Genomic DNA, 111,717 nt, shown 5'->3' with positions numbered 1-111,717 from the left:
CCGGACATGCCCGGCGACGACCTGACGGTCACCGTCGGCGTCGGGTCGTCGCTGTTCGACGACCGGTACGGCCTCCAGGACCGCAAGCCGGCGAAGCTGACACCGATGAAGGACTTCCCCAACGACACCCCTGGATGCCGGCCGGTGCCATGGGGATCTGAGCCTGCAGTTGTGTGCGTCGGAGACTGACACCGTTCTCCATGCGCTGCGGGACATCGCCCGGCACACCCGCGGCGCGATGCAGCTGCGCTGGCGCGTCGACGGCTTCCAGAGCCCGCCGCGACCGTCCGGAACGCAGCGCAATCTGATGGGCTTCAAGGACCCACCGGCGCCACGATTCCGCTGACCAGCCACATCCGCGCGGCCAACCCGCGGACCGCGGCCAGCCAGTTCCTTCGCCGCGGCTACAACTACGACAAGGGCACCGATTCGTCGACCACTCGCTGACCGACCAGACCTCGGTCCTAAAGTTCATCGAGGACAACTGGCGGACCGGCCGGATCGGCGATCACTCGTTCGACCAGCGCGCGGGCAGCCTGACCAGCATGTTCAACTTCCTCCAGCGGCCGAGTGAGCGGAAGCTCATCCTCGACCCGAAGACCGGAGCCGTCGCTCACTGATTCACCTTCCGGCAGGCAAGGACGCCTTTCCTGACAAGGCGTCCTTGCCTGTTGTCGGTGTACGGTGCGGGCATGTCATTGGCGGGGTTGGAAGATCGGTACGTCGAAACGGTGCTCGGGCGGATCCGGCTACGCGTCGGGGGATCCGGTCCGGCGATGCTGTTCTGGCCGAGTTTGCTGATGGACGGGACGCTCTGGGCCGGTCAGGCCGCGCATTTCATCGATCGGTACCAAGTGATTCTGGTCGACCCGCCGGGGCATGGTGACAGCAGTCCGCTGACCAGCCCGTTCACCTTCAGCCAGTGCGCCGAGGTGATCGCCGAGATCGCCGGCGCGCTGGGGGTCGAGCGGGTCCACGTCGTCGGCAACAGCTGGGGCGGCATGATCGGCGGCACCTTCGCCGCTCTCCATCCCGGCCTCGTCGGCGTCGCCGTACTGATGAACGCCACCGCCTCCCCGGCCGGCCTCCGGCAGAAGCTCGAGTACGGCGCACTCACCGGGACGGCCCGGGTCCTCGGCGGCATCCGCGGTCCGCTGCTCGGGCCGGTGGTCGATGCCTTCCTCGGTCCGACCGCGAAGCGGGAAAAGCCGGATGTCGTTGCCAAGGTCAACGAATCCGCTCGCCGGGTGAACATCGCCTCGAGCCGCCACGCCGTCACGAGTGTGGTCCCGCGCCGGCCCGACCAACGGTCGCTGTTCGGCCGGATTCGCACCCCGGTCCTCGTCGTCGCCGGTCTGGAGGACACCACGTTCCCGGTCGCCGAAACCGAGGAGATGGCCGACTCGATCCCCGGCGCGCGTTTCGTCGTACTGGAACAGTCGGCTCACCTCGCGGCCTTGGAATCCCCGGCCGAGGTCAATGCTCTGATCGACGACTTCCTGGCTGACTACTAGCGGTTGCCGCGGTGAGGCGCGACGTCAGGGTGCGGATGTGGTCGATGAGCTCGGGTGGGGACTGGACCTCGAAGGGATGGCCCAGGAGGCCGATGTAGAGAGCCAGCTCGTCGAGGGAGTTGGAGCCGGCTTCGACCTGGGTTGTGGTTGCGCTGATCGGGGTGACGGTGGCGACGCTGGGGGCCAGCCTGTCGGTGAGTTGGTCGGCCGGGGCGTGGATGAGGAAGCGTGCCTGGTGGCGGTAGGCGCCCGAGGCGAGGCCGCGGGTGGTGACGTCCAGGTCGGGGATGTCGCGGGGAGTGAACCGCGGTCCGGTCGGGATGCGCGGCTCCAGCCTGTCGAGTCGGAAGGTACGCCAGTCCGAGCGCTCGAGGTCCCACGCCACCAGGTACCACCGTCGTCCCGTGTGCACCAGCCGATGCGGCTCCGTCGTACGCACGCCCGTCGTACCGTCGTGGCTGCGGTAGTCGAAGCGCAGACCGTGGTGATCGCGACAGGCTGCGGCCACAGCCAGCAGTACGTCGGGTTGGACGACAGCCGCGCCGGACGGCGTCACGGCGATTGCCTGCAGCAACTTGATTCGGTGCCGTAGCCGGGACGGCAAGACCTGCTCGAGTTTCGTCAGCGCCCGGACGGACGACTCTTCGATCCCTGCCACGCTGCCCGTCGCGGCCGCACGCAGTCCGATCGCGACGGCGACTGCCTCCTCGTCATCCAGCAGCAAGGGTGGCAGAGCCGCGCCGGCGCCGAGGCGGTAGCCGGCCACCCCTGGTACGGCGTCGACCGGGTAGCCGAGGTTGCGCAGCTTGTCGACATCTCGCCGTACGGTCCGGGCCCCGACGCCGAGCTCCGCCGCAAGGGCGGCGCCGCTCCACTCCCGGGGCAGTTGCAGCAAGGAGAGCAGCTTGAGCAGTCGTGCAGAGGTTTCCAGCATGTTCGGAATTCTCGCAGCCAGCTAGGACCGAAGCTGTCCTAACCGGGTGAAAGAGTCGAAACATGATCAAGCCATTCCGTATCGACATCCCGCAGAGCACCCTCGACGACTTGGCGACCCGGCTGGCGAACACCCGGCTCCCGGCCGCGCTGCCCGGTGACAGCTGGGACACCGGCGTACCGGTCTCCTGGCTCGCCGAACTGGTCGAGTACTGGCGGACCGGCTACGACTGGCGGGCAGCCGAGGCCGAGCTCAACGCCTACCCGCAGTTCACCACCACGATCGACGGCCAACTGATCCACTTCCTGCACATCAAGTCGCCAGAACCCAACGCCCTTCCGCTGATGCTCACCCATGGCTGGCCGGGATCGATCGTCGAATTCCTCGACGTGATCGGCCCGCTCACCGACCCGGTCGCGTACGGCGGTCAAGCCGCGGACGCGTTCCACCTCGTCATCCCGTCGCTGCCCGGATTCGGCTTCGCCGGCCCGGTCGCGGACAGCGGTTGGTCGACCGACCGGGTCGGGAGGATCTGGGCTGAGCTGATGAACCGCCTCGGGTACGACCAGTACGGCGTACAAGGTGGTGACATCGGCGGGGCCGTGTCGCCCGAGGTGGCGCGGGCGGCCAAGGACCACGTGGTCGGCGTCCACACGAACGGCGGTCCGAGCCTGCCGCCGTTCCCGTTGGACGATGACGAGCTGAAGACGCTGACGCCGCTCGAGCAGGATCGGATCGGCCGGGTCGCGACGTTCATGCGCGAGGAGTTCGGCTACATCTCGATCCAGTCGACTCGCCCGCAGACGCTCGCCTACGGGCTGGTCGACTCGCCGGTCGGGCAACTCGCCTGGATCATGGACAAGTTCCGGGCCTGGACCCACCCGGCCGAAACCTTGCCGGAGGCAATCATCAGCAAGGATCGGCTGCTCACCAACGTGATGATCTACTGGCTCACCGGTACGGCGGGAACGGCGGCGTACGTCGGCTATGCGCAGCAGTCGGCGTGGGGTGCGATCAAGGAGAACTCGGGCGTGCCCACAGCCGCGCTGATACTCGCGCACGACGTCGCAATCCGCCGCTACGTCGAGCGCGAGAACACCATCACCCGCTGGACCGACGTCGACCACGGCGGCCACTTCGCGGCCCTGGAGGAACCCGAACTCCTGGTCACCGACGTCCGCGAGTTCTTCCGGACCCTGCGCTGAAACCGTCGAGCATCGCGCTCAGCCCCGAGGCGGAGGTAGTCGCCTCGGGGCTGCGCCACCAGCGGCCTCGGCGAGGCGGTCAGGCGAAGTCGGTGGAGGTGGTGAGGTGGGACCAGGCGGTGGCTTCTTCGGCGCGGGACTGGGAGGCGCGTTCGGCGTGGGTGAGGGCGTCTTTGCCGAGCAGGAGGCGGAGCGGTGGGTTGTCGAGGGCAACGATGGTGAGGATGGCGGCGGCGGCCTTGGCGGGGTCGCCGGGTTGGGTGCCGTCGGTTTCGAGGCGGTAGCGGTTCATCGCGCCGACGGTTTCGTCGTAGTCGGGACCGACCGGTGCGATCGTCATCGACGTACCGCCCCAGTCGGTGCGGAAGGCGCCCGGCTCGATGATCGTGACCTTGACGCCGAAGGGTTTGACCTCGTTGTTCAGGACTTCGGAGAAGCCTTCGACGGCGAACTTCGCGGTTTGGTAGGCGCCCATGCCCGGCGTGCCGCCGACGCGTCCGCCGACTGAGGAGAACTGCAGGAAGTGCCCGGCGCGCCGTTCGCGGAAGAGCGGGAGTGCTGCCTTGGTGACGTTGACGACGCCGAACAGGTTCGTCTCGAGCTGGGCTCGGAAGTCGGCGTCGGTGGTCTCTTCGATCGGGGCGCTGTTGGCGTAGCCGGCGTTGTTGGCGACGACGTCGAGGCCACCGAACTCGTCGAGAGCCGTCTGTACGGCGGCGCGCGCCGCGACCGCGTCGGTGACGTCGAGGGCGATCGCACGGATCCGATCGCCGTACTGGTCGACCAGGTCGTCGAGCTGCTCGGGTTTGCGGGCGGTCGCGACGACTCGGTCGCCGGCGGCCAGGACTGCCTCGGTCAGGGCGCGGCCGAGGCCGCGGGAGCTGCCGGTGATCAGCCAGATCTTGCTCATGGATGATTCCTAACTAACCGGATGGTTGGATACCTTTCTAGGGAACACCGGATGTCAGAGAAAATCAACCAACCAGATGGTTGCTAGACTGTGCGGTATGGAGAGGAATGCGGACCGGACCCGGAAGCGGATCCTGGTGGCGGCGACCGAGGAGTTCGCCGCGCGGGGGATCGCCGGCGCGCGGGTGAACCGGATCGCCGAGGAGGCCGGCTGCAACAAGGCGATGCTGTACGCGTACTTCGGCAGCAAGGACGGGTTGTTCGACGCGGTGTTCACGGCGTACGTCGACGCCTACCTGGGCGCGGTCGGGTTCGACCCGGCGAACCTGGCGGAGTACGCGGGGCGTGTGTTCGACTACTTCGAGGAGCGTCCCGAGCACCTGCGGCTGGCGATCTGGTATCGGCTGGAGCGCCCTTCGGGATCGCGGTTGGAGGCGATCCTGGCCGTCAACAAGAGCAGGCTCGGTGATCTCGAGCAGGCCCAGCGCTCCGGCGTCGTACCGGCGCATTTCACCGCGGTCGAGCTTCTCGCGCTGCTGCAGGCGATCGCGACCAGTTGGTCGTCGATGAACCCGGAGTACGGCGCGGCCGTCCCAGCCCGGGCCGATCGCCGTCGCGCGGTCGTCGAGGCGGTCCGCCGGCTCGTGTCGGCCTGAGGAGTGTGGCGGAGGCCACCTTGGATTCTCAGCTAACTCATTGGTTCGGTCGATGGAGTTCTCAGTCTGGCGAGCTTTTATCGATGGCAGAGGGAATTGGCTGAGGAGGGCATCGGGATGAACGACAGCGTGGGACAACAGGGATCCGGCAAGAGCCAGGACGGTTCGGGTCAGGGCGGCGGGCCGCACGGCTTTGAGCAGCAGGGTTCCGGCGCGCAGTCGTCGCACGGGCAGCCGAGTGGGCAGTACCCGGGGCAGTACGGCGCTCCACAACAGCCGGCGCCCGGACAGCCGCCGTACCCGGGTCAAGCGCCGTACGGCGGACAGATGCCCTACGGCGGGCAGGACTACGGGCAGCAGCAGGTTGGCGGGTATGCGCAGTATCCGAGCTACTACCCGCAGCCGGGCTTTCCGCCGTACGGCGGGACGCAGAAGCCTCCCCGGAAGCGCGGGCGGAAGTTGCTCGGGGCGGGAGCGCTCGGGCTCGCCGTGGCGATGGTTGCCGGATCGGTTGCCTGGGGCATCGATCAGCACGCGAACGGCTCGCAGCTCGCGCAGAAGCAGCTGGACCCGGCCGCGGTGGCGGCGCAGGTTTCGCCGGGGCTGGTGGATGTGAACACGGTGCTCGGCTATGAGAACGCGAAGGCGGCTGGTACCGGGATCGTGCTCACCGCCGACGGCGAGGTGCTGACGAACCACCACGTGATCGAGGGTGCGACCTCGATCACGGTCACCGACATCGGCAACGGGAAGACATATCAGGCCAGCGTCGTCGGGTACGACGACGAGCACGACATCGCCGTACTGAAGCTGAAGGACGCGTCCGGGCTGCAGACGGCCAAGATCGGCGACTCCGACAAGGTGGCCGTCGGGGATCAGGTGGTCGGGATCGGGAACGCGGGCGGCGTCGGCGGTACGCCGAGCTACGCGGCCGGCAAGGTCACCGGGCTGAACCAGTCGATCACCGCGACCGACGAGAACGGGTCGGACCCGGAGAACCTGACCAACCTGATCCAGACCGACGCCAACATCCAGGCGGGTGATTCCGGCGGACCGCTGGCGAACACCTCCGGTGAGGTGATCGGCGTCGACACGGCCGGTTCGGGCGGCAACAACGGCGGCAACGGCCAGCCGGGCCAGACCGCGGCGACCACCGGCTCCAGCGCGTCGACCGCGACGTTGACCGGAACTTCCGCCGGTACGGCTACGCAGGTGGCGGACGGCGACGGCAACGGGTTCGGCAACGGTAACGGGTTCGGCGGTGGTAACGGCTTCGGAGACGGAAACGGTTTCGGTGACGGCAACGGTTCCGGTGACGGCTCGGGCCAGGGCCAGGCCACGACGCAGGGGTACGCGATCCCGATCAACCAGGCGATGCAGATCGTCGACCAGATCGAGGACGGGAAGGCCTCGGACGCCGTACACCTCGGGGCCTCGGCGATGCTCGGGATCTCGGTGCTCTCCAACGCCGATACGACCGGCGCGGTGGTCAACGACGTGATCGCCGACGGCAAGGCGGACGAGGCGGGGATCGAGCCCGGTGACGTCATCACCTCCTTCGCCGGCAAGACCGTCGAGTCGCCGGACACCCTGTCGACCCTGCTGAACAAGCAGCACCCCGGCGACAAGGTCGAGGTCGGCTGGACCGACCAGGACGGCGTGCAGCACAAAGCAACCATCGAATTGATCACAGGCCCGGTCCGCTGATACCAGCGCTCCCCCCGCTGAAGCGGACCGAAAACGATCGGGCCCGGCGCCTCCTACCTCCCCTCCACGAGGCGCCCGGGCCCGATCGGTGTGTCCAGCCCCGGACCTGCGCCACTCACCAACCCCCGCGCCTGCGTCGCCGCGCTCCCCGGCCGGTCAGCGGCGGCCGGCGGCTCTGGTTTGCGAGTGGTGCAGGTCTGCCGGGCGGTCCACTGGGTGAGCCAAATCGCTGCGGGAGCGGTGAACATGCGTTTACCCTGAAGCGGTAAACATTTGTTCACCGCCGTGAGGACACCTTGTGACCGCCCGTCATTCCGCCCTGCAGAGTCCCCGGTTGATCTTGGCTGCGTTGGCCTCGTGTGGGGTGCTGGTTTCGATCAGCCAGACGATCGTCGTACCGCTCCTACCCGAGCTGCCGAAGATCACCCACAGCGAGCCGGCCGACGTCAGCTGGCTGATCACCGTGACGTTGCTGACCGGCGCTGTCTTCACGCCGCTGCTCGGCCGCGCCGGAGACATGTACGGCAAGCGGCGAGTCCTGCTCATCGCGCTCGGCTCGATGGTCATCGGTTCGTTGCTATGCGCAAGCAGTTCCGACCTGCCGGTGCTGATCGTCGGCCGCGCGTTCCAGGGCGCCGCCGTCGCCGTCGTACCGCTCGGGATCAGCATCCTGCGGGATGAGCTCCCACCGCGCCGGGTGATCCCGTCGATCGCGATCATGAGCTCGACGCTGGGAGTCGGCGCCGCGTTCGGCATCCCGGCGGCGACGCTCGTCGTGGAGTACTCGAACTGGCACACGATGTTCTGGATCTCGCTCGGCCTCGGCGTGCTCGACGTCGTACTCGTGCTGCTGATCGTGCCCGAGTCCTCGGTGCGGACGAGTGGACGGTTCGACGTCCTGGGGGCGATCGGGCTGAGCGCGTTCCTCGTTTACCTGCTGCTCGCGGTCTCGAAGGGCAGCACGTGGGGTACGACGACGATCGTCTGCCTGTACGCCGGAGCCGCCGCGATCGTGCCGATCTGGACAGCGATCGAGTTGCGCACCAAGAGCCCACTCATCGACCTACGGGTGTCGGCGCGTCCCGCCGTTCTGTTCACCAATCTGGCGGCGCTGCTGATCGGCTTCGCGTTCTACGCCAACTCGCTGTCGACCGCGCAGCTCGTGCAGGAGCCGAAGTGGACCGGCTACGGGCTGGGCGAGTCGATCGTGGTGAGTGGACTGTGCCTGCTGCCCGGCGGGATCGCGATGGTGTTGCTGTCGCCGGTGTCGGCGCGGATCTCCAAGGCCCGCGGTCCGCGGTTCACCCTCGCGGTCGCGTCGATCCTGATGGCGATCGGGTACGTCGTACGCCTGTTCACCAGTGGTGATGTCGCCGGGATCGTGGCCGGTGCGACGGTCGTTTCGGCCGGTACGGCGGTGGCGTACTCGGCACTTCCGGCGTTGATCATGCATGCTGTGCCCGTGACCGAAACGGCCGCGGCGAACGGCCTCAACACGTTGATGCGCACGATCGGGCAGGCGATCTGCAGCACGATCGTGGTGACCGTGCTGACCAACGTCACGATCACCAAGGCGGGCCAAATCGCCCCCGCACTGTCGGCGTACCTGATCGTCTTCGTGATCGCCGGGATCGCCGCTCTGGTGGCCGCCGGCCTGGTCATGTTCATTCCGGTACGGCGTCCCGCGCCGGCGTCGGCCGTGGTCGCCGAGGCGGCCGGCGCGGCGATCCCGGACGGCAAAGGTTCGGTGTGACGGATCCAGGGCGGACCGCGATTCTGCGGGCGGCGCGGCGGGCGTTCGCGTTGCAGCCGTACAACGCGGTCACGCTGCGCGGGATCGCCGCCGACGCGAACGTCAGCGCGGCGCTGATCGTCAAGCACTTCGGCAGCAAGGAATCGCTCTTCAACGCAGTCGCAGACTTCAGTGAGGCCGCAGAGCAACTCCTGGCGGCCCCCGACGACGACCTGGGCCGCCACGCCGTACTGACATTGGTGAACCACCGGCGCAAGCACGGCCTGGATCTGCTGATTCGCGTGGTCTTCGCGGCCCCCAGCGGCGACGAACGGGCGCTGATCCGTGAGCACTTCCGCGACCAGGTGACGGCCGCTTTCGCCGCGAGGCTCACCGGTGACGACGCCGAGTTGCGGGCCGAGCTCATCACCGCCCAGCTGCTCGGCCTCGGCGCCGCGATGGCGATCAGCAAAACCGGTACGACGGCCGCCGCGGACCCGGAGACGATTGCCGACCTGTACGCCCCGGGAATCCAGGCGCTCATCCACTGACTGAACACGTGTCTCAACTGCTGGGCGACGACGCTTGGTTATCGTTGTGACGCCGCTAACATGGGCCAACCAGGTCGAGAGGCGCTGCAACGGGCCACCGAGGTCCGCCACGCTCGTTCTGGCGCCCGCGCGACGGGCACTTTGACTGCAAGGGCGCCTCCGGAGATTTCTGGAGGTGACGGCAGGTGAGCCCAGTCTCGTCGGAGAGGACGGGCGCTCTGCGCAAGCTGCTGAGCGAGAGGATCGTCGTACTCGACGGCGCCTTTGGCACGATGCTGCAGAACGCGAAACTGACGCCCGCGGACTACCAGGGCGATCGGTTCGGCGACCACACGCACGATGTCACGGGTGATCCCGATCTGCTCAACCTGACCCGGCCGGACGTCATCCTCGACGTACACCGGCAATATCTGGCGGCCGGCGCCGACATCACCACCACGAACACGTTCACCGCGACGAGCATCGGCCAGGCGGACTACGGCCTGCAGTCCCACGTCCGCGAGATGAATGTCGCCGCAGCCCAGCTGGCTCGGCAGGCGGCGGACGAATTCGGCGGCCGCTTCGTGGCCGGATCGATCGGCCCGCTCAACGTCACGTTGTCGTTGTCGCCGCGGGTCGAGGACCCGTCGTACCGGGCGGTGACCTTCGAGCAGGTCAAGGACGCGTACGCCGAGCAGATCGCGGCGCTGGCCGAGGGCGGCGTGGACCTGCTGATGGTCGAGACCATCTTCGACACCCTGAACGCGAAGGCCGCGATCGCCGCCGCCCGCGAGGTCGCGCCGCACCTGCCGCTGTGGATCTCGGTGACGATCGTCGACCTGAGCGGCCGGACGCTGTCGGGCCAGACGGTCGAGGCGTTCTGGAGTTCGATCGAGCACGCCAAGCCGCTGGTCGTCGGCGTCAACTGCTCACTCGGCGCCCGCGAGATGCGTCCGCACGTGGTCGACCTCGCGCGCTTCGCCGACACGTACGTCGCCTCGCACCCGAACGCCGGCCTGCCGAACGCCTTCGGCGGGTACGACGAGAAGCCGGCGGAGACGGCCGGGATGGTCGGGGAGTTCGCCGAGTCTGGCTTGGTCAACATCGTCGGCGGCTGCTGCGGTACGACGCCGGCGCACATTGCCAAGATCGCCGAGGCGGTCCGGGGCCTGAAGCCGCGGACCGTCGTACCGGCGAACGGCACCACCCGGTTCTCCGGGCTGGAGCCGTTCATGATCGGGGCGGACACCGGGTTCGTGATGATCGGCGAGCGGACCAACGTGACCGGATCGGCGCGGTTCCGCCGGCTGATCGAGTCGGACAACTACCAGGCCGCGGTCGACGTGGCGCTGGAGCAAGTGCGCGGCGGCGCCAACCTGCTGGATGTGAACATGGACGCCGACCTGCTGGACAGCGAGCAGGCGATGACCACGTTCCTGAACCTGATCGCGACCGAGCCCGAGGTGGCCCGGATCCCGATCATGATCGACAGCTCGAAGTGGTCGGTGCTCGAGGCCGGGCTGAAATGCGTGCAGGGCAAGGGCGTGGTCAACTCGATCAGCCTGAAGGAGGGCGAGGAGGAGTTCCTCGAGCGCGCCCGGCGGATCCGCGACTACGGCGCCGGTGCTGTGGTGATGGCCTTCGACGAGAAAGGCCAGGCGGACACCGTCGAGCGCAAGGTGGCGATCTGTGGCCGTGCGTACGACCTGCTGACCGGGATCGGCTTCCCGGCCGAGGACATCATCTTCGACCCGAACGTGCTCGCGGTGGCCACCGGTATGAGCGAGCACAACGGCTACGCCAAGAACTTCATCGACGCGCTGCCGCTGATCAAGGAGCGCTGTCCGGGCGTCCACATCAGCGGCGGTATCTCGAACCTGTCGTTCTCGTTCCGCGGCAACGACGTGGTCCGGGAGGCGATGCACTCGTCGTTCCTGTACCACGCCGGCAAGGTCGGCCTGGACATGGGCATCGTGAACGCCGGTCAACTGGCGGTCTACGAGGACATCCCGAAGGACCTGCTGGAGCTGGTCGAGGACGTCATCTTCGATCGCCGTGACGACGCCACCGATCGCCTGGTCGCCTTCGCCGAGAACGTGAAGGGCAAGGGCACCAAGCGCGAGGTCGATCTGTCCTGGCGCGAGGGGACGGTCGAGGAGCGGCTGTCGCACGCGCTCGTGCACGGCATCGTCGACTACATCGAGGCCGACACCGAGGAGGCCCGGCAGAAGCTGCCCCGGCCGCTCGAGGTGATCGAAGGCCCGTTGATGGACGGCATGAAGGTCGTCGGCGACCTGTTCGGCGCCGGCAAGATGTTCCTGCCGCAGGTGGTGAAGAGCGCGCGGGTGATGAAGCGCTCGGTCGCCTACCTGGAGCCGTTCATGGAGGCCGAGAAGGAGCAGGCCAGGCTGGACGGACGCGCCTCCGAGATCCGGGAGCAGGGCAAGATCGTGCTCGCCACGGTGAAGGGCGACGTACACGACATCGGCAAGAACATCGTCGGTGTGGTGCTCGGCTGCAACAACTACGCGGTGGTCGACCTCGGCGTGATGGTGCCGGCGGCAAAGATCCTGGACACGGCTATTGCCGAGGGCGCCGACGCGGTCGGCCTGTCCGGTCTGATCACGCCGTCGCTGGACGAGATGGTTGCTGTCGCCACCGAAATGCAGCGGCGCGGGCTGAAGCTGCCGCTCCTCATTGGTGGTGCGACCACTTCGAAGCAACACACCGCCGTACGGATCGCACCGGCGTACGAGAACCCGACCGTGCACGTGCTGGACGCGTCGCGTGTGGTCGGTGTGGTGTCGGATCTGTTGGACGACGAGCGTTCCGCGGAGCTTGCCAAGAGCAACGCCCTGGACCAGGAGCGGTTGCGGGAGCAGCACGCGAACAAGCAGCGCAGCCCGTTGCTGTCGCTCGCCGCGGCCCGTGCCAACAAGGAACCGGTCGAGTACGGCGAGCTGCCGGTGCCGGCGTTCACCGGGCTGCGGCGCGAATCGCCGTCGATCGAAACCCTGCGGGCGATGATCGACTGGCAGTTCCTGTTCCTGGCCTGGGAGCTGAAGGGCAAGTACCCGGCGATCCTGGACCAGCCGGTGGCGCGGGAACTCTTCGACGACGCGAACACGTTGCTCGACGAGATCATTGCAGGAGGCTCCTTTACCGCCAAAGGTGTCTACGGTTTCTGGCCGGCGCACAGCGAAGGTGACGACATCATCCTGGACGGTCAGGACGTGTCGTTCCCGATGCTGCGGCAGCAGACCGAGAAGCCGGCCGGCCGGCACAACCGGTGCCTGGCGGACTATGTCGCACCGGCCGGTGACCACCTCGGCGGGTTCGGGGTGGCGATCCACGGTGCCGAGAAGCTCGCGGCGTCGTACGAGGAACGCAACGACGACTACCGCGCGATCATGGTGAAGGCGCTGGCCGACAGGCTGGCAGAGGCCTTCGCGGAGTGGATCCACCTGGAGGCGCGGCGGGCATGGTTCGAGCCGGACGCCGAACCGCTGCTGGAGGACCTGCACGCCGAGCGGTTCCGCGGAATCCGGCCGGCGCTGGGGTATCCGGCGAGCCCGGACCACTCCGAGAAGAAGGGTCTCTTCCAGCTGCTGGAAGCCGACAAGATCGGCCTGGGGCTGACGGAGTCGTACGCGATGACGCCCGCCGCGGCGGTGAGCGGTCTAATCTTCGCGAGCCCGGCGTCGCGCTACTTCACCGTCGGGCGCCTCGGCCGCGACCAAATCGAGGACTACGCCGTACGACGTGGCCTGTCTGTCGACGAGGTGGAGCGCTGGCTCCGGCCAAACCTGGCATACGACCCGGAGTGATCGGGTGACCGTCGCCGTACGCCGTGCCGAGGCTGCAGACGCTGATGCTGTTGCGGCTATCTGGTACGCCGGATGGGGTGATGGGCACCTGGGGCATGTGCCGGATGAGCTGGTGGCGATTCGGACCGAGGAGTCGTTCTGGCGTCGGGCTGCCGAACGGGTGGCCGACACCACGGTCGCGGTGGTGGGTGATGAGGTCGCCGGGTTTGTGATGGTCGTGGGGGACGAGGTCGAACAGGTGTACGTTTCCCGTGATCACCGCGGCTCGGCCGTGGCCGCCGTACTGTTGTCCGAGGCGGAGCGGCAGGTGGAAGCCAACGGTCACCCCGAGGCCTGGCTTGCCGTTGCTACCGGCAACGAGCGCGCCCGCCGCTTCTACGAACGGAACGGCTGGACCGACGCGGGGTCTTTCGACTACCCCGCGTCGGTCGAGACCGGCACCCTGCCGGTGCCTTGCCACCGCTACATCAAGAGCGTCAGAACAGCTCGCTGACCAGCCGCTGCGTCGCCTGCTGGAACGGCGCGGACAGGGACAGCTCGGCGTCGTCCACGTAGTTCAGCGCGGCGGTGAGGGTCTTCTTTCCGTCGGGTGTGCTGTACATCAGCGCCGCGTGGCCGCCGTGACCACCGTTGTGGGTGATGATCTTGGCGCCGCTCTCTGTTTCCTGCACGAATACCCCGAGGCCGTACTCCATCTTGGGAAGGGGCGTCGGGCGGGTCGTCAACATCTCGGCCAGCAGCGGAGCCGGCAGGAGCTTGCCGCTCACCAGCGCGGAGATGAAGGTGTGCAGGTCCTGGGTGGTCGAGACCATGTCGCCGCCGCTGGAGATCCAGGACGGGTTCTGGCTGGTGACGTCGACCGTCTTCTCCTGGCCGTCCTCGTCGTACCTGTAGTAGGCGTGGGCGTGCGGCTCGGGGAGGTCCTGCTCGTTCTCCGGCACCGCGGTGCCCGTCAGCCCGAGCGGCCCGATGATCAGCCGCTGCATCTCCTCGGCCAGCGAGTTGCCGGTGACCATTTGGATCAGCAGCCTGGCCAGCACACGTAGTTGGTGTTCGAGTAGCTCCAGTCCGTGCCCGGCTCGAACCGCGCCGGCTTGGACAGTGCCAGCCGTACCAGCTCCTCGGGCGACCAGGCCTTGAATCGGCCCTCCACCCACTCCCGGCCCTGCCAGGGGATCCCCGGTACGAACGTGCCGTCCTCGATGAAGTACTCGCCCGTGTGGTTGAACACCCCGCTGGTGTGTTGCAACAGCATCCGCACCGTGATTCGCTGATCGAGCTCGAACTCGGGCAGGTAGTCGAGCACCGGGGCGTCCAGCTCGATCTTGCCCTCGGCAACCAGTTGCAGCACCACGGTCGCGGTGAAGGTCTTGGTGTTGCTGCCGATCCGGACATGCCCGTCGAGCGGCGGCGGGGCGGTCTCGCCCAGCTGGCTCAGCCCGGCGCTGCCGACCCACTCGCCCTGCTCGTCGTTCAGGCGCAACTGCAGCCCGACGAAACCGGTGTCGACGATCTCCTGGATGGTCTTCTGCAACTCGGGGCGGTCGGTGAAGGACATGGCGGTGCGCTCCTTATGGGATTGGTTGTCGTGCCTGCCCGGGGCGGTGATGCCGCCCCGGGCGTTGGGTGCCGAGTCTTCAGAGGCTGCGGGCAACGATGTCGCCGTACGAGGTGGTCGCCTTGATGGCGAGCTCGGCGGTGGCACCTTCGGTGTTCTTGAGGGTGTTCTGGATCCGGCCGTAGGAGGTGCCGGCGTCCAAGGTGGCGGAGGTTCCGGCGCCGATCGAGATGTTGCCGGCTTCGGTGCGCAGTACGACGGTGCCGCGCACGGCCTCGGTGATGGTGATGTCGCCCTTCTGGCTGCTGATCTCCGCCGCGCCGCCAAGGCGGCCGACCGTGATGTCGCCGGCCTGGAGGGTAAGGCGTGCGGCTTCGGTCTCGTCGAGCTTGACCGAGCCGGCCGCGCCCTCGAAGGCGACCTCGCCGAGCCGCCCGACGCCCCGGAACTCGCCGGCGGCCAGCTTCGCCTCGACGCGGGAACCGGCCGGCAGCTGGACCGTCACCTCGACGGATCCGGAGGGGCCGAGGATCTGCTTCTTCGCCGGCGGGCCCTGGATCCGCAGGACGCCGTCGACGTACTCGGCAGTGGTCTCTTCTGCCGCCTTCACGTCGCGGCCCTTCGAAGCGTCCGCCGGCCGGACCTCGACCGTGGTGTCGGTCCGGTCGGCGCCGATGACCTGGATGCGCCCGGCGGGGATGTCGAGGACGGCGGAGATCGGGGCGGTGGTGTCGAACTTCTGCATGATGTCTCTCCTGGTCTGCACGTTGTTTCTGATGAGCGAAACACTATGTTGCGTTCAGCTATCCGGCAACATATTCGTTGCATAGTTTCGACATATCCGCAGGTCAGAGCGGAGAAATCATTGCAATGAGTCTCGAAGTTAATGCAACGACGGCGTCGCTTCGTTGCAATGGACGAACCGTGAACGCTATCGTTGCGGCGTACGAAGGAGGCCGCGATGCCAGGTGGCAGACTCACCCAGCAGGAACGCCAGCAGATCGCGCTGGGACTGGCTGACGGCCTCGCCTATGCGGAGATCGCCAGACGCCTGGACCGCCCGACCTCGACCATCACCCGCGAGGTGATGCGGAACGGCGGCCCCAACGGCTACCGCGCCGAGTTGGCCCACCGCGCCACCGAACGTCGCGCCCACCGGCGCCGGCCGGCCGCGCCACGGGGGGCGGAGCCGCCCGAGCAGGCGTACGGACGCGACGCCGACGCCGTGCGCGAGTACGAGGAGACGTTCACCGCCGTCATGCTGACTGCGGGAATGCCCGCGATGATGGCGCGAGTGATGGCAAGCCTCACCCTCACGGACACGGGCAGCCTCACCGCGTCCGAACTCGTCCAGCGCCTCCAGGTCAGCCCGGCGTCCATCTCGAAGGCGATCGCGTTCCTCGAGAGCCAGGGCCTCGTCCGTCGCGAACAGGAGGAACGCCGCCGCGAGCGCTACGTCATCGACGACGACATCTGGTACCAGTCGATGATGGCCAGCGCCCGCGCCACCGCCCAGATCGTCGAGATCGCGCGGCAGGGCGTTGGCGTCCTCGTCCCCGGCACTCCGGCCGCCGTCCGGCTGGAGAACGTCGCCCGGTTCCTCGCCTTCGTCTCCGAGAGCACCGCCCGCGCCGCGGAGCAGGCCCGCGAGATCCTGCACAGCTCAGCCGAGACCGGGGCCTGACCAGAGTCAGACCCCGGTCGGCGGGTTACGGCAGGTAGTAGTTCGGGTTGGGGAGCTTGAAGGTCCGGTCGGCGTAGCCGCCCTTGAGGTCGGAGTACTGATCGCCGAAGTTGGCCACGATGTCGTAGCCGAGCGACTCGATGTGGGCGCGGGTGGCCGACTTGTAGTGGATCGTCGTACAAGAGCCGTTCGGGTCGCCGGCGCAGGCCTGCTTCAGGTAGTCCGGGTAGTTGGCGACGGCCGGCTTGGTGAACAGGCCGTCCTCGCCGTCCGACAGGGTGGTCGGCTTCGGGTAGCCCGCGTCGACGCCGACACCGTCAGCGGTCAGGTTGCCGAGCGTCGCCTGCTCCTGCGCCGCGCCGCGACCGGTGAGGAAGAAGATCGCGTAGCCCTCGCGCTCGGCCGTCTTCACCAGGTCGACCATTCCCGGTACGGCGGGGAAGCGCTGGTTCAGCACGTAATCCGCGTTGGTGGCCGGGTTGTAGGCCCAGTTGCTGAAGATCTCGTAATTCCAGGTCGCCAGCGAGGTGTCGTCGACGTCGAGCAGGATCGCCTTGGCGCCCTTGGTGTGGTGCGGGACCGAGATCCACCGCTGGCCGGCCGCGGCGACCGACGACGCCTCCTTGGCGTAGTTGCTGTCGGCAGCGAACGTGCCGGTGCCGAGCGGATCGCCGTAGTAGTTGCGGAGCTGCTGCCGCAGTACGTCGATGTTGGTGATCTGACGCTCGGACCGCGGCGTCGATGTCTGGATCGCCGGCTGCTGCGCGGCGACCCCGGCCGAGTATGCGACCCCGCCGACGACCGACGCGATCGCGACGCTCGCAGCGCCGGTCAGGACCAGCCGGCGCGACGGCCGGCGCCAGGAACGGATGCCCATGGCTTACCTCTCCACGAAGAAAAGCTTGCGAAGGCAAACTAACTCCATTCCTTTCCAATGGAGTTGCCCCGCGCTCAACTTCAGGGGAAACCTGCACAGGGGTCAGCGGGGGAGCAGGCCCTGGAGGAGCGTGGTGAGTGCGTCGGTCAGGGCGGGCCTGAACTCCATGCGGAGTGGGGCGAGGGTGGGATCGGCCTCGTACGCCTCCAGGACCGGTGGGGCGGGATGGGAGTGCGTCCAGATCGCGCCGGCCAGCAAGCTTCCGGAGGACAGCAGGCGGGTCGCGCCGTCCGCGCCGATCTCCGGTAGCGCGCGGACCACTGCCTCGACCATCCGCGTGAGGCTCACCACGGCTGCCCGCTTGTAGGCCAGCACCACCTCGGTCGAGACGTTCCGCTCGAGTACGGCGGCCTGCGAGCTGATCAGGTCGCAGAACACCGGCCGCCCGGCCAGTGTGCTGACGAGGTTGGACACCAGCAGCTCGGCGCGTTCCGCGATCGGGTCGTCCGGGGAGATGTCGCCTAGGGCCGAGGTCAGGTCGTCGACCCAGTGCTCGAGTTCGGCGGCCGCGAGCTCGAGCAGGACGGCCTCGCGGGACTCGAAGTAGTTGAGGACGTTCGACTTCGCCAGGCCGACGCGACGGCTCAGCTCGTTCAGGCTGAGCTCCGCGACCGGCATCTGGGTCAGCATCGCCGCCGCCGTGCCGAGGATCGCCCGCCGCCGGGCGGCTCGCTGCTCCTCGCTCCGGGCGCGCTGGAAAGTCGTCACCGTCACAGTCTACAGACCGCTGGTCTGTTGTTATCGAACCAGCGGTCTGATAACGTCGAAGCTATAACAGACCAGCAGTCTTTTATGGATGGAGCCCCCACCATGTACGTCGTACCCGATCAGACCGGCAAGCTCGCCGTCGTCACCGGCGCCAACAGCGGTACTGGCAAGGAAGCCGCCAAGCGCCTCGCCGCTGCGGGGGCCCGCGTGGTGCTGGCCGTCCGCACTGTCGCGAAAGGCGAGGCGGCCCGCGCGGAGATCCTCGCCGAATTCCCGGACGCCCAGCTCGAGGTACGGCGGATCGACCTCGCCGACCTGGCGTCCGTACGGGAATTCGCCGACGGGCTGAGCGCGGACGAGCCGCACCTCGACCTGCTCGTGAACAACGCCGGCGTGATGACGCCGCCGAGCCGGTTCACCACTCGCGATGGTTTCGAGTTGCAGTTCGGCTCGAACTTCCTCGGCCCGTTCGCGCTCACGGTCCAACTGCTGCCGCTCGTACTGGCCGCACCCGCGCCGCGGATCGCGACGATGAGCAGCGGCGCCGCCAACTTCGGCAGGATCCAGTACGACGACCTGCAGTGGGAGCGGCGTTATCGCCCGAACCAGGCGTACTCACAGTCGAAGCTCGCCGACCTGATGATGAGCAACCACCTCGCGCGGCTCGCGGCCGACCGCGGTTGGCCGCTGCTGAGCGTCGCCGCGCACCCCGGGTACACCCGCACGAACCTCCAGTCTGCCGGTGCGTCGCTCGGCGGGGGCACGGCTCCGCTCTACGCACGGATCGCGATGCGCGTCTTCCCCTCCCAGGACGTGGAGATCGGCACCGAGCCTTTGTTGTATGCGGCAACAAGCCCGGATGCTCAGGCCGGTGCGTACTACGGTCCCGCGGGGATCTTCGGAGCCGTCGGCCCGACCAAGCTGGTTCAGGCGCCGAAGCGTGCTCTCGACCGGGAGGCCAACGCTCGCCTTTGGTCTGTGGCTGAAGAGCTCACCGGAGTATCGATTGAGTCGTACGCTGCGTAGATGACCGAGTGGTCGAGTGGGGACATCTACGAGTCGTATGTGGGCCGGTGGAGCCGGTTGGTGGCGGCCGAGTTCGTCGATTGGCTCGAGCAGCCGGCCGGGTCGAGCTGGCTGGATGTCGGGTGTGGGACCGGCGCTTTGACCAGCACGATTCTGCGTACGGCGTCTCCCGCGTCCGTGCTCGGCGTGGATCCGTCGGAGGGGTTCGTCGACTACGCACGCTGTACGGTCCCCGGGGCGACATTCGAGGTCCGGTCGGCGGCCGAGTTGCCGGACGGACCGTACGACGTGGTCGTCTCCGGGCTGGTGCTCAACTTCATCCCCGAGCGCGTCGAGGCGCTGCGCCGAATGCGCGAGATCGGGTCGACGGTCGCCGTCTATGTGTGGGATTACGCGGATGGCATGCAGTTGATGAGGCACTTCTGGGACGCCGTGGTCGAGTTGCACCCCGACGCACGCGAGTACGACGAAGCCCGGCGCTTCCCGTTCTGTACGGCGGAAGGCCTGGAGGAGCTGTTCGCCGAGGCCGGCTTCACCACGGTCAGCACGCGGGCGATCGTCGTACCGACTGAGTTCGCGTCCTTCGACGACTACTGGCGCCCGTTCCTCGGCGGCCAGGGCCCGGCGCCGGCGTACGTACAAACCTTGTCCCAACCCGACCAGCAGGCCCTACGCGAAGCCGTCCGCGACCGCCTGCCAACCGAGCCAGACGGCTCAATCCTCCTGACCGCCCGAGCCTGGGCCGCCCTCAGCTGAGGTAGCTCGTCATGTCAAAACTTCGCGGTTGGTTCCGTCGTATCAGTGAGAGGAGAGCGCCGATGAAGTACTTACTGATTTTGCGGGGCGACGCCGCGCACCTACGACGGGACGAATTTGAACGGGCTGCGCGGGAGGCCGGCGAGCTGGTCGACGGCGAGGTGCTGGCCGATCCACAGCTGGGAGTGACGATTCCACCGGGCCCGGCTCGGGACATCGACGCGTACTACGTCATCGACGTGGAGACCTCGGACCGTGCGGTCGAACTCGCTCGGCTGTTGCCCGACGCGCGTACGGCGGGCCGCAGTGTTGAAATCCGCGCCGTCATGCGAGGTGCAGCCGCCGACTTCTAGGTTTTGTCGACGGTGAACCAGAGGTTGGTGGCGGTGGGGTTGTTGGTCACGCTGCGGCGGGTGAGGGGGACGGGGTGGCCGCCGGGGTGGGCGAAGAGGCGGGTGCCGTCGCCGAGCATGACGGGGGCGTAGAGGAGGAGGACCTCGTCGAGTTCGCCGGCTTCGATGCACTGCTTGGCGATGTTGGCTCCGATCACGTTGACGTACTTGTCGCCGGCTGCTTCCTTCGCCAGGTCGAGTGCCTGGGCGAACTGATCGACGTACGTGACTCCTGGCTCGGGGTTGCTCGGCGGGTGGTGGGTGACGACGAACATCGGGCCGTTCCAGCCGCCGCCGAACGCTTTCCCCTCGCCCTCGTCGCCCTTGTGCGGGTCGTCTCCGTCGTGCGATCGCCGCCCGATCAGCAACGATCCGATCTGGGGGATGAGCTCCGCGACCTCCGCGTTGGGCCCGAGATATGGCCGCATCCACTGCATGTCACCGCCCGGCCCGGTGATGAAACCGTCCACCGACATGGTCACCGAATACAGAACCTTCGCCATCACAACCTCCTCGCATCGTCTGGTCCCCACTAAGACGAACCTTCCACCCAAAACTCATCGCAGCCCGCTCTTCTGCTCGGGGTTGCTCGGCGGGTGGTGGTGACCTTGTGCACCGCTCGACCATCGCGCGGCGGCGTGTCGTGGTCGAACCGTGCTCATGCTGGGCACGACGCCGTGAAACAGCACCCCGGCGCTCCCCGGATATTGGGTGGTGCGAGGTGGGTAGGGAGTTGATGATGGGGGCATGTCTGCTGAGGCTGCTGCCGCTTTCTGATCGCGCCGTTTTCGTGTGATCACGCCCGTCCACTACGACGGGCCCTTCAGCGTGAAGCCTTCAGCCTTGGAGTTTTCTGATGCAGACCCTGCCCTCGCGGGCGTGGGTGGAGATCGCGTGTGACGAGTCCGGGTTCTCCGGGAGCAACCTCCTGGATCCCGACTCGCCCGTGATCACCCATGCCAGCGTGGATCTCGCCGTACCGGAAGCCACCGAACTGGTCGCCGTACTGCGAGCTCCGTTCCGCCGGCGCGCGTCCGCGGAGTACAAGTCGAACGTCTTGCTGCGGCCTGAGCAGCGCCCGGCACTCGTGTGGTTCCTGACTGCCCTCCGCGGCCGCGCCCACGTCCACGTCATCGACAAGACCTGGTACGTCGCCCGCCGCGTCGTCGATCTGCTCGTCGCCGAACCGTCGTACGGCGACGGCACCAGCCTGTCCGGCGCCGACAACGCCACCGCGCTCGCGATCTACCAGGCACCCAACCGGACCGAGTTCCTGGACGCGTTTCTCACGATGACGCGGACGAAGCGCCTCCGCTTGATCGACCATGCCGCCATCGACCGCTTCTTCGAGACGATGCCGTACGGCGTAGCCGACCTGGCTGAGGTGTCGCGGGAGCATATCGAGGACATCGTCGAGCGGTTGATCGACGACGACCCCTCCATCCCGCCGCCGCTCGAACCGATGCTGCCCGCGCTGGCCGAGACCGCGCTGTTCTGGAGTGCCGGGCGCAGGTCGGTTGCCGTCGTACACGATGAGCAGAGTGCGCTGACTCGGCACCGGCTGGCCCGCATGCGCACGTACCTGGCGGGAGCGGTGTTCCCGGCCCCGCCGCCGCTGCTCACCGTCACTCAGGTCGACTCCCGCCACGACCCGCGCGTCCAGGTCGCTGACCTCCTGGCCGGCATCGCGCGGCGCCTCGCCACGAACCCAGCCGATGCCCCCGACCTCGCCGACCTGCTGGCCCCGTATCTGTCCGAGCCCTACGCAGCCAGCAGGTGCTGAGTCAGCCGACGGGTTGGCGAGTGTAGCTGCGGGCGACGTCGATGCCGAGGATTTCGGGGCGGCCGGCCGGTTCGGGGCCGAGGACCTTGGCGAAGGCGGGGCCGAGGCGGTTGGCGAAGAACCGGTCGGCGTGTTCCTTCGACTTCCACAGCGTGACGACACGCAGGCCGTCGTCGGTCGTGCCGACGTACCTGGCCTCCAGGCCCTCCGGCTCCTCGGCGCCCAACTGCTCCATCACCTGGTCGAACTGCTCGATGGCCCCGAACGGCGGGGTGGCGACTGCGATCCACTGCATGATTCCTCCTCCGATCCTGTGCGGCCCGGATGGGCCACACCGATCACGCTAGGAGCCCGCGGCCCAGCTGGAATCCGCCAGATCACTCATCCGGGGTACTCATCTGCGGGTGGACCAGGCGGCAATCTGGCTGCGGGTGGCGAAGCCCAGCTTCGTGAGGATGTGCTGGACGTGGTTCTGGGCGGTGCGTTCGGAGATCACCAGCCGGGCTGCGATCTGCCGGTTGGTGAGTCCTTCGGCGACCAGGCCCGCGACCTCGAGCTCGCGCACGCTCAGCCCGTGTTCCGTGTCGCCGTTCAGCCGTCCCAGCAGTACGTCGATGCGTTCGGCGTACGCCGTCATGCCGAGTGACGCGATCAACTGCGCCGACTGGAGGGCGACTTGCCGCGCCTGTGCGCGGTCGCCGGCTCGATCGCGGGTGAACAGCGTCAAGGCCAGGTGATACTGCGACTCGGCAACAAATCCGGCCGCACCTGCGGTCGAAGCCTGCTCGACCGCCGTGGTCAGATCGTTGACCGCGGCATCCAATCGGCCGAGCGCCGCGCCGGCCCGGCCGATCGCCAACTCCACCGGCCCCATGTACGCGACCCCGTTGCCCACGGCATGCTCACCGCGAAACTCCTGCAACCGATCCAGCAGTACGACGAGATCGTCGTACCGACCGAGGCCGCAACACGCGAGCGTCGCGTACACGTACCCCGGGAGCACGAAGAACGCCGGCAACGACCAACTGTCGATCGGACCAGCTTGCCGGTACGACGTCTCCGCCCGCTCCGGAGAATTTGCACAGAGCAACAAGTGTGCGCGGGACAGCAGCGCCATCGTGACGAACCGTGGCGGCGGCTCGAATGATTGCGTAGCAAACGTTGCCATCTCCTCGCTGACACCGACATGGCCGGCGAGCGCGATCTGGAGTGCGAAGTAGGCGCCGGTCGCCGGTGCAGGCTCGACCGAGCGCATCCGGTCGAAGCCACGACGGGCCAGCGCCGCTGCGTCGGCGTACCGGCCGCGCGCCTGGGCGACACAGGCGGCGATGCGGTCGTGATGCCAGGCCGCGACCGGTCCGCCGAGCCGGTCCACCGCGGTGCGGAGGCGGGGGAGTTCCTCAGCCGCGGCGGATAGGCGACCGCTCTCGATCAGTGCGTCGATCCGCCAGATCTCGCCCCACATCTCGGCGCGCGGATTGTCCGTCCGCTTGGCCAGTTCGAGCATCTCCGCCGCGAGCTCCAACCGCTCGGTGCGACCAGCCGGGCCGGGGCAGGCCTCCTGCCGTGCCCGCAAGGCGTCGATCAGAGCGCGATCGTCCTTGCACTTCCGAGCCAGTGTGAGCGCCTCCGAACTCAGTGCGTCGAGGCGCCCCTGCTCGCCGTCGTAGAACGCGAGATGGCTGCGGAGGGCAAGGAGTCGCGCGCGCAGTCCGGCATCGATGCTCTGGGCAACCGCCTCCTCGCACAATCGGCTGGCGGTCGCGTTGATCGCCGGATCGGGCACCGCCTCGAGAACGAGTGCCGCCTCCGCCGCCTGCTCGGGAGTCTGCGCCGCGGCCGCCGCGTCGCCGGCCGCCGTACAGCATGCCTGCAAATCACCAGCGAGGTACGCGGCCTTGCCCAGAGCAATCAAGATCTCGCAGCGCTCGGATTCAGCCAGCGGCCGGGTCGTCAGTGCCTCGCGATACAGCCGAACGCCTTCCTCATAAGCAAGCCGACGTACGGCGTCCTCCGCCGCGCGCAGCAGCCACATTCGCGCGGTCGTCCCATCGCTGTACTGCGCGAGCACCGCGTGGTGGCTGGCGATCGCGGCGGGATGCTCGTCGAGCTCCTCCAGCGCTGCGGCCACAGCGCGGTGCAGCGCGATGCGATCGGTGGTCGACAACGAGGTCTCGACCGCGTCGCGGGCCAGTGCATGGACGAAGCGGAAGCCGGTGTCGACGCGCTCGACGAAGCCGCGGGTGATCGCTTCGTCCAGCAACGGAAGGCACTCGTCGGGGGATTGTTGCAGCGTCGCGGCAACTACCGGCAGCCGGAAATCCCGCCCGACGATCGCGGCGGCCTGCACGAGGCGGCGGCAGTCATCGGTGACCTGGTTCAGCCGGGCGGCGACGATCTCCAGTACCGAGCGTGGCGGGCGGTCCGGGCGCCAGGAGCCGTCGGCGATCGCGCGGGCGAGTTCGCGGACGAACAGCGGATTGCCGCCGGTGATCTCGTAGACGGTCGTCGCCAGACCGGTGTCGGTAGTTGCCGGTGACAACTGTTCGGCCACTTCGGCGAGATCGAGGGTGTGCAGGTCGAGGCGTTCGGCGATGGACAGTTCGCCCAGCTCGGCGGAGTCGCGGGCGGTCGCCAGGAGCAGGACCGGGAGATCCGGGAGTTGCTGTGCGAGATGGCGCAGAACCAGCACGGATGGTTCGTCGCCGCGGTGGATGTCGTCGATGATGACGACCAGGCCGCGGTCGCCGGCTGCTCGTCGTACCGCATCGGTGACTTCTTCGAAAAGCTTGAAGCGGTCGTCGCCGGAGAGGACCTGATCTGCGTCCAGGTCGAGAGTTCGTAGTACTTGCCGCCAGGGCCAGTAGGCCGGTGCACCTTCCGTTTCGGCGCATCGGCCCCAGGCGACGGCGGCTCCTTGGGCCAGCGCCAGCCCGGCGACCTCCTGGGCGAGTCGCGTCTTGCCGATGCCCGCCTCGCCCGTGCACAGGACAAGCCGCCCGCGTCCCGCGCGAGCCTCGTCCAGCCACCCCCGCAGCGCCAGTACTTCCCCCCGGCGCCCCACCATCGCCATGCGCCAAGCATCGCCTCCACCCGTCCGTAGCGGAAGCCCGCTCGCCGGGGAAGCCCCAAGCAGCTCAGCGGGGGTGCGCTGCGACGAAGTCTTCCCAGGTACGCGTGCCGACGGTTGCGCCGGTGACGGTCAGGTTTCCGCCGGAGCGGTACACCTTGCCCGCCTTGCCGGGCACCCGGATCGGCAGCGACAGCCGGCGCTTGCCGGTCGCCTCCAGGTAGTCGCGGGCGAGCTCACCCAGGCTGTACACCTTCGGCCCGACGATGTCAGGCACCAGACCAGCCGGCTCACCCAGCGCCAGCTCGACCAGCCGGTCCGCGACGTCGCGCGCATCCACCGGCTGCAGCCGCAGCCCGCCAGGCATCGGCAGCACCGGCAGCTTCGTCATCGCCGCGAGCGTGTTCCACGCGAAGTCATGGAACTGCGCCGCCCGCAGGACCGTCCACGGCACCGACGATCCCCGCACGGCCTCTTCCGCGCCGAGCTTGGCCTTGAAGTAGGTCAACGGCAACTGATCCACGGCCGTCACCGAGATGTGCACCAGATGCCGTACGCCGGCCCGCTCCGCCGCCTGCACCAGGTTCCGCGTACCGACGTCGTCCCCCTTCGGTCCACCCGCCAGATGTACGACGACCTCGACACCCTCGAGCGCGGCGTCGATCCCATCACCTTTCAGCAGATCGGCCGCGACGTACTCGACGCCGTCGCCACGGTCTGTCGCGCTCCGGCTCAGCACCCGTACCTTCCACCCAGCTGCCTGCACCAGAGGCACCACCTGCCGCCCCAGCGTCCCGGTACCACCAGTCACCAACATCGTGCCCACGAGATCCTCCGCTTGTCCGCGGACCCGCCTCCGGGGTCCTCGTCCTTGCGACGGATCTCGCCGCCCGGATGTGACAGATGTCGAGAGGCTGACCCCGGCTCCGACGTTGCGGGTGCAGACGCAGTACGGCGTACTGGAACAAACGCGGGAGGTTGTCATGAAGTACGTGATCCTGATCCACTCCAATCCGCAGCCGTGGGGGCACCCGACGGGGAACTACACCGCCGAGGGGCGGGCGCTGGCGGCGGATCAGCGCGAGCGGATGGAGAAGGAGTTCGAGGAGCTGCTGGGCGAGATGTCGGCCGCCGGCGAGTTCGTCGTAGCGGAGGCGCTGGACGCACCGGAGTCGGCGAGCGTCTACCGGTGGGGCGCGGGCGGTCCGGTGACGACCGACGGCCCGTACGCCGAGACGAAGGAGCAGCTGGCCGGGTTCTTCCTGATCGACTGCGAGACCCGCGAACGCGCCGAGGAACTGGCCACCCGCTTCGCCAGCCCCGGCGACGTCATCGAACTCCGCCCGGTGATGTGACGGTGTCCGACCGCATCCGCCTCAGCTCGCCGACACTGAACTGCCCCGACGCGGTCGCGCTGGCGACCTTCTACGCCGAGATCACCGGCGGACGGATCGTGTACGTCGATCCGGTCTGGGCGACGGTGGACGGACCGGGCGGGCGGATCGACTTCCAGTCCGATCCGGCCTACGTGCCGCCGACCTGGCCGGATCCGTCGACGCCGATCCAGATGCATCTCGACTTCTTCGTCGACGATCTGGCCGCCACGCAGGCGCGGGTCATCGCCGCCGGAGCGACGAGGTACGACCATCAGCCGAACGTCGACCATTGCCTGGTGTTCGCCGACCCGGCCGGGCATCCGTTCTGTCTGTCCACCTGGGACCTCCTTACACACTGACACCGTTGTCCCCGGGCGGGTGTGGCGGAGGTCAATGGCTCAGGGTGATGTACGACGTATCGCGGGGGCGAAAGCTCGCCTACCCTGGGGAAACTTACTGGGAGTCAGGAGGGCACAGAGTGACGACAGTCGTCCTGATGGGGCCGCCTGGGGCCGGCAAGGGCACCCATGCGGAACTGCTCGCCGGGAAGCTCGGCGTGCCGGTCGTCTCGACGGGGGACATCTTCCGGGCCCAGGTCGCGGCCGGGACCGAGCTCGGGCGGACCGCGCAGGGCTACCTGGACGCGGGTGAGTACGTGCCCGACGAGGTGACCAACGCGATGGTCTGCGACCGCCTGGCCGCGGACGATGCCCGCCCCGGGTTCCTCCTCGACGGGTATCCGCGCACGCTCGACCAAGCCGCCGTACTGGACAAGCTCCTGACCGACCAGGGCCGCGTTCTGGACGCGGCCGTCGTACTGCTGGTCGATCAGGAGGATTTGGTCCGGCGGCTGCTGCACCGGGCCAAGATCGAGCACCGGTCCGACGACACCGAGGACGTCATCCGGCGCCGCCTCCAGGTGTACGCCGACCAAACCGTCCCGCTGGTCAGCCTGTACGGCGAACGCGACCTGCTCCACGAAGTCGACGGCACTGGTGATGTCGCCGAAGTCCGCGAGCGAATCCTCGCCGTCGCCTGCGCGATCCAACCGTGAGTGTGCCCATTCACCGGGTTCTGCCAGGAAAGTCGAGGGGTCTTCACAGCGATCGTTTCTAGCGTCTTCTCTCGTACGGTGTCGGAGGGTGCGACGCTGACGCTCGTACTGCGGGTGCTGCAAATCGACGGCAAGACGTGCAGGCCGTTGCCGGGAGCAAGTGTCACACCCACGTGAAGATCCGTAGCACCGGGACCGACGGCAACCCCTACGAGTTCACCTCCCAGCTCTACTTCACCGAGGAGTTCAAGGCCGCCTACCTGGCGAAGGCGCCGTACGCCGCCAACCGGCACACCACCCATCGACGCGCCGACCGGGACACCTCCGACGGGCGCACCGACCGCAACGCCGACTGCCTGATCGGGCAAACCGGAATCCGGGCACCCCCGGGTTCCGGTTTTCTCATAGCCGTGTCAGCGCTCAGAGGTCTAATCTGGGTGACAGTGAGGTGACGCCGCGTATGGGGGCTTGCGGTGGTGCCTGGGGCGGACCAAGGGGGTTCCATCGTGGGGGAGTTGCGAGTTCAACTCGCCGAGGCCGGCGCGGATGCCGAGCGTCTCGACCAGCTGACCGGCTATCTCCGGCAGGAGTTGCTCCAGCTGGATGTCGAGGACGTCAAAGCGTTGCCGGCCGGCGAACCGCCGCCGGGAACGCGGGCGATCGATGCGCTCGCGATCGGCGGCCTGCTGGTCACGTTCACCGAGGGCGCGCAGAGCGTGCGCAAGGTGGTGGCCGCGATCAGGGCCTGGCTGGCGCGCGGCGGCGGCGGTGTCAAACGGACGGTCCGGCTGGAGCTCGAGGGCGACGTACTCGAACTGTCGGAGGTCAGTGCCAGCGAACAGACCAGGCTGATCGAGTTGTTCGTGAGCAGGCACGCCGGCTCCGGGGAGGGGTGATGGACGGCCGGCGCAGGGCTCTCATCGTCGCGAACGACGAGTACGACCACGAGGGCCTCCGGCACCTGAGGTCACCGGCCGCTGACGCCGAAGCGCTGGCGCGGGTGCTCGGCGACGGGCAGATCGGCGGCTTCGACGTGCAGACGGTTCGGAACGAGCCGTCGTACGTGATCCAGACGCACATCGAGGACCTGCTCGCGGAGAGCCGGCCGGACGACGTGCTGTTGCTGCACTTCTCCTGTCACGGGCTGAAGAGCGAGTCGGGCGAGCTCTACTTCGCGGCGCGCAACACCAGGCCGCACCGGCTGAGCTCGACGGCGATCTCGGCGGATTTCGTCCGCGGGTGCATGCAGGCCAGCCGGTCGCGGAGCGTCGTACTGCTGCTGGATTGCTGCTACGGCGGCGCTTTCGGCAAGGGGATGGCGGTTCGGTCGACCGGCGATGTGAACGTGCTGGACAGCTTCCCGGAGCGGACGGGCGGTGGTCGTGGGCGGGCGGTCATCACGGCCTCGAACTCGATCGAGTACGCCTTCGAAGGCGATCAGCTTGCCGACGACAACAGCCTGCGGCCGTCGGTGTTCACGACCGCGCTGGTCGAAGGGCTCGCGACGGGTGATGCCGACCGGGACGAAGACGGCTGGGTTTCGCTGAACGAGTTGTACGACTACGTCTTCGATCGCGTCCAGGCGCAGACGCCGCACCAGACTCCGAGCCGGACCGTGGAGATGCAGGGCGAGCTGTACGTCGCCCGGAGTCGCCGGCGGCGGATCAAGCCGCAGCCGATTCCCGCGGACCTGCAGGCGGCGATGACGGACTCCAGCATGTTCTCCCGCCTCGGTGCGGTGAGTGAACTGCGGAATCGGCTGCTCAGCGACAAGCTCGAGGCGGCCGTCGGGGCGTACGAGGCGCTGGTGGAGATCGCCCGGACGGACATCCAGTACGTCGCCGAGCCGGCTCAGGCTGCTCTTCGGGAAGCCGTGCTGCAGCCGAGCGAGACGGAACTGTCGTTCGGCTCGGTTTCGCAGGGTGCGGAGGCGCCGCATCGCGTCGTACGGCTGCTGGGGCCGCCGGTTGCGCACCTTTGCACGCCGCATGCCTCGGCGGCCTGGATCCACGTCCAGGAGACCGACGAGGGCTTCGACATCTCCGTCGACACCCGGGCGACCGCGTCCGGAACCGTTAACCTGAAGGGCCCCACGGGCGAGCTCGACCTCCCGGTGAACATCACGGTCGTCCCAGCCGACGAGGCTCTAGAGGCCGACGAGGCCCCGGAACCCGTTGTGGACGCAGCCCCGGAACCTGTGGCGGCGGCGTCCGCGACGCCGGAGCCGGCGGTGAACGTGACGCCGGAGCCGGTGGTGAACGCGGCGCCGGAGCCGTTGAAGGTTGCGGAGCCCGTGGTGGTGCAGGCGCCACCACAGCCACAGCCGGAGATTCGTCGCGCAGTGTATGTGCCGCCAGCCGCCGGAGCACCGCCGCCGGTCGAGCCGGTCGCTGCTCGCAGGTCGGCAGCCAGTGACACCCTCACAGTCCTCTGGGCTCTGATTCCTCTGCTGTCGTTCAGCCTTCTCGCCTTCGTGCCATTCGCGCATGCCGCCGGTCGACTGAAGAAGCCCTACCTCTGGCTCGTGGCGGCCGGGTATGCCGTCCTCACGGTGGTCGGGGGCGCGCTCACGAGCCAGGAGAACCCGGCCGGCGTGTTGCTGAACCTGCTGGTGATGTTCGGCGGCACCATCCACGCGTTCGCGCTCCGCCCGCAGGTCTTCGCGCCCGTCGCAGCGGCTCCAGTACGACGTACTGTTGCCGAGGACCACGACCGCTCCGTCGTGCCGCACTTCCGGGTCGTTGCCTTAGGCATCGCGGGGTCGGGGAAGACCGTCTACCTGTCCAGCATGTTCCACACCGTGAATGTGCCGACCGCCACCCGGTCGTACTTTCTCGAGACCGCCGCCGCGCAGCGGATCTATCTCAGCAAGGTGTTCGACGAGGTGAGCGACACCACCGAACCGTGGCCGGCCGGAACGCGAACGGGCGAGACCCGCGAGCTCGTCTTCGACTGTGTGTCGTTCGATCAAGGCACCAAGCACCAGGTCTTCAAGATCAGCTACCTCGACTACGCCGGTGAACTGCTGGAGTCGGAGCAGGCGGCAGGCTCGATCGCGCTCAGCGATCTGGAGGCACGGATCCGCAGCGCCCACGGGTTGCTGGGGATGCTGGACGGCTACCGTGTCCTCCAGTTCCTGCGTGGTGAGCCCGCGGGCCGGCGGTACTTCCGCAGCTCCATCCAGCCGATGACCGGAATCATGGCCGGAGCGACGTGCCCGATCCATTTCGTCCTGACCAAGTGGGACCTGATCCGCGGGTTCGGCGAGCCGGCCGGTGCCGACGACAACCTTCGGCTGAGCATTGTCCGCGACGCCCTGATGAACTCGGCGCAGCTGAAGGCGCTCGTCGAAACGCACAGCTGGGCCGACCGGATCATCCGGCTGATCCCGGTCAGCGCAGTCGGGCCGGACTTCGCCCAGATGGCCACCGACGGCCGGATCCTGAAGCTGCCCAACGGCGAAGTCCATCCGACCAACGTCGAGGTACCGCTCACCGCGATCCTTCCCGATCTCTTCCGGCAAGTGGAGCTGTCGCTGGATCCAGCCACCCGACGGCAGTTGGCGGCGGATGCCCGATCCCGGCAGGAGCCGCGGTTCTCGATGGCTGCGTTCCTCAACCTGCCCGCGGGTGCCGCGCTGCGGCAACGACTTCAGGAGGTCGTCGGAGGATCCGCCGGCCGGGAGGTCGCCGGCATGTTCCTCGACTGGATGGCCGGCGCGCGGGTTGACGAGATCCGGGCCGCAGGCAAGGAACGACGGGACGTACGGCGTCAGGACGCGACCGTGGAGGCGGCGCGTGCCCGGGTCCTCGGCGAGTTCGGCGCCGAGTTGGCACGGCTCGAGGAACGCCTGCCCGCATCCCGGCTCAGCGGAAGGTGACCGCGGTGTACGGCTGGACGTTCCTCGTCGCCCGCGGCCGGCGCCGGGGATACCAGTCGCTGCTCGTCCCGGACTTCCTTGCTGAGAGCAACGAGTACGGCGTACTGGATCAGGCGACCGGTGGTGAGCCGACGACCACGATCACCACGATCCACGGGTTGGCTGCCGGCGACGTCGTACTGGTGTATCGAACGGAGCGACTGACCGAAGACGTTCTCCCGGGGGAGCCGGTGACTGACGAGTTCGGCCGGCCGCTGGAGTTGCTGTACGGATTCGTGGTCCGGGGCGCTGGGGTCGGTGCGGTGGACGAGGCGGACTTCGCGCTGGCGAGGAACGAGGCGATCCGGACGTACCAGCGCTTTCTGGCCGACGAGTCGGGTTTCGAACGTCAGACCTCGAAAGCGTTCGTACTGCGCTCGGCGGGCGCGCCGCCGTCGCGCGTACCCTCTCAGCCTCCACCTGCCGACGTCGCGCCTCCCGTTGTTATACCGGCGAGCGCACCCGTCGCGCCTGCCACCGAACCAGCGTCGCCGGCTGTGCTGAGGAACGTCGCTCTGGTCGTGGTGCTGGTCCTCGCACTGTCGGCGACCACCTGGTATCTGCTGCTGCGTGGTGGCGGTGGGCCGGTGACCGACGTCGAGATCGGGAAGCTCGAGGCGAGCACGGTCGACTGCAGTCAGCCGATCACCCTGCAGGCCGTGATCACGACGGACGACAAGGCGACCGTCAGCTATCACTGGGAGTCGACGCTGACGACGGACTCCGAGCCCATCTCGGTCGAGTTCGCCGGCGCCGGTACGAAGACCGTCCGGGCCACGGTCCAGCCCACCGCTTCCTCCGGCGCGCCGGTCGCGTTCACCCAGACCCTTGTCGTCGACGAACCCAACTCAAAGGAGTCCTCCCGCGACTACACCCTCACCTGTCGTTGACGCTTGTTAGTTTTTTGACAGGTGTAAAGTATCGGCATGAGTGTCGGCGAGGTGAGCACCGACCGGCGGGTGCGGCGGTCACGATCCGCCCTGTGCCGAGCCGCTGTGGAGCTGGTGGGCGAGCGCGGTACGACGAACGTCGCCGTGTCGGAGCTGGCCGAAGCGGCAGACGTCAGCCGGCAGCTGATCTACCAGCAGTTCGGCGACCGCGACAGCCTCCTGCTGGAGGCGGCGGTCGACCTGGCCCGCCGCGACCTCGCGGAACCGAACAATCCCGATCGTGAGGTCGCTGCCAAGGGGATAGCGGCCGCGCTACAGCACTTCGCGCGGCACCGGGCCTTCTATCGCGCGATGCTGACCGGCCCGTGCGCCTACCGCCTGACGATCGCGTTGAGCGACCTGCTCAGCCCCTTCAATCGCGAGCTCGTACGGCGGATGCCGGGCGTGCGGGCCGACGTCGTGGACGATCTCACCATGTTCGTCACCGGCGGCTGGGCGGCGGTGATCAACGACTGGATCATCAACGGACCGGAACCCCTCGACGTGGAGGCGTTCGCGGCCCGGCTCATGAAGTTGCTGAGGGCAATCAACCCGGAGGTCTGATGAAGCTGGCCAGTCATCTCGTCGAGCGCATGTTGAGAATCGGCCCGCCGGCGACGCGCGATGTCGTCGTACAGCGGGATCTCCGGGTTCCGATGCCGGATGGTGTGGAGTTGCTTGCGGATCGGTGGGCGCCGCGGGCCGGCGGGGAATCGTTGCCGACGGCGTTGCTCCGGAGCCCGTACGGGCGGGCCGGGATGATCGCGACTATGATGGCGCGTCCGCTGGCCGAGCGTGGGTATCAGGTGCTGATCCAGAGCGTGCGCGGGACCTTCGGGTCGGGTGGGGTCTTCGACCCGCTGCGGAACGAGCGCGCGGACGGTCTCGCGACGGTCGAGTGGGTGGTGAAGCAGCCGTGGTTCGGCGACTCGATGGTGCTGATCGGGGCCAGCTATCTCGGCTATGTGCAGTGGGCGATCGCGGATCAGTTGCCGGCCGAGGTCAAGGCGATGATTCCGCAGGTGACGGAGTCGGCGCTGACGCTGGAGTTCCTTCGGAAGGACGGGTTCTCGCTGGAGACGCCGTTCGGCTGGGGCGTGCAGGTGGCGGGTCAGGAGCGGCGTGGTGCGATGCTGCGGATGCTCACCGGCGGTCGCCGTACGCGCCGGGCAATGGACACGCTGCCGCTCGGCGAGGCCGATATGGCGGCGATCGGGCAGCGCGACGACTACATCCAGAACATCCTGGCGTACGACGCCGAGCACTCGCACTGGGACGGGATCGATCACCGCGAGCGGGTCGCGGAGGTGACGGTGCCGGTCAGCTCGGTCGGCGGCTGGTACGACATCTTCCTGCCCGGTCAGCTGCGGGACTTCAAGATCCTGCAGGATGCCGGTCGCAAGCCGCGGCTGACCGTCGGCCCGTGGACGCATCTCACCATGGATGGCTCGATGATGCAGGAGGCGATCGACTTCGGCCTGGCACACGCACGAGGGGTCGAGCCGCCGGAGCGGGCGCCGGTTCGCCTGTACGTGATGGGCGAGGAGGCGTGGCGCGACTTCGACTCGTGGCCGCCGCCGGGCTACACGCCGCAGCGCTTCCACCTCGCCTCGGACGGCGGGCTCTCGACCAGCGCGCCCGCAGTCTCAGGAAGGAGCGAGTACCGCTACGACCCGGCTGACCCGACTCCTGCGGTCGGTGGCGTGCGGATGGTGCGCGGCTCCAGCGGCCGTGTCGACAACGCCGCCCTGGAGGCGCGTTCCGACGTACTGACCTTTACGACACCTCCGCTCGAGCAGGACGTCGAGGTGGTCGGGGAGATCAGCGCCGAGATCTGGTTCCAGTCGAGCCTCCCGTACGCCGACCTCTTCGTCCGCCTCTGCGACGTCGACCCCGACGGCCACTCCTACAACGTCTGCGACGGCCTAGTCAGCCTTACCAACGCCGACACCCTAGCCCCGGCCACAGTCACCCTCTGGCCAACCGCCCACCGCTTCAAATCCGGCCACCGCATCCGAATCCAACTCTCCAGCGGCGCCCACCCCCGCTACGCCCGCAACCCCGGCACCGGCGACCCTCGCCTCACCGCCACCACCCTCACCCCAGCAACCCAAACCATCCACCACGGCCCAAACCACCCATCGGCGGTGATCCTTCCGACCGGTTAGTTGCGCCAGACCGGGGCTACGGTTTTGCGGTAGGTGCGGCCGAAGAGGCCGTTGATGATGGTGAGGACGGGGCCGGGGACGGTGCTGGTGATGGCGGCTGATTCTTCTGGGCCGGCTCCGTCGAGGGCCCAGGCGAAGAAGGTGCCGCCCTGGGACGGGGAGACCTTCGCGAACTGGCGGCCCATCGCCTTCATCTCGGCGGAGTTCTGGTTCGCCAGGTAGACCGGCTCGATCTCGGCTTCCTCATGATCCATGTGCTGCACGGTCACCCGCTGGAGTTCTTGCATCGCCGCCAGCGCAGCCGCCGTGTCCTCGGTTCCCGCCGTACGGCGGAATTCGGCCATCGCACGGCGTACCTCGGCCAGCGCCGCCGCCATCGTGTCGTGCTCGGCGTCCATCTGAGTCAGCAGTTCGTGGCTCACCCCGACCGCTTCCAGCGCCGGCCAAGCGATCTCGTGCTCACCTTCGTGGTGGTTCGTCAGCTGCGCGTCGAAGTTGGCCCACGCCGTCGTCAACTGCGCAGCCCGCGGCTGATCCCCCGGCGAGAACCGCTGCAACGCGTCCACGAACCGCTGCAAGTCCCGCCGGAACGCCGCGTGAATCGCCTTGTTCATGCTCATCTCCGCCATGCCTCGGAGTGTAGGCTGAAGTGGCCTTGAAGAGGAGCGGACATGGCCGCAACTGTGGAGTTCACCGGCACGGTTCGCCGCTTCAACGAGGACAAACCCGGCGGCTTGGCCGTAGTCGACGTACCGGCTGAGTGTGTCGCGCAGCTAGGTGGACGCAAGCAGCGGCGGGTCAGCGGCACGCTCAACGGAGCGGAATTCGCCGGCAGCACCATGCTCGTCGCCGGCGGCGGCTTCTGCGTCGGAGTCAGCAAGGCTGCCTTGAAGTCCGCGGGCGCGGCGGTGGGCGACCACGTCCGGCTCGTCCTCGAGCCATAACAGGGAACATCCGCTCAGCTGCCTGGGTTGTCACCGGATATGCATGGTGAGTACAAGGTGCCGGGTGGGAAGTTGGTTGTCGCCGACTTGGAGGTCGTCGACGAGCATGTGCGGCGGGCTCAGATCAGCGGGGACTTCTTCCTCGAACCGGATGACGCGCTGGAGCGCATCAACGGTGCCCTGGCCGGTCTCCCGGTGGCGACGCCGGCGGCGCAGGTGGCTGCGCGGGTTCGCGCCGTACTGGGTGATGGCGTCGAGATGCTCGGGTTCTCGCCGGAAGCTGTCGCGGTCGCCGTACGACGTGCTCTGACGGGTGCGACTGGTTGGCGGGATCACCAGTGGGAGTTCGTGCACGACGTACCGCGGGAGCCTGCTCTGCAGATGGCGCTCGACGAGGTGCTGGCGGAGCAGGTCGGCTCCGGTGAGCGCGCGCCGACGCTCCGGATCTGGGAGTGGGCGTCCAACGCGGTGATCATCGGCAGCTTCCAGTCGCTGCGCAACGAGGTCGACCTGGCCGGAGCCGAGAAGCATGACGTCACCGTCGTACGGCGGATCAGCGGTGGCGGCGCCATGTTCGTTGAACCAGGCAACACCATCACGTACTCGCTCTACGTGCCCGAATCGCTGGTCTCCGGGCTGTCGTACGTCGAGTCGTACGCGTTCCTGGACGACTGGGTGATCGGCGCGCTCAACGAGCTCGGCATCGCGGCGACCTACCAGCCGATCAACGACATCACCTCACCGGCCGGGAAGATCGCCGGCGCGGCGCAGAAGCGGTTCGCGGGTGGTGCCGTACTGCATCACGTGACGATGGCCTACGACATGGACGCCGCGAAGATGCTGGAGGTGCTGCGGATCGGCCGCGAGAAGCTCTCCGACAAAGGCACCACCAGCGCCAACAAACGGGTCGATCCGCTGCGCAGCCAGACCGGCCTCGACCGCGCCGACGTGATCGACCGTCTCGTCGCTTCCTTCGCGAGTCGCTACGGCCTGACTCCCGGGGCGATCGACGCCGCAACCGTTTCCGTTGCCGAAGACCGCGTCGCCTCGAAGTTCGGCACCGAGGAGTGGCTCACCCGAGTCCCCTGAGCCTCGGCCGCGCCGGTCAGGCGAGATCGGGAATCGGTACGGCGGTTCCGCTCACGCGGACTCGGGTGTCGTCGGGGCGCAGCTCGACCTGGATCTCGCTCGGGCGGCCCATGTCCTGGCCTTGGTACAGCGTGAGCACCGCCGGAGGCTGGACCAGGCCGAGTTCGCGCAAGTAGGCGCCGAACGCGGCCGCGGCGGCACCTGTCGCCGGATCCTCGACCACGCCGCCGACCGGGAACGGATCCCGCACATGGAAGGTGTGAGCGGACTCCCGCCACACCAGCTGCACCGTCGTAAGATCCCGCTCCAGCATGTAGCCGAGCAGCCGATCGAAGTCGTACTCCAGCTCCGCAAGTCGTTGCCGTGTCGACGCACTCAGCACCAGATGCCGCGCCCCGCCGTACGCGATGTACGGCGGCAACGCGGGATCGAGCTCGTCCGCGCGCCAGCCGAGAATGTCCAACGCCTCAGCGACGTCGCTGACCGCTTCGACGTACGGCTCGACACTGGTCAACGTGGCCCGCAGTCCATCCGCCGATTTCTCAACGCTGACCGGGACGGGACCGCTTGCCGTCGAGAAGGTCATCGAGCCCGGCCCGTTCCGCTCCGCCAATGCGACCGCGGTCGCAACCGTCGCGTGTCCGCAGAACGGCACCTCGGCCTTCGGGGAGAAGTAGCGAATCGTTTCGTCGCCGGTGAGGAACGCCGTCTCGGAGTAGCCGACCTCGGCCGCGATCGCCTGCATGGCATCGTCATCCAGCCCGCGCGCATCGAGTACGACTCCAGCGGGGTTGCCGCCAGCCGGATCAGTGGTGAAGGCCGTGTATCGCAGTACTTGCGTCATCCGAGCATTATCGACGCTGCAGACGAACGTGGGTGGCGGCGGGGGAGCTGACCATCTCGGTCACCTGGTAGTTGCGCATCGCCTCGGTGACGTTGTCGAACAGCCGCTCACCGGCGCCCGCGAGCAGCGGGGCCACGACGATGTTGAGCTCGTCGATCAGGCCGGCGCGCAGGTACTGCTGAATGGTTGCCGCCCCACCCGCGATGATGACGTCCTGCCCACCGGCCGCCTCGAGCGCTCGCTCCAGAACCGCCTCGACCGGTTCGTCGGTGAAGTGGAACGTCGTACCGCCCTCCATCGCGAACGCCTCCCGCGGGTGATGCGTGTGGACGAAAACGTCATGGTGGTACGGCGGGTTGTCGCCCCACCAGCCCTTCCAGGAGTCGTCCCGCCACGGACCACGCACCGGGCCGAACATGTTCCGGCCCATGATCGTCGCCCCGATGCCCTCCTCCCAGGCGCCGACCCGCCCGGCGTCGATCCCGCCCTTGCCGTTCGCCTTGTCCTCCATCGCCGCGAACATCCAGTCGTGCAGCCCGTCCACCCCGTCCCCGAACGGCGCCTCCAGTCGCTGGCCGACGCCGGCGCCGAACCCGTCGACGGTGACGGTGAAGTTGTGCACTCGAACTCTGGGCATGACTACCTCCATGAAGTCTGGGGCCGTTGCCCGGCCCTCACCGCTTGGTCGGAGTCGCCTTGCCCACTTTGACACTTTCTGTCGGTGGCGGTGCGTAGTCTCCTGATGACGCTCTTGAGAGGAGATTGGCGTGTACGACGGAGCGGTGATTCTGGAGAGCCTTCGAGTCGGGACTGAGCTGGGGGAGATCCCCTTGGTGGTGCGGAAGCTCAGCCGCTACGCCATGAGTACTGCGTCAGCCGATCAGCCAAAGGTCTGGTCCGTCCTGGAGTTCGGCGTGGACGACTCGCGTGCCGAGGACTTGGCGAAGACACTGTCGGAGGCGCTCGACGCACCAGGCTGGTACGCCGATTTCCACAACGACGACGAGATCTTCGTCGTGTTCCCGGGCCGGGTGTTCCGCTATGCCCGCGGCGACTCCGGTGCCCGCGCTGAAGCCCAGGAATTCGGCCGCACGTTGAAGATCCCAGAACCCCAACTGGACTGGACGTTCTAGCGTAGGGCTGTGGAGCTCGGTTACGTCATCTTGTACGTCGAGGACCTCGACGCCTCCATCGCGTTCTACCGGGACGTAGTGGGGTTGCCGTACAAGTTCACCGATGCCGGGTACGCCGAGTTCGGCACGGACGGCACGAAGTTCGCGTTGTACGAGCGGCGGCGGGCCGAGTGGCTGACCGGGCGGGCGGTGGCGCCTGGGCCGGCTGCGGAGATCGTCCTCGTGGTGGACGACGTGGACGCTTGTGCCGCGCGCCTCTCGTCTGCGGGGGTTGCTGTGCTCAGCGGGCCCGCCGATCGGCCGTGGGGGCATCGGACGTTGCACATTGCCGATCCCGACGGCTTCGTGGTCGAGTTCGCGCAGGAGATCCCGCGGGCGCGATCGCGTCGTACCTGATCACACACAAGCTCCTGCGCTGCCCAGGGCGCAGAGGAGGAGTGGGAGCGAGCGGTCGAGCTCGCGCACCCAGTACGGCCAGGTGTGGGTGCCTGGTCCGTAGAAGTCGGTCGTCAGATTGACGCCTGCCTGCTGGAGTTGCGCGGCGGTCTGTTTGTTCATCTCGTAGAGGACGGCTTCGAGGTCGTCCTTACTGCCTTGCTGGTCGAAGGGTCCGCCACGGCCGTTGCCGCTGGACAGGAAGACCGGGATGGTCAGCAGCCGGTTCGCGAGGTAGTAGGGGTCGTGTGCTTCCCAGATGTCGCGTTGTTCGACCGGGTCTCCCCACATGGCCAGCGGCTCCTCGCCGTACTCGTGGAGGAGCCACAGCAGCCCACGGGGGAAGCCGTCGTACAAGGGATGTACGACGCCGGAGTAGCTGGCTGCGGCGTGGAACATGCCTGGGTTGTGAGCGGCGTACAGGAGTGCGCCCAGACCGCCCATCGACAGTCCGGCGATCACTCGGTCGTCTCCCGCGCCATAGTGCTGCTCGAGCAACTCGCGGAGCTCGGTCAGGTGGTACGTCTCCCACGCCGGCCCGCTATTCCGCCAGTCGCTGTACCAGCCGACCGGTCCGCCGTCTGGCATCACTACGAGTACGTCGCGGAGTTCGGCCAGCTTCGCGACGTCGGTCGAACGCGTCCAACTGGCGTAGTCGTCGCAACAGCCGTGCAAGAGGTAGAGCACAGGCCAGCGCTTTCGCTGGTCCCAGCCGTCCGGGGTGAGGAGTCGCACCTTGGACGTCCTACCGAGAGCACGCGACTCCACCGTGAGGTCCACCAGCCGCGGGCCGACCTGTTCCTCGGCCACGACGCGCGCACCGTTGCTGCTGGCCGGGGCCTCCTCCGGCCGTACGCTCACCGCAGCGGCCGGCACTGCACAGATCGCCGCGAGCACCAACGACACCCACACCGAACGACGGCCCATGACGCCCACCCCCACGCACACGGGATACCGGCGCCAGCCGATCCGCCCGCGGGACCGCTCCCCGCACCGGCGCAGATGCGATCCACGCTAGTACGCGGTCTCCGCGGCGAGAACCTCAGCGGCGGTAGTAGTTCTGGTGCTGCCAGCGACCGCGCTGAACCTTGCCGATCAAAGCGATCCAGAACAGACCCCACAACAGCCATGGCGCGGTCATTGCGATCGAGGTGATGACAAGGCCGATCATCAGGATCGGCGCCAGCATGAGGAACGGTGGCGGCGGACTGCTCCGGCGCTGCCGCGGCCTGACTGCTTGCGGCGACCACGGCCCCTGCACCAGTTGCAGCTCCGCCCGGTCTGGAAGGTCGTCGAACAGGGGTGTCAGCTCGTCGACATACCTCGCCCGGGTCGCCTGCTCACTGCGTTCCTCGAACTCGTCCTGCGTCAGCCGCCCCGCCACGAAGTGATCGCTCAGTGTCGCCACGGCCTGATCGCGCTCGGCGTCGCCGATACGGATCGGGCCGCGGCGTTCGGGCAGGCTCATGACCGGTCCTGCTCGTCGTCGTCGGCGAGGATGCCGTACAGCTTCCGCCGCAGCTCGCCCAGTGCCTCTTTGGCCCGCGCTTGCTGGTCCGGCGTACCGGTCGCGAGGATCTGCCACATCGCTGTCGCCACCTGGCCGAGCAGCGGCTTCAAGCCGTTCTCGTCCTCCTCGGTCGGGGTGCTCATCGCCTCCCACGGCGCCGACACCTCGTCGGCGTGCTCGGCGACGTACGCGCGTCCCTCGTCCGTCAACGTGAAGGTCCGGCGACCGACCTCGGCGTCGGCGGTGACCAGTCCCTCGTCCTCGAGTTGCTGCAGGGTCGGGTAGATCGAGCCCGGGCTCGGCTTCCACACCCCGCCGCTGCGCTCGGCGATCTCCTGGATGATCTGGTAGCCGTTCATCGGCTGCTCCGCGAGTACGGCGAGAATCGCGGCGCGCACATCACCCCGCCGGGCCTTGGGTCCGCGGTACCGCGGCGGCGGTCCCCACGGCGGTCCGAACTGCCCGCCGAACATTCCCCACTGCGCCCCGAACCCGTGCGGCCCGTGGTGCCCGTGGTGGGTCCGCCGCCCGGTCATCGCCGCGCGCAACTCGTCCTTGATGTCGTCGAAGGCTGAACAATGCCGCGCGAACTGCGCCCAGGGCCACCCCGTCGCGTACGTCGATCCGGTCATCCCGACCACCATCCCTCACAAGAGAATGCGATACGTCGACGATATATCGCGATCTATCCCCACCCAAGAGCCTCCAGCGGCTTTTCAACCCTCCTTCACCTGGTGCGGCAGCGGCCCTCCGGTCAGTGGGGGAGGCCGGTGAGGTTGGCCATCAGGGTCATGTGGTGGGTGAAGTAGTCGGCGCGGGCCTGGATCATGTCGTCGAGGCGGCCGAAGACTTCGAAGTTGAGGACGCCGAAGAGGTGGGTCCAGGCGACCAGGATGCGATCGAGGCGCTCTTCCAGCAGGTCGCCCTGGCGCTCGTCGATGAGGCGGCGGAGGTCTTTGCGGAGCGGGGCGACGATCGGTGATGCAGTCAGTGGTTCGAGGCGGTTGCCTGCGTCGACGACGATCGCGGCCAGCAGCAGGATGACCTTGGCGGCCGGCTCGACGGTTTCCGGTGGAGCGGCGTAGCCGGGGACCGGGTTGCCGTAGATGAGGCCGTACTCCGCCGGATTCGCGAGTGCCCACGTGCGGACCGCGGTGCAGACGGCCATCCAGCGGCCGCGGAAATCATCGCGTCGTACGGCGGCATCCGCTTCGGTCGCGGCCGCGGCGAGAGCGTCGTACGCGTCGATGATCAGGGCGGTGAGCAGGGCGTCGCGGCTCGGGAAGTAGCGGTATAGCGCCGAGGCAACGATGTCCATGTCTCTGGCCACGGCGCGCAGGGAGAGGTTCGCGCCGTCGGTGGCGAGGTGCCGGCGGGCGACGGCCTTGATCTCCTGGCTCATCTCCGAGCGGACCCGGGCGCGCAGTGATGGTGCGGACATGCCTCCAGTCTGACACAGGTCGAGAACGCTGGAACGCTGCGAGAACAGTGTTCTTGCTTCGGACTGGTGTACCTGAGTACAGTGAACCTATTCGAGAACGGTGTTCTCGAAGTAGAGCACAACAGAAGGGTCCGCCATGTCCTTGCACGTCATCGTGGGAGCCGGTCCGGTCGGAACGGCCACGGCGCGATTGCTCGCCGCTCGAGGTGAACAGGTCCGTGTGCTCACTCGAAGCGGCAGTGGTCCGGATGGTGTCGAGTGTCTCGCTGTCGACGCGACCGACGCCGATGCGCTCATCAAACACACCGAAGGAGCTGTGGCCCTCTACTCCTGCGCCGGACCGGCATACCACCGCTGGTCCACAGACTGGCCTCCTTTGGGTACAGCGTTGATCCGCGCAGCTGAGGCGACAGGCGCCGTACTGGTGACGACCGGAAACCTCTACGGCTACGGCAAGGTCGACGGCCCGATCACCGAGGATCTGCCACTGCGGCCCAACACTGTGAAGGGCCAGGTGCGAGCCAAGCTGTGGACCGACGCCTTGGCCGCACACGAAGCCGGCCGAATCCGGACCGCTGAGGTTCGCGGGTCGGATTACCTCGGCGCACGAGCGGTCACGCCGTTCAGTGTCCTCGTGTTGCCGAAGGTACTGTCGGGCGGCCGCGGCTCGGCACCGGCCGACCTGGATGCACCACATAGTTGGACGTACGTCGGCGACGTCGTCCGCACGCTGGTCGCGGTCGCGGCGGACGAGAACGCCTGGGGACGGGCCTGGCACGTCCCGACGCCGGCGCCACTGTCCGTCCGGGCTCTCGCAACGCGCGCCGCCGAGCTGGCCGGAGCGCCGGCAGCCCGCGTCGCCAAGATGCCTGGCTTCGCGCTACGCCTCGCTGGTCTGTTCAATCCGGACGCGCGCGAGATGATCGAGACGCAGTACCAATGGCAGGGCCCGTTCGTCCTCGACTCCACCGCCGCAACTGTTGCCTTCGGCATCCAACCGACGCCGACCGACGACGCGCTCCGGGAAACCGTCGAGAGTATGCGCGCCCAGGCGAAGACCGCCTGAGTGCCGTTTTGACTGCCCTGGGAACATGACCTAATGAGTTCGACGAGATCCGGGCGGGCGCTGCGGCGGTTGATCATCTTTCTGGTGGTGCTGGCGATCCTGGCGGTCGCCGCCGACCGCGCGGCCAAATGGCTCGCCGAGGACCAGCTCGCGACGATGGCCGAGCAGGAGGCCGCACAGTACGACGTACGCGCGGCTGACACGTCGGTCGACATCGGCGGCTTCGGCTTCCTGCCACAGTTGGTCAAGGAGGAGTTCTCGACGGTCACGCTGACCATGCAGCAGCCGACCATCTCGTCGATCCCGGCCGAGGACCTGACCGTGGCGATGAGCGGCGTCCACGTGCCGCGTGCGGCTCTGACCGGTGGAAACGGTGCGGCGGTCACTGTCGACACGACCGACGTACAAGTCCGGCTTTCGCCGTCCGAGCTGGCCAAACTCGCCGCCCGCACGACGGGTGTGGACGATCTGACGATGCGTGTTGTCGACGGCAAACTGCATGCGCAGTTGTCTGTCCGCGGCATCGAGGCCGACGCGACCATTCGGCCCACGACGAAGAACGGCCGCATCGTCCTGGCCGTCGACGAACTCTCCGACTCCATTCCCTCTGTCGTACGCAACGCCATCACGTCGCTGCTCGCGAGAGGCATCGCCCTTCCCAAGCTGCCCTTCGGTGCGTCCCTCAAGCAGGTCGCCGTACAAGGCTCATCCGTGGTCCTCACTGCTACCGCGGCCAACCTCAAACTCGCTGGTTGACGTACTCACCGAGGGTTGACGCCGGTGGTGGGTGGCGGCAAGCTTCTTGACATGCGTTGGGCGAACCCTTGTTCGCCTAGCGAACAAGGAGGACCGCCCGTGACTGTTGCTCGTGAACTGCTGATCGGTGGCAAGAGCACGCCTGCGATCTCCGGCCGGACGACGCCGGATCACAACCCGTACACCGGCGAGGAATACGCGACGGTGGCCGCGGCCGGCGTGGAGGATGTCACGCTTGCTGTCGATGCGGCCGCGGCCGCCTTCGACGGGTGGGCCGCGACGAGTCCGTTTGCCCGCAGAGCGATCTTCCTGCGCGCAGCCGATCTGCTGGAGAGTCGCGCGGACCAGGTCGCGGATCTGATGGCCGCCGAGGTGGGCGGGACCCGCCCCTGGGCCGGATTCAATGTGCAGCTCGCCGCGAACATGCTGCGCGAGGCCGCCGCGGCGATCACAGCCGCTCGTGGCGAGGTGCTGGCGGCGCAGGAACAAGGGACCCTTGGTCTGGCGGTGCGCGAACCAGTTGGGGTGGTCGCCGCGTTCGCGCCCTGGAACGCTCCGATCATCCTCGGCGTGCGCGCTGTCGCGGCTGCGCTCGCCGCCGGCAATACCGTCGTACTCAAACCGAGTGAGCAAGCTCCGATCGCGTGCGGTCTGTTGATCGCGGACATCCTGGATGAGGCCGGCTTGCCGGACGGCGTACTCAACGTCATCACCAATGATCTGGCCGACGCCGCCGCGATCGCCGAAGCGTTGATCGCGGACTCGCGCGTACGGGCGGTGAACTTCACCGGATCCACTGGCGTCGGCCGCATGATCGGTACGCACGCCGCCACCCACCTCAAGCCGGCTCTTCTCGAGTTGGGCGGGAAGAACGCGGTCATCGTCCTTGACGACGCGGACGCGGATCACGCGGTCGCCGCGGCCACGTTCGGTGCGTTCATGAACTCGGGGCAGATCTGCATGTCGGCCGACCGGCTGCTCGTGCACGAGTCACTGGCCGCGGAGTTCACTCGCGCGTTCACCGCCAAGGTGTCCGCATTGTCAGCCGGTGATCCGGCTGAGCCGTCGACCGTGATCGGCCCGTTGGTCAGCAGTACTGCGGCTCAGCGCGTCGCCGCCTTGGTGTCCGACGCCGTCTCGAAGGGCGCCACCCTGCTCACTGGTGGAGGCGAACCCGACGGCGCTGTCTACCCGGCGACCGTGCTCACCGACGTACCCAAGGACGCGGATCTGTACTACGCCGAGGGTTTCGGCCCGGTGTGCGTGATCGACACCTTCGCCACCGACGACGAGGCCGTGGCGCTGGCCAATGACACCGACAACGGCCTCACCGCCGGCATCATCACCGAGAACGCCCTCCACGGCCTCAGCGTCGCGCGCCGGATCCACACCGGCATCGTCCACATCAACGATCAGTCGGTCGCCGACGAACCCCAGGCCCCCTTCGGCGGCGTGAAGTCCTCCGGCTACGGCCGCTTCGGCGGCCGCTGGGGCATCGAAGCCTTCACCAACACCCGCTGGCTAACCCTCGCCACCGAACACCCGCACTACCCGTTCTAGCTCGCAGTCGCGCTCGACCTCCTGGCGACGGGAGTAGCATGAGGTGTCTCTGTGAGGTTGATCCTTATGGGTGCATCGGTGTTGATCGGGGGGCAGGAACATGCGCGCCCATTGACCTCAGGTATGAAGTTGATGCTTGTCGTCGCCGGCATCCTGGTCTTCCTGGTGGGGATTCAGCTTTTTGTTCTGACCGAGCACACGGCTCGGTATTTCGCCTGGACCGTTAATCCTCCGCTCACGGCCGCGGCCCTCGGCGGGGCTTACTGGGCCAGTGCGGTGATGGAAATACTTGCCTCGCGTCAGCGGACGTGGACTCGAGCGCGTATTGCGGTGCCCGCCGTACTGACATTCACGGCGTTGACTTTGGTGACCACGGTCCTTCACCTCGATCGTTTCCACCTGGGCGAGAAGTTCGCCGTAGCCACCCAGGTGGCTACGTGGGGGTGGATCGCGGTCTACGCGGTGGTGCCTGTCGTGATGAGCATTTTGCTGGTCCTTCAACGTCGGGCAGCCGGCGTCGAGGTGCCGCGACGGAACTCTTTGCCGCGTTGGCTGAGGGCTGTTCTTGGCCTCCATGCCGTCGTGATGCTCTCGTTGGGGTTGAGTCTATTCGTAGACCCAGAGGCGACATTGGTGTTGTGGCCGTGGATGCTTACGCCCCTGACCGCGCGGGCTATCGGCGCCTGGCTGCTGGGATTAGGGCTTGCTGCAGCTCATGCCGCGGGAGCGAACGACTGGGGCCGCGTTGCGGTGGCAACTCATTCGTACGGTCTTTTGGGAGTACTGGAATTGGTGGCGTTGATGCGCTATCCCGACACTGTGGACTGGGGCAGACCTGCCGCTTGGGTATTCGTTCTCTTTCTGCTGAGTTTCCTGCTGGTGGGCGTCTATGGGTGGATTATGGCCACTCGAACCGCACATAGATCAACAGTCAGTTCTACTGAAGCTGGATGAAATGTTGCACAGATCAGTTGCTGTTATCGGGGCCGGCTTCGCCGGGCTGCTGAGCGCCGCGGCGGCCGCGCAGTCCGGCGCACAGGTCACCGTGTTCGAGCGCGACCGCCTGAGCGACACCCCGGACCATCGCCCCGGCGTACCTCAGGGACAGCAGCCGCACGTCCTCCTCCACCGCGGGTTGCGAGCGTTGGAGTCGCTGCTTCCCGGCGTCGAACGCGACCTGCTGGACGTCGGTGGTGTGAAGATCAACACCGGACGGATGCCCTGGCTCAGCCCCTATGGCTGGTTCCCGGTGGACCCGCCGGCGTACGACATCGTGTCGCTGACCCGACCGTTCCTGGAACTGGTGGTCCGGCGCCGGGTACTGGCCGACGAACGCATCGACCTCCGCCAGGGCGCACGGGTGCGGTCCCTGGTACGTGCGGGTCAGCTGTGGGAGATCCAGTGCGCGGACGGTTCGGCGGCTGTCGCCGACCTGGTCGTCGACGCGTCCGGGCGGAGCTCGCGGCTCTGGCACTGGCTGGGCGAACTGGGGGTGGCTGTACCCGAGCCGGCCATGGTTGATGCCAAGCTTGGGTACGCCGCCCGCCGGTACCGGGCTCCCGCTCCCGTGCCACTCCGGTCAGGCGTCGTCATTGCCGCCTCGCCGGACACCGAAATGGGCGCGCTGGTGCTGCCGGTGGAGAACGACGAGTGGCTGGTCGGCGCCGTCGGCTATGGCAGCAAGCGGCCTCCGCGTGATGCGGCGGAGCTCGCTACCTACCTCCGAGAGTTGCGCGATCCGGCCGTCGCAGAGCTCGCCGCGGTCCTCGAACCGATCGGCGACGTGGCCGTTCACCGCCAGACAGGCAACCGACGGCATGCGTACGGCCACGCCCGGAGCTGGCCGCCCGGCCTGCTGGTGGTCGGTGATGCGCTCTGCGCGTTCAACCCGGTCTACGGCCAGGGCATCACGGTCGCCGCCTGTGAGGCCGCGCTGCTGAGGGAGCTCCTGTCACCGGGCGTGCCATTAAGCGTGGCGGACACCCGGCGCATTCAGCACCGCCTGCACAACGTCACTGATCTGCCATGGGCCGTGGCCACCGGGGAGGACCTGCGATATCGAAGCAGTGACACCAAGCCCACCCGCCGACAGCGCCTGACCGCCAGGTGGACCACCCGGATGACTCAGCTCGCCGTGGGCGGAGACCCAGCATGCCGAGACGCATTTTCCCGGCTGTACCACCTAATGGCGACGAGCCGCGTACTAATCAGCCCCGGCGTCCTCTGGGCAATGGCCCGATCGCTTATTCGCGGGCTGCCACCCCCCGCACCCCGCCCGACCGCGCTGGACTGGCTGCCAGCCAGCGAGACCGACCGCACAGCCGACCCGTAGGGCTCGTGGGATCCGTTCAAGACGCTATATTCCGCTGGGTGCGATTGCGCTCTTTGGCCGTGGCAACTAGCCGGCCTGTACGTCGGACGACGACGCGCATGCAGGCCAGAGGCGGTCGTCGGCGGCGCGTTCCTTCAGGCGCCGAACGAGGTCGCGGAGGCTCTGTCGGTACGCCGATTCGACCGCCCTGGCGTCGCGCCGGCCGACTCCAGCGGGCAGAAGTGACCAGAAGCTCTGCGTCAGCCGCCACGCCTCTGGGCCGCTCGGCAAGATCACCAGCTCACCGCCAGCTGGAAAGGGGCCTGAGAGCTGGCGGGTTACTGCTCGTCGACCGGGCTCCATGGCCACGACTTCGAGCATGCTACCGAGTCGACTGTCGTCGCCCTGGTACACGAACACCTGTATCTCGCCGACCCCGTCTGGTGTCCCAGGCAGGTGGGCGCCGAGGACTATGGTGTCCGAGAGCACGACCGAACTCGCCGGATCCTTCATGAACGCCCAGACCAACGGCGCAGGCCGTGGAAGGTCAACTGTTGCGGACTCAGAAACGCGGATCGGGCCGCTCGCCCTGCTGACGATTTCTAGGCGAAACGCGTTCGTGCTGTCACGACGCCCTCAAACGGTCGCCCCAAGCGTCCGGCCAAGGCCGCAGCCGACTCGCCATCGATAACCCCGCGTGATCGCGGAACTTCGCCTTGCCGGCTTATCGGATGGGGATAGCCGAACGTTACGAGCGGCGGATTAGAAGGCCGCCGGGCCACGTCGACAGGAGCGATCTGAGCCTCAGGAGCCGCCCTGAGTCCGAACCTAATCGACTCCAGCAACGCTGCTACTCGCCAGTTCGTCCCACAATCTATTCCACAGAGGCCCAGGATTCCGACTCGAGCTGAGCTGGGATGGACGTGCTACCCGACCCGGCCAGCGTGATCACGACCACGGTGCGGTGGCGTCATTGAGGCGAGGAAGACCGTGGCTGCCTTAAGGATCGCCAGCCGCCATCGCATCGCCCGTCAGGCTGGCTTGCCGCGCCTTCCCTTCCGCCGCCTCGACTCCGGCCGCTCCCCGATGCGCCTTAAGTTGTTCAGCGACTGCCGCAATCCTGGGCGGCTCGTGCCACCCTTCGCCGTGTCTGGCCGCCTCAACCGTCCGCCAATCGCCGCCCCTTGATGCCGTACCGCACGCTTCAGCTGGCACGGCGCGGGGCCAGGTCCGTCGCGATGGCTCGCCAGCTCACGCTGCGACCGGCGCACCGACCGGACTGTGATGACCTGAGCCAAAGCTGCTATCGCCACACCGAGCAGTGCCGAACCTGCGATGCTGTCCTGGCGCATGGACTGCGGGAGAAACAGGGGAGGACCGTCATGGCACGGCAGATCATCACGACCGCGAACGCGCCGAGTTCGCCGCTCTTCAGCCAGGGAGTCAAGGCCGGACCTCACGTGCTCGTCTCGGGCATCGTCGGCATCGACCCGAGCACCGGCAGCCTCGCCGGAAACACGATCCAAGCTCAGACGAGACAGGCGCTGACGAATTGCGAGGCGATCCTCCAGGCCGGTGGCGCCAGCCTGGACGACGTCATCGAGGTGGGCGTCCTGCTCACAGACTCCGCCGACTTCGCCGGCCTGAACGAGGAATACGCGCGGTGGTTCCCGTCCGAGCCGCCGACTCGCTACGTCGCCAAGCTCGGTGTCGAACTGCCCGGACTGCTCGTCTCGATCCGGATGACCGCCTTCGTCGGGTAACGCAGCTCGCCAGCTGCAGCCAAGGCAGGCCGTCATGGCGAGTCCAAGTTTGGTTGACACGACCAACAAGAAAGCCGAACTCACGGCCAAGGGATTATGAGTCCAGCGGCCGTTTCCACAGGCGCCTACTTCCGGCTCCGGGAGTTCGTGTCTCGACCCGGTCTGACCACTCTGCCAACGCTATTTGACTCCACTCGGCCGCACGAGTGGCCCCACGCCGGCCATTGATTCCCCCGCCGCCCCGCAGTGCTGAGTGGCGGCATTGAGCTGGCCCGCGGACCGATACACGCGCGCCGCGATGACCTGGGTTTTGCAGCCATCACGGGCCCAGCGCCACCGTCACCTCAGGAGCATGTCACCCAGGCCAACGACCCCGCGTCGGAGAAAGCGAGCGAACGCTGAAAGGGCGGCGCGCCGCGCTCGTGTCGGCGCCGAAGGGCCTGTTCGGAGGATGTCGCCAGGGGATGGCGCGCATACGATCTTCAGGTGACCGGGTCCTGGCTCCAGGCTGGCGTCCGCGGGCGTCGCCCGGGGCGGGCTGTCGTCCGCCGGTTGGAGCGGCTGGCCGATCTCGGCGCTCGGCCGGAGGACACCCACGACGAGCGGCTCCGACAGGGCACGCTCATCTTCTCGTCGCTGCTGATCACGGCGATCTCCACGATCTGGGTGACCACGTACCTCGCCTACGGCGACCCGGTCTCGGCGGCGATCCCAGGCTTCTACCAGGTGATCACCGTCATCGGGCTGGCCGTCCTGGCCCGGACACGGCGTTTCGCCACGTTCCGCACCACGCAACTGCTGGCGTTCCTGGTGCTGCCAGCTTTGCTGCAGGTCTCGCTCGGCGGATTCGTGGCGTCGAGCGCGATGATCCTCTGGGCGGTGTTCACACCACTGGCGGCGCTCGCGTTGCTCGGTATCCAGCGCTCCGTGTCGTGGCTGGTGGCGTTTTTCGTCGAGTTGGCCGCGCTCGCCCTGGTCGATTCCCGACTCGCACAATCCCCGTCGGCGCTGCCGCCCGGCTTCGTGGTCACGTTCCTGGTGCTGAACATCGCGGGCGTCATGGTGAGCGCGTACGTGATGCTCAGCTACTTCGTGGAGCAGCGGGAGCGAGCCCATCGGGACCTCCGGGCCGAGCGGGAGCGTTCGGAGCGACTCCTGCTCAACGTGCTGCCGGAGCCGATCGCCGAGCGCCTCAAGACAGAGCCAGGGGTGATCGCGGAACATTACGAGGCGGTAAGCGTGCTCTTCGCCGACATCGTCGGCTTCACGGCGCGATCGGCGGTGATGGCGGCGGAGGACGTCGTGAAGCTGCTGGACCAGGTGTTCTCCGCGTTCGACCGGATCGCTGACGCCGAGGGGGTCGAGAAGATCAAGACGATCGGCGACGCGTACATGCTGGTCGGCGGCCTACCGATGCCGCGGCCGGACCACCTCGCAGCGGTCGCCCGTACCGCGCTCACGCTGCGCGACGAGGTCGCCCGGATCGCAGCCCTGCCCGGTCAGGACTGGCTCGCGGTCCGGATAGGAATCGACTCGGGACCGGTGGTGGCCGGCGTGATCGGCCGGCGCAAGTTCATCTACGACCTCTGGGGCGACACCGTGAACACCGCGAGCCGGATGGAGTCCCACGGCCCACCCGGCGAGATCCAGGTCACGGGACGGGTGGCCGCCGCCCTCGGCCCGGAGTTCGCCGTACGTCCACGCGGCACCATCGAGGTCAAGGGAAAGGGCCCGATGCAGACCTTCCTCCTCGACCGGCCCTAGCGCCCGCTGACGGCCCGATCGTGGTCGCGAGCTTCCGTGAAACCGTTGCCCAGCACGGGATCCCGGCCTCGACGCTGACCGACAATGGCATGGTCTACACGACCCGGCTGTCGGGCGGCAAGGTGGAGCGGTTCCAGCAGACGATGGAGAAGTGGCTGCGCGCTCAGCCGATCCAGCCGACAACCATCGCCGAGCTGCAGGTGCTGCTCGACGCCTTCGTCGACGAGTACAACCACCGCCGCCCGCACCGGTCACTCCCGCACCGAGCCCCCCGCCACCACCTACACTGCCCGCCCCAAAGCCGCCCGCAGCACCAACCGGACCACCGACACCCACGACCGGGTCCGCACCGACCGCGTCGACGACGCCGGCTCGGTCACCCTGCGCCGCGCGGCAAACTCCACCACATCGGCATCGGGCGAACCCACGCCCGAACCCGCGTCCTGCTCCTGATCCAAGACCTTCAAATCACCATCATCAACGCCGCCACCGGCGAACTCCTGCGCGAACTCACCCTCGACCCCACCAAGGACTACCAGCCCCGCGGCCTCCCACCAGGCCCCAAACGCAAGAAGCCCCGAACCCAATGAGGGTTCGGAGCTATGCCGATGTCCTGAGACATCACACGGTGCCCCCGGCAGGATTCGAACCTGCGACGCACGGTTTAGGAAACCGACGCACGCCACCGGCATACGCCCCTCCAGGCGTAGGCAAGCACCAATAGTTCGGTTGTTCTTGACTTCGGTTGACCCGAATCAACACCCCTTTGTACCCACAGTGTTCCCACGCTGAGCTGCTGGCAGGCTCTGGGGATAGAGCAGTGGTTTCCTAAACCATGTGCCGCAGGTTCGGATCCTGCCGGGGGCACTCAAATAGGTCCTGTTTATGCCACGCCCGTCGATCCGCCCAGATCGAGGGGCAGTTGCGCTGCGTGGCCGCGTCAGTTCGCTTCTGCCTGATGTCTGGCGACGTTCCGATATCGCCAGAGGCCGTTCTGACCGGCCGACACCATAGGAACAGCGCTGACCTTGATGGCGGCCAGTTGCTGCTCGAAGCAAACAGGTGACTGAACCCGCGCGGCACTCAATCGTTACCCGTATCGATGTCGATACCGTTGCCACGAGCTGTAACGGGCAGGCGTGAGGTGCGATAGTCAGACAGAGGGTCAATGCGCGGGGAGCGCGTCATCATGGGTGTGGGGGAACAATGGATTACGTAATTCTGGCCACCGGGACGGACACCACGGGCGATCGGCTTGGGCTCGTCGGCAAAATCCTTCTCGCTATCCTCGGCCTCATTTTGCTGGGCATCCTTGCCACGATTGCAGCCGCCCTTTGCGTAGTCGTTGGACCAGCGCTCCTTATAATTGCATTCTTCGCTTGGCTCTTCGGCGCTTCTTGGGCAGGCGAGGTAGCCATCGGTGGAGCTGCATGCTCGGTAGTTGGCCTATTTGCCCTCGCCGGAAACAGTTAGTTCTAGTCGCTGCGGTGGCGGATACCTGTGCAAGGGGTGTGTGGCAACCGTGCGGGGCCGGACATCAAGGCGGTGCGGTGCCAGGCAACACGAGGAGGCGGTGGCGCCATCTTGAGACAGGACCGCCTCCGAAGCGTTGAGCGTCAGGAGGCACCCGGCGCCCCTGCTGATGACTCGCGCCCGTTGGTACTGCCTAGCCTCAACTAGCCCACGGTCTTTCAACTCGGCGATCGCCCGGCTGACCGTGCCCACGGACACGTTGTGGCTAACGGCCAGGTCCCGCGCATACGGAAGTTCCGAACCACTGGATACTGGCCGGCCACGATCGCGGCCTATAGTTCGGCGACGAGTTTTGGTCAAGTCCATCCCTGTGGTGTAGCGGTCGTGTCGCGTGATCCTCTGGTTGGTCAGGCGCTGAGCGCCGGGATGTCGGTGTCTGTGGTGGTCTCCTGCGTGGTCTCGATGAGGGCGAGTCGGGCCTCGACGTCCTCGCCAAGGCCCGCCTCACCGCCATCACCGACACCACCTCCACCACCGAGGAGGTGGCACCCGACACCGACCTCAAGGCGCTCAAGCGCCTGACCAACCAACGGATCACGCGACACGACCGCCACACCACGCCAATGGACTTGACCGGACGGCCACCCGGACCCACCCCACAAAGAAACAGGTGAACCCACGAATCGTGGGTCCACCTGTCCGGGATGTCCGGAGACATCACCCAGTGTGCCCCCGGCAGGATTCGAACCTGCGACGCACGGTTTAGGAAACCGACGCTCTATCCCCTGAGCTACGGGGGCGCGACTTGGGACAGCTTAGCGGTTACTGGGTTAGGGCGGTGACGCCTAGGTGGCCGGAGATGGAGGCGTAGCGTTCGGCGTAGAGGGTGGTGCAGCGGGAGGAGGCGCAGCCCGAGCCTGCGAAGGTGATGCCGCGGATGGTGGCGGTGGAGCCGCTGGGGCGGGTGTAGACCGGGCCGCCGGAGTCGCCGCCGACGATGGCGATCTGGCCGCCGCGGGTGGCGCGGATGACGTAGGTCGTACAGCCGTCGGTGTCGCAGTACTTCGCCGAAGTAGAGCGGACGGTGATGCCGCAGAGCGACGTACTGAAGCTGCCGGACTGGCAGACGACCGTGCCGATGCCTGGGTCTGCACCGCCGGTGACGGTGCGGGTGTTGGCGGCGTCGCCGGGGCCGTCGGTCCAGATCTTCGGGCCGTAGGCGCTGCCGGTGAGCAGGGACTGGTCGTAGTCCGGGTAGTTGGTGCGGAGCGAGGTTGTGCCGTAGTAGTTGCTGCCCGACTTCCACACCGTGCCGACGCCGCCGCAGTGCCCGGCGGTGACTGCTCCGCGTTGGCCGTTGGATCGCCGTACGACGGAGAAGCCGGCGGAGCAGTTCTTGAGGGTCGAGGTGATCCGGGCTCCGCCCCAGTGGCCGCCCTTCGGGGTGTCGCTCAGCCGGGAGGTCCGTTCCAGCGAGCCGGCCACGAGGTGTACGCCGGAGAGCTTGCGCAACCCTTCCAGCGACGCGGCGGAGGTGCTGGCTTTGTCGTACTCGACGACGATGTCTTCACTGACCGGGTCGAGGTCGGCCGCGAACGTCGTACGCGCGGCATCGGTCGACCAGGAGCGGGCACCGACCGCGTTCCAGGCTGCGGCGATGGACTTGGCCGAGCGGCAGCTGCGTTCGAGGCCGACCATCTGCTTGCCGGCCGCGGGAAGGTGGCGGGACATTGCGGCCTGGTACTTCTTCTCGTCCAGGACCGACTGGTCGACCACGACCTTGAAGCCAGACGACGCTGAGCCGACCACGCCGATCACGCCGCGGCTCAGGCCGTAAGGCAGTCCGGACGTGGGCCGGCCGGTGGCGTCGAGCGGCTCGAGCGACCGTACGGCGATGCTGACGCCTTCGCCGAGGGACTCGCCCAGAGGGCGCGGGTCGGACGCCGAGGTCGGCTGCGACAGCCGCTTCGAGTCGACCGAGGACACACTCGGCGACGCGTGTGAGCAGGCCGCGGCACCGGTCGACGGACCCGCGGCGCCGGTCGACGGACCCGCGGCGCCGGTCGACGGACCCGCGACGCCGGTCGCGGGGCCGGTGGCACCAGCCGTGAGGCCGATTGCGAAGAGTGAGACGGAGCCGAGAGCGAGCAGCGGGACGGTAGCTGAGAGTCGCAACGTGGCTCCCCAATCGGTGGACGGCCTCGATAAATCCTCCGGTCAGGGACTCCGCTTAGTCAATAGCCGATCACCGTCCGCAAGCAAATTTGACTACCGTGCGCGAGCGTATCTCGCAAGTTCACGCCCGTCGGCGCCGTAGAACTCCAGCGTCGACGCGTCCACGGCGATCCGCTTGGCGGACTGCAGAACGCCGGTGTGCGGCACGTTGTCGCACCCGATCAGCCGCTGCATCCCCGCCTTCGCGGTGAATTCGCCGCGCTGGCCGATGTTGTAAGTGCCCTGCAGCCCGTTGCAGCCGTCCGAACCCGTCCACGTCCCGTCCGGGCGGAACACGAGCACCGGGTCCTCCGGCCGCTCCGCGCTCAGCGCCTTGAGCCCGGCCATCTGCACCGGCCGCCACGTCCCGGACACGGTCTCCACCGATGGCTCGGTCTCGACCGCGGAAGTGGACGCCGGAGCGTTGCCCCCGGCAACCGGTAGCTGTACGGGCGTACTCCGGCCGCCGCTGAGGCCGAAGGTCGCGGCGGCGATGGACGCGACCGCGACGGCGGCCGCTGCGGAGATCATCCAGGTACGACGCTGGGCCCGGCGCGCGTCTGTCGTCGCCCGCCCGGTCAGGTCAGTTGCCATCGGCACCGAAGCCGCGGCTCGGTCGAAGGTTCCCCGCAGGTCATCCTCGAGATCGGTGTTGCTCACGACAACCTCTCATGAAACGTGGTGGGACTGCCTGGCCTTCCTCAGCGTGGCCAGCGCCCGGCTGGCGGTGGAACGCACGGAAGACGGTTTGATGCCGAGCATGTCGGCGATCGTGCGGTCGTCCAGGTCCTGGTAGTAACGCAGCACCAGCACGACCCTTTCTCTGGCTGACAACTCCGCGAGGGCTCGCCAGAGGTCGTCGGAGTTCACGATGTCGGTGGCGGGGTCGGGCACCGGGTGCGGTGGATCGATTTCCGCGGACGGCGACTCGGTGAACGAGCGCCGGCGCGTCATCGACAGGTAGGCGTTGACCAGGATTCGCCGGACGTAGAGGTGCGGGTCGTCCGCCTTCCGCACCTTCCGCCACGACCGGAACGCCTGCATCAGCGCGATCTGGGCCAGGTCCTCCGCTCGCTGGTAGTCGCCGGAGACGGTGAACCCGAGACGCACCAGATCCTGCCCGCGTGCGGACACGTACTCCTCGAACTCCACTCGCCACTCCCCGGCTGGGCGTACAACACCTCACACTTATTAGACGCACCGAGTAGCTCAGAGTGCTGCAACGGTCGGCACACAGTTGCATTTCACCACCGCAGGTGGACTAGACCAGCAGGAACGCGCGTACGGCGGCCCGCCCCTGCGGATCGCGCTGCACGCTGTGGCCGCTCCCCGGTACGACGACCAGCCGGGCGTCACGCGCATGCTGCTTCTCCCACTCTGCCCACGCGACCGGGCAGAACAGGTCGTTGCTCCCGTGCAGGATCAGAGTCCGCGGCAGCAACTCCTGCGCAGCCGGGTACGTCGACACGCGCTTCGCCGGCCAGCGCATGCACCCCTCGATCACCAACTGGTTCCGTGCCGTGCGTCTGTCGTACGGGTAGAGCTGCTGCGGATCCAGACGTCGTACGGCGGCCTCGACGGCGGCAGGGCGGTCGGTCGAGCCCGATGACCAGGGGAAGCGCAGGTCTGAGCACAGGGTTGCCAGGTGCAGTCCGGCGGACAGGTCGTCGTACGGCACGCTCTTGCTGCTCACCTGTTGGAAGAGCTCCTTCAAGCCGGTGTAGTCGCCGTCTCGTGCGGAGTGCAGGATCGCTGGGATCCCTTTGAGTGAAGGGTTGAAGGAGTTGAGGCTGGAGACCGACAGGCTCTCCAGCAGGCTGGTGCCGTTGAGTGGTGCGCCGTCGAGTTCGCCATGCCGAACCAGCCAGGCCAGGTCGGCCACGGGGTCCGTCGTACAGGCAGGGTCTTGGCGACAGGCTGCTGTGAGCACTCCGCCTGTCGCGGCCATCAGGTCCACGCCGAACGGGTCAAAGCCCTTGTGTGGAACGACGGAGTCCAGCACCAGCGCTTGCACATGGTCCGGGTACTTCAACCCGTATTGCGCTGCCGTGAAGCTCCCGTAGGACGTACCGTCCAGCGTGAGGCGGTCTACGCCGAGGTGCCGGCGTAGTAGCTCGATGTCCTCGGCTGTGTCCGGCGTGCCGTAGTAGCCGAGGCCGGGGCCGATGCGCTGAGCACATTCGTCGACTGCTTCGGGCGGTGGGGTCAGGTAGTCCGAGCCGCCCACAGCCGCTTGCAGGGCAGGACAGTTGATGCCACGAGAGCCAGTCCCGCGCTGGTCGAACATCACCAGCCTGTACTCGCGGAGCACGTCAGCGTCCAAGTTGTTGCGTACGCGCGCCAGCAACGGCACGCCTGGTTGGCCGGGACCGCCGGTGAGCATCAGCAGCACACCACGCGGTGCGTCGACGTTGTCGGCAGCTGCGACCGACAGCTCGAGGCTCGGGCCGTCCGGTCGTTGGTGGTCGAGCGGCACGCGCAGCGTCGTACAAGTGAAGGCTGCAACGCCTGCACAGGCAGGGGATTCTCGGGGACTCGAGCAGTCGGCGCAGGCGAGGAGCAGCGCGCACAGCAGGCCGATGAGTCGCATGCACACCTCCCGGATCGTTCAGCGTGCAGCTTCGACCGTGCGGTGGCAAGAGCCGTTGCCTGCCTTGCGGGTCGACCCCAGGGAGGGACCCGCAAGGCAGGCGCGGGTTGACCCCGGTCCGGACGGCTTCGGGGGGCGCGTCCGGTGCAGGGTCAGCGCAGGCCGAGCGACTTGATCAACTCGGCTGTGACCTGGCGTGGGGCCGGCAATACGCCAGGCTTGCCCTGGCCCTCCAGCGAGGTGGCGACCAGACGGCGGCAGCCGAAGGCTTCCACCGTGTAGGACAGCACACCGCGGTCGTTGTCGGTGAACCGCAGTACGTACGTGGGGCCGAGCTCCTGCGTGCAGTAGGTCGGCTTCTTGGCGACTGGTTTCGGGCTGTTTACGAGCCCGAACAGTTCCGTTGCCTGCTTGCCGTTGCGCTTGGTCGTGACGGTCGCGTAGTCCTGCCCGGACGCCTTCGCGTCGTACTGGCAGATCGTCACGCTGACTGGCTGGAATAGTGACTTCTCCGCGCCCTTGCCCCACGCGACCTTGTCGGTGGCGGCGCGGATCGCGGCGATCGTGTCTGGGCAGTCCATGCTCGGGGTGCCGCTGGGGGTGGGCGACGGGGTAGGGGTGCCGGGGGTGGTCGGCGTTTCGGTGGGCTGGGCGGCGGGCGGGGACGTGGTGTTCTCGTTACCGCAGGCGGCGGTAGCTCCGAGCACAGCCACTACGAACGTCGCACCGATCAGGCCCCGTGTCCGTAGTGCACTCACGACTCGGTCCTTCCGGGTTGGCAAGGGCTCAATGATGGTCGACAGGGGTCACGCACGCGGTGCCAAACCATCACGGCGACGCGTCTTTCCGGTCACGCCTGCGGATTGTGTGGCAACCGAGGCAGACCTGTAACGTCCGCGCGCTGTTGGGCCGCGTCCGTTGGCCCCTGTTCTCTTGAAGGACGGCCCCGGAGGCGCAGACGTTGCGGCTTACGATGGGCAGCCGTGCGGAGTCTCCGCCAGGACTTCCGCGCCGAACGGCGGACGCGACCGCACCGTAGGTCCAGCCGGGCGGCGCGGTCGTTCAGGGCGAGTTGGAGACCGGAGAACAGCCGCGCGTCGATTGAGGTCCGGCGCTATCTTTGCGGTATGACGAGCCCGTACGAAGACGACGAGCCGCTCCTGCCCGAGCAGACTCGCGACGACGATCCGCGGAGCTGGGGCGAGATCGACTCCGACGCCGATGACGACGATCGCATCCTCCGCGAGGTCCCACCCCACCACGGATGAGCCCTTCGGTCCTTCTCGTCCACGGCGGGCTGTGGGATGCCATGGACGCGGAACGCTTTTGGTGTACGACGGGGATCGCCGGCGGACTCACGTCGTACGGACTGACCGTACTGGCGCCTGATCGTCCGAAGCAGCCGAGTGGGTGGGACGTCGAGGTGGCGGCACTGGGCGAACTCTTCGGGAATGCCCACGACCCGCTGATGATCGTCGGTGCGTCCAACGGATGTACGACGGCTGCCCTTCTGGCGTTGAGCTTCCCGGACCAGGTCGAGCGGTTGGTGCTGGCCTGGCCGGCGACCGGTGGGGATACGGCGGTGAATGCCCGAGCGCGGGAGGGGATGCTCGCGCGGGGATGTTCGGCCGACGTCGCGGACGGGCTGCTGGCGGGCGAGACGCTGCGTGGGGTGACGGACGGTGAGCTCGCGCGGCTGGGCGAAATCCCGGTGGCGGTGCTTCCACCCGTGCCGGAGAATCCGTCCCACCAACGAAAGACGGTCGACGCTCTGCTGGGGCTGATCCCAGGAAGCCGCGAGCTTGCCGGCTGTCCGGAACCGCCCTTGCCGACGTTCCCGCCGCACCTGGACCAACTGGTGAAGACGATCGCGGAGTTCGCGCAGGGGTGACGCGCCAAGAGGGGGATGTGCGGTGGAGCTTCGGGAGTTCTCTGACGGGTACGGCGTTCTGGTCGCGGGCTGGGCTCGGGACGCGCACGAGGTCGCCTTGCTGTGCGGGCGGGTGGAGTACCCCTTTCCGGAGGAGCTGACGGGAAGTTGGCGAAAGGTCGCCGACGACATTCGGTCGTACTTGCTGTTCGACGGGGATCAGGCCGTCGGGTACGGCGAGGTGTGGCTCGACGATGAGGAGGACGAGGCCGAGCTCGCCCGGATCATCGTCGATCCGGGGGTGCGGGGGAAAGGCATCGGGCTGGAGTTGGTGCGGGGGTTGCTCGGGCCGGCGTTGGCGGCCGGGTATCCGGAGGTGTTTCTGCGGGTGCGGCCCGAGAACGCGGTGGCGATCCGGACGTATCAGCGGGTCGGGTTCGTCGACGTACCGCAGGCGTTGATGGATGAATGGAACGCGGCGCAGCCGGTGGCGTACCGGTGGATGCGTTTTGCGGGGGAATAGCAGGTCAGCAGGAGAGTAGGTAGACGCCTGGCGAGCTCAGGGACAGAGGTTGGGTGCGCCTACCTACTCCGCTGTAGTGCGGGCGCGCAGGGAGTCGCGGATCTCGGTGAGGAGTTGCTGGTCGGTGGTCAGCGGGTCGGGCTCGGGCTCCTGGCCGCGGGCGCGGCGCTCGGCGAGCTTGTTGAGCGGCAGCACGATGAAGAAGTAGACAGCGGCGGCGACGAACAGGAAGTTGAGTGCCGCCTGCAGGACGGCGCCGACCGAGAACTGCGCGTTGTTGATCTCGAACGTGAGGACCTTGCTGATGTCCGCCTTGCCGAAGATCGCCGCGATCAGCGGGTTGATCAGGTTTTCGACGAGCGCGGTGACGATCCGCCCGAACGCGGCGCCGATGACGACCGCGACGGCGAGGTCGACGACGTTGCCGCGCATGACGAATTCCTTGAAGCCCTTGAGCATGTGGTGCCTCCACGAAGCGGTGTGCAGTACCCCGACAAGTTAGGACCGCGAGCCTGCCAGGGCGAGAGAGCACGCCGGATACGACGCAACGTGTCTGCACCTGTCCGATAAGTGATCACCTCAGCTGGTGTCCGGTGTCAGGGCGACGGTGATTCTCGAGTTGGTCGTGGCCTGGGCGAGGCGGCTCGCGGTCTCGGGGCTGGTGGCGACCACGATGAGCGCGCCGGAGGTCGTCGTACGTGAGGCTGGTAGAGCGACCACGCGGACTGCTGAGGCGAGGAGGGTCCCGGAATCGGCTGGGGTGCTCGAACCGGCGTACAGGTTGATGCGGTCGCCGACGCGGAGGAGGGCGCTGATCTCGGCGTCGTCGATCCGGAGCGGGTAGGCGACCGAGCCGGCGGGCACCGACGGTGGGGCAAGGAAACGCGCGTCGGTGAGTGGCTCGCCGGATCGGACCGGCCCACTCAGGACGCGCGCCTTCAGGTCGGCGCCCGGTTTGAGGGCACCGTCGGGGACGAGCCCGCTGGGCAGGTCGAGTGTGCGCAGGTCGGAGTCAGCGGGCACAGCTCCGCCGGCGAGATCGCGCGCCGCGGCCAGTACGGCGACTGTCGGCGGCGGAGGAGGGGACAGGGCGACGAGCCCGAGGTACACGGCTGCCGCGGCGGCAAGCCCGGCCAACAGCCGACGATGCCACCGGGCGAACCGCAACAGCTCACGGAAAGGAAAGGGAGTCTTCATGCCAGAGAAAGTACGAGTTTCTCCGGCACCCACCCCTCAGTTATCCACAGGGGAACGCAGAGGGGGTCAGGCTGCGCTGGTGCTCGTCGACGACGAGGAGGACGAGCTGGTGGCCGACGACGAAGACGTCGTGGTCGAACCGCTGCTTGAGGAGGAGTCCGAGGAGCCGGAGGTCGACGGCGAGTCCGACTTGGCGCTGACCGAGCTCTTGCCGGTGGAGCGGCTGTCGTTCCGGTAGAAGCCGGAGCCCTTGAAGACGACACCGACAGCGTTGAAGACCTTGCGCAGAGTGCCCTGACAGGCAGGGCAGACGGTCAGAGCGTCGTCGGTGAAGCTCTGCCGCACCTCGAGGGCCTCGCCGCAGTCGGTGCACTGGTACTGATACGTCGGCACGGTTTGGGTTCCCTTCAGGCCGCTGGCACTCCTACCACTCGACTGCTAATAATGCGCCAGCGACCCGAAATATTCCAAGTCGGTCCCGCGAGCCGGTCGCTGAGCGCGCGGGATACCCCAACTCTGCGTTCATGTCCAGCGAGCGCAGAGCTACGCAAAGTTGTGAGGGACCCCATTTGGGGCGGGCGGCGGCATTCTCTACGGTTGGTGCGTGCGTCGCCTGCTTCGAGTCGTCATCATCAGCGGAATCGCCCTCGCCACGGTCCTCCTGGTGGTGGCGGGGACGGTTGTCTTTGTTGTCCGCCATTCCTTCCCGACGTACGACGGAACGATCGAGCTGACCGGCCTCGACGCCGATGTCGAGGTGGTCCGCGACGCGAACGGCATTCCGCAGATCTACGGCGACAGCCCGGCCGATCTGTTCGCCGCGCAGGGCTACGTGGCCGCGCAGGACCGGTTCTTCGAAATGGATTTCCGCCGGCACGTCACCGCCGGCCGGCTGTCGGAGCTGTTCGGCAAGGACGCGCTGGAGACGGACAAGTTCGTCCGTACGCTTGGCTGGCGCCGGGTCGCGGAGAAGGAACTGGGGCTGCTGAACCCCTCCACCCGCCAGTACCTCGACGACTACGCCCGCGGCGTGAACGCGTACCTGGAGACGCATAGCGGGTCCGGCCTCAGCCTGGAGTACGCCGTACTGTCGCTGCAGCCCGGCGGCCGGAGCTACCGTCCGGAGCCGTGGACCGCGGCCGACTCGCTGGCCTGGCTGAAGGCGATGGCGTGGGACCTCGGCGGCAACATGGACGAGGAACTCGCCCGCACCAAGCTGCTGGCGACGATGCCCGCCAGCCGCATCGACAGCCTCTACCCGCCGTACCCGTACGACCGGAACGCGTCGATCCTGTCCAGCGGCACGGTCAGCAGCGACGGCAAGTTCACCACCTCGTCGGTCGCGAGCGAAGCCCGTCGCGGCATGCTCACGAAGGACCTGCTGAAGTCACTCGACACCGTCGACAAGGTGGCGAAGGGCCTGCCCCAGCTGCTCGGCCGCGGCGACGGCGTCGGCTCGAACTCGTGGGTCGTGTCCGGCGAGCACACCACCACCGGCAAGCCGATGCTCGCGAACGACCCACACCTCGGCGCGACCATGCCGGGCGTCTGGACCCAGGTCGGCCTGCACTGCAACACCTTCAGCAAGAAGTGCCCGTACGACGTCTCCGGCTTCAGCTTCGCCGGGCTGCCTGGTGTGGTGATCGGCCACAACAACAAGGTCTCCTGGGGTTTCACCAACCTCGACCCGGACGTCACCGACCTGTACCTCGAGCGCGTCAACGGCGACAAGGTCCTCTACGCCGGCAAGTGGACCGAGATGGCGACGCGCGAGGAGACGTTCAAGATCGCCGGCCAGGACGAGCCGGAGAAGATCACCGTCCGGGAGACCCGGCACGGACCGCTCATCTCCGACGTCGGCGAGGACGAGCGCGACGCCGGTGAGATCGCCGCCAAACGGGCCAAGTCCCCACGGGCGTACGGCATCGCGATCCAGTGGACCGCGCTCAACCCGGGCCGCACCGCCGACGCCCTGTTCGCGATCAACCGGGCCCAGGACTGGACCGCCTTCCGCGCTGCCGCGAAGCAGTTCCAGGTCCCCTCGCAGAACCTCGTGTACGCCGACACCGACGGCCACATCGGTTACCAGGCACCCGGGCTGATCCCGATCCGGAAGACCGGCAAGGGCGACTGGCCGGTGCCGGGCTGGGACCCGCGGTACCACTGGACCGGCTACATCCCGTTCGACTCGTTACCGAGCGAGTACGACCCGCCGGACGGGATCATCGTGACCGCGAACCAAGCCGTGGTGCCGCGGACGTACCCCTACTACCTGACCAACGACTGGGACTACGGCTACCGCTCCCAGGAGATCCTGGACCGGATCAAGTCCGCCGGGAAGCTGGACGCCAACGCGATGGCCTCGATCCAGTTGGACACCAAGAACCGGGCGGCGGAGATGCTGGTGCCGTACCTGCTCCGGATCGGCATCGAGGACGACTTCGACAAGCAGGGCCAGGACACACTGCGGAACTGGGACTTCACCCAGCCGGCCGACTCCGCTCCGGCGGCGTACTTCAATGTCGTCTGGCGCAACCTGCTCGCTCTCACCTTCCACGACCAGATGCCCGAGGGCACCTGGCCGGACGGTGGGTCACGGTGGATCGAGGTGATGCACAACCTGCTCGCCGAGCCGAACAGCATCTGGTGGGACAACACCGGTACGGGGCAGCGGGAGAGCCGCGACGACATCCTGCGCGAGGCGATGATCGACGCGCGGCAGGAGATCACCCAGAAGATGGCGCGCGACCCGGCCAACTGGCAGTGGGGCAAGCTGCACAAGCTCACGCTGACCAACCAGACGCTGGGCACGTCGGGCATCGGTGTGGTGGAGAAGCTGTTCAACCGTGGCCCGTACGAGCTGGGCGGAGGCTCGTCCATCGTCAACGCAACCGCCTGGGACGCGTCCAAGGGCTACGCCGTGACCGCTACGCCGTCGATGCGGATGGTCGTCGACATGTCCGACTTCGACAAGTCCCGCTGGATCAACCTGACCGGTGTGTCCGGGCATACGTTCACGTCGAACTACACCGACCAAACCGACCTGTGGGTGAAGGGCCAGACGCTGCAGTGGGCCTACACAAAGGGCGCCGTCGAGGCCACCCGCGAGCACTCACTGACCTTCACGGCCAAACCTGAGGGTTAGCTCAGTCCGCCCGCAAAGACAGCACTGCGCCACTGAACTGCCAGAACGTCATGGAGAAGCCGTCCCGCTGCACCGGCCTGCGCGGCACCAGCGGGCTTGGCGGGACTACTGGCTTGCCCTGCTCTGCCAGTCACGCTGTCACGTCCAGCTCGTGCTATTGCCGCGTCCCGGTGGCCGTGAGGTCCCGGAGCGGTTCCAGCGTTCTCACTCATCCAGCGATTTTCTCAGCACGATTAACTGATTTGGGGTGAGCGCCGCGTCGACCGGATGGTCGTGGTCGTCGGCCGGGAGAGCATCCACCACTTCGTCGTCGTACACCGCGGCCCAGATCGGCGTACCGGGCTTCACTCGGGCCAGTGCGCGGTCGTACGAGCCGCCACCGCGTCCGAGGCGTACACCGTCACGGGAGACCGCTACCGCCGGGCAGATGACCAGGTCGGCGGTGGCTATGGCGTCAGGACCCAGGTCGACGGGCGGTTCGGACAGCCCTAGCCGACCGGGCACCAGGTCGGCCGCTCCTGGCGCTACTCCCCAGCCGAGGTCGTTGTCGGCGTACAGGATCGGCAGCAGCACCTCACAGCCCCTGGCCAGCAGCCAGTCGATCAGCGAGCCGGTCTTCGGCTCCAGGCCCTTCGACACGAACAGCGCGATCCGCCGGGCCGCCAGCACCCTGGGTTGCGTCTGAGCGGTTGCCAGCAGGTCCTCGGCATACGGGTGCGCCGTACGGGCACTGAGCAGGTAGCGCCGGGCCGCGGCCTTCGACGGGAACACACCCTGATCGTAGAGGCGTGACCTGGTTAACACCTGAGCTACCACCTGTCCCCTAGGGTTGGCGCATGAGTGAGGAAGGGCTTCGACAAGCGCAGGAGAAGATGCGCGCGGCCGGCGCTGCCGACGTCGCGATCCGTGTCTTCACGCACTACTACCGGCTGCTCGAGTCGGGCCAGCAGGGCACGATCCGCGAGGACGACATCGAGCCGGTGGGCGACCTGCCACACCTTGACCACCTGCCGACCGATCCGGCCGCGCTGCGCGCCGCGTTGGCCGAGACCGTGGTGATCAAGCTGAACGGCGGCCTGGGTACGTCGATGGGCGTGACCGGCCCGAAGTCCGCCCTGCCGGTCAAGGACGGCCTGAGCTTCCTCGACATCATCGCCCGCCAGATTCTCAGCACTCGCCGGCAGTACGACGTATCGCTGCCGCTAGTGCTGATGAACTCCTTCCGCACCAGGGAGGAGTCGCTCGAGATCCTGAGCGGGTATCCGGACCTCCCGGTGGACGGTCTGCCGCTCGACTTCCTGCAGAACATGGAGCCGAAGCTGCTGGCCGACGACCTGACGCCGGCCGAGTGGCCGCCGGATCCGGAGCTGGCCTGGTGCCCGCCGGGGCACGGCGACCTGTTCACCGCGCTGGTTGCCTCCGGCACGCTCGACGCGCTGCGGGAACGCGGTTTCCGGCATGCGTTCATCTCCAACGCGGACAACCTCGGCGCGACGCCGGATCCGCGGATCGCCGCCTGGATGGCGGAGCACGACGTACCGTTCGGGATGGAGGTCTGCCGGCGGACCCGGTCCGACCGCAAGGGCGGGCACGTGGCGGTGCGGAAGTCCGACGGCCGGCTGATCCTGCGGGACAGCGCGCAGGTCGCGGACGAGGACAGCAAGCACTTCCAGGACATCACCCGGCACAAGACCTTCAACACCAACAACCTGTGGATCGACCTGGTCCGGCTGGCCGAGCTGATGGACGGGCACGACGGGATCCTCGGGCTGCCGATCATCGTGAACCGCAAGACCGTCGACCCGGCCGACTCCAGCTCGCCGAAGGTGATCCAGCTGGAGACTGGGATGGGTACGGCGATCGAGACGTTCGAGGGGTCGCAGGCGGTGCTGGTGGACCGCAGCCGGTTCAAGCCGGTGAAGACGACCAACGACCTGCTGGTGCTGCGCTCGGACGTATACCAGCTGAACGACGCCGGCGACCTGACCACCACGCACCAGGGCGACGAGCCATACGTCGACCTGGACCCGGCGTACTTCAGGATCCTGGCCGACTTCGAGGCGCGGTTCCCGGGCGGGGCGCCGTCGCTGGTCCGGGCGGACCGGCTCGAGGTGCGCGGTGATGTTGCCTTCGGCAAGGACGTGGTGGTGGTCGGGGACGTCGAGGTCGAGGCGCCGGAGGGTGAGCGGCACGAGGTCCCCGACGGGGCTGAGCTCGGCGGTTAGCGTCTTTCTGGGGGGATTGCATGGACGACTTGCTGATCCGGCCGATGGAGCCGTACGACACCGACGAGGCGGCGCGGGTCTGGTGGAAGGCGCGGCACGCCGACGGTGCGCTGCTGCCGCCGGCGATCCACACCTTCGCTGAGGTCGCGACCTGGTTCGCCGAGGTGCTGCTGCCGGATGCGCAGACCTGGGTCGCGCTCGACGACGACCGGATCGTCGCCGTACTCACGCTCGACGGTGACGACCTCGATCAGCTGTACGTCGACCCGGACTTCCACGGCCAGGGCGTCGGCTCGACCCTCGTCGACCTCGCCAAGGACCTCCGCCCCGGCGGCCTCGCTCTCTGGACCTTCCAGTCGAACGTCCGGGCCCAGGCCTTCTACCTCCACCACGGCTTCACCGAGGTACGCCGTACGTCCGGCACCGCCAACGAGGAGGGAGCACCCGACATCCGCCTCACCTGGGGCAACCACCCAGAGGCCCTCACCTAGCCGCCCTTGCTCGCGCGCGTGCAGGTTTCTCGCCGCCCGCTGGTACCAGGCTTGGATTCCCATCGACAGCAAAGCCGCTTGCTCCTCCGTGTGCCGCGGAGCCGCCGCGACTGAAGCCACGGTGCACGCCGGTCGGCAGAGCTCGCCCACTGTGGCGACTGTGTTGTCGATTCTGGGAACCAGGGCGTCGGAAATCGATATCCCACAGCACTCTCCCCACACTCGATGCGCGGCGCGATGCTGCTGTCGAGTCGTGGATTGGGGTTCATTTCGGCGCCGTTGGAGTGCCGGGCTTCACGAATGAGTGCGGACTCACGCTCTTGGGTGGGGAGTGGATTAGGGTCGGGCTCGTGAGACGAAGTGTGGATGAGCATCTAGAGGTCGTACTCGGCAGGGTGCGGGCGCTGCCGGCGTTCGACCAGCCGTTGATGGAGGCGGTGGGGCTGGTGCTCTGCGAGGACGTCGTCTCCGGGCTGAGCCTGCCCGGGTTCGACAACTCGGCGATGGACGGGTACGCGGTACAGGCCGGGGACCTGGCCGGGGCGTCGCAGGACAACCCGATCAGCCTGCCGGTGGTCGGCGAGATCGCGGCCGGCCGGGTGGAGCCGATCGTGGTGACGCCGGGGACCTGTGTGCGGATCATGACCGGCGCGCCGATGCCGCGCGGCGCGGACAGCGTCGTACCGGTGGAGTGGACCGACGGCGGCACGGCGAACGTCCGTATCTCTCAGCAGCCGCCCCTGGGAGCATCGGTACGGCGAGCCGGTGAGGACGTGCAGGCGGGGGAGAAGGTGCTCGACCGGGACACGGTGCTCGGTCCACGGCAGATCGCCGTACTCGCGGCTGTCGGTCGTGCGCGGGTGTCGGCTCGGCCACGGCCGCGGGTGGTCGTGGTGTCGACCGGTGCGGAGTTGCGGGAGCCGGGGAGCCGGCTGGGCGAGGGGCAGATCTACGACTCCAACAGCTACACGCTGGCCGCTGCCGCCCGTGAGGCCGGTGCGGTGGTGTACCGCGTGGGCATCGTCGACGACGACCCGAAGCGGATCATGGACACGCTGTCCGACCAGCTTGTCCGCGCTGACCTGGTGATCACCACTGGTGGGGTGAGCAAGGGCGCGTACGACGTGGTCAAGGAAGTGCTGACCAAGCTCGGGACGGTCGACTTCCCGGAGGTCTCCATGCAGCCGGGTAAGCCGCAGGGGTTCGGCGTGCTGGGTGAGGATGAGGTGCCGATCTTCACGCTGCCGGGGAACCCGGTGTCGGCGTACGTGTCGTTCGAGGTGTTCGTCCGGCCGGCGCTGCGCAAGTTGATGGGGCAGATGCCGTATCAGCGGCAGGCCGTGCAGGGTGTCTCGCTGGATGGGTTCAAGTCGCCGGCTGGGAAGCGGCAGTTTGTCCGCGCAGCGGCGAGCTCCAGCGACGAGGGCTGGATGGCCAGTACAGTCGGCGGGCACGGCTCACACCTGCTCGGCGGGCTGAGCCGCTCGAACGCGCTGATCGTGGTGCCTGAGGACGTGACGACGGTCCGGGCCGGCGACCAGGTGGAGCTCTTGCTGCTGGACGAGGAGACCGGATGACGGAGGCCCAGAACCCCGGCCCCGCCGAGGCAGGCACATCACTCGGCAAACCAGCCGACGCATCCCGCGGCACGGCCGACACCGGCAGCTCGGCGGGTGGCGGTGGTTTGACGCATGTGGATGAGACGGGGGCGGCGCGGATGGTCGACGTGTCGGCGAAGGAGGCCGGCGCGCGGCGAGCTGTTGCCAGTGGCAAGGTTTTTGTGTCGGCCGAGGTGGTGGCCGCGTTGCGTGGCGACGGGGTGCCGAAGGGGGACGCGCTCGGCGTCGCCCGGATCGCCGGCATCATGGGCGCCAAGCGCACCCCCGACCTGGTTCCCCTCTGCCACCCGATCGCCATCACCGGCGCGAAGGTCGACCTCGAGGTCGCCGACGACGCCGTACTCATCCAGGCTCAGGTGAAGACCACCGACCGCACCGGCGTGGAGATGGAAGCCCTCACCGCCGTGGCAGTCGCCGGGCTCGCCGTGATCGACATGGTCAAAGCGATCGACCCAGCCGCCGTACTCTCCGACGTACGGGTGGAGCTCAAAGAGGGCGGCAAGACCGGTCACTGGGAGCGCCCGTGAAAGCCCTCGTCGTCAGCGTCTCCAACCGCGCGGCCGCCGGCGTCTACACCGACACCACCGGACCATTGATCGCCGAACGCCTCACCCAGTGGGGCTTCGAGGTCGACGGCCCACAGGTCGTGCCGGACGGGTCTCCGGTTGGCGATGCGTTGTGGGCCGCCGTCGAGGCGTCGTACGACGTGGTCCTGACGACCGGCGGCACTGGCATCTCGCCAACCGACGAGACGCCCGAGGAAACCGAGAACCTGCTCGACAGGGTCGTGCCAGGCATCGCCGAGGCCATCCGTGCATACGGCATCGCCAACGGCGTACCGACGGCTGCTCTGTCGCGCGGACTCGCCGGAGTCGCGCGGAAAACGTTGATAGTCAACCTGCCCGGTTCACGTGGTGGTGTGAAGGACGGGCTCGCCGTGCTGGAACCGATCCTGCGGCATGCGGTTGAGCAGATCCGCGGCGGTGACCATGTCAGGACGGATGCCGACTGATGGCGATCGTCCAATGGCCCGTGGAACTCCAGCACGGGCAGGTCGCGCTCAGGCCGTTGCGCGCGGGTGACGGCGCTGAGTGGGCGGCCGCGCGCCAGCGCAACGTGAGTTGGCTGCGCCCTTGGGACGCGACGCAACCACCCGGCGCGGAGGACGGCGCTCGCACGTTCCGCGCGATGGCTCGCGACTGGAACCGGCAGGCGCGGTACGGCCGGATGCTGCCGTTCGTCATCACGTACGGCGGTGCCGCCGGCGCCGGATCACGGTCGAAGTGGCCACTGGTCGGGCAGTTGACTGTCTCCGGAATCACCTACGGATCGGCGCGCTGGGCGAACCTCGGCTACTGGGTCGACGAGCAGTACGCCGGTCGCGGCATCGTGCCGACGGCGGTCGCGCTGGCCGCTGATCATTGCTGGTTCACCCTCGGGCTGCATCGCATTGAGGTCGCGATTCGCCCCGAGAACAAGGCGAGTCTGCGGGTGGTGGAGAAGCTCGGGTTCCGGTACGAAGGCGACCGGCCGCGGTTCCTGCACATCGACGGCGACTGGCGCGATCACCGCATCTTCGCGCTCAACGTCGAAGAGGTCGGACCCGGTCTCGTAGCGCGACTGCCTTGATCACGCAGCGTCGCTATTCACATCAGTCACACGAGTCTTATTGCGACACACCGTCCGACGTACCTCAGTTGGCCCTCGCTGGGTCTTAGCGTCGTCGCATGGGGACGACAGGGCTGATCTATGTGGCGATCGTCGCCGCGTGGGCCGCCTACCTCGTCCCGATGCTGCTGAAGCGCAACGACGAGGCCAGCCGGCGCCGCTCGGCGGAGAAGTATTCGTCTGAGCACGCGCGCGTGCTGTCGCGCGATCCGTCGCGGCCGCGCTACGTCGTACGTCCGGCGGGTGCTGCGGACGACCGGGTGGCGACCGACGACCTGCCGCCGCCGAAGCGGTACGTCCCGAACCGAGCCCGCCGGGTGGCCGCCATGCGCCGCCGGCGGGTGCTGTCGATCCTGACCCTTTCGCTGTTGTCGGTGACCGCGCTGGCCGGCCTCGGGATCCTGCTGTGGTGGACGGTGTCGATCCCGGCCGGGCTGATCGTCGCGTTCGTCGTACTCACGCGGGTGCAGCTCCGGCGGCAGGCCCGCGAGCGTGCGGTCGAAGCCGCCGAGCGGCGAGCGCGTGCGCAGGCCCGGCACGACCGCGGCCCGGCTGGGAAGCCCGCTGCGTCTCCGTCTCCGGACGACGAGATGACGATCGAGGTCAAGTTGCCCGCCGCGCCTGCGCCGGTCGAGAAGCCGGCCGCGTCCGAGGGACTGTGGGACCCGGTGCCGGTGACGCTGCCGACGTACGTCATGAAGGAGAAGGCCCCGGACCGCACCGTCCGCACCATCTCCCTGTCCGACGACGAGGTCTTCTCCAGCGCCCGTACGACGGACCCCGCCGAGAAGCTTGTCGTCGAAACGCCCGCCGAGACCGCGGTCGAACCCGAGGTCAAGCGCGCCGTCGGCGACTGAAACTCGCTCGACAACCTCAGTTTTAACCGGCGACCATAGCCGTGTTAGAGTTTCGCGGTCGCCAGGGAAACCAGACGACCAGCTCGGGGCTGTGGCGCAGTTGGTAGCGCGCTTCGTTCGCAACGAAGAGGCCAGGGGTTCGAATCCCCTCAGCTCCACTGAATCGAAGGCCGGTCCGATGGACCGGCCTTCGTGCGTGTACTGGGGAAGCCCTAGGCCCGGCTGCGCGCGCTCCTCCGCCGCGTGCAAACGGCTCAGGTTGAGGAGCTTGTCGCACCCGAGATCTGCGAACGCTCTCGAGAGGCACCCAGCATTGTTTCGACCTCCTCGACTCCGTTCCCTCATATGAGCGTCCGCGCGACCTTCTCGACGTGCACCGCCCAGCTGATGGGGACTCGCGGCTGCGACCGGCGCAGCGGCGGCGGCATCCCGCTCCCATCCCGGTTCTCCAACCCGCCACGAAGGCGAGAGGCGAGGTGTGTCCGCGGAAAGCGCGGACCGCACCGCGTCGCTTTCGTCGTGTTGTGTGCCTTCGCTTCTCTCGGCGCGAGAGGGGGCTCCGCCTCCCGCACCCTCGCGGCCTCTCTGCGCTTGCCGGTTGTGGTTGATCGCCGCATGGGGGTGCGCTGTCGCTTGGCTCGGCGGAGTTACGGCGTACCGCAAGACGCTCTGGAGGGGCGGGGCGGCCAAGTGCGCCCATCCACACCCCGGGATCTCAAGTTGTCTCGGTGAGGCGGGACGTGTCATGATTGCGGCCTAGCTCCCCACCGTCCTCCGGGACTGGTGGGGTTTTTCTTTCTCTGGGGGCGATCGAACCGGATGTCTGATCTGCGTGCCGTCGTTGTTGTCGACTACCAGAACGTGCACCTGACCGGTCATCAACGCTTCGACAAGACCAAGTACGGTCCGAAGCATGAAGCACTCGTAGATCCCCTGTTCTTCGCCCAACAGTTACTGCAGGTGCGCAACGCACGGCAGCGCCCGGGGCATCCTCGCGCTGTCCTCCGGCAAGTGGATGTGTACCGCGGCGAGCCCAGCCCGGATCATGAGCCGAAGGCCTACGCCCGGAACCAGGCGCAGAAAGCGCACTGGGAACGTGACAAGCGTGTCACCGTGACTCTCCGACCACTGAAGTACCGATACCAGTACGACGGCGACGGAAAGGCGCTCCGTGATCCAGGCACGGGGATCAAGATCCCCGCCGGGCCGCCGTCGGAGAAGGGTGTCGACGTGCTGTGTGCACTCGCGCTGGTGAGGCACGCACTGCGCGAGGACGTCGATCTGGTGATCCTTGCGTCGCTGGACAGTGACCTGGTGCCAGCGGTCGACGAGGTGTTGTCGCTGGGAACGGCGAAGGTCGAGACCTTCTCCTGGTATGCGCCCGCGGACAACGCCTACGAGCTCCGGCCCAGCGATCGCTCGGCGCGGATCTGGAATACCCGGCTGACTGAAACGAACTTCCTGAAGTGCGTGGACCGCAACAACTACAGCTGAGGGTCGCCGAGGCCTGGGCGTGACACCCACCCCTAATCTTGACTGATTCCAGAAAAGGGGGAAGACTGCGGGGTATGCCGACGGCCTTGGAGCTTCAGGGGATGTTGCGTGCGGCGGCTTTGCGGGTGACTCGGCCGCGGCTGGCGGTGCTGGGCGCCGTACATGCTCACCCGCATGCCGACACGGATTCGATTATTGGTGCCGTGCGCAACGATCTTCCGGAGGTTTCGCACCAGGCGGTGTACGACTCGTTGCATACGTTGACGGCGGCCGGGCTGGTGCGGCGGATCCAGCCGCTCGGGTCGGTGGCCAGGTACGAGTCACGGGTCGGGGACAACCATCACCATGTCGTCTGCCGGTCCTGTGGTGCCATCGCCGATGTCGATTGTGCGGTCGGCCATGCGCCGTGCCTGACCGCGTCGGACGACCACGGCTTCGTGATCGACGAGGCCGAGGTCATCTACTGGGGCCTGTGCTCCGACTGTTCCGCCGTACGCAGTTCATGACTTCCTTTGAATACGTCCAGTCCTGGAAGGAATCCGATGTCTGAGAACCACCCGCCAGTACCTGCTGAAGCGAGTGCCGAGAGCCGCGGTGAATGCCCTGTCGCGCACACCCGTGCGCCGCACCCGACCCAGGGTGGTGGCAACCGGGGCTGGTGGCCGGAGCGGCTGAACCTGAAGATCCTGGCCAAGAACCCGGCCGTCGCGAACCCGCTGGGCGAGGAGTTCGACTACGCCGCGGAGTTCAAGACCCTCGACCTGGCCGCGGTGAAGCAGGACATCGCCGAGGTGCTGACGAACTCGCAGGACTTGTGGCCGGCCGACTTCGGCAACTACGGCCCGTTCATGATCCGGATGGCGTGGCACAGCGCCGGCACCTACCGGATCAGCGACGGCCGCGGTGGCGCCGGTGCGGGCCAGCAGCGGTTCGCGCCGCTGAACAGCTGGCCGGACAACGGCAACCTGGACAAGGCCCGACGGCTGCTCTGGCCGGTCAAGAAGAAGTACGGCCAGAAGATCTCCTGGGCCGACCTGATGATCCTCACCGGCAACGTCGCGCTGGAGACGATGGGCTTCAAGACGTTCGGCTTCGCAGGCGGTCGCCCGGACGTGTGGGAGCCGGACGAGGACGTCTACTGGGGCCCGGAGACCACCTGGCTCGGCGACGAGCGCTACACCGGTGACCGTGACCTCGAGAGCCCGCTGGGTGCGGTCCAGATGGGCCTCATCTACGTGAACCCGGAAGGCCCGAACGGCAACCCGGACCCGCTGGCTGCGGCCCGCGACATCCGCGAGACCTTCGGCCGGATGGCGATGAACGACGAGGAGACCGTCGCCCTGATCGCCGGCGGCCACACCTTCGGCAAGACCCACGGCGCCGGCCCGGCCGACCACGTCGGGGTGGAGCCGGAGGGCGCGCCGATCGAGGCGCAGGGCCTCGGCTGGAAGAGCACCTTCGGCACCGGCAAGGGCGCCGACGCGATCACCAGCGGTCTCGAGGTCACCTGGACCACGACGCCGACCAAGTGGAGCAACGACTTCTTCGAGATCCTGTTCGGCTACGAGTGGGAGCTGACCCAGAGCCCGGCCGGCGCCAACCAGTGGGTGGCCAAGGACGCCGAGGACATCATCCCGAACGCGTACGACGGCCCGAAGAAGAAGCCGACGATGCTGACCACCGACCTGTCGCTGCGCTTCGACCCGATCTACGAGCAGATCTCGCGCCGGTTCAAGGACAACCCGGACCAGTTCGCGGACGCGTTCGCGCGGGCCTGGTTCAAGCTGACCCACCGCGACATGGGCCCGATCGCGCGCTATCTCGGCCCGGAGGTTCCGAGCGAGGTGCTGATCTGGCAGGACCCGCTGCCGGCGGTGGACCACGAGCTCGTCGGTGCCGACGACATCAACGCGCTCAAGGCGCAGATCGCAGCCTCGGGGCTGTCGGTGGCTCAGCTGGTCTCGGCCGCCTGGGCGTCGGCGTCGAGCTTCCGCGGGAGTGACAAGCGCGGTGGCGCCAACGGTGCCCGCATCCGCCTGCAGCCGCAGGTCAGCTGGGAGGTCAACAACCCCGCGGAGCTGGCCACGGTCCTGCGGACCCTCGAGGGCATCCAGGAGAGCTTCAACGCCAGCGGCAAGAAGATCTCGCTCGCCGACCTGATCGTGCTCGCCGGTGTTGTGGGTGTCGAGGTGGCCGCCAAGGCTGCTGGTCAGGACGTAGAGGTTCCCTTCACCCCTGGCCGTACGGACGCCACGCTCGAGCAGACCGATGTCGACTCGTTCGCCGCGCTCGAGCCGGTCGCGGACGGCTTCCGCAACTACTACGGCAAGGGCAACCGCCTCCCGGCCGAGTACCTGCTGCTCGACAAGGCGAACCTGCTCACCCTGAGCGCTCCCGAGCTGACCGTCCTCGTCGGCGGTCTGCGCGTGCTCGGCGCCAACTACGACGGTTCCAAGCTCGGTGTTCTCACCGAGACCCCGGGCGTGCTGACGAACGACTTCTTCGTCAACTTGCTCGACCTGGGCACGGAGTGGACGTCGACCGACGACAGCCAGGAGACCTTCGAAGCCACCGTCGGTGGTGAGGTCAAGTGGACCGGTACCCGCGCCGACCTGGTCTTCGGCTCGAACTCCGAGCTCCGCGCCCTGGCCGAGGTCTACGCCAGCGACGACGCCAAGGAGAAGTTCGTCAAGGACTTCGTCGCCGCCTGGACCAAGGTGATGGAGCTCGACCGCTTCGACCTGGTCTGATCCCAACCTCCCGAAGGCCGGCTCCCCAGCGGGAGCCGGCCTTCAGCGTAGGCGGTCGAGGCCCGGTCCAGGATCGCGCTCATCGGACGCCTCCCGTGGTCGTGCGTGGCACGATGGTGGTTCCAGCCGCCGGAGAGGGGCCATGCCATGCGCTTTCACCACGATCGGGAGCCTGCTGGAGATCTCACTTTCAGTGACGTGTTCCTGGTGCCGAATCGGTCCGGGGTCACCTCGAGGCTGGATGTGGACCTGTCCACCACGGACGGGAGCGGTACGTCGATTCCCGTCGTCGCGGCGAACATGACCGCGGTGTCCGGGCGGCGGATGGCGGAGACGATCGCCCGCTGTGGCGGCCTGGCGGTGATTCCGCAGGACATCCCCGTCGACGTGGTCGCCGAGGTGGTTGCCTGGATCAAGGAACGGGATCCGGTCCACGACACCGCGCTGGTGCTGCCGCCGACCGGGACCGTGGGCGAGGCACTGAACCTGCTGCCCAAGCGTGGTCACGGCGCGGTGGTCGTGGTCGACCACGGGCGCCCGGTCGGGGTGGTGACCGAGGCGGACTGCGCCGGAGTCGACCGGTTCACCCAGCTGAACGGGATCATGTCGCGCGAGTTGCTGACGCTGCCGGCCGGGATCGACCCCGAGCGGGCGTTCGACGAGCTGCACGGCGGCCGGCACCGGCTGGCGCCGGTGGTGGATGCCGACGGCCAGATCGTCGGCATCCTCACCCGGCAGCGAGCGCTCCGGGCGACCCTCTACGAACCGGCCCTGGACGCGAACGGCAAGCTCCGGGTCGCCGCGGCCATCGGGATCAACGGCGACGCCGAGCAGAAGGCGAAGGCGCTGCTCGATGTCGGCGTCGACGTACTGGTGATCGATACGGCTCACGGTCACCAAGAGCGGATGATTGAAGTCCTCAAACTTGTGCGGGGCCTAGAGCCGGGCGTGCCGATCGTGGCCGGGAATGTGGTCACCGCGGAAGGCGTCACCGACCTGGTCGCGGCCGGGGCCGACATCGTGAAGGTCGGCGTCGGGCCAGGCGCGATGTGTACGACGCGGATGCAGACGGCTGTCGGGCGGCCGCAGTTCTCCGCCGTACTGGAGTGTGCTGAGCGGGCGCGGCAGCTGGGCAAGCACGTATGGGCGGACGGCGGCGTACGGCATCCCAGGGATGTGGCGCTCGCGCTGGCAGCGGGGGCGTCCAGCGTGATGATCGGCTCGTGGTTCGCCGGCACGTACGAGTCGCCGGGTGATCCGCATCGGGACAGCGACGGCCGGATCTACAAGGAGAGCTTCGGGATGGCGTCGGCGCGCGCGGTTCGGTCCCGGACGGTCGAGGACACGCCGTTCCAGCGGGCCCGCAAGAGCTTCTTCGGCGAGGGCATCTCGACGGCACGGATGTACCTCGACCCGGAGCGCCCGAGCGTCGAGGACCTGCTCGACTCGATCGTCTCCGGTATACGCAGCTCCTGTACGTACGTCGGAGCGGCCACACTGGAGGAGTTCCACGACCGCGCCGTCGTCGGTATCCAGACCGCCGCCGGCTACGCCGAAGGGAAACCACTCGACACCAGCTGGTGATGGGTTTGGGGGACAAGATGCTGAGGGTCGACGCGGAGACCGCGATCATCCTGCGCGAGGCGTACTACAAGATCGAGACGCTCTACCGGGCCAGCCACTACGGCCTCTATGACTACGTACGCGCGGTCGCCGCGAAGATCGCACGCGTCGACACCTTCTACGTCGGCTTCCTGCACGGCTCCGACCGCGTCCGGTACCCGTACGGCTACGAGAGCGGCCAGTACGACGACCCCGCCAGCCACATCTACGGCCCGAACGGCCAGACGGCTTGGCTGCTGAATCACCGCCAGACCTACCGGTTCGCCTACGACAACGGTGCCGTGCTGCAGGCGGGCGTTCCGTGCGGCGACGTCGACCGGCGGTCGGAGGACGCGGTGACCGTGCCGATGTTCCGGCCTGGCCGCGGCGGTGCGCCCGATCAGCTCTTCGGCATGATGTCGATGCAGAGTTATGAGCCGAACAGCTACGACGACAACGCCGTACGAGCGTTTGAGTGGCTGGCGGGGACGACGGCCCGGGTGCTCACCCGGGAGGCCGAGGACAGGGAGGCGCTGCAGCTTCTGCCGGCCGGGGCCGAGTCGCCGAACGTGCTCACCTCGGACTCGGTGATGGAGTACCTGTCGGGCCGGATCGCCGTACTGCGGACGCTCGCGAATGAAGCCGTTCAGTCGACAGCCCCGGACGATCCGCTCAGGGACCTGCTCACGAAGCTCATCAAGGAGGCCGAACAGACGCAGTCCGAGCTGATCGAGATGATGCTCGACGCGGATGACGGGCCGGAGCACCGGTTCGCCCTGCTGACCCCGACCCAGCAGAGCGTCGCCCTGCTACTGGTCGAGGACGCCGGCAACACCCGGATCGCCGACGAACTGGGCATAACGGTGAACACGGTCAAGTCCCACCTCAGCACGATCCTCAGCAAGTACGGCCTGGCCAGCCGCAGTGAGGTGGCGGCCGACGTCCGCCGCTACCTGGCCCGCTGAGTCGGCGTAAACGACTTCATCGCTCTCATACCGGGGGTGAGGTTGAGGGGGCAACGATCTAATCCGGCGGGCGATTGCAGAGCGTGGTTGCTGATGGCACGGTTTAGTGAACGGGGTGGAGGGGAGGACGCCAGGACAGCGTCGGCGGGTCGCCGATCTCGCAGGGGGCGTGGGATCGAACGACACGGGGGGACTGACGGACAAGGCGTCCCATTCGTGGTCGCGGGTGGTGGTACGGAGTTCGACCGAGGCTTGGGAGGGCGACTCGGGAACTCGGACCCACCACCCGCGACTGCATTTCTGCCCCAGCCACGGATCTGCAGTATTCGTGTGCGCTGGGCCCGGTGTGGTGAGAGAGTCGGGGCGTGACGACCCGGCCGGCGGACACCGCGTCGCGGGAGCCCGTGTCCGGACCTCTCGAGATCGCGTGTGACGAGTCCGGGTACGAGGGCGAGAAGCTGGTCGGCGGCGTCACCGACGTATTCGCGCACGCGAGCGTGCGGATGGACGAGGAGACCGCCGCGGAGTGCATCGCCGAGCTCCGCCTCCGGATCCGCTCACCTGCGACCGTCTACAAGGCCAACCACCTCCAGCGGTCGAAGCACCGGCCGGTGCTGCTTTGGCTGCTCGGCCCGGACGGACCCTTGCTCGGCAACGCCCGGGTCCATCTGATCGACAAGACCTACTTCCTCGTCTCCAAACTCGTCAGCTCGCTCGGCGCCCGGCCCGAGCTGACCCAGTTCCTGTACGACGCATCTCGTCGTACGGCGGAAGCACAGGCCTTCATGGTTGCCGCCAACGACTACCTGCGCACCTCGGTCACCAGGGACCCATTGGCGCCGCCGCTGGATCCGTTGCTGCCGGCCATCATCCGGGCGGCGGAGTACTGGGGTGGCGACGGGCAACCGGTCGCGATCGCACACGACCGGCAGACAACGCTTTCCGCCGAGCGGATCGAGCGGTTGCGGCAGCTGGCACCGCTCGCCGGCATCCAGTTGGTCGACTCGTTCACCCACCGGCGGGTCCAGATGGCCGATTTCCTGGCCGGCGTGGCCCGCAAGCTTGCCTCGGAGCAGCTGAAAGGCACCGACGACACCGAGCTGACCGCCCTGCTCCGCCCGTACGTCGATCCGCGGTCGATCTGGACCGACAAAGCCAGCTGGGCCCGGATAACCCGCTAAGGCTTTGCATCTGTCCCTTCTCGGCGGCAGAGTGGAACGATCGAATCCGCACCGACGCACGGTTGGGGAGCCGCTGCGATGGAGGGACCCAAATCCGCTCCGCTCAGGGTTGATGCCGAGACCGCGATCATCCTGCGCGAGGCGTATCACAAGATCGAGGCGCTGTTCCGCGCCGACCACTACGGACTGTACGACTACGTCCGCATCGTGGCCGGCAAGGTCGCGCGCGTCGACACCTTCTTCGTGGGGTTCCTCCAGGGCACCAGCCGGGTCCGCTATCCCTACGGGTACGACGACGGCAAGTACGTCGACCCCGACACCCACATCTTCGGCCCGAACGGCCAGACGGCCTGGTTGCTCAAGCACCGGCAGACGTACCGCTACCCGTACGACGGCGGCGCGGCTCTGCATGCCGGCGTACCGATCGGTGACGTCGGGCGGAGGTCGGCGGACGCGGTGACCGTGCCGATCTTCCGGCCGGCAAAGGACGGGCCGGACCAGCTGTTCGGGATGCTGTCGATGCAGACCTATTCGCCGAACAGCTACGACGACAACGCCGTACGAGCGTTTGAATGGCTGTGCGGCGTGGTCGAGCGGGTGCTGACGCGCGAGGGTGAGGACCGGGAGGCGCTGCGGCGGCTGCCGGCCGGTGATATCGCGCCGAACACGCTCACCTCGGACCACGTGATGGAGTACCTGACGCATCGGGTGGCGTCGATCCGGGAGATGGCCGGTGAGGCGATGCGCGAGCCGGACGTGAGCGCCGCGGTGCAGAGTCATCTGACCCGGATCGTCGACGCGACCGAGCACATCCAGTCCGAGCTGATCGAGTTGCTGATGGAGGCGGACGAGGGCCCGGAGCGGCGCTACTCGAGCCTGACGAAGGCTCAGCAGGGCGTCGCGGTCCTGCTCGTCGACGGCCTCGACAACGACCAGCTGGCCGCCGAGCTCGGCATCAGCCTCAACACAGTGAAGACCCACCTGAGCGCGATCCTGCGCAAATACGGCATGGCCACCCGAGCCCAGGTCGCCGACGACGTCCGCAAATACCTGGCCCGCTGAAGCGCCCCGGTCACCCGGGGCGCTTCAGTCAAAGGTCAGAGCGACGCGAGGGTGTCGTTCCAGGTCTTCGACGGGCGCATGATGGCGGCCGACTTGGCCGGGTCGGGCCGGTAGTAGCCGCCGAGGTCGGCCGGGCTGCCCTGGACGGCGAGCAGCTCGTCGACGATGGTTTGCTCGTTCGCCGCGAGGGTCTCGGCGAGCTGCGCGAACTCCTTCGCCAGCTCGGCGTCGTCGGTCTGCTTGGCCAGCTCCTGCGCCCAGTACAGGGACAGGTAGAAGTGGCTGCCGCGGTTGTCGATCCCACCGACGCGACGGGTCGGCGACTTGTCCTCCTCGAGGAACGTCGCGGTGGCCCGGTCCAGGGTGTCGGCGAGGATCTGGGCACGCGCGTTGCCGGTCGCCTGGGCCAGGTGCTCGAAGCTCGCGGCCAGGGCGAAGAACTCACCCAGGCTGTCCCAACGCAGGTAGTTCTCCTTGATCAGCTGCTGCACGTGCTTCGGTGCCGAGCCGCCCGCACCGGTCTCGAACAGACCACCGCCGGCCATCAGCGGGACGATCGACAGCATCTTCGCGCTGGTGCCGAGCTCGAGGATCGGGAACAGGTCGGTCAGGTAGTCACGCAGCACGTTGCCGGTCACCGAGATGGTGTTCTCGCCGCGGCGGATCCGCTCCAGCGAGAACTTGATCGCCTCGACCGGCGCGAGGATGCGCAGGTCCAGGCCCTCGGTGTCGTGGTCGAACAGGTACTGCTGGACCTTGGTGATCAGGTTCGCGTCGTGGGCACGGGTCTCGTCCAGCCAGAACACCGCCGGGTCGCCGGTCGCCCGGGCCCGGTTGACGGCCAGCTTGACCCAGTCCTGGATCGGGGCGTCCTTGGTCTGGCAGGCACGGAAGATGTCACCGGCCGAGACGGCCTGCTCGAGTACGACGTTCCCGGCCGTGTCGACCAGCCGGACCGTACCGGTGGTCTGGATCTCGAAGGTCTTGTCGTGGCTGCCGTACTCCTCGGCCTTCTGCGCCATCAGGCCGACGTTCGGGACCGAGCCCATCGTGGCCGGGTCGAACGCGCCGTTCGCACGGCAGTCGTCGAGCACGACCTGGTAGATCCCGGCGTAGCTGCTGTCCGGCAGTACGGCGAGAGTGTCGTGCTCCTGGCCGTCCGGGCCCCACATGTGGCCGGAGGTGCGGATCATGGCCGGCATCGACGCGTCCACGATGACGTCGGACGGCACGTGCAGGTTGGTGATGCCCTTGTCGGAGTCGACCATCGCCAGCGCCGGTCCAGCGGCCAGCTCGGCGTCGAACGAGGCCTTGATCTCGGCCCCTTCCGGCAGCGCCGCGATGCCGTTGAGGATGCCGCCGAGTCCATCGTTCGGGGTCAGGCCCGCCTTGGCGAGCACGTCGCCGTACCGGGCGAAGGTCTCCGGGAAGAACGCGCGTACGACGTGACCGAAGACGATCGGGTCGGAGACCTTCATCATCGTCGCCTTCAGGTGGATCGAGAACAGCACGTCCTCGGCCTTCGCCCGGGCGACCTGAGCGGTGAGGAACTCGCGCAGCGCGGCGACGTGCATCACCGACGCGTCGACGACCTCACCGGCCAGCACCGGCACCGACTCGCGCAGCACGGTCGTGGTGCCGTCGTCGCCGGCCAGCTCGATCCGGATCGCTCCGTCGGCCTCGATCACGGCCGACTTCTCGGTCGAGCGGAAGTCGTCCTGACCCATGGTCGCGACGTTGGTCTTCGACTCGGCGGACCAGGCGCCCATCCGGTGCGGGTGCGCCTTCGCGTAGTTCTTCACCGAGGCGGGCGCGCGCCGGTCGGAGTTGCCCTCGCGCAGGACCGGGTTCACCGCGGAGCCCTTGACCTTGTCGTAGCGGGCCTGGATCTCCCGCTCCTCGTCGGTCTTCGGCTCGTCCGGGTAGTCCGGCAGCGCGTAGCCCTGGCTCTGTAGCTCGGCGACCGCCGCCTTGAGCTGCGGGATCGAGGCCGAGACGTTCGGCAGCTTGATGATGTTCGCCGCGGGCGTCTTGGCCAGCTCACCGAGCTCGGCCAGCGCGTCGGCGATCCGCTGGTCCTCCCGCAGGTGCTCCGGGAACAACGCCAGGATCCGGCCGGCGAGTGAGATGTCCCGGGTCTCCACCCTGACACCGGCCTGACCGGCGTACGCCTGGATCACGGGGAGGAGCGAGTACGTCGCCAGCGCCGGCGCCTCGTCGGTGTGGGTGTAGATGATCGTCGAGTCAGTCACAGCCCCACCCTAATGGGCGTTCCGGCCGCCTCGGCGCCCGCGTGGGCAGGCTCACGCTCCGTCAAGGTCGTCCGGGTGGGCGAGCTTGATGCCTGAAGCGGTGGTGACCGCGCTGGTGAAGGTCAGGGTGTCGATCGGGGACGAGGCCGCCACCGTGGCACCGGTCAGCGAGGTCAGGCCGCGGGTCGAGTCCCAGGTGCAGTCGACGAAGACCGCACCGGCGGCCTTGACCTGGGAGAACTCGGCGCCGGTCAGGTCGCAGCCGCGGAACACCGTGCCGGACAGGTCGGCGGAGACGAAGTCCGCGCTCTGCAACCGGCAGTCGCTGAACTCCACCTTCACGAACTTGGCGAACCGGAACGACGCGAAATCCAGCACGCTGTCGCGGATGGTCACATGCTGGAAGCTCGATCCAGGTACGGCGACACCGGTCAGCCGGGACGACGTGATCGCGAGCCGGGTCAGCGCGGCATCGGACCACCGGGCGTTCGCCACGTCGCACTGACTCAGCTCTGAGTCGACCACGATCAGCTTGTCCAGGTCCGAACCGCCCAGCTTGCAGCGGGTCAGCCGGCAGCCGCTCACCTCGACGTGCTCGGCCTCCACGTCGCTCAGGTCCACGTCCTCCAGCGCAAGATCGAGGAGCCGCGCCTCGTCCTCGACCTCCTCCGGCGTGAGTGAGGCCGACTCGAGCTGGGCACGCAATCGTGGTGCGGCGATCTTCATGCAGCCGACCGTAACGAAGGCCACCGACAGTTCAGGTGCTGCGGAGATAGTGGGCGGCGGCGCCGATCAGGGCCGAGTGCTCGGTGTCCTGCGTTGCCTCGACGTCGAAGGCGAAGACCTCCCGGACGACGTCGAACGCGCCGGAGATCGACCCACCCAGCACTACCTTGGTCACGCCAAACCGCTCCAGCCACGGCGTCAGCGCAGCGGCCAGTACGCCGAACGCCGTGAGCAGCACGTCACGCGCCACGACCTCACCCGCCCGGGCCCGTTCGGTCACCTCCTTGACTCCGATGTCCAGCTCCTCCTTGCCGGTCCAGGCGAAGTACGCGCGCAGGATCGCCCGAGCGGAGATGCTGTCCTCCAGCGGCCAGCTGTCGTAGAACGTCCGATACAACTCACCGCCGGGCGGGACGGTGTCGCCGTCGCGGACCACCAGTCCGTCGGCGAGGAACGCCGTACCGATGCCGGTTCCGATGGTGACGCCGGCGCAGCGCTCCAGCCCGCGCACCTCGCCCGCGGTCCACTCGCCGACGGCGAACGCCTCCGCGTCGTTCATGAACAGGATCTGGTCGAGGTTCAGCAGGTCACGCAGGCTTTCACCGACGTTCTGTCCGTACAGGTTGTCGAACTTGCCTTGCCCGCGGTACCAGGCGACGCCGGTCGCGAAGTCGAACGGCCCAGGCAGCGCGACGGCCAGGCTGTTTGCCAACGGCAACTTCCGGGCCGCGGCGGCGAGCTGGCCGAGGACGACGTCGGCCGCCTGCTGCGACTCGAGCTTCGCCCGTTCCACCACAGTCACGCCCCAGCCGTCCGGCGACACCACCGCCGCCGTCACGTGGCTTCCCCCGATCTCCAGCACCGGCACATCCATGGCGGTCATGATGTCAGGACGTGGTGCCGACTGAGCGTTCCGGGACGCCGTACGGCGCTTCACTGCGGCGCATTAGGGTGGACGGGAACGAGATGGGGGAGCCGGTTTGCGTGCGGAGGGCTGTGCGACGTCCGTGGTCGCGGCGCTGAGCGTCGTGGTCGCGGTGGTCGGCCATGTCCTGGCCGGTGGCGGACCCGTTCCTCTCGCGATGGTCGCACCGCTGCTCGCGCTGATGGCGGTTTGCTGGGTGCTGGGGGAGTACCTCGCCGACGAGCCGCTGCTGTCCGCTCTTGTGCTGGCCGGCGTGCAGTTCTTCGTGCATGTCAGCCTTGATGGATCGCATCACGTGCATCAGGGCATCCGGGGCAGTCTGTTCATGACCGCGACCCACCTCGCGGCGTTGCTCGCCGGCGTCCTGGCGATCAGCCGGGCCCATCGCTGGGTCTGTCGCGTGCTGCGGATCTTCGCGCGCCTCCTGCCGCAGCTTCCCGTCTTGATTCCGGTACGACGGTACGTCGCCGTACTGGCCGCCGCACCGGTCGAACCGCGACTCGTCCAGCGGTGGCTCACTTCCAACGTCTCCCGGCGCGGACCGCCGTTGTCACGCGTGATCCCAGCTCCGTCCTGACCGGCCGCGCTTTCGCGGTCGGGTGATTGTGTGTGACCGCGAAAGGTCTTTTCATGCTTTCGAGATTTGTCCTGCGTGCCGGCGCGATCGCTGCCGCGTCCACGCTCGTCCTGGCCGGTGCCGCCACCTCGGCGTCGGCTCATGTCACGGTGTCGTCGCCGGACGCCAAGCCCGGCGGGTACGCCAAGCTGGTGTTCCGGGTCCCGACCGAGTCCGACACCGCGAGTACCACCAAGCTTGTTGTATCGCTCCCCAAGGACCACCCGTTCGCGCATGTCGGTGCGCAGGTGAAGGACGGGTGGAAGGTGGTGAAGACGACCGAGAAGCTGGCCGCGCCGGTGAAGGTCGGCGACGTCACGCTGTCGCAGGCGATCACCACCGTCACCTGGACCGCGACCGGGGCAGGTGTGCCCGCGAACGACTTCGACGAGTTCGCCCTGTCGGTGGGCCGGCTGCCCGAGGGCGTCGATTCGCTGAGCTTCCCGGCTGTGCAGACCTACAGTGACGGCGAGGTCGTGCAGTGGGTGGACGGCTCCGAAGCGGAACACCCCGCGCCTGCCTTGAAGTTGGCGGCCGCGGTGACTCCGGTCGCCGCGTCATCCTCGCCGTCTTCGTCGGAGGACTCCTCTGATCCACTGGCCCGCGGCCTCGGTGGCGCCGGCCTGCTGCTCGGGCTGATCGGTCTGGGTCTCGGGTTGCGCTCTCGCAAGCCGGTCGGGGCTGGTACCTCGGAGTCCGGGAAGGCACAGTCGTAGTCGTGCGCCGGTTGATTGCGTTGCTGGTGGCGTCGCTGCTCGCTCTGGTGGTCTCCACCGGGGTGGCGGCGGCGCACGCCAAACTCGAGTCGATGACGCCCGCCGACGGTTCGTCCATGGCCGCGCCGCCGACGCAGGTGGTGCTGACCTTTAACGAACCGGTCGGCAGCAACGGCACGCAGGTCGCGGTGAGGTCGCCCAGCGGCAAGGACGTCGCGACCGGTGACGTGCAGGTGATCGACAACAAGGTGACCCAGCCGGTCGGCGCGATGGTTGAGGCCGGCAAATACCTGGTCGACGCTCGCGTCGTCTCTGCCGACGGCCATCCCGTCACCGTCAGCGGCTCCTTCACCGTCACCCACGCCGGCCACCCCGCGACCGAACCAGCGGGGTCGTCGCCGGCCACGAAGGACGACTCGAACACGGTCACCATCGTCGCCATGTGCCTGGTCATGCTCGTCGTCGTCGCCCTGGCCGTCGTCATCGTCCGCCGTCGGCCGGCGTCGTGAACTCGAAGGTGCTGAGCGGCAGCTTGGTTGCCGCCGGCATCGCCGTGATGGTCGTTGCCTTGGTCGTCGCGGGTGGTGCACCGTCGCGTCCACCTGCGGGGCTCATCGGTGCCGGATTGCCTTTGTCTTGGGCGGTTCCGGTACTGCGCTTTGTTGCCGACGCCGCAGCAATCGTCACTGGTGGAGCTGTGCTGACCGTCGTACTGTTGCTGCCCGCAACCGACGGGAGGGTGGAGACGCGGGCGTTGCGGGCGTGCCAGGACGCGGCTGTTGCCGCCGGTATCTGGGCGGTGGCGAGCATCGGCGGGCTGGTGACGTCGGCCGCGGTGATTCTGGGGATTCCGCTGAGTCACCTCGGCGAGCATGCGTCCGCGGCGGGTGAGCTCAACCAGGTCAGGGCGCTGGCGGTTGCCGTCGTACTCACGGCTCTTCTCGCCATGGTGCTCAGTGGATGCCGGACTCTCCGCGGCGCGCGGTTCGCGTTGGTACTCACGGCGGCGGCGCTGACCGGGCCGTTGTTGACCGGCCATGGCGCGATCGAGCGTACGAACATCTGGTCGGTCCTCGCGACCAGCTCCCTCGTCGTGCATGTCTTCGCGGCAACCGCCTGGATCGGCGGGCTGGGCGGCGTACTGCGCTACGCGCGCGAAGGCGAGGCGGTCGAGCGGTTCAGCCGGCTCGCCCTGGTGTGCGCGATCGCGATGGGCATCACCGGTCTGCTGACCGCGGAGATCCACCTCGGCGGACGCGAGGACGGCTGGGGCCTGATCACCCAATGGGTCACGAGCGGGTACGGCGCTCTGGTGTTCGCCAAGAGCGTGGCATTCGCCATCCTGGTGACCGTCGGCTGGTGGCATCGCCGTACGACGCTTCCTGACCTGGCGGCGGGCGATCCAGCGGCGTTCCGGCGACTGGCGGTGGTCGAGCTGCTGGTCATGGCAGCGACCGTCGGACTGGCCGTTGCCCTGTCGCGCACGCCCTGACCGTTCGTACTTGGTGATATGTCAACACAAGGCCGTACGATGGGTGGATGACGGATCCGCGGTGGCTGGACGCGCGCGAGGCGGCGCTCTGGCAGGCGTACCGGGACGCTTACCGCGAGCTGATGCGTGCCCTCGAGGCGCGCTTGATCGGCAATGCCGGGCTGTCCGGCGCCGACTATGCGCTGCTGCATCCGCTGTCCGTCGCGGAGAACGGCGTACTGCGGACGCGGGATCTGGGCCGGTCAGTCGGCTGGGAGCGCAGCCGGCTGTCGCATCAGGTCAGCCGGATGGAGAAGCGCGGGCTGGTCTGCCGCGAGGAGTGCGTCTCGGACGCCCGCGGCTCGATGGTTCGTCTCACCGACCTCGGCCGCAAAGCCATCGAGGCCGCCGCGCCGGACCACGTCGATGCCGTCCGCACCTACTTCCTCGACCAGCTGACGCCCGAGGAACAGGACCAGCTCAACGCCCTGCTGGGTCGCATCTCCGCCGGCATCCCCGCGGACCCCTGCGCCACCTCCGACTGCGACCAGTAGAACCCGCCCCGCAGCCGAGCCCACCTCGGCCTGCGTTCAACCTCCACGTCCCGCGGCGGCCAGGCTGCCTGTCCGGGGTCTTTGGTGTGCGTCATCACTTCTGGTACCCGGGAGTAAGACGGTGGTGACACGCCGTCACGGCCAGCGGCGGGCGACGCTGCCGGAAAGAATGATCTGGTCTTCTTCGGATGCGCGCTGAATTTGACAACGATTTTCATTACCGGCAGGATTCATGGCCGGTGACGCTGGGTGGTGGGCGTCGCCGGAGGACCTCTACCGTGAAGGAAACGCGCATGTCCGATGCTCTGAACAGGCGAAGCTTCCTAGGGTTGACCGGTGCAGCGGGGCTGGCGGCGCTGACCGGGTGCGGATCCGGCGGCGAGGCGGCCGCGCAACCGCGACAAGGCGGCCGGCTCCGCGCGGTGTATGCCGGCGGCGGCGCCAAAGAGGTCCTCGATCCGCACGTCCAGAGCCTTTTCGTCGACATCGCGCGGCACAAGGCGATGTACGAGAAGCTGGTCGAGCTCGGCCCCGACCTGAAGCCCGTGCCGCGGCTGGCGGAGAAGTGGGAACACGACGCGCAGGCGACAACTTGGCGGTTCACCCTTCGGGACGCGACCTTCCACGACGGGAAGAAACTCACCAGCGAGGACGTCCTGTACAGCCTCGCCCGCATCGCCGATCCCGCCGTACCGGAGCGGGTCGCCCAGTCGTCGCTCGCCACGCTCGATCTTCGCCGCAGCAAGGCGATCGACGCGCGTACGGTCGAACTCGTCCTGTCCGCGCCGAACGCGGAATTCCCTGCTCTGCTTGCGGGAATCGGCACGCAGATCGTCCGCGACGGGTTCAAGGACCCGACCAAGCCGATCGGCACCGGGGCGTTCCGGTTCGTCTCGTTCGACGCCGGTCGCTCTCTCGTGGCCAGCCGGTACGACGACTACTGGGACGAGCCGGCGCGGATCGAGGAGCTCCACATCCTGTCGGCCGAGTCCGAGGCTCGCGCGAACGCCGTACAGGGTGGTCAGGCGGAGTACGCGAACGACATGACCGCGACCTTCGCGCGTACGGCGGAAGCCGGGAAGACGGTGCGGATCGTCGCCGCCAAGGCGAGCACGATGCAGGCGTTCGTGATGAAGGTCGACCGGCCGCCGTTCGACAACCCGGACGTCCGGATGGCGTTCAAGCTGCTCGCCGACCGGCAACGGCTGGTCGATGTGGTGCTCGCCGGTCGTGGTGCCGTCGGCAACGATCTGTTCGGCAAGGGCTATCAGTACTACCCGGCCGACCTGCCGCAGCGTGAGCGGAATGTCGAGGAAGCCAAGGCCTTGCTGAAGAAGGCCGGCGTGCTGAACCAGGAGATCGAGTTCCTCACCGCGGACGCCTCGGCCGGATTCGTCGAGGCTGCGACGTTGTTCGCCGAGCAGGTCGCGGAAGCCGGGGTCAAGCTGAAGGTGACCACCGGCAGCTCACAGACTTACGCGAAGGATCTGCTCACCAAAGGTGCCATCGGCAACCATCGGTCCGGCGCGATGCCGATCCCGCAGTACATCACCGATCGGCTGCTGACCAAGTCGCCGTTCAACGTTACCCACTGGCGTCGGCCCGCCTTCGACTCCGGGTTCGCAGCCGCCCAGGTGCTGACTGACGAGACCGCGCGATCCACGAAGTACGGTGAACTCCAGCAAACGCTTCGCGACGACGGCGGCATCATCGCGTGGGGGCATCCGGACTACCTGGTCGCGGTGTCGGCCAAGGTGCAGGGCGTTGCCGCGGTGCCGCCGAACACGCTGGACTCCGGCCGGTTCGACAAGGTGTGGCTGGCCTGAATGCGGTCGTACGCCGCACAACGGGCCGCCCTTGCCCTCGTCCAGCTCGCCGTACTGTCGGTTCTTGTCTTCGTCCTCACGGCTCTGTTGCCGGGTGATGCGGCGGAGATGCGGTTCACGGAGACGCTGACACCGGAGCGGATCTCCCGGATGCGGACGCAACTCGGTCTCGACCAGCCGGCCCTCGAACGCTTCGGTCATTGGTTCGGCAATGTGCTCACCGGCGATCTCGGGACGTCGCTGATCAGCGGGGGCCCGGTGGCAGACATCATCAGACATTCGGTCGGCGCGACGCTGGTCCTCACCTTGGCGACTCTGGCGGTGGTCGTGCCGCTCGCCGTCGTTCTCGGCATCGTGATGGGCACCCGCGAGAACGGCCGACTCGATCGAGCAATCACCTCGGTCACCCTGGCTTTGTCGGCGATCCCCGACTTCGTGATCGCGGTTCTCCTGGTAGCCGTCTTCTCGTTGAAGCTGGGCTGGCTACCGGCGACCTGGGTCGGCGGCGATCTGCTGGCGAGCCCGGCCCTCCTGATCTTGCCGGTCGCGGTTCTCTTCGGCCGCACGGTCTGTCTCCTGTCCCGCCAGGTCCGGGCCGGCACGATCAGCGCGCTGCAGGCGGAGTACGTAGTACAGGCTCGGCGACTTGGCGTTCCGCGGCGGCAGCTGTTGCTCAGGCATGTGTTGCCGAACGCGGCGGTGCCTGGGGTGCAGGAGTTGGCGCGGACCGGGGACACGTTGCTCGGTGGGGTCCTGGTGGTGGAGGCGATCTTCGCGATTCCGGGCTTCGCGACGGCGCTCGTCGACGGGGTGGAGACGCGGGATGTGCCGGTCGTGCAAGGGCTGACGCTGGTACTCGCGGTCGCGGCGTTGGTGATCAACCTCGCCGCCGACCTGGTCTGCAACCGCCTGGTCCCGCGGACGGAGCTCCTCCGATGAAGGCCCGCTTGCCTTTGGCGGGTTCAGTCGCGCGTCTGCCGCTCGCTGTCTCGGCCGTACTCGTCGTCGTCCCGCTCCTGGTCGCCGTCTTCGGCCCCTTCGTCCACCTTGAAGCCGCCCCCGGCCTCCCCTACTCCTCCCAAGGTGTACTCGGGACGGACGGGCTCGGGCGGGACGTGCTGCAGCTATTGCTGAGCGGCGGTCGGACGGCGCTGGGGATGGCCTTTGGCGCGGTGCTGATCGCCTACATCGTCGGCGGTCTCATTGGACTGACGGCAGCGTCGACTCGGCACCGCTGGCTCGACGAAGCTTTGATCCGTCCGCTTGACGTACTGCTCCCGCTGCCTTCTCTCCTCGTGATCAGCGTGGTCGCCGTCGGCTGGCGCGCATCGGCGCTCGCAATCACCTTCGCCGTTGCCATGGTCAACGTCCCGACGGTCGCGCGACTGGTGCGGGCGGCTGCCCTCGACGCGGCGAGCAGCCCGGTCGTCGAGGCGCTCCGGATGCAACGCGAGAGCTGGTTCGGTATTCATCTCGGGTACGTCGGTCGTGCGGTGCTGGGACCAGTTGCCGCGGATATCGGTACCCGGATCACCCTCGCCGTCTTCCTGGTTGCCTCGGTCAACTTCCTCGGTCTCGGCTTGAGCCCGACCGCGCCGGACTGGGCGGTCAGCGTGTCTCGCAACCGTGAAGGGCTGCTGCTGCAACCGTGGGCGGTACTCGCGCCCGCCTTCATGCTGGTGTCGTTCACCCTGGGCTTCAACCTGCTGGCGGATCGCCTGGTCCACCGCTCCCGCCGCTTGGTGGAGGTGGCCCGATGAACCCCGTCGTTCAGGTCATCCGGCTGGCTGCGACAGCAGGTGAATCGATCCTTGTAGACAACGTTTGCTTCGATGTGTGGCCGGGGCAGGTGACGGCGCTGGTCGGTGCATCGGGCTCGGGTAAGACGACGTCGGCGCTGGCGCTGTTGGGTGAACACGGCAACGGTGTGCGTCTCGGCGGAACAGTCGAGGTCGACGGCCAAGTGGTTGTCGACCGCAACGGGCCGACCTCTGCCGCGGCCGGCGTGAAAGGCCGGGTCGTGGCGTATATGCCGCAGCACCCGGGCAGCGCGCTCAATCCCGCGCGGCGGATCGGCGCGACGCTGCGCGAACTGGAGCGACTGCACCATCCGACGGAGAACGTTGTCGTTGAAGCACTGCGAGCGGCGCAGCTGCCGAGTGACCCGAAGACGCTCAAGCGATTCCCGCATCAGTTCTCCGGCGGGCAGCGGCAGCGGATCGCGATGGCGCAAGCGCTGACGTGCCGGCCGAAGGTGCTGGTGCTGGACGAACCGAGCACCGGCCTCGACTCGATCACCCGCCTGCAGCTCGTCAGTGAGCTGGAGGGTCTCGCCGACGGCGGCCTCGGCATCCTGCTGCTCAGCCACGACCTCGACCTCGTCCGCGCGCTCGCCAGCCAGGTCGTCGTACTGTCGGCCGGTCAAGTGATCGATTCCGGCGGGCCTGAGGTGCTTGCCGTAGCGCCGGAGCTCGCCCCGGCGGGAACCACGGCCGCGGGCAAACCGTTGCTCAAGGCAATGAGCCTGTCAGCGTCGCTGCGCCCCCGCGGCCGGGATCCGATTCTGCACGGGGTCGATCTCGCCGTACGGCCCGGTCACTGTATCGGCATCGTCGGGCGGTCCGGGAGCGGCAAGACCACGCTCGCTCGCTGCGTGGCCGGTCTGCACGAGCGCTACACCGGCCGACTGCTACTCGACGACCAGTCCCTGCCTGTACTGCGGAAGCGGTCGCTCGAGCAGAACCGGCGGATCCAATACGTCTGGCAGGAAGTCCGCGGCTCGTTCGATGAACGCCGTCCGGTCGACCAGCAAGTGGCCCGCACAGCTCAACGACTGCGGGGTCTGCGCCACACCGAAGCCGACGCGGAGGCTGTCGCGACCCTCGCCAGGCTGGGTGTCTCCGCGATCACGGCTGGCCGGCCGCCGAGCCGGCTCTCCGGCGGCGAGCTGCAACGCGCCGCACTCGCCCGGGCCGTGCTCGCGCATCCCGACGTACTGATCTGCGACGAGATCACCACGGCCCTCGACGATCACGGTACGGCGCTCGTCGTCGAACTGCTCACCGAGTTGAAGGACCGCGGTACGGCGCTGGTCTGGATCGGCCACGATCTCGGCCTGGTCGCGGCCGTGTCCGACCACGTGCTGGTGATCGAAGCCGGTCGGGTGATCGAGCAAGGTCCACCGGCGACCGTGATGACCGAACCGAAGCACGACCTGACCCGGCGGCTGGTGAGGGCTGCCCGGATTGGCCACCGGCCACCTGATTCTCCGCCCGTGTTGACCAGCAGCAATGACACGAGGAGCGAACCGCGCCGATGACGTCCAGACTGCACGACCACCTGGCGGAGGCGATCAAGGACCCGGATCCGATCCGGGTTGGCGACGACCTGATCTGCCTGCGGTTCGAGACGATGAAGGTGTACTCCGCGCTCGGCGCCGTACGCCATCTGCTCGAGACCGGGGCCGTCCGTCCCGGAGACACGCTGATCGACAGCTCGAGCGGGATCTACGCGCACGCGCTGGCGCTGGCGTGTCACCGCTATGGGATGAAGTGCCACATCGTCGGCTCGACCACCGTCGACCGGACGCTGAAGATCCAGCTGGAGATCCTCGGCGCGACCGTCGAACAGGTGCCGTCGTCGAACAACCTGCAGCTCGACCAGAACCTGCGGGTCCGGCGGATCGGCGAGATCCTGCGCGACAACCCGTCGTACCACTGGATGCAGCAGTATCACGACGACATCCACTACCTCGGGTATCGCGCGATCGCCGACCTGATCGGCGAACTCGTGCCGGCCGGTCCGCTCTGTCTGGTCGGCGGGGTCGGGACCGGCGCGTCGACCGGGGCGATCGCGGAGTACCTGCGGGACCGGGGCCGGGACGTGAACCTGGTCGGGGTGCAGCCGTTCGGGAGTATCACCTTCGGGGCCGGGCACACCCAGGATCCGGACATGATCATCGCGGGGATCGGGAGCTCGATCGAGTTCCGCAACGTGCGGCACGAGTTGTACGACCGGTTGCACTGGATCTCGTTCGACTACGCGATGTCGGCGGCGGTGGATCTGCTCCGGACGTCCGGGGTGTTCGCCGGATTGTCGGCGGGGGCGGCGTACCTGTCGGCCCTGTGGGAACACAACTGCGACAGCAGCCGCAAGCACGTGTTCCTGGCCGCGGACACCGGGACGCGGTACGTCGAGTCGGCGTTCGCGCGGCATGCCGAGGCGCGGCCGATGGCGTCGATGCGGCCGCGAGAGATTTCCTCGCTGGATGAGCTGGCGGTGCCGTGGTCGGCCATGTCGTGGGACCGGCGGGAATCGGCCTGGGCCCGGCACGAGGAGTTCCCATCTGCGACACCGTCGCATTAAGCTGACGACTATGACGGGGTATGTGCTGCTGCCGCAGTTGTTCACGGCAACGGAAGTGGACCGGCTGCGGGACGTGGTCGAGGAAGTGCTTAGCGCCGAACCGGACCGCGTCCGATCGTCGCTCGCTCCTGTACTGCTTCCAGCCCGCGGGTCGTCCAGAGTTGTCCGCCCTCTCTTATGACCCTGAAAGGCTGGCCGATCTGCCATGACCGCTTCCGTGGCTGAACTGACTTCCTCCGTCCTCGCCGGTTCTCTTGGCCCTGCTCCTTCCTCGTTCGATGTCACGAGCGCGTTCTGGCTGCACCACACCACGCGGCTGCCCGGGGCCGACGTCACCTACCGGAATTACTATGTGCTGCTCCGTGTCGGCGAGGTCTTCGGTGCCTGCTCGTTCGAGTCCGGTGAGCTCGATCCGTCGTACTGCGCTGATACCTCGGGTCTGACGCTGGACGACGTACTGCGGTCTGATGCGGCGCTGCCGGTGAAGATCGCTGCGCTGGATGCTTATCTGGCGGCGGTCGAGCCGCATCACGTGTCGGCGCTGGCGGAGGAGGTCGTGCTTCCCGCTGGTACGCCGGATGTTCGCGCGCGGGCCCGCGATGCGGCGGTAGCGGGACTGCTGGAGGTCGCGCCCGGGTCGAAGGTCGCGCTGATCGGCGTGGTGAACCCGTTGGTCGAGGCAATCACCGCGCGCGGCGGAGTTTGTCTGCCGTGCGATTTCAACCTTCGCGAGACCGCGTCCGGGCTGCCGGTTTCCCGCGACATGACGGCGGTTGTCGACGCTGCCGACGCTGTGGTGGCGACCGGAATGACCTTGTCCAACGGGAGTTTCGACGTTCTCCTCGATCGTTGCCGCCAGCAAGAAAAGCCGTTGGTCGTCTATGCTCAGACCGGAAGCGCAGTCATCCGCTCCTTCCTCGGCTCCGGCGTGACCGCCCTCTCCGCCGAACCCTTCCCCTTCTCTCAATTCAGCTCCCGCCCGAGCAGCCTCTACCGCTACCACTCCAGGACGGACAAATGAGCACCCACAGTCAGAACCCAGCCATCTCCACGCCGGTGGTCGCCCCGCGGCCGGCCGAGGTGCCGGGGGATTTGTGGATGGCTCGGCGGCTTTGGCCGTTTTTGCTGGCTTCGGCGGTCAGTCTTATTCCGTTTACGGTGTTCGGGATGTATTTGGTGCCGATCGCGGCGGCCGCGGATGGGAATGTGGCGGAGATCGGGGGACTGCGCGGGCTGGGCGGGCTGGCGGCGTTGATTGTCGGGTTCTCGCTGGCGCCGTTGATCGACCGGATGGCGCGGGAGTTGGTCGCCGCCGGAGGGCTTGCGTTGCTGGGGTTGTCGGCGGCGTTGGGTGCTATCGGCAACGTGTTTGCCCTGGCCGCGTTCTGCTTGCTGATCGGCGCGTCGACCTCGATCCTCGCGCCTTCGATCGGTGCCGCCGCGGCTGACCGGTTCAAGACCCCGGCAGCCGCTGGCCGGGCCGCGACGCTGGTGTCCGCGACCACCTCGGCGATGGCGATGCTGGCCGCGCCGGTTCTCGCCGTACCGGGTCTGCTGTGGGGATGGCGCGGAAACCTGCTCGCCGCGTCCGCCATCTCACTCGCGCTCTCGGCCGCGTTCTTCTGGCGCGGTCGCGGCCGCAAAGCGCCGCTCAGGACCGAGCGGGTCAGCTACCTGGCGACGTACCGCGAACTGGCCCGCATCCCTGGCGCCCTGCCGCTGCTCGTGGTCGCCATGCTCCGGACCGCCGCGTTCATGGGGTACCTCGCCTACCTCGCAGCGTTCTACGACCAGACGTTCGACCTCGCGCCGGGCTGGTTCGCGCTGGTGTGGTCGCTCAGCGGCGCGTCGTTCTTCGTCGGCAACCTGCTGGCCGGCCGCTACATCGCGCTCGAGCGCCAGTGGATCGGCCCGGAGAAGATGCTCCTCGTCGCTCTCGCGGTCGCGCTGACCAGCGTGGTCGCCTTCTACTTCTCGCCGACCCTCCCGCTGACGCTCCTGCTCACCGCCCTGATGGGCGCGAGCCACGCGACCGTCGCCGCCTGCGTCACCACCTTGCTGGTACGGCGAAGTGGCGACCTCCGCGGCTCCGCGCTCAGCGTCAACGCCGCCGGGATGAGCCTCGGCACGTTCCTCGGCGCGGCGCTCGGCGGTCTCGGTCTCGGCCTCGGTGGATACCCCGGCACCGCCCTGACTTTCGCGTCGATCACCCTGATCGCGGTCATATTCGCCCTGCGAGTTAGAGCCTGACGGAGTTATCGTTCCGTCTCATGGAGAACCTGCCCGAGCGTCAGCACCCGCACGCGCACCTACGCGCTTCCGACACCGATCGCGACCAGGTCGTCGACGTACTGCGGGACGCCCTGATGTCCGGGCGGTTGAGCCAGGACGAGCACGCCGAGCGGCTCGAGCAGACGCTGCAGGCGAAGACCCTGGGCGAACTCGAGCCGATCACCCGCGACCTCGTCGTACCGGGGCAGGGTCCGGCGCCGGTACCGGCCGCCGCGGTGTCGAACAGCCCGGTGCCGATCGAGGAGCCGGCGAACCCGGCGGACAGCTTCGACACCATGGTCGCGATCTTCGGCGGCGGCGAGCGGAAGGGCCGCTGGCGGGTCAAGCGCCGGACCAACGCGGTCGCGGTGTTCGGCGGCCACGACCTAGACATGACTGACGCCGTGTTCGAGGGCCGTGAGGTGACGATCTGGGCGTTCGCGGTCTTCGGCGGGATCGACATCACCGTGCCGGACGCGGTCGGCGTCCGCAACGAGGGCGTCGGCATCTTCGGCGGCTTCGCGGCTCGCGGCGGCGACAACCCCGACCCGAACGCCCCGGTCGTCGTCGTGAAGGGCCTAGCCCTCTTCGGCGGCGTCGGCGGCCAGGTCTCCTCCAAGCGCCACAAGAAACGCTTCAAGAACCCCGGCGGCCACGGCCACAGTCATGGCCACGGCCAGCTAGGTCATTGAGCCCGGCACATCCGCTTCGCACCCGGCCCACAGTTGGTGGGTTCACCCACGAGCTTGCGGGTTCCCCCGCGACATCCGGGCCGTGAACCCACAAGCTGATGGGTGAACCCATCAAATGCCGGGGAGGGTCGCGCTCGGCTCAGGTCAGATCCAGGACTTGAACCACATGCGGCTCAGCCAGGCCGAGTGGGGGAGAACCTTGTCGGTCAGGATCGGCCAGATGTAGGCGAAGTTCAGCACCACGAGTACGACGAACGCCCCGACGACCGCGCTGCCGACCAATCGGCGCGTGGTCGCCTGGCCGAACGCCGTCCGGGCTGGGCCGAGGATTTTGCCGAGGACCAGGGCGAGCGCCATCACCGTGAACGGGATCATGGTGACGGCGTAGAAGAAGAAGATCGGTCTGTCGTCGAACGCGAACCAGGGCACCCAGCAGGTGATGTAGCCGACGATGGCGACGCCGAATCGCCAGTCACGCTGACCCAGCCACAGGATCAGCGCCGCGATCAGCGCCAGCGCGCCGCCCCACCACAGCAGCGGAGTGCCGAGCGCGGAGATCACCGACAGGCAGTTCTGCCCGGCCGTCGGGGAGCAGCCCTGCATACCGGGCTTGATGTCGTTCACCGCGTCGAACCCGATCGGGCGGGCGATGATCGGCCAGCCGGCCGGGTGCGACTGGTACGGGTGGGTGGCGTTTTTGATGTAGTCGCCGGTGTGGAAGGCGAGCACTTCCTGGTGGTAGTGGATCAGGGAGCGGAAGTCGTCCGGGACCACCTTCATCACGCCGGTCGCCGGATTCTTCGACGCGTAGTCGTGGTCGTAGGCGTTGTCGTGCAGCAGCCAGCCGGTCCAGGTCGCGGCGTAGGTGACCACCGCGACCAGCACGATGCTGAGGAACGCCGGGATGCCGTCGACCAGCGCCGACTTCACGAACGCGAACCGGACCCCGAGCGCCCGCCGGGCGCCGAGGTCCCAGGCGAAGACGAGGATGCCGAACCCGGCGATCACCCAGACGGCGGACCACTTGGTGCCGAGCGCCAGGCCGAAGCAGATGCCGGCCAGGATCCGCCACGGACGGATCAGCAACCAGCGTCCGACCTTGCCGTCAGGGTTCGGCTTGTCGAGGGACTCGGCGTGCCGGCGGCGGGTCCAGTCCCGGTCGGCGACCAGGCAGGAGATCGCTGCGACCAGCCAGAACGCCAGGAAGATGTCGAGCAGCGCGACCCGGGACATGACGAAGTGCAGACCGTCGACGGCCAGCAGCAGGCCGGCGATGCAGCCGATCAGGGTGGAGCGCGACATCCGCCGTACGGTCCGGATCAGCAGCAGGACCGTCAGGGTGCCGAACAGGGCCGGCATGAACCGCCAGCCGAACGTGTTCATCCCGAACAGTTGCTCGCCGGCGGCGATCATCCACTTGCCGACCTCGGGGTGCACGGTCAGGCTCGGGGTCGCCTTGAAGACGTCCAGGTTGCCGGCCAGGATCGCCTTGTCCGCGGCGCCCTCCGGCTGGTCGATGAACTGCCGCGCGTACCCGAACTTGAGCAGGCTGAACGCGTCCTTGGCGTAGTACGTCTCGTCGAAGACGAACTTCACCGGCGTACTGAGGTGCCAGAACCGCAGGAACCCGGCCAGCGCGGTGATCGCCACCGTGGCGATCCAGCCGCCGTCGAAGTCCTTCGGCATGGCCGGATACAGCCGCTCCTTCAGCGGCGGCAGCCGCCTCCCGAGCACGTCCCGCCCCAGCGTCTCCCGCGCCTCGGCAGCGTCACCCCGCCGAACGGTCCCGTCCTCGATCACAGCAGTCACGCCCGCCATGGTACGGACGCTCTGGTACCACCACCGCCGGGGCCGTCCGAAGCGCCCCCTGTGGACAACCGAAAATCATCCACCGAACCTTCTACACTGAGTAACATGAGCACGCCACGAGAAGAGATGCACGCGCTGATTGACACCCTGTCGGACAGCGCCGCGGCTGATCTCCTGCCAGAGCTTCGGCTGCTCAAGTTGCAGTCCGAGGCTCGGGTCGAGCGCGCGCACGGCTCCGGCAGCTGGCCGCCTTCATGGTTCGGTGCTGTCGCAGGAAGCCGCCCGGACCTGTCCGAGCACATCGATGACATCCTCAGGGCAGAGTTCGGACGCGACGCCAAGTGATCGTTGTCGATTCCGGACCGCTGGTTGCCGCCGCAATCAGCACGGACATCAATCATCAGCGCTGTGTCGACCTCTTCGCCTCGCTGCGTCTCAACGGCGAGCGGCTGGTCGTGCCGCCTTTCGTCGTGACCGAGGTGTGCTACTTCCTCGCGCGCGAGGGTGGCTCCAAGCCGGAGGCCGCCTTCGTCCGGTCGCTCGCGGTCGGTGATTTCACCATCGCCCCGGCGACGGCCGCAGGGCTAGAGCGCATTGCTGACCTGATCGGCCAATACGCGGACCTCCCATTGGGCTTGGTGGACGCGTCGGTGGTGACGCTGGCGGAGCAACTTGAAGTCGAGGAGATCGCGACGTTGGACCGCAGACACTTCAGCGTCGTTCGGCCACAGCACGTCGACGCCTTTGCGCTGTTGCCATGACCGGGCGATTGGTGTTGGCGGGGACTCCTATTGGGGATGTGGGGGATGGGTCGCCTCGGTTGCGGAGGGTGCTTTCCGAGGCTGATGTGGTGGCGGCCGAAGACACGCGGCGGTTGCGGCGGTTGACGTCCGAGCTGGGGATCACCGTCGGCGGGCGGGTGGTGAGTTACTTCGAGGGGAATGAGCGGGAGCGGACGCCGGAGTTGCTGGAGGCGCTGACCGCGGGGCAGACCGTGGTGGTGGTGACGGATGCGGGGATGCCGAGTGTGTCGGATCCTGGGTATCGGCTGGTGGCCGCGGCGATCGAGGCCGGGGTCGACGTCACCGCGGTTCCCGGGCCGTCCGCCGTACTGACGGCTCTGGCTCTGTCTGGTCTCCCGGTGGATCGGTTCACGTTCGAGGGGTTCCTGCCGCGGAAGGCGGGGGAGCGGGCGCGGCGGCTGGGGGAGCTGGCGGACGAGCCGCGGACGATGGTGTTCTTCGAGGCGCCGCACCGGCTGGCGGCGTCTCTGGAGGCGATGGCCGAGGCGTTCGGCGCGGATCGTCGTACGGCGGTCTGCCGCGAGCTCACCAAGACGTATGAAGAGGTCAAGCGCGGCCCGCTCGCGGACCTCATCAGCTGGGCGAAGGACGGCGTACGCGGGGAGATCACCGTCGTCGTCGCCGGCGCGGACCCACACAAAACCCTCACCCCGGCGGAGCTCGCCGAAGAGGTCGCCGCCGACGAGGAAGCCGGAACACCCCGTAAACAGGCCATCGCGGACGTCGCCAAGCGCTTCAACGTGCCCAAGCGGACCGTGTACGACGCCGTACTCGCGGCCCGGGACCCTGGTAAATAGCGCTGGTCCGCGGCACTACCCTTGAAGACATGTCCGAGAAGGCCTATTACGTCACCACCCCGATCTACTACGTCACGGCCGCGCCGCACATCGGCAGCGCGTACACGACGGTGGCCGGGGACGTCCTGACCCGCTGGCACGCCCAGCGCGGTGAGCGCAAGTGGTACCTGACCGGTACGGACGAGCACGGCGAAAAGGTGATGCGCAGCGCGCAGGCCCAGGGCATGACGCCGAAGGAGTGGACCGACAAGCTGGTCGAGGAGGCCTGGAAGCCGGCCTGGGTCGACGTCGACATCGCGTACGACGACTTCATCCGGACCACCGAGCAGCGGCACACCGAGCGGGTCCGCGAGTTCTGGCAGAGGCTCTACGACAAGGGCGACGTCTACAAGGGCGAGTACGAGGGTCTGTACTGCGTCGGCTGCGAGGAGTTCAAGCTCCCCGCCGACATCCGGACCGACGAGGACGGCACCCAGCGGTGCATGATCCACGGCACCGAGCTGGAGACGGTCTCGGAGACGAACTACTTCTTCCGGCTCTCCGCGTACGCCGACAAGCTGCTCGAGCTCTACGAATCGCAGCCGGACTTCGTCGCCCCGGCGAGTGCCCGCAACGAGGTGATCGCGTTCGTCAAGCAGGGCCTGCAGGACCTGTCGATCACGCGGTCGACGTTCGACTGGGGCATCCCGGTGCCGTGGGACGAGGAGCACGTCCTCTACGTCTGGATCGACGCCCTGCTGAACTACGTGTCCGCGGCCGGTTACGGCACCGACCCGGAGCGGTTCGAGCAGCTGTGGCCGGTCGACGTACACCTGGTCGGCAAGGACATCCTCCGGTTCCACGCGGTGATCTGGCCGGCCATGCTGATGGCTGCCGAGGTCGCCGTACCGCGGCAGGTGTTCGCGCACGGCTGGCTGCTGGTCGGCGGCGAGAAGATGAGCAAGTCCAAGCTGACCGCGATCGCGCCGCACGAGATCACCGATCACTTCGGCTCGGACGCGTTCCGGTACTACTTCCTGCGGACGATCCAGTTCGGCTCCGACGGCTCGTTCTCCTGGGAGCACCTGAGCGCGGTCTACACCTCCGAGCTCGCCAACGGCCTGGGCAACCTGGCCAGCCGGATCGCGGCGATGGTCGGCAAGTACTTCGACGGTGCCTTGCCCGAGCCGGCCGACCACGGCCCGGCCGAGCAGGCGCTGGCCGACAAGCTGGCCGCGACCGTGGCGACCGCGGACAAGGCGATCGACACCCTCGCCTTCCAGGACGCCCTGGCCGCGATCAACGACCTCGTCGGCGCCATCAACGGCTACGTCACCGAGCAGGAACCCTGGAAGGTCGCCAAGGACGACTCCCAGCGCGCCCGCCTCGCCACCATCCTCTACTCCTCCGCCGAGGCTCTCCGCGCGGTCGCCGTACTCCACAACCCGACCATGCCCAAGACCTCCGCGAAGCTCTGGACGCTCCTGGGCGCCGAGGAAAAGCTCGGCTCCCTGAAGGACCAGCGGATCCAGGACGCCGGCACGTGGGCCCAACTCCCACCCGGCGCCATCCTCACCAAGGGCGACGCCCTGTTCCCCCGCCTCGAAGAATCCTGACGGTTTAGTATCACTGAGGATAGTATCTTTGATGATACTATCCTCAGTGATACTTTGCTGAGGAGGTGACCGGGTGCGGCGGTTCATCGGTCGGGCTCACGAGCTGGGCGTACTGCGTGATGCGCTGACGCGGATCCGGTCGAACGCCGTCCAGCCGGGGGAGTGCATCCTGATCCGGGGCCGCCGCCGGGTCGGAAAGTCGAGCCTGGTCGAGGAGTTCCTGCGGACGGCGGACACGCCGTACGTCTTCTTCACGGCAGCCGGCCGGTCGGCCGAGGATGAGCTGACGGAACTGGCCGAGGCGGTCGCTTCATCGAACCTGCCCGACCGGGAGCTCTTCGCCGAAGAGGCGCCCACCCAGTGGAGCGCCGCCCTGCGTCTGCTCGCGGAGCTGCTGCCGGACGATCAGCCCAGCGTCGTGGTGATCGACGAGGTTCCGTACTTGATGGATCGTGTGGACGCCTTCGAGGGTGTGCTGCAGCGGGCGTGGGACCGATTGCTCAGTCGCAAGCCTGTGCTTCTGCTGCTCGTCGGTTCGGACCTGTCGATGATGGAGTCCCTGAACAGTTATGAACGGCCGTTTCACCAGCGTGGTCGCGAGATGGTCGTCGGTCCGCTCACGCCGGCCGATCTCGCGGACATGCTCGACCTTCAGCCCGCCGTGGCCTTCGATGCGGCACTGGTGACCGGTGGATTGCCCTTGATTTCCAGGGATTGGCGGCCGGGCGGCACGCTGCGCGACTTCCTGAAGACGTCCCTGAGCGATCCGACTTCCCCGCTGCTGGTGTCGGCGGAGCGGTCGCTGGCGGCCGAGTTTCCGCCGCGAGCGCTGGGTGGTGAGGTACTGCGCGCGCTCGGAAGCGGCGAACGGACGTTCAGCAACATCGCCCGTGCTGCCGGCGGACTCCAGCACGCCAGTCTGACCAGGGCGATGCAGATCTTGACGGACAAGGGCATCGTCGTGGGTGAGCTGCCCGTCTCACTGTCCCCCTCGAAGGAGCGTCGGTATCGGATCGCTGATCCTTACCTGCGGTTCTGGTTGACCTTTCTCGCGCCGCACATGGCCGAGATCGAGCGGATGCGTGGCGACCTGGCCCTGGTTCGGATCGAGGAGAACTGGAGCACCTGGCGCGGTCGTGCGGTCGAGCCGCTGATCCGCGAATCCCTGGCCCGCTTGCTCCCGGACGACCATTTGCCCGCGGCACCTGTCGTCGGCGGATATTGGACCCGGAGCAACGATGTCGAGATCGACCTGGTCGGCGCCGACCGCGGCCCGGTGGCCAAGGAGCTCCTGTTCCTCGGTTCGATCAAGTGGCTGGAAAACAGTCACTTCGATGCGCGTGACTTGGCTGCTCTCCAGCAGCACCGCAGTCGGCTGACGGACGATCCGGTTCCTCTGGTGGCAGTCTCGCGCAACGGGGTCACAGCGATCGGCCTCGATGCGGTCTACGGTCCGGCCGAACTGCTGGCCGGCTGGTCTGTGCACTAGACCGCTGTTGCGTGGTAGAGGGCGGCGGCTTGGGTTCGGGTGGTTACGGCGAGTTTGGTGAGGATGTTGGCTACGTGGAACTTCACCGTGGATTCGCTGATGTGGAGGTCGTCGGCGATGGAGCGGTTGCGGTGGCCTTGGGCCAGGCGTTCGAGGACTTCGAGTTCGCGGGTGCCGAGGGTGGCGAGCGGGTCTGACTGGATCGGCTGAGGCGATGCGTGCGCCTTGAGGGTGATCCGGGCGGTCAGGCCCCAGCCGGGTACGGCGTCCAGGTCCAGGTCGCCCTCATGGAGTCGGAGGCGTTCGGCGAGTTGACCCAGGTCGAGGACGTCCTCGAGTCGCCCCGGGCCGTCATCACGGACGGTCGACTGGAGCTCCGTCCCGTCCCACCGCCAGCCCACGCGGATCCGCCGTACCGGATCTTGAGTGAGCATCGCCAGTACGACGGAACGGACGGCGACCCGGCCCGCGTGGGCGACCCCGGCGGAGATCAGCCGGTCGTTGCCGGGTGCATCCAGTTCGAGCTCGACCGGGCCGTGTCGGAGCAGGGCGCGGAGTGAGTCGGCGAGGCGATCGAACGCCTTGCCCACCGGTTCCTCGCCGCTCAGCACCCGATCCCGCTGGGAGTCGTTGCGGAGCTCGGCCAGCCCGTTCAGCGCGAGATCGACGGCCATCGAACGGGCCGAGGTGTCGTCGATGCGCTGGTTCCGCAGTACGCCGAGGAGGGTGGCGAGCGTGGCCGCGTGAGCTTCACCGAGTTCGGCGGCGACGTCGTTGCGGGCCTGGGCGACGGCCCGCGTTTGCGCGAGGTGACTCGGCTCTTGCTCGAGCGTGAGCCGGTACATGTGCGTGGTGAACAGGTCCCACATCGCCTGGACCAGACCAGCTTCGGCTGCCGGCGTCTCGTCGTACCGGATGAAGACGGCCACCGAACCCCGGGGCGCCCGGTCGCTGGCGATGGCAAGGACGGGGTGGATCGAGCCTGCGATCGGTACGACGCCCTGCCACGGCTGCCCGGCGGTGACGGTGCCGAGCAGGCCGGCCAGGTCGGCACCGGTGATGGCCTTGGCAAGCGCGGGCTCGCCGACCGCGGTGACTGGCGTAGCCGCGCATTGGCTGGCGAGTTGCGCGATCGCCCGGTGCGGGATCAGCTCGGCGGTCGCGGCGGAGAACCGGGTCAGGATCTCGTCCGCCGGCCCGTCGAGGATCTGCGCCGCGGCCGCCAGCAGTTCCGCCGCGTCGAGGCTCTTCGTCAGCATGTCGTTCAGGGTACGTCGGTTGATGCGTCCACCCGAGCCCGTCTTTCGGATGGGGGAGAACTGTCCGAACGGCCAGTCGGAATATCTGCGGACTCCGGCACGCTTACTTGAAACATCAACCAATCGATGGAGGCTTTCATGCAAGCGGTGGTTTTCGAGGAGTTCGGCGGTCCCGAGGTGTTGCGGACCGAGGACGTGGCCGAGCCGCACCCCGGACCGGGTGAGGTGCGGGTCAGAGTCCGTGCCGCCGGGGTGAACCCGATGGACTTCAAGATCCGCCACGGCTGGGTCCAGGCGTTCATGCCCATCACCTTCCCGGCCACGCCCGGGCTCGAGGTCGCCGGTGTGGTCGACGAGGTCGGCGAGGGTGCGGAGTTCGCGATCGGTGACGAGGTGGTCGGCTGGTCCAAGACCGGCGCCTACGCCGAGCACGCTGTCGTCGGCAACGTCGTACGCAAGCCCGCCGCGGTCAGCTGGGAGCAGGCGGTCGGCCTGCCCGTCGCCGGTGAGACGGCGCAGCGTGTGCTCGACGAGCTTGGCGTGAAGGAGGGCGAGACGCTGCTTCTGCACGGCGCGGCCGGCGCGGTCGGCTCGATCGCGGCACAGCTTGCCGTGGCCGCCGGTGTCACGGTCATCGGTACGGCGTCGCCCGTGAACCACGACTTCCTGCGTCAGCTCGGGGCCATCCCGGTCGAGTACGGCGAGGGGCTGCTGGACCGGGTCCGCGAGGCCGCACCGCAGGGGATCGACGCGGTGTTCGACACCGCAGGCCAGGGCGGCCTGGAGGAGTCGATCGAGCTCCGCGGCGGCACAGACCGCATCGTCACCATCGCCGCCATGACCGCCGGCGACCTAGGGATCGCGTTCTCCACGGGCGGCAGCGCGCCCGACGTTGCGGCCGCCGGCCTGACGAACCAGCTCCAGGCGGCCGCCGACGGCAACCTCCGGGTCCGCATCGCCGAGACCTTCGCGTTGGCCGACGCCGCCAAGGCCCAGGAGCTCAGCGAATCCGGCCACGCCCGCGGCAAGGTCGTCGTACTCCCGTAATCCCGTCGCATGCGGCCGGCTGTGCTTCTACAGTCGGCCGCATGGCAACCATCCTGTCCGCCGTGGCCTGGCCGTATGCGAACGGTCCCAGGCATATCGGCCATGTGTCCGGCTTCGGTGTTCCCTCCGATGTGTTCAGCCGGTACCTGCGGATGGCCGGCTACGACGTGCTGATGGTGTCGGGGACGGACGAGCACGGTACGCCGATCCTCGTCCAGGCCGAGCGGGAAGGCGTGTCGCCGCGCGAGCTCGCGGATCGCTACAACCGGGTGATCGTCGAGGACCTGCAGGGCCTCGGACTCTCCTACGACCTCTTCACCCGCACCACCACCCGCAACCACCACGCCGTCGCGCAGGAGCTCTTCAAAACCGTTCACCGCAACGGATATCTCGTCCCGAAGACCACGATGGGCGCAATCTCACCATCGACCGGACGGACTCTTCCGGACCGCTACATCGAGGGCATCTGCCCGATCTGTGGGTACGACGGAGCGCGCGGCGACCAATGCGACAACTGCGGCAACCAGCTCGACGCGATCGACCTGCGGAACCCGCGCAGCCGGATCAACGGCGAGACTCCGGTCTTCGTCGAGACCGAGCACTTCTTCCTGGACCTACCGGCCCTCGCGGACGCGCTCGGCTCCTGGCTGCAGACCCGTACCGGCTGGCGGCCGAACGTGCTGAAGTTCGCGTTGAACCTGCTGGACGACGTCAAACCGCGGGCGATGACCCGCGACATCGACTGGGGCATCCCGGTCCCGCTGCCGGGGTGGGACGACAACCCGAACAAGCGGCTGTATGTGTGGTTCGACGCGGTGATCGGTTACCTGTCCGCGAGCATCGAGTGGGCCCGCCGCAGCGGTGATCCGGATGCGTGGCGCAAATGGTGGTGCGACCCGGAGGCGCAGTCGTACTACTTCATGGGCAAGGACAACATCACCTTCCACGCCCAGATCTGGCCGGCCGAACTCCTTGCCTACAACGCATCGCCCGGTGAGTACGGCGTACTGAACCTGCCGACCGAGGTGGTGAGCAGCGAGTTCCTCACCATGGAGGGCCGGAAGTTCTCGTCCAGCCGGTCGGTGGTGATCTACGTCCGCGACGTCCTCGAACGCTACGGCCCGGACGCGTTGCGGTACTTCATCTCCGTTGCCGGGCCGGAGACCCAGGACACCGACTTCACCTGGGCGGAGTTCGTCCGTCGCAACAACGACGAGCTGGTCAGCACGTGGGGCAACCTGGTCAACCGGACCGCGTCGATGATCGCGAAGAACTTCGGCGCGATCCCGCAAGCGTCGAACCTGACTGCGGCCGACCACGAGGTCCTTGCCGTCAGCAAGAAGGCGTTCGATGCCGTTGGCGACCATCTGCGGCACCAGCGGCTGAAGCTCGCGATCGGCGAGGCGATGCGGAACGCTGCCGAGGCCAACCAGTACCTCTCCGAGCAAGCGCCATGGAAGGAGCCGGATCAGGAGCGCAAGGCAACGATCCTCCATGTCGCCGCGCAGCTCGTGTCCGACAGCAACCGCTTACTGGCGCCGTTCCTGCCCCACTCCGCACAACGCGTCCATGAGGCCCTGGGCGGCACCGGCCAGTTCCTGCCACAGCCGGAAATCGTTGACGCAGCCGACCTCGACGGCGGCCCGTCGTACCCGATCATCACCGGCGACTACTCAGCGCAACCCCGATGGGCATCGGAGTCCGTCGTACCGGGAACTCCAATCAAGCCGCCGACCCCGATCTTCGCGAAGCTGGCGCCTGAAGTGGTCGACGAGGAGCTGGCCCGGCTCGGGTGACGCTTTTGTACAAGACCGTAAGGCCAGGGCGTCGTACGGTCGGGGGAGAGAGAGGAGTTGAGGAGCATGACGAACTATCTGGCTACCGCCGAGACCGACATCAGCGCCTCACCCGCCCGCGTGTGGGAGGTGCTGACCGATCGCGATCAGCTCAAGGAGATCTGGTTCGGCGCCGATGTGAAGACGGACTGGCAGGAAGGCAGTCCGGTCACGTGGAGCGGTGAATGGGAGGGCAAGGCCTACGAGGACAAGGGCGAGATCCTGGAGGCCGACCCCGGCCGGCTGCTGAAGGTGACGCACTGGAGTCCGTTGACCGGCCAGCCCGACGTACCGGAGAACTACCACACGCTCACCTACGAGCTGGACGACCACGGTACGTCGACGCACCTGAAACTCACCCAGGACAACAACAGCTCCCAGGAAGAGGCCGAGCACTCCAAAGGCATGTGGGACATGCTCGTCACCAAAGTCAAGGAAGCCGCCGAGTCATAGGGCGCCTCTCCCCATCCCCGCGCGTGATACGGGATCGGGAGAGCAGTCATAGAGGTCAGTAATCTGATCCCTATGGCTAGAGATGGTGTGGAAGTCGACCGGCCGACGCGCGAGCGGGCGCCCATCGGGGAGGACGGCCGCTCGCGGGACCGGAGCCGGCCGGCGGTGCCCGATCCGCTGCCGATGAGTGTGGTCGACGCGCACTGCCATCTGGACATCGCCGACGGCGAGGACGGCGCCTGGTTGAGCCCGGCCGACGCGATCAAGCTGGCCTCGTCGGTCGGCGTCACCAGGATCGTCCAGGTCGGCTGCGACCTGCCCGGCGCGCTCTGGGCGGTCGAGGCCGCCCAGCAGTACAAGAGCGTCGTCGCCGGTGTTGCGCTGCACCCCAACGAAGCGCCCAAGCTGAAGGCCGCCGGCGAGCTCGACAGCGCGCTGGCCGAGATCGAGCGGCTGGCGAAGAGTTCGGACAAGGTCCGGGTGATCGGCGAGACCGGACTGGACTACTTCCGCACCGGCGAGGACGGCCGCGCCGCACAGCACGAGTCGTTCGCCGCGCACATCGAGCTGGCCAAGCGCCTGGACAAGACGCTGATGATCCACGACCGGGACGCACACGACGACATCCTGAAGATCCTGGACCGCGAAGGCGTGCCGGACCGGCTGGTGATGCACTGCTTCTCCGGCGACACCGAGTTCGCCCGCGAGTGCGCGAACCGCGGCGCGTTCCTCAGCTTCGCCGGGGTGGTGACGTTCAAGAATGCCCAGTCGCTGCGGGACGCGCTCGCCGTGACGCCGCTCGACCGCGTCCTGGTCGAGACCGACGCGCCGTACCTGACCCCGTCCCCGCATCGCGGGCAGCCGAACGCGTCGTACCTGATCCCGCACACGGTCCGGAAGATGGCCGGTGTGCTGAACATCTCGGTCGCGGAGCTCTGCGACGCCCTGAACACCAACGCGAACAGGGCCTTCGGCGGCCCATGGTGAAGGTCCTGACGGACGCGGACATCCGTCGACTCGCCCCAGAAGCCGCGGTCGAGTGGATGCGGGAGGCGATTCTCGCCGCCCACACCGGCCGGCTGCAGACCCCGCCGCGGGTGTCCGCGGACCTCGGCGACGGGAAGCTCGTCTTCACCACCGGCGCACTGACCGGGGAGTGGTACGGCTATCGCTCGTACGACTCCTTCGACACCGATCCGGGCAGCCAGCTGGTCGTCGTCCACGACTGGCACACCGGCGCTGTCCGCGATGTTGCCATCGGCAACGAGCTGGGCCCGCGCCGGGTTGGCGCGATCGGCGCGGTCGCGGTCGACGCTCTGGCCAATCCGGACGTGACCACCCTCGGCCTGATCGGTACCGGAGCGCAGGCCTGGACCCAGCTGTGGGCGATCGCGACGGTCCGCCAGCTCAGCGAGGTCCGTGTCTTCAGCCGTGATCCAGTACGGCGAAACGCCTTTTCTGCAAGGGTTTCCGCAGAGCTCGGACTGCCGGCGTCACCGGCCGAGTCGGCCCGTGACGCCGTCGAGGGACGCGAGATCGTCGTACTCGCGACCAACAGCCCGACCCCGGTGATCGAGGCCGACTGGGTCGCGCCCGGCGCCTACGTGACCACGCTCGGACCGAAGCAGATAGGTCGCGCCGAGTTCGGTCCCGGCCTGGTCGCTCGGGCGGATGTCGCCGTGACGGACTCGGTCGCGCAGACGTCGGCGTACGACCCGCCGTTCATCCTCACCGGGACGCCGCAGCACGACCGCCTGACGAGTCTCGGCGCCGTGCTGGCCGGCGACGCGCCCGGCCGCACGACGCCGGACCAGACCGTGATCTTCTGCTCGGTCGGGCTCGCTGGGACCGAGGCGTTCCTGCTGGCGCGGCTGATAGAGCGGGGCTGATAGACACTCCTCATGGAGTTCAGTGAGGTAGTCCGCCGACGCCGGATGGTCCGCAACTACGACCCCGATCGGCCGGTCCCGGCGGAGATCCGGGAACGAATCCTGGAGAACGGTCTGCGTGCGCCGTCAGGCGGGTTCAGCCAGGGCTGGGCGTTCCTGACGCTGGAGGGTGAGGACCGCGATCGGTACTGGCGGATCGCGGCCGAAGGAGCCGACGAGAAATATGTGGGATGGCTCACAGGACTTCGCCGCGCACCGCTGCTGATCCTGGCCTTCGCGCACAAGGACGCGTACCTCGATCGGTACGCCGAATCGGACAAGGGCTGGACCGATCGCTCCGAGTCCCACTGGACGGCGCCGTACTGGTTCGTCGACACCGGGATGGCGGTTTTGCTGATGCTTCAGACAGTGGTCGACGAAGGCCTGGGAGCCTGCTTTTTCGGGCCTAGAGCGGAAAAGGTGGGTGAACTGTACGAGGAGTTCGGGGTACCCGCCGGCTACGACCTGATCGGGCTGCTGTCGGTCGGCTACCGGGCGCCCGACAAGCGCTCGCCGTCGCTCAAACGAGGCCGCCGGAGTACGGCGGAAGTGGTCCATCGAGGGCACTGGGATCGTCACGACGTGTGACTGGCTCATTACACCTTTTCCCGACTCGCCGACGAGAGGATTGGCGCTTTCGCTACTTCTTCGTTATGGTCCCGTGATGTTGGCCGGGATCGGGGAAGGTTCCGGGCAGCACGCCCCTCGGCGTTGATCGTGTTGCTTGGGTCCCATTACGCCCGATCAGCGTGACCTGCGCCTGTGCTGTCCAACCCCGTGCCCGGGTAGCCCTACCTGGGAGCGTTAGTGCGTAAGTCCATTCTCGTAGCCGTCGGTGCGACGGCTGCGTTCGCCGTCGCGGGCGGCTCCGTGGCCTATGCCAGCAAGAGCAAGACAGTCAGTCTTTCCGTCGACGGCCAGGTGCAGAAGGTTCACACCTTCGGCTCCACCGTGGCGGACGCCCTCAAGGCCAAGAAGATCGAGGTCGGTGAGCACGACGTCGTCGCTCCGTCCCCAGACTCCAAGCTCAAGGACGGCCAAGAGATCGCGGTGCAGTACGGTCGCCAGCTGATCGTCACCGCGGACGGCACCAAGAAGGCCTTCTGGACCACCGCCGACAGCGTCAATGAGGCGCTCGCGGATCTGGGCCTGCGGTACGACGGGGGAGCAGTCTTCTCCACCAGCCGGAGCGCGCCGATCGGGCGCCAGGGCTTGGAACTCGTCGTCAGGACCCCGAAGACCGTGCAGATCGTGCGGCAGGGCAAGGTCACGAACCTCAAGTCGCTCGCCTCGACCGTCGGTGAGGCGCTCACCGGCGCGAAGATCGTCTGGGACAAGGACGACCGGATCACCCCGGCGGCGGCCACCGCGCTGAAGCCCGGTGTGAACCGGATCGGCTACGTCAAGGTCGACCTGAGGAAGGTCACCAAGACCGAGACGATCGCGTTCGGCAGCGACGAGACCAAGTCGGCCACCCTGCTCGAGGGCACCAAGAAGACCACCGCCGCGGGCAAGGCCGGATCGAAGTCGGTCACGTACCTGTACACCTACCTGGACGGCAAGCTGTCGGCCACGAAGGTGGTCACCAGCAAGGTCGTCACCGCGCCGGTCGACTCGAAGGTCGTGATCGGCACCAAGCCGAAGCCGGAGGAGCCGACCACCGACACCGCGCCGAGCACGGGCGACACCAGCGCTTGGGACCGGATCGCCGAGTGCGAGTCGGGCGGCAACTGGTCGATCAACACCGGCAACGGTTACTACGGCGGCCTGCAGTTCGACCACGGCACCTGGGCGGCGTACGGCGGTACGGCGTACGCGTACAACGCGAACGGCGCGTCCAAGGCGCAGCAGATCGCGATCGCGGAGAAGGTCAAGGCCGACCGCGGTGGTTACGGCGCCTGGCCGGTCTGCGGCAAGCGCGCTTGATGCAAGACTGTGCTGTGTGAGCAGCGCTGATTCATCCACCTCCGCCGGACCGAGGCTTCTCGGTCCGGCGGAAGTGCGTTCACTGGCCGCCTCGCTCGGGGTGCGCCCCACGAAGCAGCGCGGCCAGAACTTCGTCATCGACCCCAACACGGTCCGCCGGATCGTCCGGGCGGCTTCCCTTGACGCCGGAGAGACGGTGCTGGAGGTCGGCCCCGGGCTGGGGTCGCTGACGCTGGCGTTGCTGGCCGACGGTCACTCGGTCACCGCCGTCGAGATCGACCCTTTGCTCGCCTCGGCGCTGCCGTCGACGATCGCGTCGTACGCGCCGAATCAGGCGGATCGGTTCACCGTGATCGAGGCGGACGCGATGGAGGTCGGGCCTGCGCAGTTCGGGTCGCCGTCGGCCTGTGTCGCCAATCTGCCGTACAACGTCGCCGTACCGGTGC

Annotated in this window: 116 protein-coding genes and 3 tRNA genes (2 of these 119 running past the window's edge); 82 read left to right on the top strand and 37 right to left on the bottom strand. The window is 67.8% G+C overall.

Going from position 1 to position 111,717, the window contains the following annotated elements; all coding sequences use genetic code 11:
* Both EV646_RS40640 and EV646_RS40830 read left to right on the top strand, forming a co-directional pair.
* Positions 1-189, top strand: the 3' portion of a protein-coding gene (locus EV646_RS40640) for a Dyp-type peroxidase domain-containing protein (RefSeq protein ID WP_277875110.1). It extends 45 nt beyond the left edge of the window; the window shows 189 of its 234 coding nt (coding positions 46-234); the start codon falls outside the window, past its left edge; the stop codon is at positions 187-189.
* Entirely contained in the window at positions 170-346 is a 177-nt protein-coding gene (locus EV646_RS40830) for a Dyp-type peroxidase domain-containing protein (RefSeq protein ID WP_338419257.1), read from the top strand. The genes EV646_RS40640 and EV646_RS40830 overlap by 20 nt, the downstream gene beginning before the upstream one ends.
* Positions 347-464: 118 nt before the next feature.
* On the opposite strand, the gene EV646_RS38865 is transcribed toward EV646_RS40830, so the two are convergent.
* The gene (locus EV646_RS38865) at positions 465-617 is read right to left on the bottom strand and encodes a hypothetical protein (protein WP_158290958.1); all 153 of its coding nucleotides are present in this window, start codon (positions 615-617) and stop codon (positions 465-467) included.
* 75 nt (positions 618-692) lie between these two features.
* On the opposite strand from EV646_RS38865, the gene EV646_RS14155 reads away from it, so the two are divergent.
* Positions 693-1,514, top strand: a complete 822-nt coding sequence (locus tag EV646_RS14155; RefSeq protein ID WP_132148474.1) for an alpha/beta fold hydrolase — start codon at positions 693-695, stop codon at positions 1,512-1,514.
* Here the strand turns inward: EV646_RS14155 and EV646_RS14150 are convergent.
* The gene (locus EV646_RS14150; protein WP_132148472.1) at positions 1,477-2,448 is read right to left on the bottom strand and encodes a helix-turn-helix transcriptional regulator; all 972 of its coding nucleotides are present in this window, start codon (positions 2,446-2,448) and stop codon (positions 1,477-1,479) included. The two genes, EV646_RS14155 and EV646_RS14150, sit on opposite strands and share 38 nt — an antisense overlap.
* 62 nt (positions 2,449-2,510) lie before the next feature.
* Between EV646_RS14150 and EV646_RS14145 the strand changes: the two genes are divergently transcribed.
* Positions 2,511-3,653: an epoxide hydrolase family protein gene (locus EV646_RS14145; RefSeq protein WP_132148470.1), complete on the top strand. Its 1,143-nt coding sequence runs from the start codon at positions 2,511-2,513 to the stop codon at positions 3,651-3,653.
* Positions 3,654-3,732: 79 nt separating this feature from the next.
* Here EV646_RS14145 and EV646_RS14140 read toward each other — a convergent pair whose 3' ends face one another.
* On the bottom strand, positions 3,733-4,563 hold the full coding sequence (locus tag EV646_RS14140; protein ID WP_132148468.1) for an oxidoreductase: 831 nt from the start codon (positions 4,561-4,563) through the stop codon (positions 3,733-3,735).
* A gap of 97 nt (positions 4,564-4,660) precedes the next feature.
* Here EV646_RS14140 and EV646_RS14135 point away from each other — a divergent pair, with 97 nt between their 5' ends.
* The 6 genes from EV646_RS14135 to EV646_RS14110 all read left to right on the top strand — a co-directional run bounded on the left by EV646_RS14135 (position 4,661) and on the right by EV646_RS14110 (position 13,507).
* Positions 4,661-5,218, top strand: a complete 558-nt coding sequence (locus EV646_RS14135; RefSeq protein WP_132148466.1) for a TetR/AcrR family transcriptional regulator — start codon at positions 4,661-4,663, stop codon at positions 5,216-5,218.
* 117 nt (positions 5,219-5,335) lie between these two features.
* Positions 5,336-6,925: a S1C family serine protease gene (locus EV646_RS14130; RefSeq protein WP_132148464.1), complete on the top strand. Its 1,590-nt coding sequence runs from the start codon at positions 5,336-5,338 to the stop codon at positions 6,923-6,925.
* Between the two features lie 298 nt (positions 6,926-7,223).
* Complete coding sequence (locus tag EV646_RS14125; RefSeq protein WP_132148462.1) at positions 7,224-8,678, top strand: MFS transporter; 1,455 nt, start codon at positions 7,224-7,226, stop codon at positions 8,676-8,678.
* A complete protein-coding gene (locus EV646_RS14120) occupies positions 8,675-9,208 on the top strand; it encodes a TetR/AcrR family transcriptional regulator (protein WP_132148460.1) in 534 nt (177 codons plus the stop codon). Before EV646_RS14125 ends, EV646_RS14120 begins: the two co-directional genes overlap by 4 nt.
* 185 nt (positions 9,209-9,393) lie before the next feature.
* On the top strand, positions 9,394-13,014 hold the full coding sequence (gene metH, locus EV646_RS14115; protein ID WP_132148458.1) for a methionine synthase: 3,621 nt from the start codon (positions 9,394-9,396) through the stop codon (positions 13,012-13,014).
* A gap of 4 nt (positions 13,015-13,018) precedes the next feature.
* The gene (locus tag EV646_RS14110) at positions 13,019-13,507 is read left to right on the top strand and encodes a GNAT family N-acetyltransferase (RefSeq protein ID WP_132148456.1); all 489 of its coding nucleotides are present in this window, start codon (positions 13,019-13,021) and stop codon (positions 13,505-13,507) included.
* On the opposite strand, the gene EV646_RS40635 is transcribed toward EV646_RS14110, so the two are convergent.
* From EV646_RS40635 to EV646_RS14100, 3 genes are all read right to left on the bottom strand, one after another.
* Entirely contained in the window at positions 13,491-14,054 is a 564-nt protein-coding gene (locus EV646_RS40635; protein WP_199236970.1) for a serine hydrolase domain-containing protein, read from the bottom strand. The two genes, EV646_RS14110 and EV646_RS40635, sit on opposite strands and share 17 nt — an antisense overlap.
* Positions 14,036-14,572: a serine hydrolase domain-containing protein gene (locus EV646_RS40630; protein ID WP_199236969.1), complete on the bottom strand. Its 537-nt coding sequence runs from the start codon at positions 14,570-14,572 to the stop codon at positions 14,036-14,038. Before EV646_RS40630 ends, EV646_RS40635 begins: the two co-directional genes overlap by 19 nt.
* Positions 14,573-14,651: 79 nt before the next feature.
* Positions 14,652-15,317, bottom strand: coding sequence for a DUF4097 family beta strand repeat-containing protein (locus EV646_RS14100; RefSeq protein ID WP_132148454.1), 666 nt, complete (start codon positions 15,315-15,317; stop codon positions 14,652-14,654).
* Between the two features lie 216 nt (positions 15,318-15,533).
* On the opposite strand from EV646_RS14100, the gene EV646_RS14095 reads away from it, so the two are divergent.
* Entirely contained in the window at positions 15,534-16,256 is a 723-nt protein-coding gene (locus tag EV646_RS14095) for a helix-turn-helix domain-containing protein (protein WP_132148452.1), read from the top strand.
* 25 nt (positions 16,257-16,281) lie between these two features.
* Here the strand turns inward: EV646_RS14095 and EV646_RS14090 are convergent, their stop codons facing one another.
* Positions 16,282-17,133, bottom strand: coding sequence for an HAD family acid phosphatase (locus EV646_RS14090; protein ID WP_132148450.1), 852 nt, complete (start codon positions 17,131-17,133; stop codon positions 16,282-16,284).
* A 102-nt stretch (positions 17,134-17,235) separates the two neighbouring features.
* The gene (locus tag EV646_RS14085) at positions 17,236-17,901 is read right to left on the bottom strand and encodes a TetR/AcrR family transcriptional regulator (RefSeq protein ID WP_132148448.1); all 666 of its coding nucleotides are present in this window, start codon (positions 17,899-17,901) and stop codon (positions 17,236-17,238) included.
* A gap of 84 nt (positions 17,902-17,985) precedes the next feature.
* On the opposite strand from EV646_RS14085, the gene EV646_RS14080 reads away from it, so the two are divergent.
* The 3 genes from EV646_RS14080 (at position 17,986) to EV646_RS14070 (ending at position 20,036) form a co-directional block, all read left to right on the top strand.
* Positions 17,986-18,927, top strand: a complete 942-nt coding sequence (locus EV646_RS14080; RefSeq protein ID WP_241995934.1) for an SDR family oxidoreductase — start codon at positions 17,986-17,988, stop codon at positions 18,925-18,927.
* Positions 18,928-19,683: a class I SAM-dependent methyltransferase gene (locus EV646_RS14075; RefSeq protein ID WP_132148446.1), complete on the top strand. Its 756-nt coding sequence runs from the start codon at positions 18,928-18,930 to the stop codon at positions 19,681-19,683.
* Between the two features lie 62 nt (positions 19,684-19,745).
* Positions 19,746-20,036, top strand: coding sequence for a YciI family protein (locus EV646_RS14070; RefSeq protein WP_132148444.1), 291 nt, complete (start codon positions 19,746-19,748; stop codon positions 20,034-20,036).
* Here EV646_RS14070 and EV646_RS14065 read toward each other — a convergent pair.
* A complete protein-coding gene (locus EV646_RS14065; protein ID WP_132148442.1) occupies positions 20,033-20,578 on the bottom strand; it encodes a dihydrofolate reductase family protein in 546 nt (181 codons plus the stop codon). The two genes, EV646_RS14070 and EV646_RS14065, sit on opposite strands and share 4 nt — an antisense overlap.
* A 353-nt stretch (positions 20,579-20,931) precedes the next feature.
* Between EV646_RS14065 and EV646_RS14060 the strand changes: the two genes are divergently transcribed.
* Entirely contained in the window at positions 20,932-21,858 is a 927-nt protein-coding gene (locus EV646_RS14060) for a DUF3800 domain-containing protein (protein ID WP_132148440.1), read from the top strand.
* A gap of 1 nt (position 21,859) precedes the next feature.
* Here the strand turns inward: EV646_RS14060 and EV646_RS14055 are convergent, their stop codons facing one another.
* The 3 genes from EV646_RS14055 to EV646_RS14045 all read right to left on the bottom strand — a co-directional run bounded on the left by EV646_RS14055 (position 21,860) and on the right by EV646_RS14045 (position 25,745).
* Complete coding sequence (locus EV646_RS14055) at positions 21,860-22,153, bottom strand: hypothetical protein (RefSeq protein WP_132148438.1); 294 nt, start codon at positions 22,151-22,153, stop codon at positions 21,860-21,862.
* 99 nt (positions 22,154-22,252) lie between these two features.
* The gene (locus tag EV646_RS14050) at positions 22,253-24,931 is read right to left on the bottom strand and encodes an ATP-binding protein (protein WP_241995920.1); all 2,679 of its coding nucleotides are present in this window, start codon (positions 24,929-24,931) and stop codon (positions 22,253-22,255) included.
* Between the two features lie 64 nt (positions 24,932-24,995).
* Positions 24,996-25,745: an SDR family oxidoreductase gene (locus tag EV646_RS14045; RefSeq protein ID WP_132148932.1), complete on the bottom strand. Its 750-nt coding sequence runs from the start codon at positions 25,743-25,745 to the stop codon at positions 24,996-24,998.
* 79 nt (positions 25,746-25,824) lie between these two features.
* Here EV646_RS14045 and EV646_RS14040 point away from each other — a divergent pair, with 79 nt between their 5' ends.
* The 9 genes from EV646_RS14040 (at position 25,825) to EV646_RS14000 (ending at position 34,374) form a co-directional block, all read left to right on the top strand.
* Complete coding sequence (locus tag EV646_RS14040; RefSeq protein WP_241995918.1) at positions 25,825-26,283, top strand: YciI family protein; 459 nt, start codon at positions 25,825-25,827, stop codon at positions 26,281-26,283.
* A gap of 2 nt (positions 26,284-26,285) precedes the next feature.
* Positions 26,286-26,663: a VOC family protein gene (locus EV646_RS14035; protein WP_132148436.1), complete on the top strand. Its 378-nt coding sequence runs from the start codon at positions 26,286-26,288 to the stop codon at positions 26,661-26,663.
* A 119-nt stretch (positions 26,664-26,782) separates the two neighbouring features.
* On the top strand, positions 26,783-27,358 hold the full coding sequence (locus EV646_RS14030; RefSeq protein ID WP_277875109.1) for an adenylate kinase: 576 nt from the start codon (positions 26,783-26,785) through the stop codon (positions 27,356-27,358).
* 173 nt (positions 27,359-27,531) lie between these two features.
* Positions 27,532-27,810 carry a hypothetical protein gene (locus tag EV646_RS39295; RefSeq protein ID WP_199236968.1) on the top strand — a complete coding sequence of 93 codons (279 nt, stop codon included), beginning with the start codon at positions 27,532-27,534 and terminating at the stop codon, positions 27,808-27,810.
* A gap of 54 nt (positions 27,811-27,864) precedes the next feature.
* A complete protein-coding gene (locus EV646_RS14020; RefSeq protein WP_199236967.1) occupies positions 27,865-28,254 on the top strand; it encodes a hypothetical protein in 390 nt (129 codons plus the stop codon).
* Positions 28,254-31,238 (top strand): caspase family protein, encoded by a 2,985-nt coding sequence (locus tag EV646_RS39290; protein WP_199236966.1) that lies wholly within the window; start codon positions 28,254-28,256, stop codon positions 31,236-31,238. The genes EV646_RS14020 and EV646_RS39290 overlap by 1 nt, the downstream gene beginning before the upstream one ends.
* Positions 31,239-31,243: 5 nt before the next feature.
* Entirely contained in the window at positions 31,244-32,167 is a 924-nt protein-coding gene (locus EV646_RS14010; protein WP_132148432.1) for a hypothetical protein, read from the top strand.
* A 36-nt stretch (positions 32,168-32,203) separates the two neighbouring features.
* Positions 32,204-32,770 carry a TetR/AcrR family transcriptional regulator gene (locus EV646_RS14005; protein ID WP_132148430.1) on the top strand — a complete coding sequence of 189 codons (567 nt, stop codon included), beginning with the start codon at positions 32,204-32,206 and terminating at the stop codon, positions 32,768-32,770.
* The gene (locus EV646_RS14000; protein ID WP_132148428.1) at positions 32,770-34,374 is read left to right on the top strand and encodes a CocE/NonD family hydrolase; all 1,605 of its coding nucleotides are present in this window, start codon (positions 32,770-32,772) and stop codon (positions 34,372-34,374) included. The genes EV646_RS14005 and EV646_RS14000 overlap by 1 nt, the downstream gene beginning before the upstream one ends.
* Here EV646_RS14000 and EV646_RS13995 read toward each other — a convergent pair.
* Positions 34,371-35,003 carry a hemerythrin domain-containing protein gene (locus EV646_RS13995; protein ID WP_132148426.1) on the bottom strand — a complete coding sequence of 211 codons (633 nt, stop codon included), beginning with the start codon at positions 35,001-35,003 and terminating at the stop codon, positions 34,371-34,373. The two genes, EV646_RS14000 and EV646_RS13995, sit on opposite strands and share 4 nt — an antisense overlap.
* Positions 35,004-35,045: 42 nt before the next feature.
* Here EV646_RS13995 and EV646_RS13990 point away from each other — a divergent pair, with 42 nt between their 5' ends.
* Entirely contained in the window at positions 35,046-35,318 is a 273-nt protein-coding gene (locus tag EV646_RS13990) for a DUF1905 domain-containing protein (protein WP_132148424.1), read from the top strand.
* A gap of 39 nt (positions 35,319-35,357) precedes the next feature.
* A complete protein-coding gene (locus EV646_RS13985; RefSeq protein ID WP_132148422.1) occupies positions 35,358-36,407 on the top strand; it encodes a lipoate-protein ligase LplAB in 1,050 nt (349 codons plus the stop codon).
* A gap of 16 nt (positions 36,408-36,423) precedes the next feature.
* On the opposite strand, the gene EV646_RS13980 is transcribed toward EV646_RS13985, so the two are convergent.
* Positions 36,424-37,251 (bottom strand): PhzF family phenazine biosynthesis protein, encoded by an 828-nt coding sequence (locus EV646_RS13980; protein ID WP_132148420.1) that lies wholly within the window; start codon positions 37,249-37,251, stop codon positions 36,424-36,426.
* Between the two features lie 7 nt (positions 37,252-37,258).
* Positions 37,259-37,888, bottom strand: coding sequence for a dihydrofolate reductase family protein (locus tag EV646_RS13975; RefSeq protein ID WP_132148418.1), 630 nt, complete (start codon positions 37,886-37,888; stop codon positions 37,259-37,261).
* Between the two features lie 130 nt (positions 37,889-38,018).
* Between EV646_RS13975 and EV646_RS13970 the strand changes: the two genes are divergently transcribed.
* The gene (locus EV646_RS13970) at positions 38,019-38,384 is read left to right on the top strand and encodes a hypothetical protein (protein ID WP_132148416.1); all 366 of its coding nucleotides are present in this window, start codon (positions 38,019-38,021) and stop codon (positions 38,382-38,384) included.
* Positions 38,385-38,393: 9 nt separating this feature from the next.
* The gene (locus tag EV646_RS13965; protein ID WP_132148414.1) at positions 38,394-38,780 is read left to right on the top strand and encodes a VOC family protein; all 387 of its coding nucleotides are present in this window, start codon (positions 38,394-38,396) and stop codon (positions 38,778-38,780) included.
* Here the strand turns inward: EV646_RS13965 and EV646_RS13960 are convergent, their stop codons facing one another.
* The 4 genes from EV646_RS13960 to EV646_RS13945 all read right to left on the bottom strand — a co-directional run bounded on the left by EV646_RS13960 (position 38,781) and on the right by EV646_RS13945 (position 41,770).
* Positions 38,781-39,746: an alpha/beta hydrolase gene (locus EV646_RS13960; protein ID WP_132148412.1), complete on the bottom strand. Its 966-nt coding sequence runs from the start codon at positions 39,744-39,746 to the stop codon at positions 38,781-38,783.
* Positions 39,747-39,861: 115 nt separating this feature from the next.
* Complete coding sequence (locus EV646_RS13955; RefSeq protein ID WP_132148410.1) at positions 39,862-40,287, bottom strand: DUF1707 SHOCT-like domain-containing protein; 426 nt, start codon at positions 40,285-40,287, stop codon at positions 39,862-39,864.
* Positions 40,284-40,961 carry a PadR family transcriptional regulator gene (locus EV646_RS13950; protein ID WP_132148408.1) on the bottom strand — a complete coding sequence of 226 codons (678 nt, stop codon included), beginning with the start codon at positions 40,959-40,961 and terminating at the stop codon, positions 40,284-40,286. The genes EV646_RS13955 and EV646_RS13950 overlap by 4 nt, the downstream gene beginning before the upstream one ends.
* 122 nt (positions 40,962-41,083) lie before the next feature.
* Entirely contained in the window at positions 41,084-41,770 is a 687-nt protein-coding gene (locus tag EV646_RS13945) for a TetR/AcrR family transcriptional regulator (protein WP_132148406.1), read from the bottom strand.
* 136 nt (positions 41,771-41,906) lie between these two features.
* Here EV646_RS13945 and EV646_RS13940 point away from each other — a divergent pair, with 136 nt between their 5' ends.
* The 5 genes from EV646_RS13940 to EV646_RS13920 all read left to right on the top strand — a co-directional run bounded on the left by EV646_RS13940 (position 41,907) and on the right by EV646_RS13920 (position 47,484).
* Positions 41,907-42,836, top strand: a complete 930-nt coding sequence (locus EV646_RS13940) for an NAD-dependent epimerase/dehydratase family protein (RefSeq protein WP_132148404.1) — start codon at positions 41,907-41,909, stop codon at positions 42,834-42,836.
* A 33-nt stretch (positions 42,837-42,869) separates the two neighbouring features.
* On the top strand, positions 42,870-43,592 hold the full coding sequence (locus tag EV646_RS13935) for an LmeA family phospholipid-binding protein (RefSeq protein ID WP_132148402.1): 723 nt from the start codon (positions 42,870-42,872) through the stop codon (positions 43,590-43,592).
* A 99-nt stretch (positions 43,593-43,691) separates the two neighbouring features.
* Positions 43,692-45,152 carry an aldehyde dehydrogenase family protein gene (locus EV646_RS13930; protein WP_132148400.1) on the top strand — a complete coding sequence of 487 codons (1,461 nt, stop codon included), beginning with the start codon at positions 43,692-43,694 and terminating at the stop codon, positions 45,150-45,152.
* A gap of 66 nt (positions 45,153-45,218) precedes the next feature.
* Complete coding sequence (locus EV646_RS13925) at positions 45,219-46,106, top strand: hypothetical protein (protein WP_132148398.1); 888 nt, start codon at positions 45,219-45,221, stop codon at positions 46,104-46,106.
* 1 nt (position 46,107) lies between these two features.
* Entirely contained in the window at positions 46,108-47,484 is a 1,377-nt protein-coding gene (locus tag EV646_RS13920; RefSeq protein ID WP_158290964.1) for an NAD(P)/FAD-dependent oxidoreductase, read from the top strand.
* A 66-nt stretch (positions 47,485-47,550) separates the two neighbouring features.
* Here EV646_RS13920 and EV646_RS13915 read toward each other — a convergent pair whose 3' ends face one another.
* The gene (locus tag EV646_RS13915) at positions 47,551-47,844 is read right to left on the bottom strand and encodes an SRPBCC family protein (protein ID WP_132148394.1); all 294 of its coding nucleotides are present in this window, start codon (positions 47,842-47,844) and stop codon (positions 47,551-47,553) included.
* A gap of 1,001 nt (positions 47,845-48,845) precedes the next feature.
* Between EV646_RS13915 and EV646_RS13910 the strand changes: the two genes are divergently transcribed.
* The 4 genes from EV646_RS13910 to EV646_RS13895 all read left to right on the top strand — a co-directional run bounded on the left by EV646_RS13910 (position 48,846) and on the right by EV646_RS13895 (position 51,854).
* Positions 48,846-49,226, top strand: coding sequence for a RidA family protein (locus EV646_RS13910; RefSeq protein WP_132148392.1), 381 nt, complete (start codon positions 48,846-48,848; stop codon positions 49,224-49,226).
* Positions 49,227-49,712: 486 nt separating this feature from the next.
* Positions 49,713-50,990, top strand: a complete 1,278-nt coding sequence (locus tag EV646_RS13905; protein ID WP_132148390.1) for an adenylate/guanylate cyclase domain-containing protein — start codon at positions 49,713-49,715, stop codon at positions 50,988-50,990.
* Positions 50,991-51,010: 20 nt separating this feature from the next.
* Positions 51,011-51,580, top strand: coding sequence for an integrase core domain-containing protein (locus EV646_RS13900; protein WP_199236965.1), 570 nt, complete (start codon positions 51,011-51,013; stop codon positions 51,578-51,580).
* Positions 51,581-51,792: 212 nt separating this feature from the next.
* Positions 51,793-51,854 (top strand) — tRNA-Arg (locus EV646_RS13895).
* A 582-nt stretch (positions 51,855-52,436) separates the two neighbouring features.
* Here EV646_RS13895 and EV646_RS40950 read toward each other — a convergent pair.
* From EV646_RS40950 to EV646_RS13855, 8 genes are all read right to left on the bottom strand, one after another.
* Positions 52,437-52,829, bottom strand: coding sequence for a GntR family transcriptional regulator (locus EV646_RS40950; RefSeq protein WP_132148388.1), 393 nt, complete (start codon positions 52,827-52,829; stop codon positions 52,437-52,439).
* A gap of 41 nt (positions 52,830-52,870) precedes the next feature.
* Entirely contained in the window at positions 52,871-53,068 is a 198-nt protein-coding gene (locus tag EV646_RS13885; protein WP_132148386.1) for a hypothetical protein, read from the bottom strand.
* 122 nt (positions 53,069-53,190) lie between these two features.
* Positions 53,191-53,263, bottom strand: a tRNA-Arg gene (locus EV646_RS13880).
* A 22-nt stretch (positions 53,264-53,285) separates the two neighbouring features.
* Positions 53,286-54,638 carry a S1 family peptidase gene (locus EV646_RS13875; RefSeq protein WP_241995916.1) on the bottom strand — a complete coding sequence of 451 codons (1,353 nt, stop codon included), beginning with the start codon at positions 54,636-54,638 and terminating at the stop codon, positions 53,286-53,288.
* A 93-nt stretch (positions 54,639-54,731) separates the two neighbouring features.
* Positions 54,732-55,337, bottom strand: coding sequence for an META domain-containing protein (locus EV646_RS13870; RefSeq protein WP_132148384.1), 606 nt, complete (start codon positions 55,335-55,337; stop codon positions 54,732-54,734).
* A gap of 9 nt (positions 55,338-55,346) precedes the next feature.
* Positions 55,347-55,829 carry a SigE family RNA polymerase sigma factor gene (locus tag EV646_RS13865; RefSeq protein WP_132148382.1) on the bottom strand — a complete coding sequence of 161 codons (483 nt, stop codon included), beginning with the start codon at positions 55,827-55,829 and terminating at the stop codon, positions 55,347-55,349.
* Positions 55,830-55,938: 109 nt separating this feature from the next.
* Positions 55,939-57,267 carry an alpha/beta hydrolase gene (locus EV646_RS13860; RefSeq protein ID WP_132148380.1) on the bottom strand — a complete coding sequence of 443 codons (1,329 nt, stop codon included), beginning with the start codon at positions 57,265-57,267 and terminating at the stop codon, positions 55,939-55,941.
* Positions 57,268-57,419: 152 nt separating this feature from the next.
* Positions 57,420-58,025 carry a hypothetical protein gene (locus EV646_RS13855; RefSeq protein ID WP_241995914.1) on the bottom strand — a complete coding sequence of 202 codons (606 nt, stop codon included), beginning with the start codon at positions 58,023-58,025 and terminating at the stop codon, positions 57,420-57,422.
* Positions 58,026-58,394: 369 nt separating this feature from the next.
* Between EV646_RS13855 and EV646_RS39285 the strand changes: the two genes are divergently transcribed.
* From EV646_RS39285 to EV646_RS13845, 3 genes are read left to right on the top strand one after another with little or no spacing between them, the layout of a single operon-like run.
* On the top strand, positions 58,395-58,535 hold the full coding sequence (locus EV646_RS39285; RefSeq protein WP_199236964.1) for a hypothetical protein: 141 nt from the start codon (positions 58,395-58,397) through the stop codon (positions 58,533-58,535).
* Positions 58,532-59,158 (top strand): alpha/beta fold hydrolase, encoded by a 627-nt coding sequence (locus tag EV646_RS13850; protein ID WP_132148378.1) that lies wholly within the window; start codon positions 58,532-58,534, stop codon positions 59,156-59,158. The genes EV646_RS39285 and EV646_RS13850 overlap by 4 nt, the downstream gene beginning before the upstream one ends.
* A 22-nt stretch (positions 59,159-59,180) precedes the next feature.
* The gene (locus EV646_RS13845) at positions 59,181-59,660 is read left to right on the top strand and encodes a GNAT family N-acetyltransferase (protein ID WP_132148376.1); all 480 of its coding nucleotides are present in this window, start codon (positions 59,181-59,183) and stop codon (positions 59,658-59,660) included.
* A 63-nt stretch (positions 59,661-59,723) separates the two neighbouring features.
* On the opposite strand, the gene mscL is transcribed toward EV646_RS13845, so the two are convergent.
* The 3 genes from mscL to EV646_RS13830 all read right to left on the bottom strand — a co-directional run bounded on the left by mscL (position 59,724) and on the right by EV646_RS13830 (position 61,250).
* Positions 59,724-60,119 carry a large conductance mechanosensitive channel protein MscL gene (mscL, locus tag EV646_RS13840; RefSeq protein WP_132148374.1) on the bottom strand — a complete coding sequence of 132 codons (396 nt, stop codon included), beginning with the start codon at positions 60,117-60,119 and terminating at the stop codon, positions 59,724-59,726.
* A gap of 120 nt (positions 60,120-60,239) precedes the next feature.
* Positions 60,240-60,857, bottom strand: a complete 618-nt coding sequence (locus EV646_RS13835) for a CpaB family protein (protein WP_241995912.1) — start codon at positions 60,855-60,857, stop codon at positions 60,240-60,242.
* A gap of 66 nt (positions 60,858-60,923) precedes the next feature.
* The gene (locus EV646_RS13830) at positions 60,924-61,250 is read right to left on the bottom strand and encodes an FmdB family zinc ribbon protein (protein WP_132148372.1); all 327 of its coding nucleotides are present in this window, start codon (positions 61,248-61,250) and stop codon (positions 60,924-60,926) included.
* Between the two features lie 211 nt (positions 61,251-61,461).
* Here EV646_RS13830 and EV646_RS13825 point away from each other — a divergent pair, with 211 nt between their 5' ends.
* Positions 61,462-64,002: a penicillin acylase family protein gene (locus tag EV646_RS13825; RefSeq protein ID WP_132148370.1), complete on the top strand. Its 2,541-nt coding sequence runs from the start codon at positions 61,462-61,464 to the stop codon at positions 64,000-64,002.
* A 204-nt stretch (positions 64,003-64,206) separates the two neighbouring features.
* Here EV646_RS13825 and EV646_RS13815 read toward each other — a convergent pair whose 3' ends face one another.
* Positions 64,207-64,773 carry a 5-formyltetrahydrofolate cyclo-ligase gene (locus tag EV646_RS13815; protein WP_132148368.1) on the bottom strand — a complete coding sequence of 189 codons (567 nt, stop codon included), beginning with the start codon at positions 64,771-64,773 and terminating at the stop codon, positions 64,207-64,209.
* 65 nt (positions 64,774-64,838) lie between these two features.
* Between EV646_RS13815 and EV646_RS13810 the strand changes: the two genes are divergently transcribed.
* The 15 genes from EV646_RS13810 (at position 64,839) to EV646_RS13740 (ending at position 79,916) form a co-directional block, all read left to right on the top strand.
* Positions 64,839-66,227 carry a UTP--glucose-1-phosphate uridylyltransferase gene (locus EV646_RS13810; RefSeq protein ID WP_132148366.1) on the top strand — a complete coding sequence of 463 codons (1,389 nt, stop codon included), beginning with the start codon at positions 64,839-64,841 and terminating at the stop codon, positions 66,225-66,227.
* 20 nt (positions 66,228-66,247) lie between these two features.
* Positions 66,248-66,718, top strand: coding sequence for a GNAT family N-acetyltransferase (locus EV646_RS13805; RefSeq protein ID WP_132148365.1), 471 nt, complete (start codon positions 66,248-66,250; stop codon positions 66,716-66,718).
* Between the two features lie 350 nt (positions 66,719-67,068).
* Complete coding sequence (glp, locus tag EV646_RS13800; protein ID WP_132148363.1) at positions 67,069-68,295, top strand: molybdotransferase-like divisome protein Glp; 1,227 nt, start codon at positions 67,069-67,071, stop codon at positions 68,293-68,295.
* The gene (gene moaC, locus EV646_RS13795) at positions 68,292-68,864 is read left to right on the top strand and encodes a cyclic pyranopterin monophosphate synthase MoaC (protein WP_277875108.1); all 573 of its coding nucleotides are present in this window, start codon (positions 68,292-68,294) and stop codon (positions 68,862-68,864) included. Before glp ends, moaC begins: the two co-directional genes overlap by 4 nt.
* Positions 68,861-69,349 carry a MogA/MoaB family molybdenum cofactor biosynthesis protein gene (locus EV646_RS13790; RefSeq protein ID WP_132148361.1) on the top strand — a complete coding sequence of 163 codons (489 nt, stop codon included), beginning with the start codon at positions 68,861-68,863 and terminating at the stop codon, positions 69,347-69,349. Before moaC ends, EV646_RS13790 begins: the two co-directional genes overlap by 4 nt.
* Positions 69,349-69,966: a GNAT family N-acetyltransferase gene (locus tag EV646_RS13785; protein ID WP_132148359.1), complete on the top strand. Its 618-nt coding sequence runs from the start codon at positions 69,349-69,351 to the stop codon at positions 69,964-69,966. The genes EV646_RS13790 and EV646_RS13785 overlap by 1 nt, the downstream gene beginning before the upstream one ends.
* Positions 69,967-70,064: 98 nt before the next feature.
* Entirely contained in the window at positions 70,065-70,862 is a 798-nt protein-coding gene (gene sepX / locus EV646_RS13780) for a divisome protein SepX/GlpR (protein WP_132148357.1), read from the top strand.
* Between the two features lie 85 nt (positions 70,863-70,947).
* Positions 70,948-71,020: transfer RNA gene (locus EV646_RS13775), tRNA-Ala, on the top strand.
* A gap of 661 nt (positions 71,021-71,681) precedes the next feature.
* Entirely contained in the window at positions 71,682-72,356 is a 675-nt protein-coding gene (locus EV646_RS13770) for a PIN domain-containing protein (protein ID WP_132148355.1), read from the top strand.
* A 74-nt stretch (positions 72,357-72,430) separates the two neighbouring features.
* Positions 72,431-72,862, top strand: coding sequence for a Fur family transcriptional regulator (locus tag EV646_RS13765; RefSeq protein WP_132148353.1), 432 nt, complete (start codon positions 72,431-72,433; stop codon positions 72,860-72,862).
* 36 nt (positions 72,863-72,898) lie between these two features.
* Positions 72,899-75,106 (top strand): catalase/peroxidase HPI, encoded by a 2,208-nt coding sequence (katG, locus tag EV646_RS13760; RefSeq protein WP_132148351.1) that lies wholly within the window; start codon positions 72,899-72,901, stop codon positions 75,104-75,106.
* Between the two features lie 147 nt (positions 75,107-75,253).
* Complete coding sequence (locus tag EV646_RS13755; RefSeq protein WP_132148349.1) at positions 75,254-76,690, top strand: GuaB1 family IMP dehydrogenase-related protein; 1,437 nt, start codon at positions 75,254-75,256, stop codon at positions 76,688-76,690.
* Positions 76,690-77,673, top strand: coding sequence for a LuxR C-terminal-related transcriptional regulator (locus tag EV646_RS13750; protein ID WP_132148347.1), 984 nt, complete (start codon positions 76,690-76,692; stop codon positions 77,671-77,673). The genes EV646_RS13755 and EV646_RS13750 overlap by 1 nt, the downstream gene beginning before the upstream one ends.
* Before the next feature lie 365 nt (positions 77,674-78,038).
* Positions 78,039-78,854 carry an NAD-dependent protein deacetylase of SIR2 family gene (locus EV646_RS13745; protein WP_132148345.1) on the top strand — a complete coding sequence of 272 codons (816 nt, stop codon included), beginning with the start codon at positions 78,039-78,041 and terminating at the stop codon, positions 78,852-78,854.
* Positions 78,855-78,932: 78 nt separating this feature from the next.
* Complete coding sequence (locus tag EV646_RS13740) at positions 78,933-79,916, top strand: helix-turn-helix transcriptional regulator (protein ID WP_132148343.1); 984 nt, start codon at positions 78,933-78,935, stop codon at positions 79,914-79,916.
* Positions 79,917-79,951: 35 nt separating this feature from the next.
* Here the strand turns inward: EV646_RS13740 and EV646_RS13735 are convergent, their stop codons facing one another.
* From EV646_RS13735 to EV646_RS13725, 3 genes are read right to left on the bottom strand one after another with little or no spacing between them, the layout of a single operon-like run.
* Complete coding sequence (locus EV646_RS13735) at positions 79,952-82,168, bottom strand: NADP-dependent isocitrate dehydrogenase (protein WP_132148341.1); 2,217 nt, start codon at positions 82,166-82,168, stop codon at positions 79,952-79,954.
* 51 nt (positions 82,169-82,219) lie between these two features.
* On the bottom strand, positions 82,220-82,894 hold the full coding sequence (locus tag EV646_RS13730; protein ID WP_241995910.1) for a pentapeptide repeat-containing protein: 675 nt from the start codon (positions 82,892-82,894) through the stop codon (positions 82,220-82,222).
* Positions 82,895-82,925: 31 nt separating this feature from the next.
* Positions 82,926-83,777, bottom strand: a complete 852-nt coding sequence (locus tag EV646_RS13725) for an ROK family protein (protein ID WP_132148339.1) — start codon at positions 83,775-83,777, stop codon at positions 82,926-82,928.
* A 97-nt stretch (positions 83,778-83,874) separates the two neighbouring features.
* Between EV646_RS13725 and EV646_RS38860 the strand changes: the two genes are divergently transcribed.
* The 13 genes from EV646_RS38860 to EV646_RS13655 all read left to right on the top strand — a co-directional run bounded on the left by EV646_RS38860 (position 83,875) and on the right by EV646_RS13655 (position 96,330).
* A complete protein-coding gene (locus EV646_RS38860; protein WP_158290957.1) occupies positions 83,875-84,396 on the top strand; it encodes a hypothetical protein in 522 nt (173 codons plus the stop codon).
* A gap of 53 nt (positions 84,397-84,449) precedes the next feature.
* The gene (locus tag EV646_RS13715) at positions 84,450-85,151 is read left to right on the top strand and encodes a YcnI family copper-binding membrane protein (protein WP_132148335.1); all 702 of its coding nucleotides are present in this window, start codon (positions 84,450-84,452) and stop codon (positions 85,149-85,151) included.
* Positions 85,152-85,153: 2 nt separating this feature from the next.
* Positions 85,154-85,660, top strand: coding sequence for a copper resistance CopC family protein (locus EV646_RS13710; RefSeq protein ID WP_241995908.1), 507 nt, complete (start codon positions 85,154-85,156; stop codon positions 85,658-85,660).
* Positions 85,657-86,643 (top strand): copper resistance D family protein, encoded by a 987-nt coding sequence (locus EV646_RS13705; RefSeq protein ID WP_241995906.1) that lies wholly within the window; start codon positions 85,657-85,659, stop codon positions 86,641-86,643. The genes EV646_RS13710 and EV646_RS13705 overlap by 4 nt, the downstream gene beginning before the upstream one ends.
* A gap of 47 nt (positions 86,644-86,690) precedes the next feature.
* The gene (locus EV646_RS13700) at positions 86,691-87,176 is read left to right on the top strand and encodes a MarR family winged helix-turn-helix transcriptional regulator (protein ID WP_132148333.1); all 486 of its coding nucleotides are present in this window, start codon (positions 86,691-86,693) and stop codon (positions 87,174-87,176) included.
* A gap of 293 nt (positions 87,177-87,469) precedes the next feature.
* Positions 87,470-89,002 carry an ABC transporter substrate-binding protein gene (locus tag EV646_RS13695; protein ID WP_132148331.1) on the top strand — a complete coding sequence of 511 codons (1,533 nt, stop codon included), beginning with the start codon at positions 87,470-87,472 and terminating at the stop codon, positions 89,000-89,002.
* The gene (locus EV646_RS13690; protein ID WP_132148329.1) at positions 89,003-89,941 is read left to right on the top strand and encodes an ABC transporter permease; all 939 of its coding nucleotides are present in this window, start codon (positions 89,003-89,005) and stop codon (positions 89,939-89,941) included. It abuts the gene before it with no gap.
* Positions 89,938-90,762 (top strand): ABC transporter permease, encoded by an 825-nt coding sequence (locus EV646_RS13685; RefSeq protein ID WP_132148327.1) that lies wholly within the window; start codon positions 89,938-89,940, stop codon positions 90,760-90,762. Before EV646_RS13690 ends, EV646_RS13685 begins: the two co-directional genes overlap by 4 nt.
* Positions 90,759-92,321, top strand: coding sequence for an ABC transporter ATP-binding protein (locus EV646_RS13680; RefSeq protein ID WP_132148325.1), 1,563 nt, complete (start codon positions 90,759-90,761; stop codon positions 92,319-92,321). Before EV646_RS13685 ends, EV646_RS13680 begins: the two co-directional genes overlap by 4 nt.
* The gene (locus EV646_RS13675; protein WP_199236963.1) at positions 92,318-93,367 is read left to right on the top strand and encodes a pyridoxal-phosphate dependent enzyme; all 1,050 of its coding nucleotides are present in this window, start codon (positions 92,318-92,320) and stop codon (positions 93,365-93,367) included. The genes EV646_RS13680 and EV646_RS13675 overlap by 4 nt, the downstream gene beginning before the upstream one ends.
* 217 nt (positions 93,368-93,584) lie before the next feature.
* Complete coding sequence (locus tag EV646_RS13665) at positions 93,585-94,388, top strand: Rossmann-like domain-containing protein (RefSeq protein ID WP_241995905.1); 804 nt, start codon at positions 93,585-93,587, stop codon at positions 94,386-94,388.
* 77 nt (positions 94,389-94,465) lie between these two features.
* Positions 94,466-95,617, top strand: a complete 1,152-nt coding sequence (locus EV646_RS13660; protein ID WP_132148910.1) for an MFS transporter — start codon at positions 94,466-94,468, stop codon at positions 95,615-95,617.
* 20 nt (positions 95,618-95,637) lie between these two features.
* Positions 95,638-96,330 carry a DUF1707 SHOCT-like domain-containing protein gene (locus EV646_RS13655; protein WP_132148321.1) on the top strand — a complete coding sequence of 231 codons (693 nt, stop codon included), beginning with the start codon at positions 95,638-95,640 and terminating at the stop codon, positions 96,328-96,330.
* A 144-nt stretch (positions 96,331-96,474) separates the two neighbouring features.
* Here the strand turns inward: EV646_RS13655 and EV646_RS13650 are convergent, their stop codons facing one another.
* The gene (locus EV646_RS13650; RefSeq protein WP_132148319.1) at positions 96,475-98,148 is read right to left on the bottom strand and encodes a dolichyl-phosphate-mannose--protein mannosyltransferase; all 1,674 of its coding nucleotides are present in this window, start codon (positions 98,146-98,148) and stop codon (positions 96,475-96,477) included.
* Between the two features lie 96 nt (positions 98,149-98,244).
* On the opposite strand from EV646_RS13650, the gene EV646_RS13645 reads away from it, so the two are divergent.
* The 5 genes from EV646_RS13645 (at position 98,245) to EV646_RS13625 (ending at position 102,823) form a co-directional block, all read left to right on the top strand.
* Positions 98,245-98,484, top strand: coding sequence for a hypothetical protein (locus EV646_RS13645; protein ID WP_132148317.1), 240 nt, complete (start codon positions 98,245-98,247; stop codon positions 98,482-98,484).
* Positions 98,481-98,900 (top strand): type II toxin-antitoxin system VapC family toxin, encoded by a 420-nt coding sequence (locus EV646_RS13640; protein WP_132148315.1) that lies wholly within the window; start codon positions 98,481-98,483, stop codon positions 98,898-98,900. Before EV646_RS13645 ends, EV646_RS13640 begins: the two co-directional genes overlap by 4 nt.
* Positions 98,897-99,739, top strand: coding sequence for a 16S rRNA (cytidine(1402)-2'-O)-methyltransferase (rsmI, locus tag EV646_RS13635; RefSeq protein ID WP_132148313.1), 843 nt, complete (start codon positions 98,897-98,899; stop codon positions 99,737-99,739). Before EV646_RS13640 ends, rsmI begins: the two co-directional genes overlap by 4 nt.
* Before the next feature lie 29 nt (positions 99,740-99,768).
* On the top strand, positions 99,769-101,334 hold the full coding sequence (metG, locus tag EV646_RS13630) for a methionine--tRNA ligase (RefSeq protein WP_132148311.1): 1,566 nt from the start codon (positions 99,769-99,771) through the stop codon (positions 101,332-101,334).
* 73 nt (positions 101,335-101,407) lie between these two features.
* Positions 101,408-102,823 carry an ATP-binding protein gene (locus tag EV646_RS13625; protein ID WP_132148309.1) on the top strand — a complete coding sequence of 472 codons (1,416 nt, stop codon included), beginning with the start codon at positions 101,408-101,410 and terminating at the stop codon, positions 102,821-102,823.
* On the opposite strand, the gene EV646_RS40625 is transcribed toward EV646_RS13625, so the two are convergent.
* Entirely contained in the window at positions 102,820-104,082 is a 1,263-nt protein-coding gene (locus EV646_RS40625; RefSeq protein WP_132148307.1) for a helix-turn-helix domain-containing protein, read from the bottom strand. The genes EV646_RS13625 and EV646_RS40625 overlap by 4 nt on opposite strands.
* A gap of 138 nt (positions 104,083-104,220) precedes the next feature.
* On the opposite strand from EV646_RS40625, the gene EV646_RS13615 reads away from it, so the two are divergent.
* From EV646_RS13615 to rsmA, 8 genes are all read left to right on the top strand, one after another.
* Positions 104,221-105,129 carry an NADP-dependent oxidoreductase gene (locus EV646_RS13615; protein ID WP_132148305.1) on the top strand — a complete coding sequence of 303 codons (909 nt, stop codon included), beginning with the start codon at positions 104,221-104,223 and terminating at the stop codon, positions 105,127-105,129.
* Between the two features lie 41 nt (positions 105,130-105,170).
* Positions 105,171-106,925, top strand: coding sequence for a methionine--tRNA ligase (metG, locus tag EV646_RS13610; protein WP_132148303.1), 1,755 nt, complete (start codon positions 105,171-105,173; stop codon positions 106,923-106,925).
* 66 nt (positions 106,926-106,991) lie between these two features.
* Complete coding sequence (locus tag EV646_RS13605; RefSeq protein WP_132148301.1) at positions 106,992-107,417, top strand: SRPBCC domain-containing protein; 426 nt, start codon at positions 106,992-106,994, stop codon at positions 107,415-107,417.
* Positions 107,418-107,489: 72 nt separating this feature from the next.
* Positions 107,490-108,404 carry a TatD family hydrolase gene (locus EV646_RS13600; RefSeq protein ID WP_132148299.1) on the top strand — a complete coding sequence of 305 codons (915 nt, stop codon included), beginning with the start codon at positions 107,490-107,492 and terminating at the stop codon, positions 108,402-108,404.
* A complete protein-coding gene (locus EV646_RS13595) occupies positions 108,398-109,306 on the top strand; it encodes an ornithine cyclodeaminase family protein (protein ID WP_132148297.1) in 909 nt (302 codons plus the stop codon). Before EV646_RS13600 ends, EV646_RS13595 begins: the two co-directional genes overlap by 7 nt.
* 12 nt (positions 109,307-109,318) lie before the next feature.
* On the top strand, positions 109,319-109,933 hold the full coding sequence (locus EV646_RS13590; protein ID WP_132148295.1) for a nitroreductase family protein: 615 nt from the start codon (positions 109,319-109,321) through the stop codon (positions 109,931-109,933).
* A 219-nt stretch (positions 109,934-110,152) separates the two neighbouring features.
* Positions 110,153-111,271, top strand: coding sequence for a resuscitation-promoting factor (locus tag EV646_RS40620; RefSeq protein ID WP_132148293.1), 1,119 nt, complete (start codon positions 110,153-110,155; stop codon positions 111,269-111,271).
* Positions 111,272-111,287: 16 nt separating this feature from the next.
* Positions 111,288-111,717, top strand: the beginning of a protein-coding gene (gene rsmA / locus EV646_RS13580) for a 16S rRNA (adenine(1518)-N(6)/adenine(1519)-N(6))-dimethyltransferase RsmA (protein WP_132148291.1). It continues 449 nt past the right edge of the window; only the first 430 of its 879 coding nucleotides appear in the window; it begins with the start codon at positions 111,288-111,290; the stop codon falls past the right edge of the window.

The sequence above is a fragment of the Kribbella antiqua genome, from assembly GCF_004345665.1.
GTDB lineage: Bacteria > Actinomycetota > Actinomycetes > Propionibacteriales > Kribbellaceae > Kribbella > Kribbella antiqua.
The sequence above is the reverse complement of the archived record's forward strand: the minus strand, read 5'-3'. Positions and strand labels throughout refer to the sequence as shown.

Excerpts from the sequence above, each read along its gene's own strand:
- EV646_RS14155 (WP_132148474.1), top strand. The coding sequence starts at position 693 with ATGTCATTGGCGGGGTTGGAAGATCGGTACGTCGAAACGGTGCTCGGG.
- EV646_RS14150 (WP_132148472.1), bottom strand. The coding sequence starts at position 2,448 with ATGCTGGAAACCTCTGCACGACTGCTCAAGCTGCTCTCCTTGCTGCAA.
- EV646_RS14145 (WP_132148470.1), top strand. The coding sequence starts at position 2,511 with ATGATCAAGCCATTCCGTATCGACATCCCGCAGAGCACCCTCGACGAC.
- EV646_RS14140 (WP_132148468.1), bottom strand. The coding sequence starts at position 4,563 with ATGAGCAAGATCTGGCTGATCACCGGCAGCTCCCGCGGCCTCGGCCGC.
- EV646_RS14135 (WP_132148466.1), top strand. The coding sequence starts at position 4,661 with ATGGAGAGGAATGCGGACCGGACCCGGAAGCGGATCCTGGTGGCGGCG.
- EV646_RS14130 (WP_132148464.1), top strand. The coding sequence starts at position 5,336 with ATGAACGACAGCGTGGGACAACAGGGATCCGGCAAGAGCCAGGACGGT.
- EV646_RS40630 (WP_199236969.1), bottom strand. The coding sequence starts at position 14,572 with ATGTCCTTCACCGACCGCCCCGAGTTGCAGAAGACCATCCAGGAGATC.
- EV646_RS14100 (WP_132148454.1), bottom strand. The coding sequence starts at position 15,317 with ATGCAGAAGTTCGACACCACCGCCCCGATCTCCGCCGTCCTCGACATC.
- EV646_RS14095 (WP_132148452.1), top strand. The coding sequence starts at position 15,534 with ATGCCAGGTGGCAGACTCACCCAGCAGGAACGCCAGCAGATCGCGCTG.
- EV646_RS14090 (WP_132148450.1), bottom strand. The coding sequence starts at position 17,133 with ATGGGCATCCGTTCCTGGCGCCGGCCGTCGCGCCGGCTGGTCCTGACC.
- EV646_RS14080 (WP_241995934.1), top strand. The coding sequence starts at position 17,986 with ATGGATGGAGCCCCCACCATGTACGTCGTACCCGATCAGACCGGCAAG.
- EV646_RS14075 (WP_132148446.1), top strand. The coding sequence starts at position 18,928 with ATGACCGAGTGGTCGAGTGGGGACATCTACGAGTCGTATGTGGGCCGG.
- EV646_RS14070 (WP_132148444.1), top strand. The coding sequence starts at position 19,746 with ATGAAGTACTTACTGATTTTGCGGGGCGACGCCGCGCACCTACGACGG.
- EV646_RS14065 (WP_132148442.1), bottom strand. The coding sequence starts at position 20,578 with ATGGCGAAGGTTCTGTATTCGGTGACCATGTCGGTGGACGGTTTCATC.
- EV646_RS14060 (WP_132148440.1), top strand. The coding sequence starts at position 20,932 with ATGCAGACCCTGCCCTCGCGGGCGTGGGTGGAGATCGCGTGTGACGAG.
- EV646_RS14055 (WP_132148438.1), bottom strand. The coding sequence starts at position 22,153 with ATGCAGTGGATCGCAGTCGCCACCCCGCCGTTCGGGGCCATCGAGCAG.
- EV646_RS14050 (WP_241995920.1), bottom strand. The coding sequence starts at position 24,931 with ATGGCGATGGTGGGGCGCCGGGGGGAAGTACTGGCGCTGCGGGGGTGG.
- EV646_RS14045 (WP_132148932.1), bottom strand. The coding sequence starts at position 25,745 with ATGTTGGTGACTGGTGGTACCGGGACGCTGGGGCGGCAGGTGGTGCCT.
- EV646_RS39290 (WP_199236966.1), top strand. The coding sequence starts at position 28,254 with ATGGACGGCCGGCGCAGGGCTCTCATCGTCGCGAACGACGAGTACGAC.
- EV646_RS14005 (WP_132148430.1), top strand. The coding sequence starts at position 32,204 with ATGAGTGTCGGCGAGGTGAGCACCGACCGGCGGGTGCGGCGGTCACGA.
- EV646_RS14000 (WP_132148428.1), top strand. The coding sequence starts at position 32,770 with ATGAAGCTGGCCAGTCATCTCGTCGAGCGCATGTTGAGAATCGGCCCG.
- EV646_RS13995 (WP_132148426.1), bottom strand. The coding sequence starts at position 35,003 with ATGGCGGAGATGAGCATGAACAAGGCGATTCACGCGGCGTTCCGGCGG.
- EV646_RS13990 (WP_132148424.1), top strand. The coding sequence starts at position 35,046 with ATGGCCGCAACTGTGGAGTTCACCGGCACGGTTCGCCGCTTCAACGAG.
- EV646_RS13985 (WP_132148422.1), top strand. The coding sequence starts at position 35,358 with ATGCATGGTGAGTACAAGGTGCCGGGTGGGAAGTTGGTTGTCGCCGAC.
- EV646_RS13980 (WP_132148420.1), bottom strand. The coding sequence starts at position 37,251 with ATGACGCAAGTACTGCGATACACGGCCTTCACCACTGATCCGGCTGGC.
- EV646_RS13975 (WP_132148418.1), bottom strand. The coding sequence starts at position 37,888 with ATGCCCAGAGTTCGAGTGCACAACTTCACCGTCACCGTCGACGGGTTC.
- EV646_RS13960 (WP_132148412.1), bottom strand. The coding sequence starts at position 39,746 with ATGGGCCGTCGTTCGGTGTGGGTGTCGTTGGTGCTCGCGGCGATCTGT.
- EV646_RS13955 (WP_132148410.1), bottom strand. The coding sequence starts at position 40,287 with ATGAGCCTGCCCGAACGCCGCGGCCCGATCCGTATCGGCGACGCCGAG.
- EV646_RS13950 (WP_132148408.1), bottom strand. The coding sequence starts at position 40,961 with ATGACCGGATCGACGTACGCGACGGGGTGGCCCTGGGCGCAGTTCGCG.
- EV646_RS13945 (WP_132148406.1), bottom strand. The coding sequence starts at position 41,770 with ATGTCCGCACCATCACTGCGCGCCCGGGTCCGCTCGGAGATGAGCCAG.
- EV646_RS13940 (WP_132148404.1), top strand. The coding sequence starts at position 41,907 with ATGTCCTTGCACGTCATCGTGGGAGCCGGTCCGGTCGGAACGGCCACG.
- EV646_RS13935 (WP_132148402.1), top strand. The coding sequence starts at position 42,870 with ATGAGTTCGACGAGATCCGGGCGGGCGCTGCGGCGGTTGATCATCTTT.
- EV646_RS13925 (WP_132148398.1), top strand. The coding sequence starts at position 45,219 with ATGGGTGCATCGGTGTTGATCGGGGGGCAGGAACATGCGCGCCCATTG.
- EV646_RS13920 (WP_158290964.1), top strand. The coding sequence starts at position 46,108 with ATGTTGCACAGATCAGTTGCTGTTATCGGGGCCGGCTTCGCCGGGCTG.
- EV646_RS13915 (WP_132148394.1), bottom strand. The coding sequence starts at position 47,844 with ATGCTCGAAGTCGTGGCCATGGAGCCCGGTCGACGAGCAGTAACCCGC.
- EV646_RS13910 (WP_132148392.1), top strand. The coding sequence starts at position 48,846 with ATGGCACGGCAGATCATCACGACCGCGAACGCGCCGAGTTCGCCGCTC.
- EV646_RS40950 (WP_132148388.1), bottom strand. The coding sequence starts at position 52,829 with ATGGACTTGACCAAAACTCGTCGCCGAACTATAGGCCGCGATCGTGGC.
- EV646_RS13860 (WP_132148380.1), bottom strand. The coding sequence starts at position 57,267 with ATGCGACTCATCGGCCTGCTGTGCGCGCTGCTCCTCGCCTGCGCCGAC.
- EV646_RS39285 (WP_199236964.1), top strand. The coding sequence starts at position 58,395 with ATGACGAGCCCGTACGAAGACGACGAGCCGCTCCTGCCCGAGCAGACT.
- EV646_RS13850 (WP_132148378.1), top strand. The coding sequence starts at position 58,532 with ATGAGCCCTTCGGTCCTTCTCGTCCACGGCGGGCTGTGGGATGCCATG.
- mscL (WP_132148374.1), bottom strand. The coding sequence starts at position 60,119 with ATGCTCAAGGGCTTCAAGGAATTCGTCATGCGCGGCAACGTCGTCGAC.
- EV646_RS13835 (WP_241995912.1), bottom strand. The coding sequence starts at position 60,857 with ATGAAGACTCCCTTTCCTTTCCGTGAGCTGTTGCGGTTCGCCCGGTGG.
- EV646_RS13810 (WP_132148366.1), top strand. The coding sequence starts at position 64,839 with ATGAGTGAGGAAGGGCTTCGACAAGCGCAGGAGAAGATGCGCGCGGCC.
- EV646_RS13805 (WP_132148365.1), top strand. The coding sequence starts at position 66,248 with ATGGACGACTTGCTGATCCGGCCGATGGAGCCGTACGACACCGACGAG.
- moaC (WP_277875108.1), top strand. The coding sequence starts at position 68,292 with ATGACGGAGGCCCAGAACCCCGGCCCCGCCGAGGCAGGCACATCACTC.
- EV646_RS13785 (WP_132148359.1), top strand. The coding sequence starts at position 69,349 with ATGGCGATCGTCCAATGGCCCGTGGAACTCCAGCACGGGCAGGTCGCG.
- sepX (WP_132148357.1), top strand. The coding sequence starts at position 70,065 with ATGGGGACGACAGGGCTGATCTATGTGGCGATCGTCGCCGCGTGGGCC.
- EV646_RS13770 (WP_132148355.1), top strand. The coding sequence starts at position 71,682 with ATGTCTGATCTGCGTGCCGTCGTTGTTGTCGACTACCAGAACGTGCAC.
- EV646_RS13765 (WP_132148353.1), top strand. The coding sequence starts at position 72,431 with ATGCCGACGGCCTTGGAGCTTCAGGGGATGTTGCGTGCGGCGGCTTTG.
- katG (WP_132148351.1), top strand. The coding sequence starts at position 72,899 with ATGTCTGAGAACCACCCGCCAGTACCTGCTGAAGCGAGTGCCGAGAGC.
- EV646_RS13755 (WP_132148349.1), top strand. The coding sequence starts at position 75,254 with ATGCGCTTTCACCACGATCGGGAGCCTGCTGGAGATCTCACTTTCAGT.
- EV646_RS13750 (WP_132148347.1), top strand. The coding sequence starts at position 76,690 with ATGGGTTTGGGGGACAAGATGCTGAGGGTCGACGCGGAGACCGCGATC.
- EV646_RS13740 (WP_132148343.1), top strand. The coding sequence starts at position 78,933 with ATGGAGGGACCCAAATCCGCTCCGCTCAGGGTTGATGCCGAGACCGCG.
- EV646_RS13730 (WP_241995910.1), bottom strand. The coding sequence starts at position 82,894 with ATGAAGATCGCCGCACCACGATTGCGTGCCCAGCTCGAGTCGGCCTCA.
- EV646_RS13725 (WP_132148339.1), bottom strand. The coding sequence starts at position 83,777 with ATGACCGCCATGGATGTGCCGGTGCTGGAGATCGGGGGAAGCCACGTG.
- EV646_RS13715 (WP_132148335.1), top strand. The coding sequence starts at position 84,450 with ATGCTTTCGAGATTTGTCCTGCGTGCCGGCGCGATCGCTGCCGCGTCC.
- EV646_RS13700 (WP_132148333.1), top strand. The coding sequence starts at position 86,691 with ATGACGGATCCGCGGTGGCTGGACGCGCGCGAGGCGGCGCTCTGGCAG.
- EV646_RS13695 (WP_132148331.1), top strand. The coding sequence starts at position 87,470 with ATGTCCGATGCTCTGAACAGGCGAAGCTTCCTAGGGTTGACCGGTGCA.
- EV646_RS13690 (WP_132148329.1), top strand. The coding sequence starts at position 89,003 with ATGCGGTCGTACGCCGCACAACGGGCCGCCCTTGCCCTCGTCCAGCTC.
- EV646_RS13685 (WP_132148327.1), top strand. The coding sequence starts at position 89,938 with ATGAAGGCCCGCTTGCCTTTGGCGGGTTCAGTCGCGCGTCTGCCGCTC.
- EV646_RS13680 (WP_132148325.1), top strand. The coding sequence starts at position 90,759 with ATGAACCCCGTCGTTCAGGTCATCCGGCTGGCTGCGACAGCAGGTGAA.
- EV646_RS13675 (WP_199236963.1), top strand. The coding sequence starts at position 92,318 with ATGACGTCCAGACTGCACGACCACCTGGCGGAGGCGATCAAGGACCCG.
- EV646_RS13660 (WP_132148910.1), top strand. The coding sequence starts at position 94,466 with ATGGCTCGGCGGCTTTGGCCGTTTTTGCTGGCTTCGGCGGTCAGTCTT.
- EV646_RS13655 (WP_132148321.1), top strand. The coding sequence starts at position 95,638 with ATGGAGAACCTGCCCGAGCGTCAGCACCCGCACGCGCACCTACGCGCT.
- EV646_RS13650 (WP_132148319.1), bottom strand. The coding sequence starts at position 98,148 with ATGGCGGGCGTGACTGCTGTGATCGAGGACGGGACCGTTCGGCGGGGT.
- EV646_RS13645 (WP_132148317.1), top strand. The coding sequence starts at position 98,245 with ATGAGCACGCCACGAGAAGAGATGCACGCGCTGATTGACACCCTGTCG.
- rsmI (WP_132148313.1), top strand. The coding sequence starts at position 98,897 with ATGACCGGGCGATTGGTGTTGGCGGGGACTCCTATTGGGGATGTGGGG.
- metG (WP_132148311.1), top strand. The coding sequence starts at position 99,769 with ATGTCCGAGAAGGCCTATTACGTCACCACCCCGATCTACTACGTCACG.
- EV646_RS40625 (WP_132148307.1), bottom strand. The coding sequence starts at position 104,082 with ATGCTGACGAAGAGCCTCGACGCGGCGGAACTGCTGGCGGCCGCGGCG.
- EV646_RS13615 (WP_132148305.1), top strand. The coding sequence starts at position 104,221 with ATGCAAGCGGTGGTTTTCGAGGAGTTCGGCGGTCCCGAGGTGTTGCGG.
- metG (WP_132148303.1), top strand. The coding sequence starts at position 105,171 with ATGGCAACCATCCTGTCCGCCGTGGCCTGGCCGTATGCGAACGGTCCC.
- EV646_RS13605 (WP_132148301.1), top strand. The coding sequence starts at position 106,992 with ATGACGAACTATCTGGCTACCGCCGAGACCGACATCAGCGCCTCACCC.
- EV646_RS13600 (WP_132148299.1), top strand. The coding sequence starts at position 107,490 with ATGGCTAGAGATGGTGTGGAAGTCGACCGGCCGACGCGCGAGCGGGCG.
- EV646_RS13595 (WP_132148297.1), top strand. The coding sequence starts at position 108,398 with ATGGTGAAGGTCCTGACGGACGCGGACATCCGTCGACTCGCCCCAGAA.
- EV646_RS13590 (WP_132148295.1), top strand. The coding sequence starts at position 109,319 with ATGGAGTTCAGTGAGGTAGTCCGCCGACGCCGGATGGTCCGCAACTAC.